Origin of the sequence: Mucilaginibacter aquariorum (assembly GCF_024498135.1) — a bacterium.
Classification (GTDB): Bacteria; Bacteroidota; Bacteroidia; order Sphingobacteriales; family Sphingobacteriaceae; genus Mucilaginibacter; species Mucilaginibacter aquariorum.
In genome coordinates, this window is sequence record NZ_JANHOH010000008.1 from 115343 (window position 1) to 221621 (window position 106279).

The following is a 106279-nucleotide window of genomic DNA, read 5'->3' on the forward strand; positions in this document are numbered from 1 at the left end:
CGGCATTTTTATCTTTAAGGCCCTGTTCATCCAGTAGTAAATGTTCGGCTTTGCCGCTTTTGCCTAAGGTATATACATGCGGGTGCTCGCAAAAAACAAGATAGTTGGGTGTAAGGGTATCATCGAACCCGGGATCGCCTTCGGCAAGTACAAGCGTACGGTTACGTATCTCGGTTTTTAGCTTAACAGTTTCACCGAACAGCGTTTCCTGGCGTTGCCATGCTACCTGGTAATCTGTAAGCCCCCAATCCTGAAAAATTACTTTTTTGTTCTTCATTATTATCCCTTCACGTATCCTATCATATAATCTTCGTACTGCAGGTAGCCAACTTCGTAATCTATGTTTACTTCGCCTTTATGCAATTTAGCCTGCAGCATATCATGGTGCTGAAAGGTAAACGGCAGCAAAGATATATTATCGGCAAATGATACTTCCTTTTGGCCGTAACATTTATATACAGCCTCTTTAGCGCACCAGCATACATACAGCTGCTGAATTTTATGGCGGTCCTCAATAAAAGCTATTTCTTCAGGGCGCATAAACTTATGGGCAATGCGTTCCACCTTTTCTTTCACTTGTTCAATATCAATACCAACAGGGCTGGTTTTGCTTATCATTACCGCGGCATAATCAAACGAGTGGCTAAGTGATATATGGTAGGGTAGGCTCACCAGATAAGGTTTGCCATGGCTATCAACCTTGCTGTCGATATATTCTTCGGTACGCAGCATTTTACGCAGCAATACGCGTGTGCCCAGCCAGTGCAGGTAGCGCTTGCTCTTGCTTAATTTTTTGGTGTAGGCCTTTTCGGTTTCGTCCAGCTGCAGCTGTTTATATAGCTCGTCGGCAGTTTCCTCTATCTTCCACAGCGCAAATTCTGTATCATCATCAATTTGTTGTCGGTACGCTATTGCCATGAATGGTAAAATTGCAAAAAAGGTTGCCAATTTATATCAGCTAAATATAATAATAAACGATATTTTTTTGATTGTAACTAATCGGGTAAAACGTACGTCATACTATTAGATAAACAGTTTTTATCGCAATTAACACACAATGAAGAAGATATACATAGCAGCCGCTGTTTTATTAGCCGTAGCCATAACAGAAGGCTGCATGAAGCAGCGTGTAGCTAATAACACAACAAAAAGCATACAGGTTCAAAAGCATATTTAAAAACCTGGGTTAGGAAATATTGTAAGTGAATACCACCAACCAGTGGTTCAATTTAGTCGCATTGTACAATTTGTACAGGCGACTTTGTTGTTTTATACCTGGCAGGGCGCGTAATAATTATTGGCAGTTAGGCCAATTAATTATAATTTAGGGCAGCAATATACTTATGATTTTATCAGACAAACGCATCCTCGAAGAAATAGAAAAAGGAACCATTATAATTGAGCCATTTAAGCCGGAATGCCTGGGTACAAACTCGTACGATGTGCATTTGGGCAAACACCTGGCAACTTATAAAGACAGGGTTTTGGATGCTAAGCTGCATAACGAGATAATTGGTTTTGAGATACCTAAAGAAGGCTTTATACTGCAGCCGAATACACTATATTTAGGTGTGACTGTAGAATATACCGAAACACATAAGCATGTGCCGTTTTTAGAAGGAAAATCGAGCACGGGCAGATTGGGTATTGATATACATGCCACCGCCGGTAAAGGCGATGTAGGTTTTTGTAACACCTGGACGCTGGAGATATCATGCGCGCAACCGGTTAAGATATATGCAGGCATGCCTATTGGCCAGTTGATATATTTTGTTGTTGAAGGCGAAATAGCGACCTTATACAATACCAAAAGCAACGCGAAGTATAATAACCCAACAACGCGCCCTGTTGAGAGCATGATGTGGAAGAATAAGTTTTAATGCTATAGGTAATCACAATAATCTGTTAGCATTGTTTATTAATGTGATTTATCTGTGAATTATGGCCTATAAACGTTTCTTTGCAGGGCTATTAGTAGCCATCGGCATTATCGGTATTTATAGTTTTAGTATCGATGATGATATCATTACCAGGATCCAACGCCAGTTGGAAAAATGGACGGATAATCATCCGATAGAAAAAGTACACCTACATCTTGATAAGCCATATTATACCGCCGGCGATGATATATGGTTTAAAGCCTATGTAATTACAGGCCCTTTGCATCGCTTACAGCCCGATAGCGGTATTTTAAATGTAGAATTGATTGATGGGCAGGATAGCATTAAGCAAAGCCTGAAGTTGCAATTAAAGAATGGGCTTGCCTTTGGCGATTTCGCCCTGCCCGATACCCTGCACGAGGGCAATTACCGCATCCGGGCTTATACCCAATACATGCAAAATTATGGCAGCGAATATATTTTTGATAAGGCGATAAGCATAGGTAACGTAATAACCAATAAAGTTTTTACAAAAACAACCTTTGATCACGCGGCCCAAAACGGGCAGAATGTTATTAACACAACTATAAGTTATAGCGATATAAACGGGGTAGCTTATGTGGGCAATACGGTTAATTATACGGTATTATTAAATAATGCTGTTGTAACAAAAGGTAAAGGTATTACCGATAATGAAGGTAACCTGCACCTGAGCTTTGCGGGGGATAACCCGGCCTTGCTAAGCAGGGGTCGCATAGTTACCGGCTTAGCCATATCAAAAGGAAACATTGTACACAAGAGTACGCCTATACGGGCAATGGCCGGTGGGGCCGATGTTCAGTTTTTCCCGGAAGGTGGCAATATGGTGAATGGTATAGCCACCAAAATAGCCTTTAAAGCCATTGGTACGGATGGTTTGGGGGTTGATATAAAAGGGAGCATTGTAGATAATGCAGGTAACAAAGTGGGCACCATGAATACCTCGCACCTGGGGATGGGCGTATTTGAATTTACCCCGCAGCAGGGCAAAACCTATAAGGCAGAGATTATTTATCCTGATGGGTCAAAAAGTTCGGCAGGGCTGCCAAAAGCTGCCGATAAGGGGTATGTCCTTAATGTTTCCTCACCTGATGCTCAAAATTTACAAGTAACGGTTACTTCAAAACAAACTGGTAATGACTTTAGTCTGGTTGCTCAAAGTGCCGGCAAAATATATTATGCAGCTAAAAGTAAACCTGGTAGTAATCAATTTTCGGCCGTTGTGCCAAAAAATAAATTTCCTTCTGGTATAGCGCAATTCACCTTGTTTTCCTCAACAGGCGAGCCACTAAACGAGCGACTTGTATTTATCCAAAACCCGGCAGATAGGTTAAATTTATCAGTAACTGCAGATAACCAAAGCTATTCGCCAAGGCAAAAGGTTAAGCTGAACATTGATGCTAAAGACAGTGAAGGTAAAGCAGCAGTAGGTAGCTTCTCTGTATCTGTAGTTGATGAAACCAAGGTGCCGGTTAATGAGAATAACGAAAATAATATCCTGGCTAATCTGCTGCTTACATCAGATTTGAAAGGTTATGTTGAACAACCTGCCTATTACTTCAACGATGTTAACGATAAAACCAACGCCGAGCTGGATGCGCTAATGTTAACGCAGGGATATCGCCGGTTTGAATGGAAGAACGTGCAGAGCGAAACCCAATCCCCCAATCGTTATCCGCGAGAAACTACTTTTACCATATCTGGCAGGGTTACAACGCCGTCTGGAGGCCCCGTAGTAAATGGCAAGGTAGAATTGATAAATTTTGATGACGGATTACTTAAGGTAGATGCTGTTACTGATGCAAACGGGCGTTTCGCATTTAAAGATATAATATATGCAGACAGCCTTAAATTTTTAATACAGGCACGTACTGCCAAAAATAAAAAGGATGTAGTGATAAAGATGGACACTATACCACCGCCACCCGCTTCTGATTATAAGAACACCGCTGATTTTGATGTAAATACAGGTAGCAGTGTTACGGCCTACGCGCAAAACAACAAGCAATTATATTTCGAACAAATGAAATATGGCCTGGGTAACCATGTAATAAGTTTACGGGAGGTACAAATAAGGGAGAAGCGAAATGCACTCAAGCATTCAGCAAATTTAAATGGCCCCGGCAATGCCGATCAGATTTTATTAAGTAAAGATCTGGTTAACTATGGCTGTATACGCTTATCTGATTGCCTGCAGGGGCGCTTGCTAGGTGTGCTGTTCCGCAATGGGGTGCCGATAACAACCCGGGGAGGGGGGCGTATGCTTGTTATAATTGATGGGATGTATAGTGATGCCGGCTTTATGAATAGCCTCAATATTAATGATGTACAATCGGTAGAGGTATTGCGCAATGTAGGTACAACCGGTATTTATGGCGGCAGGGGCGGTAATGGCGTTTTAATAGTTACTACCAAACGTGGCGATGAGCCTACCTATTACCCGGAGACCTTTGGCAAAGGTATAACACCTTATCAGCCGAAAGGCATATATAAGGCACGCACTTTTTATTCGCCGCGATATGATGCCAAAACCAGGGAAAAGTTGGCTGATCTGCTTACTACCATATTTTGGAAACCAGATGTGGTGACAACAGGCGGTAAGGCATCAATGGAATTTAATAATGCAGGCAGTAATGGCACCTATCGTGTGGTTATAGAAGGTGTTGATAATGAAGGTAATATTGGCAGGCAGGTATTTAGGTATAATGTAAAGTGAGTCAAGAGTCAAGAGTCAAGAGTCAAGAGTCAAGAGTCAAGAGTCAAGAGTCAAGAGTCAAGAGTCAAGAGTCAAGAGTCAAGAATTCGCACGGCGAATTCTTGATAAGACATGATCTTAATTTTTACTTAACGAGAATTTCTCCCAAAAATCAATTGATTTAAATATCTCGCCACGACTGGCGTTGCCGGTATCACCGCCACGACTCATGCCACCACCACGGCTGCCTCTTCCGCCGCGGCCGCCACCCATTCCCCCTGCGCCGCCCATTCCACCACGGCCACCGCCACCCATACCGCCACGGCTGCCACCACTACCTTGTGTGCTGCCGCCTTCAGCATTATGCTCGGGTTTTTGTAAGCTGTTTATTTTGAAGTTGAATGCCCATTCACTTTTAGCTATATCATCAGCATGGAAAAATTTTAGCGGTATAGCCGCTTCGTATACAAGGTTACCGGCAGCATCATAATCAATAGCTGTTTTAATGCCATAGGTGTTTGATGTAGTGATCATCTCACCTTCAATATCTTTAAAGCCGGTCATTTTTATGCTTCTAAGGCTGGTTATACGTTCGCGCATTAGCTCGTCACGTTCCTCTTTGGTTACTTCGCCGCCATCATCTTTCATGCCCGTAAAGGCAGGTGCCGGAGTTCCGGGATAGCGTAGCGGGAAGGTCATGCTAAAAGTTTCTTTCTTTTTACCATGTGTATCTATACTTAAAGTTATACCCGCGTTTAATACACGTGCCTGTTCTAACCGGTCGTTGATACAGATAACCGCATAAAGGTTCTCATGATCATTAGCCAAAGTGTAGTCTAAGTTTTTCTCCTCGTTATGATACCGCAGGCTGTCGCCCCAATCGCTAAGGTTGCCATCAATTACAAGGTTTGCCGGTGGTGGCAATAAATTTGGGGTTTGTTTTGATTGTGCATTTGCAGCTGTTATGGCTGTTATTGTAATCAGAAGCAGGGAGATGCTACGTCTCATTTTGTGATTTGTTAAGGATAAGTATGTTGCGTGTAATTTTTATAAAACGATAAACATCATTTTAACATATTTATTACTGTTTTTGAGTAAATTTGCTGATACATATGCCAACCGAAATACAGGAACAAACGCTCACCTTTGAAGAGCTAATGGCCGGGCTTAAAGAGATGCACCGCCTTATTTTATGGAATGATGACCATAATACCTTTGAACACGTTATCCATTGCATGATGAAATACCTGGATTACACCGAAGGACAGGCTGAAAAAATTGCATGGAAAGTTCATAACGAGGGTAAATGTGCTGTATTAGAAGGCTCTTTTACCGAGATGGAAGTTTACCGTAAAATACTACAACAGGAAGGCCTCACCGTAAGCGTGGAATAGTTTTTACTAACAAGTCATCAGCGGATTTGGGTAATTGTCACTTTGATCTTCGGCCACGTTATCCAGGCATTGAAAGTCTTTTTCAACCAATAGGTACAAGTGGCTATCGGTATACTCAAAACCTACTTTTTCTGTTGCAACCCATTCATGAACCATAGGTGCCGGCATAAACAAAGTTATAGTATTGTCTTGCAGCGTGGCGGCTAAATTGGGTAAAGTATAGCGCTGTAACGCGTAGGTAAGCTGCTGCCCGCCAAAATCTGTGACCTCTTCAAGGTAGCCTTCTTTATTAAAACGGTCTACGTCCGATTTTGAAAGCCTGTAGCGCAACGAATTTCCTTTAATGCGAATTTTCATATTATTTTACTTCGTTAAATATGTTTATTTGTGTTTCCAATCCCGCTACTTCTCCTATTATAATAATAGCCGGATAAGTTAATTGATGTTTGGCAGCCATTTCGGGCAGATCTTTAACCAAGCCCTTAACGCATTTTTCATGCGGTAATGATGCATGCTGAATTATGGCTGCAGGTGTATTACCCCTGTTTTCTTCCAAGTAGGTTGCCGTAATAGCGTCAATTTGTTTCATGCCCATATATATAACAACGGTAGCATTGCTTTGCATGGCCAATTTTAAGTCGGCAGATAAGGAGCCATCTTTTTTTGTGCCGGTTATCATCCATACCCCTTCGCTAATAGCCCGGTGTGTTAATGGTATATCCTGTAACCCGGATGCCTGCATGCTGGTAATGCCCGGTATAAAGTGTGTTTTTATGCCATGCTGCCGGGCATAGATAATTTCTTCAAATCCCCTGCCAAAAATAAATGGATCGCCACCCTTTAGCCTTATTACTTTTCCTTTAGTGAAAGCATAATGTTTTATCATTTCATGTATGGTCTCCTGCGGGGTAAAATTGCCGTATGGCTGTTTTCCCACGTATATTTTCTCGCAGCTTTCCTTGGTAATAGCCAGCAGGTCCTTATTAGCAAGGTTGTCATATAATATCACTTCCGCTTGCTGTAAAAGCTTATATCCTTTAACTGTGATCAGTTCAGGATCGCCTGGGCCTGCCCCCAGGACGAATAATTCAGGAATAATCTTAATATTTTCCATAATTCTATGGTATTTATGATGTTTAATATCAATTTAAACACTTTTTTAATGAATAAATACCGTTATTTATTTAAATGTTAACTATGTATTGTGTTTTTATATGTAAATTATAATAAAAGTAGCGTATTATAATGATGTTTTATTATAAATATCATAAAAATTAATGAATTTGTTAAAATTTATCTCGATTTAATATGATTTATATCAAATAATTGTTAATATTGTTATGTAAATGCATTTCGGTCGCAACAAAATGCATTTGTGTATAAAAAAATTGCTTTAACAAATTAAAAAACGGATATGTCACAACAAACCATTATAGTTGTAGGCAATGGCATGGTAGGATATAAGTTTTGTGAAAAGCTGATAGCCAAATCATCTCATTTTAATATTATTGTTTTTGGCGAGGAATCCCGCATAGCTTACGATAGGGTTCATTTGAGCGAATACTTCAACGGTAAATCTGCCGATGATCTTTCACTCTCATCAGGTTCCTGGTACGCTGATAATGGGATTACCTTATATCTTAACGATCCTGTTCAGGAAATAAATCGTGCCGAAAAAACAATCCATTCATTAAGCGGAACAACCTTAAAATACGATTACCTGGTGCTGGCAACCGGTTCCTCGGCTTTTGTGCCCGATATTCCGGGGGTAGAGAAAGAAGGCGTGTTTGTTTACCGTACCATTGAAGATCTTGATCTGATCAAAGCTTATTCGGCAAACGCTAAAGTGGGCGCGGTTATGGGTGGCGGGCTTTTAGGGCTCGAAGCTGCAAAGGCTCTTATTGACCTTGGTATTGAAGAAACCCATGTTATTGAATTTGCACCCCGCTTAATGCCGAGGCAAATAGATTCTGCGGGGAGCGGCATGCTGGCATCTAAGTTAAAAAGCCTGGGACTAAATATTCATCTGAATAAAAGCACTGCGAGTTTTATTGGCGAAGGGAAAATAGAGGCGCTTAAGTTTAACGACGATAGCACCTTGCCGGTAGATATGATGGTAATATCTGCAGGGATACGTCCACGCGATGAACTGGCTAAACTGGCCGGTTTACATGTAGGTACCCGCGGGGGTATTATAGTGAACGAGAAGATGCAAACCAGTGATGAATCGATATTTGCCATTGGTGAATGCGCGCTTTACGAAGGCATGATCTATGGCTTGGTAGCGCCGGGTTATGAAATGGCTGATATTGTAGCTGCCTGGTTAACTGGCGGAAGTAAAGCCTTTTATGGCTATGACATGAGCACCAAGCTAAAGCTAATAGGTGTTGATGTGGCGAGCTTTGGCGATGCCTTTATAACCGAACCAGACTGCCGTACCCTTGTTTATGAAGACACTTTTAAAGGGGTATACAAACGAATAAATATTAGCAACGATGGTAAATACCTGTTAGGAGGTATATTGATAGGTGACGCCGATGCCTATAATATTTTACTGCAAACAGTTAACAATAAAATAGTTCTTCCGCCAAATCCCGAAGACCTGATATTGGGTTCGCGCGGGGGCGAGGCTGCAGAGGGTGCAGGTGTACTGAGTTTGCCCGATGACGCGCTTGTATGTTCATGCGAAGCGGTAAGCAAGCTTGATATTTGTTGTGCAGTAAACGATGGGGCAACTAACATCGACAGTATAAAAAAATGCACCAAGGCGGGCACAGGCTGTGGTGGTTGTGTGCCTTTGGTTAAGGATTTGATTACCGGTACGCTAAAAGCTAACGGGCAATATGTTAAAAATGTAATATGCGAGCACTTTGATTATTCGAGACAGGAATTGTATGACCTGGTTAAAATAAACAAGGTTAAAAATTACGACCTGGTGCTTGATCATTTTGGTAAGGGCGATGGCTGCGAAGTGTGTAAGCCAGTAATAGCCGGTATTTTATCCAGCTTGTGGAACGATGTTATTGTTAAACAAGATACTATACAAGATAGTAATGACCGCTATCTGGCTAACATTCAAAAAGGTGGTACCTATTCTGTGGTGCCACGCATTCCCGGCGGAGAAATAACCCCTGATAAACTTATTGTAATTGGGCAGGTGGCTAAAAAGTACGGGCTTTACACCAAGATAACAGGTGGCCAGCGGATAGATCTTTTTGGCGCGCATGTAAACGACTTGCCGCAGATTTGGGAAGAATTGATAGATGCCGGTTTTGAAAGCGGGCATGCTTATGGCAAAGCTTTGCGTACGGTTAAAAGCTGCGTAGGTAGCACCTGGTGCAGGTTTGGTTTGCACGATAGCGTATCGTTTGCCATTGAAATAGAAGACAGATATAAAGGCATACGTTCCCCTCATAAACTTAAGGGCGGGGTAAGCGGCTGTATCCGCGAATGTGCCGAAGCGCAGGCAAAAGACTTTGGTGTTATAGCTACAGAAAAAGGCTGGAATTTATATGTATGCGGCAATGGCGGTTCTAAGCCACAGCATGCACTGTTATTGGCTACTGATATTGATAGCGAAACATGCATCAAATATTTAGATAGGTTCTTGATGTTCTATATAAAAACTGCCGATCCTTTAACCCGTACAGCAACGTGGCTTAACAAAATGGAGGGTGGCATGAGCTATCTTAAAAATGTAGTTATAAATGATAGTTTGGGTATAGTGGAGCAGCTGGAAGAAGAAATGCAGCAGTTGATAAACAGTTATCACTGCGAGTGGAAAGAAGTGGTGGACAACCCGGATCTGCGCAGGCGTTTTGCCCACTTTGTAAATGCCCCCGAAGTAAAAGATCCTAATATAAAATTTGAATCTATGCGCCAGCAGGTTAAGGCGCAGTGGTAATGGTTAGTTAATAATATGGTGTGCTTCTAAACAACAACAACATGGAAACAGTAACAGATATTGAATGGATATTAGCTTGTTATACAGATGATGTGCCGGCAAATGGCGGCGCCTGTATAAAACACGGCGATGAGCAGATAGCGATATATAACTTTACCCGCCGTAATGAGTGGTATGCTACGCAAAACTTATGTCCGCACAAACAGCAGATGGTATTATCTCGGGGGATGATAGGCAGCACGGGCGAAGATTGTAACCCAAAAGTGGCCTGCCCTTTTCACAAAAAAACATTTTCGCTTATCAATGGCGAATGTTTAAGCGGGGATGATTACCAGATAAAAACGTACCCGATTAAGGTGACTGACGGGCGGGTATATGTTGGGATTGTTTAACAGAATTGAATTACGGGAACATAATATCCTGGGCAAGTACAGAAAGAGCATCATGATTATTTATCCTGATGCTTTTTGCTGAAAGGCTGATCAGTCCATCATTTACCAGCTCATTGATCATCCTGAAAACCGTTTCATAAGTTGCCCCCGAGTACGATGCCAGGTCCTGCCGGCTTATGGCGATATTTATAAAACCATCCGCATTTATTCCAAATTGTTTTTGCAACGCTACCAGGGCTTCTGCCACGCGGCCTTTAACCGGCATATGTGCCAGGTTACGCATTTTTCTTTCCGATTCCCGTAGCTCGTCTGCAAAGAACATTAATAACTGGTAGGTAAAGTTGGAGTTTACCTTCAATGTGGCCTCAAAAAACTCCAGGCTAATGTAGCAGATCACCCCATTTTCCATAGCTGCGGCCGATACCGGATAGGTGCTGTTGTTGCCTAAGCCCCGGTGGCCAAAAGTTGCGCCTTCCTTTGCAAAACGGATAATTAATTCCTTTTCGGTATCCCATTTTTTGTAAACTTTCACCAAACCGGTATAAACAAAGTAGATCCCGGTTACCGGATCGCCTTCTTTAAAGATGACCTCGCCTTTTTTAACCTTCAAATTTGTTTTATTCGCAGCTATGGCAGGATGCCATTCTGGTAGGCAATTCTTGCACATGAAACAACTTTTGGTATCGCAAGTGTTGGCTTTTTGTATCATTTAGTAATAAAATGCTGTTAAAACATTACAAGGATAATACTAAAGGTTTGCTTTTGGATAAATTGAAGTGATTTTTTATAAAATATATCAATTTTATAGAGATAAATAGCTTGTTTTTATATTAAATGCTATTTATATGATGAAATTGACCATTATTTTATCTGTTAAATCAATTGAGTGTTGATTTTTTGGCTAAATATTATTGTCAACTTCATATTTTACCTAATTGTGTGCTATTGATTTTTACTTTTTTAATAAAAAACACCTTAAAATATGATTTTAGTCATAAAAATTCATTTATAATGAACTTTTCGTTGATATTTTAGATCAAATAGGATATATTTATAATAATAAAAGGAGTTAATTATTAAAGTTTTAATAAAAAAGAGCCTATGATAATAAAATTATAATTACACCCCAATAAAAAGCCCTGCCGGGAGGTCGCATTCCCGAACAGGGTTAAACAGTTTTCATTGCTTTAACAAATAAAAAACTATCTCAAATGTACAAAAATGTATTAAATCAATACACTATTGCTCTTGGTATATCCACAATTATATCTTTCTGCAGCTTAAATGCTAAAGCACAGTTTGTCATTTCGGCACAGTTGCGGGCAAGGGGCGAGTTGAGAGATGGTTACGGAACATTACAAACCACCGGATATAAGGACGCAGCTTTTATTTCACAACGAACGCGTTTAACGCTCGATTACAAATGGAGCAAACTCATTTTTCATACATCTATACAGGATGTAAGGTTGTGGGGCCAGGATGCATCAACCATCAGCATTGCAGACGGCAATAAGCTGGGACTTCACGAAGCCTGGGCCGAACTCATCTTATCCAACAAAAACGATACTTCTTTTAAAACATCACCCGTAGATTATTTTGCTATTAAAATAGGTCGGCAGGAACTGGTTTACGATGACGAGCGCTTGCTGGGTAACTCTGATTGGTTACCACAGGCCCGGCGACACGATGCTGTTGTGCTAAAGCTGCTGCAAAAAGGCTGGCAACTTGATATTGGCGCCGCATTTAACCAAAGCTCCGAAGCCATTAACTACAATGGCACTTATTATACACCTGCAAATATCCCGGCTACTGTAAAAGACAGTAAAGGTAACCTGGCCAACACCCCGCCCGGGATGATACCTTTGATTAATAGCGCCGGTATCAGCGCGAAAAACGGAAGCCCCGCTTTTTTAAATCCGCCCGGTACAAACGCTTTAAATCAGAATTATAAGTCGCTTCAGTATTTATATGTTGCCAAAAAGTTTAACAAAACTAAAATATCCGGACTTTTTCTGTCTGATCAGTTTGGCAAATACATCCTTGATTCGGTCAAAAATGTTTCTGGGGCCGATGAAGGTTATATATATGGTAAGCGCTTTAATCAAACAGGAGTAAACACGCGGTACACTACCGGTTTATTGGTTAATCCTGCTTTTGGGGATAACAATCAGCTGGCCTTAACCGGGGGGTATTACTACCAGGGCGGGCACGATAAGGATGGTTTGGCCCTAAGCGCTTATACCTTTACTACATCAATAACCTACAAGCCAAACAATTTAAGTTATACAGCCGGTTGGGATTATCTGTCGGGCAACGATGGCTATTCAACCTCGACAACTAATCACCGCTTCGATCCATTGTATGGTACACCTCACAAGTTTTGGGGGTACATGGACTACTTTTATGCGGTAAGCGGATCGCCTACTGGCGGCCTAAGTAACCCATACTTAAAGGCAAGGTTTACATCAGCCAGCAAACGTTTCACCACCGAACTGGCCGGCCATTATTTTATGCTGGCGCAAGATCAAAAAGACATTAGCGGGCAACCGGTTAAAAAACACCTGGGCACAGAGCTTGACCTTACTACAGGTTACAAACTCAACAAATTTACAGGAATCGACCTCGGCTTATCCTACATGGCTGCTACACGCAGTATGGAGTATGCTAAAAATATTGCCCCAGGCACATCAGGCCTGCACCCGTTTTGGGCCTACTTGCAAGTAAATATCAAACCTGAATTTCTTAACAAATAATAAATACCGCATAATGGAAAAGCAACTTACTAAACTTAATATATTCTCAGTAAAAGGTATACAAATGCGCACCTTTCACATTACCTGGCTTATGTTTTTTGTATGTTTTTTTGGCTGGTTTGGGTTGGCGCCTTTAATGCCAACCATACGTGCCGAACTGCATTTAACTAAAGGGCAGGTAGGCAATATTATCATAGCATCGGTGTCTGCAACTATAATTGCGCGCCTTATTATTGGTAAGCTTTGCGATACCTGGGGGCCGCGAAAAACGGCTATAAGGTTATTGCTAATAGGATCGTTACCGGTATTTTTTGTAGGCCTGGCGCATGATTATACAACGTTTTTATTATTTAGGCTGGCTATAGGCATTATAGGTGCATCATTTGTAATTACACAGTTCCATACTTCTATGATGTTTGCGCCTAATATAAAAGGTACGGCAAACGCGGTTACCGGTGGCTGGGGTAACCTGGGTGGTGGGGTAACCAATATGGTAATGCCTTTAATATTTGCCGCTATTGTGGGTTTTGGTTATACCAAGGCCGATGCATGGCGCTACGCAATGATAGTACCCGGTGTAATGATGCTTGTTATAGCATTCATATATTCAAAATACACTAAAGATACGCCCAATGGCAATTATGACGAGATAGGGTACACTGCCGGTAAATCATCAAAAACTGACTGGAAGATACTTGCCGACTGGAGAGTATGGGCTTTAACGCTTGCATATGCCATGTGCTTTGGTATGGAGATCACCTTTGATAATGTGGCTTCGTTGCACTTTGTCGATTCTTTTCACCTTTCGCAAAGCCAGGCGGGTTTTTGGGCTGGCATATTTGGGTTCATGAACCTGTTTGCACGCGCTTTGGGTGGTATCGTATCTGATAAAGTTGGTGGCAAATTTGGTATGCGCGGCAAGGGCTTATTACTTGCCGGCGTATTGCTGCTGGAAGGAATTGGGTTGATATTATTCGCACAATCGGGCACGCTGCTAATCGCTATTGTTTCCATGCTTTCATTCGCGCTGTTTCTTAAAATGGCTAACGGGGCCACTTATGGTATTGTGCCATTTGTAAACTCGAAAAATGTAGGGATGATAAGCGGAATTGTTGGTGCCGGCGGAAACCTTGGAGGGATGATGTTTGGATTCCTTTTCAAATCGGCTACAATTACTTATGTGCAGGCATTTACTTATATAGGCTACACGGTTATAGCGGTAGCATTAATTGTTTTTGTAACCCGGTTTGTGAAAAACCCGGTAACAGTTGATCAGCCGGAAACACCGGCTATGGCGGGAAGTATGGCGTAATAAAAATGAGTGTAAAGGAATCATCAAATACATCAACAACGGTATGCTGCTATTGTGGTGTTGGCTGCGGCATTGTAGTAAACAAGGAGAGGAACGGAACAGTTACCGTAGTTGGTGATCAGGAGCATCCTGTAAACAAGGGCATGCTTTGCAGCAAGGGGCTTAACCTGCAATACACGGTTAATGATAAAAGCGACCGCCTGCTGTATCCGCAAATGCGGTATAATAAAAGTATGCCCATGCAGCAGGTAAGCTGGGACGAAGCCCTTGACCGCACTGCAGCAGTATTTAAGACTTTTATTGACAAGTACGGGCCGGATTCTGTCGCCTTTTATGCCTCGGGCCAATGTTTAACGGAGGAATATTATGTAGTTAACAAGCTGATGAAGGGCTTTATCGGCAGCAATAACCTTGATACTAATTCGCGTCTTTGCATGAGTAGTGCGGTAGCGGCATATAAAATAGCCCTGGGTGAAGATAGTGTACCAATTTGTTATGATGATATTGAACTGGCCGACTGCTTTTTTATTGCCGGTGGTAACCCTGCCTGGTGCCATCCTATATTATGGCGCCGGGTTGAAGCGCACAAAGCGGCCAACCCCAATGTGAAGATCATTGTGGTTGATCCACGTATTACGGATACCTGCGCCATTGCTGATTTGCACCTGCCTATAAATCCCGGTACGGATATTACCCTGAACCATGCTATTGGCCGGTTGCTGATAGAAAATGGAGATATTGATATCGACTTTATTACTAACCATGCCGAAGGGTTTGAGCAGTACAGCGCTATTGTATTTGAACGGACACTTGCCGAATCGGCACAGATCTGCGGGTTAAGCGAAAGCAGCATACAGCAGGCAGCAAAATATATTGGCGATGCAAAAGGGTTTATTACCATGTGGACGATGGGGCTTAACCAAAGCGCTATCGGTGTGAATAAAAACCTTAGCCTAATAAATCTTAATTTAATTACAGGCCATATCGGTAAACCCGGTTCCGGGCCTTTTTCGCTTACGGGGCAGCCAAATGCCATGGGCGGCCGGGAGGTCGGAGGATTAGCCAATTTACTTCCGGCCCACCGTGAGCTCAGCAATCCTGTACATCGCGAAGAGGTTCAGAAGTTTTGGGGCGGCAGTATCATTCAGCCCAAACCGGGTTTAACCGCGACAGAAATGTTTGAGGCATTAAACGATGGTCGTTTAAAAGGCATATGGATAATGTGTACCAATCCGCTAACCAGTTTGCCAAATGTGCGCCTTGCCGAAGAAGCTTTAAAAAAGGCAAAGTTTGTGGTGGTCCAGGAAATTAGCAACAAGCCGGAAACATTAGCCTATGCCGATGTGATATTACCTGCCGCTGCCTGGGCCGAAAAAGAAGGCACCATGACCAACTCCGAGCGGAGGATCAGTTATCTAAATAAAATAATAGAGCCGCCGGGCGAAGCTTTGCCCGATTCCGAGATCATTTGCCGCTTTGCCCGTAAAATGGGGTATAAGGGCTTTGATTTTGAAAACGCCGCTGCTATTTATGCGGAGCATGTCAAACTTACCGCAAAAACCACTATAGATATCAGCGGACTAAGCCATGCGGTTATAAAAGAAAACAAAACTGTACAATGGCCCTATAAAAAGAAGGGTCGCCCGGGTGGCACATCGCGATTATTTATAGATAAAGCTTTTTATACCCCATCAAAAAAAGCCCGGATAAGTGCTGTTCCCGATACATTAACCAGCGAAAGGCCCGATGATGATTACCCGTTCATATTAACCACCGGCCGTATCCGCGATCAGTGGCACACCATGAGCAAGACGGGGAAGGTGAACAAGCTTAATCAGCATTACAAGCAGGCATTTGTAGAGATACACCCGGCAGATGCCGCCCGCCTGCAAATTAACGAAACGGATATAGTAACCATTTCATCAAGAAGGGGTGAGGTGAGGGTGCAGGCAAAATTATCGGCACAAATAAAACGGGGCGTAGTGTTTTTGCCTATGCACTGGGGCAAAATTTTAAATAACGACCTAAACCGGGCTAATAACATCACCAATGACCTGGTTGACCCCATATCTAAAGAGCCTGATTTTAAGTACTGTGCTGTAAATGTGAAGAGATATCAGAAGCCTTTTCAACGTGTTGTGGTTATTGGTGCGGGTGCGGGCGCTTATGGTTTTGTTAAATCGTATCGGGAACTAAATCCAAACGATCAGATCACTATTTTCAGCAAAGAGAACCATCCTTTTTATAACCGTGTAATGCTGCCCGATTATATAAGCGGTGAGCAGAAATGGGAACAACTGGTAAAAATGAAGGATGAAGAAGAGCCCGCGTATAACATCAGGCTTTTAAGAGGGGTGAGCGTAGAGAATATTGATCGTGTAAATAAACAGGTTACCGATTCGCGGGGTGTTAAAACACCGTACGATGTATTGCTGATAGCCACCGGCAGCAGGGCAACCGTCCCTAAAAATGTACCCACTTTGCCGGGTATATTCACCATGCGTAACCGTAACGATGCGGATAGTTTTAAGAAGTTTGTGCCGGTAAACGGCCATGTGGTTATTGTTGGCGGCGGCTTGCTAGGTTTGGAAATGGCTGCTTCGCTGCGCGAGATTGGAATTAAGATAACTATAGTGCAACGGGTATCGCGGTTTTTGAACCGCCAGTTAGATACTTTGGGTAGCCAGTTGCTGCACGAGGAAATGGTTGACCAGGGTTGCGATATTTATTATGATGATGAGGTGCAACTGTTTTATGGCAGATCAAAACTAACAGGTGTGGTTTTAAAAAGCGGGCGTAAAATTGATTGTAATGCCATGATCATTGCAGTAGGTACAACCCCCAATTTAGAGCTGGCAAGAGATTGTGGGTTAGATTGCAAGCGGGGGGTAATTGTAAACGAACGCATGCAAACCAGTGACCCTGATATATATGCTATCGGTGAGATAGCGGAGTTTGAAGGCACCCTATATGGTATTACCGCGGCAGCTGAGCAACAAGCCGAAGTGATGGCTAAATATATGAACGGCGATATTGCCAGTTATTACAAAGGCAGCTTGTTCATGAACATCATTAAAATTAATGGTTTCGACCTTTGCAGTATAGGGTTGCCCGAATGCCCGGATAGTAGCGATTATGAAGAAATAGTATTTATTGATAAGGCCAAACGCTATTATAAAAAATGCATCATTCATAACGACAGGCTGGTTGGGGCAATACTTATTGGCGATAAAAGCGAGATGCTGGAGTTTAAAGAACTAATAGCAAATAAAACCGAGCTAAGCGAAAAGCGCCTTCAATTATTACGTGGAGGTAATAAAGCTGAACCTGTGTTGGGCAAGTTGGTTTGCAGTTGTAACAACGTTGGCAGCCAAAATATTCTCAATAAAATAGCAGGTGGTTGTGATAATTTGAAAGACCTGTGTGCAGCAACGGGCGCCGGTACAGGTTGCGGATCGTGCAGGCCCGAGGTAAAGCGCCTGCTGGAAGAAAGCATAAACAATGTAATGTCTTAATTAAGCCGCTGATATGAAGTTAGAAGCCAAAAATTGCATCAAAATAAACTTACCGGGAGGTGTGGTATCTGCCGGTGATATGTACGAGATACTTTTGATTGCCTCAAATGCGGGGGCAAGCACTATAAGCATTGGCAACAGGCAGCAATTGTTTTTTTGTGTTGATGCCGATAGGCTCGAAGATCTGCAGACCGAGATGATGCAGGCCGAGATCAGGTACGAAATTGATAAAGACGATTTCCCTAATATCCTTAGCTCATATGTAACTGATGCTATTTTTAATACCGAGAGCTGGATAAAAGAAGGGGTTTATAAAGATATATTCGATCTGTTTGATTTTACTCCGCGTTTAAAGATAAACCTGGTTGATAGCAATCAAACTTTTGTGCCTTTTTTTAGCGGCAATTTAAATTTTATAACTTCGGGTATAAGCAACTACTGGTATTTATACATCCGCTTCCCTAAAACCACGGGTACTTACTGCTGGCCATCATTGGTATATGCCGATGACATCCCGGTTATAAGCAAGACAGTTGAAAACGTTATATTAAATAACAGGCGTTTGTTTTATGACCAAACCGAAATAAAGCACCAGTTGTTTTTTAAGATGGTTATGGCCGGTAGCACTTTTGGTGATCAGCCGGTAACCGAGCCCCTTAAGCTCACTGATTTTTACCTGCCGTATTATGAGGGATTTAATAAATATGCCAATAATAAATACTGGCTTGGTATTTACCGCCGCAACGAAGTTTACCCATTAGAGTTTTTAAAAGATATATGCGCTTTATGCCTTAAAACCCGGGTAGGTCAATTGTATACCACCCCCTGGAAATCGCTATTAATAAAAGGAATAAACGAACCCGACCGTGCGGAGTGGGGTGTTATCCTAAATAAATACCAGGTAAATGTAAGGCACGCGGCAAATGAATTGAATTGGCAACTGGAAAATTTGTGCAGCAAAAGCCTGGAGTTGAAAAAGCAACTGGTAAGGGAGTTTGAAGAGCAGGATCTTAGAACACACCGCCTTTGCTTTGCTATAAAAATGCAGCCTAAAACCGGGCTGCCGGGTTCTGTTATTATCCGTAAGCAGGAGGGGGAGCTGTTTGATGTATTACATTCCCGGGATTTTAACCCCAACTCAAAAGACCTGATCAGCTATAAGGATAATGTACCCCAAAGTGAGCTGGCAAAATGTCTGATCGACCTGTGTAATAATTATCACATAACGCTTAGCGAAAACAGTTCGTCTGTTGATACCTACTATGATGAGCCGGAAGAAAATAATAGTGAGATAACAAAATACATGGTTTACCAGTGCAAATGCTGTTTAACTGTTTACGATAAAGCTTATGGGGATGTAGTTAATGGAATTGCCGCAAACACAGAATTTGAAACACTTAGCCATTATTCGTGCCCGGTTTGTGACGCCTCAAAAGAAGAGTTTTTACTTGTTGAGCAGATGGTAGCTATATCATAATTCCAAAGCCTGTAAATCATCTGGTTTACAGGCTTTGGTGAATTTTCTTTTGAGATATCAGACCCTAATCCAACTAATTCTTTATCTCTCTTTTCCGGCCCCTATAATCAGTGATGGTGATTTTCGAGATATTTGGATCGATCTTTATTGCACGCGAAGACTGGGAAAGGTACGTGGAGCCGTAATAGAACTCCATTCTTCTTTTCTTAGCATCCTTGTAAATAATATCCGCATAAAAATCAGTTGGGGCTAACTGGATCCATTTTGATTGCCCAATCGCAGTTTTCTGGTAAACTTTCAAACTGTCCTGATTTTGTGTGGCGATAAACAGCTCGTTCCCTTTAGCAGATCGTAGGGATGCCAGTCCTTTAGCATCTCCGCTAATACTTAATCCGCTCTGGGCCATTGAAACGTCTGTAAATCCACCCTTGCCATTACCTTTTAAATATAGGCCCATAAAAGCATCGTGCCGGCCTGTAAATGGTTCCATCCCAAAGTCGTTGCCTGCCATGATCAGGTCAAGGTTGCCATCCAGGTCAATGTCTTGGGCTACCATGCCATAAACTGGAGCCATCTGTGTAGATAATGGCATAGGCGATATACTAAATTTGCCGCCACCTTTATTTTCAATGAAGCTGGTATTCATATCAGTAGCTTTTAATATAACCGCGTTTTCTTTGTCTTTATCGCTCCAAAGATCCTGCATAGCGGCACGGCCAAAGCCGCTGTAGGTGGGGTATTTTTTACGGATAGAGATGACCTGACTGATCAAATCGTCGCGGGTATGCATCGGGAAAGGCTTTTGTGAACCATCTTCTGCCTTCATATAGCAAAATATCATGGCATCAAATGAACCGTTGCCGTCAACATCTTTGCCCAAAATTGTCATGGGTTGAGTAGGAGAAGCCTTATAATTTGAATTTTGCCCCAGGTTGCCGGCAATGTAATCTATATTACCATCATTGTTAAAATCACCCGCAACAATACTGTTCCACCAGCCAACATGCGTGTCTACATCTGTTGCGGTTTTGGTAAAACTGTTGCCAGTATTTTTATAAAAAGTAACCGGCATCCATTCACCTACAACAACCAGATCGGGCCGGCCATCATTATTAAAGTCGCTCCAAAGCGCATCCGTTATCATGCCTCCATGTATAAGATCAGGGCAGAGCCGGGCGGTTACATCTGTAAATTTCCCGCCGTCGTTTTGTAAAATATGGCTTATAGGCGATGAAGGATAAGCGCCCGAAACAGAGCGCCCTCCTACAAAAAGATCAAGGTCGCCATCGGCATCAAAATCTGCCGCCCGTACGCAAGATCCGTTATCATACTCGACCGGTACTGCCAAATAATCGCGCTCAAAGAAGCCTTTTTTGTTATTTATATAAAGACGGTCCTGTGCGGAAGTATGCCCTTTGGCAAATTCATAACTGCCACTTACTACATATAGATCAAGAGAGCCATCCCCGTTAGCATCAAACAGAATGGCGCCCATGTCTTCTTCATCTTTATAATCTTCATGCAAAAAACGCTTATTATCCTGGGTAAAGCCGCCGTTTTTATTCTGCATGTAAAATACGCCTTTCATCCCTGCGGCGCCGCCCAAATAAAAATCGTCGAAACCGTTGTTATCAATATCGCCAACGGCAATGCATGGCCCATATTGGCTCAACTTGTGCGGCAGAGTAGGCTGTATATTATAATCTATCGCATCTTTTTCCTGGTGCAAATACCTGATGCCTAATTGGTCTGCAACAGGCCTGAAAACAGGCGCCACTTTTTCGGGTATGGCTGAAGGATAACTACCCGAACTATTCTTGTACAGTAGCTTTATTGTTTGGTTGGCTTTTATGTTTGTTAAAAGCTGGGTTTTGCCATCGGGCCACCTGATGCGTAACGAATCGACAGTGCTTGCTGCACCCAAGCCAAAATGTGCCAACGCATCTACAGTGCTCATATAACCACGGCAGGGCTGCTGGTCGTAAAATTGCTGCTTACCTTTATAGTAGATACGGATGGTTGCCCCAATGCCTCCGGTGTTTTTAGCATCACCTTCCAACTTAGCGTTAAGGTACTGATGGGCGTTATCTACTTTGGTTTTTGTGTTTAGGGTGTTTTCGTAAACGAAGGCGTTATCATCAATATTGTTGATCACCAGATCCATATCGCCATCATTGTCAAGGTCTGCATAAACACCGCCGGTTGAAAAAGTAGGCTTAACAATCCCCCATTTTTTCGACTCATCATCAAACATATAACCGCCTTTATTTTTAAAAGCATAACTGGCGGTTTTAACAACCGGAAATGAATCTGCGGCAGCAAGGCTTGTGTTTTCTTTTACTGTACGCCCTTGGTCGTTAGTATAAAGGGCGTGGTCCAAATCGGTAACATCACGCGGGTAACCGTTTGTTATTACCATATCACGAAAGCCATCGTTATCATAATCGGCCACTAACGGGGTCCAACTCCAGTCGGTTTGATATACACCAGACATATAAGCAATTTCACTAAATTGTGGATGCCCGGAACCTAATTGTCCCTGGTTTAATTGCAGCACGTTGCGGATATATTGGGGCTCGTATTTAAATTTATTGTTGTTGATATAGGTTATATAATTATCGCCCACCAGCATTGTTTTTTTGCGGACATTCTCTTCGGGCAACATTTCAAGAGATATAAGGTCGGCAAGGCCATCGTTATTGATATCCACAACATCAGCGCCCATTACCGACCAGCCTGTATGCTTAAAATATTCTGCAGAGCGGTTGGTAAATGTTCCGTTCCTGTTATTGATATATAGTATATCGTTCGATATAAAATCGTTACCTACATAAATATCCGGCCAGCCATCATTATTAATATCGTTAACAGCTACCGAGTTGCCAAAGCCTTCTAATAAAATGCCTGCTTCTTTGGTTACGTTAGTAAATGTCCCGTTACCATTATTGCGGTAAAGGCGGTCGTTATTTTCAGCGCTGCCGTTTGTTAATTTTGGGCGATAGGCTACCGGCGTAGTTTTACCAAGCACATTGGTAAGCAGGTACACATCTAAAAATCCGTCGCGATTGTAGTCAAAAAAGATAGCCTGTGTACTGTAACCTGTATCCTGCAATCCGTAAGATTCGGCTGATTCTTTAAATGTAGGTACGCCATCTTTATTAACTCCCTGGTTTATGTATAATAGATTTTTACGCTGCCCGGCATCTTTTTTAAACGAGGCGCAAACATAAATATCAAGCCAGCCATCATTATTAATATCTATTACTGATACCCCGGTACACCATCTGCCGCCGCCATCAACACCGGCTGTAGCGGTAATATCTGAAAATGATAAAGCACCTTTATTCAGATATAATTTACCGGGCACCATATTACCTGCAAAATAAACATCGGGCAACCCGTCGTGGTTAAAATCGCCTACGCCTACACCCGCGCCATTATATAAATAGGGATGATTAAGAATATTTAAGCTATCGCTTTCAACTATAGTATTTTTAAAGTTGATGCCGGTTTCTGATGCATCTAATAACTTAAATAGTGTATCTGTATCCTGTTTTTTTGAGCATGCTGCTGACAAAAAAAGCGCGGTACCCAACAACATGATACACAGTTTTTGCATATGGTTAGACATTTTATAATTGGTAATAAAGTGATGAATACTTATACCGAAGGTAATTTCGGGCATAGGTTTACGCTTTGGTTAAGCTTTAACGTATCGGCAAATATTCAGTATTATACTTGTAAAGAAAATGTATTTAAAAATAGGCAATTCGTCAAATAATATCAAAAGTTAGTCAAAATGTATCGGGGGTGATAATCATATTTTAAGAACATATATTTACTTATAGTTTTGAGAAGCGACATTCGTTGCCGTTAAACTTGTTTATTGTTGTTTTATGAAGAAAACGTGCATTGCTGTATTGGCGATATTGTTATTAGCATCTTGCAGGCCAAATAACGATTGGAAAAAAATGGCTGAAAACCCCGGCTTTATCCATCGCTCGGTTAGGCAGGTAACGGACGTGATGCTTCATGATATTTATTCGCCCCCGGTGGCCAGTCGTATTTATGCCTACGTAACGGTTGCCGGATATGAAGCTGCTGTTCACGGCAATAAAAATTACCTGTCGCTTTCCGGCCAACTCAACGGGCTGGACTCTATACCACAGCCTAAAGCTGGTAAACAATATTGCTATACTTTGGCTGCCTCGCACGCCATGCTTACCGTTGGCAAGATACTGGTGATGTCGGAAGGGAGAATAGAAAGTTTTCACGATAAAATGATGGTGGAGTTTAAGGATACCGGTATGCCGGAGGATGTTTACCAAAACTCTATTGAATATGGAAAGCTTATAGCCGATCGGATATTAAAGTGGGCTGGCAGTGATAACTATAAGCACACACGATCATTAGCCAAATATGATGTGCAGACAGACGATGCTACCTGGAAGCCCACCCCACCCGCCTATATGAAAGGTGTTGAACCGCATTGGAACGAGATACGGCCATTTCTGTTAGACTCGGCACAACAGTTTAAGCCTGCAAAGGCTGTAGATTTTTCACAGAAGCCCGATAGTTACTTTTACAAGCTGGCCATGGCTGTTAGGGATACGGGGATGCGTTTATCGCCCGGGCAAACCTTAATAGCCAATTACTGGGATGATAACCCTTTTAAAGTAAATAACAACGGGCATACTATGTTTGCCATTAAAAAGATCTCGCCCGGGGGGCATTGGATAAATATAGCCGGGCACGTGTGCCGTAAGGATAAGGCAGATTTTTTGCGCACAGCCGAAACCTATGCATGCCTTGCTGTTGTAATTGCCGACAGCTTTATTAATTGCTGGGACGAGAAATATAAAAGTAAAGTAATAAGGCCCGAGACCTATATTAACGAATACATTGATCAAAGCTGGACACCTTTATTACAAACACCACCATTCCCGGAATATACCAGTGGCCACAGTGTGGTATCAAATGCATCTGCTGTGGTATTGGGCAAAATGTTTGGAGATAATTTTGCCTTTACCGATTCTACCGAAGTGGCGTTTGATTTGCCGGCCCGGCATTTTAATTCATTTAAAGCCGCGGCAGACGAAGCTTCTATCAGCCGCTTTTATGGTGGCATCCATTATATGCCATCAATAGTTAACGGTGTTGATGAAGGGGAAAGAATTGGCAGGTTTGCGCTAAGCAAACTTAAAACGCATAAGTAAATTAAAATAATTTAACCTTATTGGCACGTTTGCTTTGCTGGTACTCTGTAGGTGTGGTGCCAAACTGCTTTAAAAAGTTGCGACCCAGCTGCGATTGGGAGCTATAACCCACCATATTGGCAACTTCGTAGATCTTATAATCGCCCTCCTCAATTAATTTAGCAGCGGCTTTTAAGCGTGTTATGTTGATCAACTCGTGTATAGTAAGATTTGATATGGCCTTTACCTTACGGTATAAGGTAGGTTTGCTCATGTTCATTAAACTGGCTATAAGCTCCACATCAAGATCGGCATCCTGTATATTTTTGTAGATAGCAGCATTCAGTTTATCTAAGAAACTTTCGTCGGGCTTTGAGTAAGCCATTGTTTTAATATGGGCCAGCGGCGAACTTGCAAAGTAATCTTTTATCTTGTTTCGGTTAATAAGCAGGTTGGCTATTTGTACCTGTAAATGCTCGGGCGAAAAAGGTTTTTCTATATAAGCATCAGCACCCACTTCCAAACCTTCAATCTTGCTTTGCAGGGTGTTTCTGGCAGTTAGTAATATAATAGGTATATGACTATTGTCGAAGTTAGTTTTAACCCGCTTGCAAAACTCAAAGCCATCAATAACAGGCATCATTACATCGCAGATGATCAGATGTACATTCTCTACTTCTATTTTATCAAGGGCTTCCTGTCCGTTCATTGCTTTAATAACAGCATATTTTTCCGTCAGCTCATTTTCAAGAAAGTCCAGTATCTCCGGATTATCGTCTATCAACAATATTAGGGGTTTCATAAAGTCAAAATTATCTTCTCGGTTTACAATGTCAGAATGCTCATAATAATCGGCTGTATTATGTAGGTCAAATTCTTTTTCCTGGTGGATCGGCAATGTAAGAGTGAAGATATTAAAATTATCGACTGAATCACTTAAAAAAAGTAAACCTTTATGCAGCTCAGTTAACGACCGGGATAATGACAAGCCGATACCTGTGCCGGTTTGCTTTTCAGATTCTTTCATCCTGAAAAAAGGTTCAAATATCCTGTCACGCAGTTCAATCGGTATCAGGTATCCATCGTTTTTAACAACTATAGTAAATGAAGCGTCCTGGTCTGTTGATTCCATCAGCTCAATTTCAATAACAGAGGAAGCGTATTTAATAGCATTATTGATAAGGTTGCTGATGATCTTGGTAAACGCTTCGATATCTATATAGGCATACAAAACTTTGCCCGGGGACTTAAGCTCATAGCGGAGGCTTTTTTGCTCGGCAATGGTTTTAAATTGCGAATAAGTATCGGTAAGCAGTTCGGTAATATCTGTTTTAACAAAGTTTAAACTAAAGCCGCTGGTTTCGGTCTTCCTAAAATCCAGTAGCTGGTTGGTTAGTTCAAGCAACCTGTCGGTATTGCGTTCCATTATTCTAAGGTTACCCTGTATCTCCGGAACCTGGGCGGCCCTTTTCATAACCTTTTCCATGGGTGCCTTAATCAAAGTTAAGGGGGTTCTTATTTCGTGCGCTACATTAGTAAAAAACTCAATTTTGGCATTGTACAGTTCTTTTTCTTTATCACTTTCCAATTGCTGTATCAGGCGCTCATTGTTTTGCCTTATATTGATATGATAGCGCCTTAGCAGGTAATAAATAATAGCCGCAAGCAGTAAGGTATAAATTATGTAAGCCCATATGCTTTTCCAAAAAGGTGGTGCTATCTCAATCTCTATGGTAGTTTCTTTATTCGCCCATACCCCGTTATTATTGGCAGCCATTACAGTAAAGGTATAATGCCCGGGCGATAGCTGCGTGAAGTAAACCTTCCGGTTGGTTTTAAGGGCTGTCCAGCTTTTATCGAGTCCCTTCATTATGTACTTGTACTGTGTCATTTCTGGAGAAGGGAAACTTAATGCGGCAAAATCAATGCTAAATGACGACTGGTTGTGGTTAAGACTTATCTTTTTGGTGCATATAATAGAGTGCTTAAGTAATGAATCTTTTCCTTTAACTGAAATTTCGCGGTTATGTACCTGGAAACCGGTGATATATACCGGCGCCACAAATTCGTTTTTTGTGAAAAGTGCAGGGTTAAAGCTGATCATGCCTTTAACACATCCAAAGTACATAGTGCCATCTGTATCCTTAAAGGCCGAGTTATAATTAAATTGGTCGCTTAGTAAGCCATTGGCCTTTGTGTAAACCTTTATATTATCGTTATCAAGGTTAAGAGAGATAAGCCCGCGGGTGGTACTCACCCATAAGTTTTTGTTATTGTCTTCCAGGATCTTAAAAGTGTAATTGCTGGGTAGCCCGTTGTTTGAGTCGTAATATTTAAAAGATCTGCGATCCGTATCATAACACCAAAGGCCCAAACCTTCGGTAGCAAACCATAGGTTGTTGTTGCTATCTTCAAATATGCCATTAACAGAGGAAGTGTTCAATGCATCTTTAACAGGATAAGTATTGGGCAGCTTAATACTGTTATTATTGTTAATATCGTAACAGTAAATTCCATCCCGAACAGTTCCTAACCATATTTTACCGTTATGATCTTCTATTATCGAATAGTAAAAATCATTGGGCGGTACTTTATCTATCAGTGTAAAATCTTTCCTGTCAGTGTTGTACCGGTACAATCCGCGGGTAGTTGCCACCAGGATAATGCCTGCGCGGGTTTTAAGGAAGGTGATTATAAAGTTGCTTTTTAACGCATTTTTGTCGGCACCCGCTATAAATACCTGTTCAACTTTGCCCGTTTTAATATTAAAAATATTAAGGCCACGTTCAAAAGTGCCTATATACAAATAATTGCCATCGGCTAACAAGCCGTGGATATTTGAATTTGATATGCCATTAGATACACCCGGATAGTAATGTGTCCAGGTATTCTTATCCGGCGAGAGTTTGTTTAGTCCGTTATCTTCGGTACCCAGCCAAAAGTTACCGTACATATCTTTACATATTTCGCGCACTACATTGCCTTGTAAAGTGTTTTTTTCTGCCGGGTAATATTTGTTAAATAATGAATGTTGCTTTGGATAATAGTTTACCCCGCCAAAATAAGTGCCTGCCCATATCCCACCCTCAATATCTTTATAAAGCATATAAATGGCATTGTCTGACAGAGAATAGGGATCGTTATAGTGCTTTTTGATATTGGTAAAAGTTCCTTTATTCATGTTGTAGATAAACACACCCGATTCCGTTGCTATCCAATACTCATTATCGTTGTACTTTACAAAATCACGTACGTATACTTCCGTCTTATCGGCATTATAAGTCAGCATGTCGCGGTAAGTGCCGGTTGTGCAATCAAACTGTTTAAAGCCCTGGGTAGTGGTACCAATAAATATTTTATTGTCGCCCGCGTAAAAGATCTTCTCAATATAGTTTGATGCTACCCGAGGGGATTTTTTAAACAGATCGTAGCTGGTGAATGTGCGGCTGGCGGGTTGTAGTTTCTCAATAGTACCAGCTGCGGTTGATATCCAAAGGTTGCCATTATTAAAGGCCAGAGATGTAGCATCGAAATGTTGATATGGCCGGTAATCTGTGATCTTTTCTGTTTTTTTATTGTATTTCATTATAGCAGGCCCGGCTATAAACCAGCAGTTGTCATAACTATCCTGAATAATACACCTTACGCCCTCTTTCCCGGCTATGTTTAAATGTGTAAAGGTTTCTGTTTTAGGGTCGTAATGATCAACACCCTGGTCGGTGCCTATCCATAAGCTGCCATCCTTATCAAGGCTAATGGCGTGCACCATGTTATTCGACAATGTTTTTTTATCGCCCGGATTATGCCTGAATACTTTAAAAGTATAGCCATCAAAACGGTTAAGCCCATCTTTTGTGCCCAGCCATAAAAACCCCTTTTTATCCTGCAGGCAGCTGTAAACCGTGTTATTTGACAAGCCCTGTTCTACCTGGTAGTGCTTAAAATAATACGTTTGCGCACTACACAGCAGCGGCAGCGTTAGCAATAAAAAAAGTAGGTAAATAGGTTTCACAATAGTTGGCTTAAAACAAATATACTTAATATGAACAGAGGTTTTCGTTTAAAAACATATTGATACTTTTTGACTAATTTTTGATATGATTTGGTTAATTAACGGATAATAAATCCGTTTTCTTTACACTATAAATTGATGGGCGCTTCCTCGTGCCTTCAAAACTAATTTAACCAATAATAAATTCATCTATGAGAAAATCTTTACTGCTCAGACAGGAGGGGGATGTTCGTTCGCACTGGCCGTATGGCTTACGGCACCCTAAATCAGTATTTATTATTTGCTTTGTCATCATTTGCATGGCTTTATCAGACAGGGTTTCGGCCCAGGGTCAGGTAAAAGTAAGCGGAACTGTAAGCGATACAACCGGTGCCGCGCTTGCAGGTGTAGGGGTAAGGGTGCGCGGAACCCAAACAGGTACTGCAACTGATATAAACGGTAAATTTACCGTTACCGTACCCGATGCCAATAGTGTGCTAATATTCAGTTACATTGGTTTTACAAGTCAGGAGGTGCCATTAAATGGGCAAACAAACCTCAGTATCAGGCTAAAGGGCAGCAGCTCATCATTACAGGAAGTTGTTGTTACGGGTTTCGGTACGCAAAAAAGAGAATCAATTACGGGCTCAATTGCCAGTGTAACCAGTAAAGATATTGATAGGGTACACGCGGGTTCTACCGTAAGTACTAGTTTGGCAGGTAAGATTCCGGGTGTAACATTCAGGCAGTCTGAAGGCCGGCCGGGTGCAACAGCTAATATTCAAATACGTAATATGGGCAGGCCATTGTATGTTATTGATGGCGTTCAACAAGATCAAAGTCAATTTAATAACCTGTCGCCTAATGACGTAGAAAGTATCAGCGTTTTAAAGGATGCATCAGCTGCAATATATGGTGTGCAGGCGGCAAACGGTGTTGTGGTGGTAACAACCAAAAAAGGCTCGGGCGATGCGCGTATCAGTATTGATGCCTATACCGGGTTTCAAAATTTCTACAGGTTCCCCAATGTAGCAACCAATGCTTATGATTACATGCGATACCTGGCAGAAGCACAGGTAAACAGTAATGGATCAACCACGATAACCCCTGCTGAATTAGAAAAATATAAAGCAGGCACAGAACCTGGTTATAAGAGTTTTAACTGGCGCGATTACATCTTAAAAAGTAATAATAATGCGCCGCTTAATTCTGTAAACGCCAATTTTTCTGGTAGTAACGATAGGGTTAACTACTACGTTTCGGCAACCAATCTTTATCAAAACTCACAGTTGGGTAAGGAGTATGAATTTAAAAGATCAAACATTCAATCAAACATAGCGGTAAAACTTGCTAACGGTTTAAGGGCTAATGTAAATATTAACGGCCGTATAGAAACTGTTGAAAACCCAGGCGTCCCCGGGCTTGACGATTACGGTTTAGCGAAATTCGCGGTATTAAGGAACACGCCTTTAGAACGGCCTTATGCAAATGATAACCCCGAATATTTGAATGATATAGGCCATACCGAATCAAATTACGCCTTCCTGAACAAAAAACTATCAGGCGTTTTCCACAGCGACAGGCGCGCTTTACAGGCCAACTTTGGCGCGGAGTACGATATACCTGGTGTTAAGGGTTTAACCTTAAAAGGTTTGTATTCTTATTATGTTGAAGATTATTTATTGAATAACCAGGAGTACACCTACAACGCGTATACTTACCGCCCGGCTACAGATACATATGATGTAACAGGTGGCAGTACAAACCCCTGGAGAGAGCGTGAACAAGTAAAAGAGTTTAATAAAACAACACAGTTACAGTTAAACTACAATAATACGTTTGGTAAACACACCGTGGCAGGTACAATAGTGGCAGAGCGTATCGAGCTGCAGCATTTAAGAAACTGGATCCATGCTTCGCCCATATCAAATAACCTGCCTTTGATATATTTCCCTACTGCCGATCAATACCAGGACAGGGACGATAAAGAATCGAGGATAGGTTACATTGCCCGTATTGATTACAATTACAATAACAAATATTATCTGCAGCTATCCGGCAGGCGCGATGCTTCCTATTTATTCGCCCCGGATAAACGTGTAGGTTATTTCCCGGGTGTATCAGCAGGTTGGAGGATCACTGAGGAAGGATTTATGAAAAAACTTCTTGGTGATAACAGCTTTATTAATGATTTAAAGATCAGGGGTTCATATGGCGTGCTGGGGGATGCCAGAGATCCTAACAACCCTGCAAATCCTATCATAGCGCCGTACTCGTATTTAACGGGTTACAACTATAACATGGGTACTGCTATTTTAGATGGAAACGCGATCATAGTTTCGCGTGATAAAGGCATACCGGTAACCCGTATATCATGGTTACGAAGTAAAATTACCAACGTCGGTTTAGATTTTACCTTGTTTAATAATAAGCTGACCGGTACAGTTGAATACTTTTATCGAAAACGTACCGGCCTTTTGGGTACCAGGAACGATGTTATTGTACCAATTGAAATTGGTTACTCGCTGCCTCAGGAAAATGCAAGCAGCGATGCGCAATATGGGCAGGAAATTTCACTTTCATACAATTCAAGCATAGGCGATGTGAGGTATAATATAGGCGGTAACTTTTCTTACAGCCGACAAAAAAACTTACAGTCTTATAATCCGCTCTTCTTTAACTCCTGGGATCAGTACCGAAATTCAAATGAAAACCGGTATGCACATATAGACTGGGGGTACGAGGTTACCGGTCAGTTTACATCGCAGGAACAGATCAATAATTACAGGATAAATAATGATGGTAAAGGTAACCGTACACTAATACCGGGCGATTTGATGTATAAAGATCAGAACGGCGATGGTAAAATAGACCAATATGACGAGCGCCCTTTAGGCTTTGGATACGGAACCCAGCCTAACATTAACTTTGGTTTTTCTATAGGTGCCGCTTATAAAGGGTTTGATTTCCATGCTGATTTCTCTGGTGGTGCAGGTTTTACCTGGTTCCAGAATTGGGAAACGAGATGGGCATTCCAGAATAATGGTAACTTCAATACCATTTTCGCAGACAGGTGGCACCGTGCCGATCCGTATGATGTTAATAGCCAATGGATACAGGGTAAATATCCGGCAAACAGGGTAAATCCGCAATTTAGTCATAGCGATTACGAACTTAACGGCCAACGTAATTCAAGCTTCTGGCTGCACAATGTAAAATACTTAAGGGCCCGGACTATTGAAATTGGTTATACTTTACCGGCTAAGTTATTAGCAAGGGCAAAAATAAAGAGGGCGAGATTTTATGTGAATGGATATAACCTATTCTCGTTTGATAACCTGAAGCAATATGCTGTTGACCCGGAAACTACCGATGATAACGGCCTGCAGGTGCCTCAAAGTAAAGTGATTAACCTGGGAGTTAATTTGTCCTTTTAATTAACCCTTAAGTTTAAATTCTATGAAAAAGATATTTTTAATAACGATAGTTGCCGGTTTGTTTATTACAGAATCGTGCAGAAAAGATAGTGATTTTTTAGATGTACCACCAAAACAGGTACTGCCCACAGAGCTTGCATTTTCAGATCCGGCATTGGTGCTTTCCATCTTAGGGGATCTTTATAACCGAACTGTAGATTTTTCGGGGCTTGATAATGGGTGGGCATCATTTGTTGATTTTAGTGAGGCATTCCCCTCAGAAAACGGAAGCTACTTTTTTGTACAAAGAACTGGCTGGGGTTTTGGCGAATGGTCAAGCTGGGATTACACCTACATCCGCGACCTGAATTTATTTATACAGCGCGCTACCGCTGCTACTAAGCTTGCTGATGCTGATAAGAAACGTTTTATAGCAGAAGCCCGGTTTTTAAGAGCCAATTATTATTTTGAGCTGGTTAAAAGAATGGGTGGTGTACCTTTAATTACCGAGCCATTAGAATATGATTATTCGGGTAATGTAACGTCGTTGCAAAAACCACGCGCTAAAGAGTCTGAGATATATGACTTTGTTATCAGCGAAGCCGAGGCCATTAAAGGCGATCTTCCTAATGATGTCAACACAAAATCAAGGGCAACCACAGGGGCGGCATTAGCCATGGAAGCAAGGGCTGCATTATATGCAGGTTCTATTGCTAAATATGGTGTAACCACACCACAGGTATCCTTACCCGGTAACGAGGTTGGTATACCATCGGCCCTTGCTGCGGGTTATTATACAAAAGCTTTAACCGCGGCACAGGTTATAATCACTCAAACAGCGGGTAGTTACCAATTGTATAGGGTACTGCCAGATCTGAGCGATAATTTTGCAGCCGTGTTTTTGGATAAAAGTACCGTAAATCAGGAGGCTATTTTTATTGAAGACTTTAAAGCTAATGCGGGTAAAACACATGGTTTTACTACTAATGATCAACCGTTTTCTATATCAGACGAAGGTTTGGATGCAGGGCGTCTTAACCCATCGTTAAACTTAGTTGAAGCGTTTGAAAAACTGGATAATACTTATGCGCCTATCCCAACTAAAGATGCATCCGGCAACCCTATTTATTATACCAATCAGCTTGATATATTTGCCGGCAGAGATGCCCGGTTGGCTGGTACGGTGTTGTTACCAAATGGCTTATTTAAGGGCAAAAGAACCGATGTTTGGGCCGGTTATCAATTAGCAGACGGAAGTATACTTACCAGCAATGATGCCGGAAATTTAAAACCATTACCAGGCACAACAACCCCGGTACAGGTAACCGGGAAAGATGGCGTAATTAACGGGCAGGAATTTAGGACACAAACAGGCTTCTATATCCGTAAATACCTTGATCCAACAGTAGGTTCGGGCCGTAGGGGCAGGGGCAGTGATGTGGCATTTATTCGCTATCGTTATGCAGAGGTATTACTTAATGCAGCAGAAGCAGCCTTTGAACTTGGGCAAACCGGTATTGCGATTGGGTATATAAACCAGGTGCGTGCACGTGCAGGCCTTGTAACCCCGTTAACCGCAGGAGATTTAACGTTTGACAGGATCGTTCATGAACGCCGTGTAGAGCTTGCCTTTGAAGGCCATACTTTATTTGATATGAAACGCTGGAGGCTGGCGCACGTTGTATGGGATGGTAATCAAATGTCGGTTACAGATTTAGTTAGCAACATTGGCAACGCCCGCAAAAGAAACACGCAACCTTATGGCTTATGGCCTTATAAATACTATAATCCGGGTAGTCCTAACAACAACAAGTGGTTATTTAAAGAGGTGTTGCCTTCGCCGGTAACAGGTGCCAACCGTTTCCAGCTGGGCAATTATTATTCGCAAATTGGGAACGATATATTATCCGCAAATCCTCTTATTGTAAAACAACCTAATCAATAGTAAAATTTAAAACATGACCATGAAAATTAAATTTCATCATATAATATTAGTAATACTACTTGCGGCCACGGGTTGCAAGAAAGATAATTACGATGCCCCGGCTCAAAAGTTTAGCGGGCGGTTAATTTACAATGGCGAAGCTATAAATTTAGAGTATAACCAGGTGCCGTTTGAGATCTATCAGCCCGGGTTTGGTAAGGTTGGCCCAATTAACGGAACTTTTGACCAGGAGGGTAACTTTTCAACATTGCTTTTCAACGGCAACTATAAATTTACCATTCCGCCAAATCAGGGGCCTTTCAGATGGAAAGAGATAAGTGCAGGCAAAAGAGATACTTTGGCGGTTACTATAAGCGGAGCCCAAAATATGGATATTGAAGTACAGCCATATTATATGCTACGCAACGTATCTATTACGGCCGCTGCTGGTAAAGTAACGGGGGTATTTGATATAGAAAAAATAATTACTGATGCTGATGCTAAGAATATCGAAAGAGTAAGCTTATATATCAATAAAACACAATTTGTATCTGGCGCTGATCAAATTGCCGTAACTGACCTTGCCGGTTCAGCCATTTTAAGCCCTAATAATATTTCTATGTCAGTAGATATCCCTGCAATATCGCCCACGCAAAATTATGTTTTTGCCCGCGTGGGTATTAAAATAGATGGTGTGGAGGATATGATATTTTCGCCACTAACAAAAATTACTTACTAATAACAGGGGCCATAACCATGGCCCCATTTCATCACTCTTATACGCTATAAATGAAAAGACTTAGTTTAGGCCTTTCCCTATTGTTTTTTGCCCTAACCGTAAATGCACAGCAAAGCGATTGGCATTTAATAAAAACCAGAATTACCACCCCCTGGGCCGAAAAAATTAACCCTAAAGCTCCGCTGCCCGAATACCCGCGCCCACAAATGGTTAGGGGTAACTGGCAAAATTTAAATGGTTTATGGAATTACGCCATAGTTCCGAAAGAACAGAAGGAACCGGCTACTTATACGGGAAAGATATTAGTGCCCTTCGCTGTTGAATCGGCCATTTCTGGTGTGGGTAAAACCGTAGGGAAGGACAGTCTGTTGTTTTATAAAACTACTATCAGCCTAAATAAAGACCTTAAAGGAAAGGATGTATTGTTACATTTTGGCGCTGTAGACTGGCGTGCCGAAGTTTTTGTGAACGGTAAAAGCGCCGGTATACACGAAGGTGGGTTTGATCCTTTTTCGTTCAATATCACCCCTTATTTAAAAAGCGGAAGTAAACAAGAAATTAAAGTAAGCGTTTGGGACCCAACAGATGACGGCCCTCAGCCACGCGGTAAGCAGGTTAAGAAGCCTGAAGGCATATGGTATACGCCTGTAACCGGCATATGGCAAACGGTTTGGTTGGAAGGTGTAGCTAAAACCCATATCCAGGCCACTAAACAAACGCCTAATATTGACGATAAAACACTTACTATATCGGCAGAGGTTGCCAACGGCCAACCCGGCGACAAATTAAAAATAACTGCATTTGATGGCAAAACGGTTGTTGATGAAAAAATTGTTGACGCAAATGCTACGGCAGTATTAAATATTAAAGATCAAAAACTGTGGTCCACTACCGATCCTTTTCTATACGATTTAAAGGTGGCCGTTATCCGCAACAATAAAACGGTTGACGAGGTAAAAAGCTATTTTGCTATGCGCAAGATATCACTTGGGCCTGATGCTCATGGCATTCAGCGCATGCTGCTTAATGATAAGTTTGTATTCCAATATGGCCCGCTTGATCAGGGTTGGTGGCCCGATGGTTTGTACACCCCGCCAACCGAAGAGGCAATGATCTATGATATTGATCAGTTAAAAGCGATGGGTTTTAATATGATCCGCAAGCACATCAAAGTTGAATCGGCACGTTATTATACTTACTGTGATAAAATGGGCATGTTGCTTTGGCAGGATATGCCGAGTGGCGACCTAGGTAACGGTTGGGAGAACCGCCCTGGTGTGTTAGACAGGGCAACAGATAAGGCCCGTACGCCCGAATCTGAGGGTTATTACCGTAAAGAATGGAGTGCTATCATGAAAGCATTGCACAACTATCCCTGCATTGTGGTTTGGACGCCATTTAACGAAGCATGGGGCCAGTTTAAAACGGTAGAGATCTCTGAATGGACCATGAAGAATGACCCATCGCGATTGGTTAATAGTGCCAGCGGAGGTAACTTTTATACAACCGGCCATATTGTAGACCTGCACAATTATCCAAACCCCGCTATGCCCCGCCCGGATCTTTTTGGTAAGAACACAGCGGTAGTATTGGGCGAGTTTGGTGGCTTGGGCTGGCCGGTTGAAGGCCATAACTGGCAGTCCAATAAAAATTGGGGTTATCAAAATTTTAAAAATGGCGACGATATCCTTAAAAAATATATCACTTTTACCAACAGGTTGCAGGAGCTGATCAGGGAGGGCCTTTCGGCGGCTGTTTATACACAAACTACCGATGTGGAAGGTGAGGTAAATGGCTTTATAACCTACGACCGAAAGTTTATAAAGATGCCTGTAGATAAATTACATCAGGAACACATAAAATTGTATGATCCGGCGTTAGCAAAATAAAACACTATTGAATGAAATACTTAAATAGCATTGGCAAACTTGTTTGTTTATCAATCATACTAAACTGGGCCGGGATGGAAGCATCGTCGGCCCAGGCAATTAAAGCCACGGTGCTTAAAAAGATAGATAATGGTCAAATAAATGCCCATTATGTAAGTAACCGTGCACCCCTGCAAAAAGCATACTTTGTTAAATTGCCCGTGGGTAGTATTAAAGCGGGCGGGTGGTTGAAAAAAGCATTAGAACTACAGCGCGATGGCCTTACAGGCAACCTTGGGGAAATTAGTATCTGGCTATCAAAAACTAACAACTCCTGGCTTAATAAAGAGGGCAAAGGCGAATATGGTTGGGAAGAGCTGCCTTACTGGCTTAAGGGATATGCCAACATTGGCTATATGCTTGGCGATAAAAAGATGATCGGCGAGGCAAAGTTTTGGATCGACGCCGTGCTAAATAATCAGCGGGATAACGGCGACTTTGGCCCTGCTGTTGAACGTAAAGGCAACCGCGACCTTTGGACTAATATGCCAATGCTTTGGTGCTTGCAGTCGTACTACGAGTACAGTAAAGATCCGCGTGTAATTCCATTCATGACAAAATACTTCAGGTACCAGCTATCGCTGCCCGATAATAAACTATTGGAAGATTATTGGGAGAATAGCCGTGGCGGCGACAATATCGCAAGTGTTTATTGGCTTTATAATCGTACCGGTGATAAGTTTTTGCTTGAACTGGCTACCAAGCTGGACCAAAACACCGCCAACTGGCGCCAGGGCAATAATCTGCCCAACTGGCATAATGTAAACGTTGCACAGTGCTTTAGAGAACCGGCCACCTTTTATCTGCAAAGTCATAAACCGCAGGACCTGGCTGCAACGTATAACGATTTTGAGTTGATCCGTAACGTTTATGGGCAGGTGCCCGGTGGCATGTTTGGGGCTGATGAAAATGCCCGTAAAGGGTATGATGACCCTCGCCAGGCGGTAGAAACTTGTGGCATGGTAGAACAAATGACATCAAACCAGATGTTGCTTGGCATTACCGGCGACCGCTTTTGGGCAGAGAATTGCGAGGATGTGGCCTTCAATACGTTTTCTGCGGCCTTTATGCCCGATTATAGGTCGTTACGTTATTTAACAGCACCAAATATGGTTATCAGCGATGGCAAAAATCATAACCCGGGCATTGATAACAGCGGGCCATTTTTAATGATGAACCCTTTTAGCAGTCGTTGCTGCCAGCATAACCACGCCGCTGGTTGGGTTTATTATGCAGAGAATAGCTGGATGGGCACACCGGATAATGGTTTAGTAGCACAGCTTTATACCGAAGGGCAGGTTAACGCCAAGGTTGGCAGTGGTACAAAAGTTACCATAACCGAAACCACTAAATATCCCTTTAAAGATCAGGTAAATTTTACGGTGAATGCTGCTAAATCAGTTTCGTTTCCACTATATCTGCGCATACCGGCGTGGTGCAAAAATGCATCTGTCAAAATAAACGGTGTTCCGGTAAAGGTGAACAGTTCAACCGGCGAATATATACGACTGACCAAAACCTGGAAAAATGGCGACAAGGTGACGTTGCATTTACCTATGCAATTAAAGGTTAGGCAGTGGGCGAAAAATAAAAACAGTGTGAGCGTAAATTATGGCCCTTTAACTTATTCTTTAAAGATCGACGAAAGATATATTAAGGAAGATAGTAAGAAAACGGCTATCGGCGATTCCCGCTGGCAGGCCGGTGCTGATCCGGAAAAATGGCCGTCGTATGAGATACATCCTGCATCGGCCTGGAATTATGGGTTGATCGTAGATGAAAAACATCCCGAAAACTCCTTCAAGATCATACACCGCGAATGGCCTAAGGATGATAATCCTTTCACTAATAACGGCGCACCGATACATCTGATCGCCAAAGGCAAAGCGATTCCCGGATGGACGGTAGACCAGTACGGTTTGTGCAGTGTATTACCACAAAGCCCGGTTAAAAATACCGAGCCGGTAAAACAGCTAACATTGGTGCCAATGGGCGGTGCAAGATTAAGGATCTCATCGTTCCCGGTAATACAATAAAGATCAACATCTATCCATGCTGTGGAACTGGAATTTGATGGCAATACATTGCTTTGCGACCGCGACAAACCTTTTAATTTCTATTTAAAAACCGATCAATGGTGATGCGTAAAGGGCATTGTCATTGATCGGTTTCATGTGTCTATCTTCATCTCAATAATAGCCAATTCTGGCTATTAACATTTGTGCTATAAACTTTAACATCTGTGGTATAATGGCTGGTAGGTCAATTAATAGATTTACCAGATTGTGTTAAACCAATAACCCTAAGTGTTTCTTCTGATTTTTTAATTAAAGACCTGTTAGTTGAACCGGTCATGATCAAACCTATGACGAACTATTTTATTTTGTATTTGAACCGGATAAATAGATATGACAACTTGTATTTGGCCAGGTTGTATCAATGGTTAAAGATATTGTCTATTACCAGCGTGCCACTTGCGCTATGCAATCCTAATTTAGCTTATGCACAGGGCCGGTTAAAAATTGCCAGCCAAATGCAAGCGTCAATGACCGATAAACTTTTAAAGCAATGGTACCCGCGTTCGATAGATAGTGTGGATGGTGGTTTCTTAAGTGCGTTCAGTTACGATTTTAAACCGGTTGGCAATCAGGATAAGATGATTGTTACCCAGGCCCGGCATGTATGGAGCAACGCTAAAGCTGCGCAGCTTTTTCCGGATGTTAAATATTACGCCGATGGTGCCAGACAAGGGTATTTGTTTTTGAAGAATGTTTTATGGGATAAGCAATACGGCGGCTTTTATACCTATACCGATAGGCAGGGTAATGTAAAGAAGAGCAACTTTGCACCAAAGGAAGCTTACGGCAATTCATTTGCCTTATATGCTATGGCAGCTTACTACCAGCAATCGGGCGATACAAGTGCTTTAAACCTTGCTAAGCAGGAATTTGCGTGGCTGGAACATCATAGCCACGACCCGGTTAATAAAGGATACTTTCAGCATATGGAGCGCGATGGCACACCTATAAAAAGGCCAGCAGGTATGAGCGTCAATGCGGAGCTGGGGTACAAAGATCAAAATACTTCCATCCACTTATTAGAAGCCTTTACCGAACTGTACCAGGTTTGGCCGGATGAGCTTTTGAAAACCCGTTTGCAGGAAATGCTGACCTTACTTACCAATACTATTATCAACAAAAAAGGGTACCTGCAGTTGTTCTTTCAGCCGGATTGGACGCCGGTATCTTTAAGGGACTCTTCAGAAATTGCAATAAATAAATATAAAAGTATCGACCACGTCTCTTTCGGGCACGATGTGGAAACGGCTTATCTGATGCTGGAAGCATCTAATGTGCTTGGCGTGAAAGATAACACGGCTATTTTAAAGCTTGGTAAAAAAATGGTAGATCATGCGCTGGATAATGGCTGGGATAACCAGGTTGGAGGCTTTTACGACGAAGGGTTTTATTATAAAGATAAACCTGGCATCAGCATTTTGACCGATACCAAAAACTGGTGGGCACAAGCGGAGGGATTAAATACACTGCTGATCATGAGCCATTATTACCCAAATGACCGGCACAAATATTACGGCAAGTTTTTAAAGTTGTGGAGCTATGTTCAAACTTATCTGATAGATGAGGAACACGGCGATTGGTACCAGGGCGGCCTTGATAAGCAGCCACAATATAAAACGGCGTTAAAAGGGCAGATCTGGAAAGGTACTTACCATACTTTACGGGCATTTATAAATTGTATAGCTCAGTTAGATCCCGATAAAATGCCACCGACTATACCCAAAAACCTCAAAAGAAAAACTGAACAGGGTATAATTACGCTGAGCTGGAACAAATCAACCGACAATAACAAGATACTGGGATATAATATCTACAATGGCAATAAACGAGTAGCCTTTACGCCGCTATCTCAAATAGAGATCAAAGTATCAGACCTGAGATCAATTTCAAATTTATCCCTGGATGTTGTAGATCTGCAGGGTAACAGATCGGCAAGGGGCCGGTTTAATTAGGTCACACGTTTTTAATAGATAACCATGATAAACATGTACAATAAAAAGGTATTAGTAGTTGCCTGCTTTTTAATGGCGGCAATGGCTGCAAATGTTACAGTAGTTAAAGCTCAGACTAAGAAAGCTGCCGGGCAAATGATTCTGAACAAACTGGAATACCTGGAATATCAAGGCGTAAACGTAATGCTTGCGCACGATTTTTATCCAGAGGGGCACCAAGGTGGTGTGGGGATTATTCAAAACGGGCAGCGTGTGGCTACCAATGGTGATCTTAGATTGGAACCAACCCCGGGGCAATGGTCGCCTATCCCTAAAGTGGGGAAACGGGTTATTGATAAAGCCAAAAGCGAGGTAAGTGTCCGTATGGAATACCCTAACCCCGAGATGGATCGCAAAGGGTTCAATCCAATAATTTATCCAGATCTTAAATTTGCCTATAACATCCGCGTGCTGCCGGTAGGTAAATCCTTTAAAATAATTATTGACCTTGATAAGCCTTTACCCGACGAGTGGATAGGGAGGGTAGGGTTTAATATCGAACTTTTCCCGGGCATACTCTATGGTAAATCCTATTACATGGATAAGCAGTTTGGCATATTTACGCCACAAGCCAATGGGCAAATGTATAAAAGCCCTTATGGTGAAAATGAAGTAATGCCATTGGCTACAGGTAAAAAATTGACTGTAGCGCCCGAAGCCGACGGACAGCGGATGATCATTGAGAATTTAAAAGACAGTAATCTGCAACTGCTGGATGGTCGGGCTAAGCATAACAACGGCTGGTTTGTGGTGCGCTCTTTAATTGCAAAAGGCGCCACAAAAAACGCGATAGAGTGGCTGGTTACGCCATATGCCATTGAAGGTTGGCAGTCGGCCCCTGTAGTACAAGTATCACAGGTAGGTTATCACCCCGCGCAACAAAAAATTGCCGTTATAGAACTTGATCGTAACGACAAAAGGCGGCTGTCCGTTTCATTAATGCGTGTAGCTGAAAACGGCGGGTTAGAGACGGCTTTAAGAGCAGCCCCAACCGAATGGGGCGATTTTTTAAGATATCATTACCTGCAACTCGATTTTACAAAGATCACAAAACCGGGCATGTATGTGGTAAAATACGGCGCTTATCAAACCGAGCCATTTCAGATAAGTAAAGATGTTTTTAAGAACGATGTTTGGCAGCCAACGTTAGAATATTTTATGCCTGCCCAAATGTGCCATATGCGTATCAACGATAAATACCGGGTATGGCATGGCTTATGTCACATGGACGATGCCCGTATGGCGCCTATTGATTCTAATCACTTTGATGGTTACATATCGGGGCATGATACGTTTACTAAGTTCAAACCCGGCGATAATGTCCCTTTTTTAAACCGCGGTGCCTGGCATGATGCAGGCGATTTTGACTTGCGGGTAGAATCGCAGGCCGAGACGGTGCACGGGCTAACATTAGCTTACGAACAATTTGGCTCTAAGTATGATAACACTACTATCGATCAAAAAAGTCACCTGGTAGAGATCCAACAACCGGATGGGAAGCCCGATCTGTTGCAGCAGATAGAACATGGCTTATTGTCGATAACAGGAGGCTACCAGGCCATGGGCAGGTTTTACCGCGGCGTAATTGAACCAACTATAAGGCAGTATGTGCTATTAGGCGATGCCGCGAACATTACCGATAATAAACCTTTTGTTACCAACGCGGTTAATACCGACCCGATATTAAACCAGCCCGCCCCGGCAGATGATCGTTGGGTATTTACGGAGGATAACCCGTCGCGCAGTTTGCAAACGGCTGCTGCTTTAGCTGCCGCCAGCCGCGTAATGAAGGGCTATAACGATACCCTTTCGGCACAGTGTCTGCAAATTGCTAAACAGGTATGGCAAAATAATAAGGATTTTAAACCCATGCAGAAGGTGGCCTTAGCTACAGAGTTATTTATCACCACGAAAGATAAGGAATATGCAGATTTTTTAGTTGCCAATACAGCAGGAATTGCAGCAGGCATTGAATACAATGGCTGGCTGGTTAGCCGTACAATGGGTTTAATAGATAATAAAGAATACAAGGATAAAATTACCGATGCGGTTAAAAAGCTTTACGTGAAAATACAACAGCAAGGCAGTAAAACACCTTATGGCGTACCCTACGAGCCAAGTATTTGGGGCGCCGGTTGGGGGATACAAAATTTTGGTTACAGGCAGTACTTTTTATATGCCAACTTCCCCGATATTTTTACTGATGATTATATGCTCCATGCCATCAATTTTGTGTTGGGCTGTCATCCGGGGTCTAATACATCATCCTTTGCATCGGGTGTTGGTGCCAGATCAATGACCACGGCTTACGGCTTTAACCGGGCCGATCTGTCATACATTCCCGGTGGTATCACATCCGGTACAGCTTTGATCCGGCCAGATTTTCCGGAACTTCTAAACTGGCCATACTTGTGGCAACAGGGCGAATACGTGCTGGGGGGCGGTACATCAGATTACCTTTTCCTGGTAATGGCGGCCGACCATGTGTTAAATAAAAAGAACTAACCAGATAAACATAAACTTATGAGACTTTATATCCTATTGGTTTTTATGCTGTTTAGCATTTGCGGCTATTCACAGCAACAGTTTGCCCCTGTAAATCCAAATACATCGGCAGAAGCAAGTCAGCTACTGTCCTACATCTACAGTATCAAAGGCAAACAGATCATTTCGGGTCAGCATAGTTATCCTTATCAACCTAACAGGCATATAGATAGCGTGAAAGCTATCACCGGTAAAGAGCCGGCGCTTTGGGGGAATGATTTTATCTGGAGCGGCACGCAGGATAAAGGACAAGACATTGTAAATGAAGCGATAAAAAAATATAAAGAGGGTAGTATTATTTGCCTGATGTGGCACCAGGGAAGACCGATTGACAACCCGCCCTATGGTTGGAAAGAGAGCGTACAGGCAAAACTAACCGATGAGCAATGGAACGAATTGGTAACGCCAAACACCGAACTAAATAAAAGGTGGCTTAAACAGATCGATCAGGTAGCTGTGTGGTTAAAGCAATTGCAGGATGCAAAAGTGCCCGTGTTGTGGCGGCCATATCATGAAATGAACGGCGTTTGGTTTTGGTGGGGAAATAAAAGGGGCAAAAATGGTTTATCAAAATTATGGAGGATGATGTATGATCGTTATACCAATTACCATAAACTAAATAACTTGATATGGGTTTGGGGAGCCAACGGTCCGCGGGATTTGCCAGAGGACGAAGCTTTCGCCTATAAATATTTTTACCCGGGCGCTAACTATGTTGATATTTTAGGTACCGATATATATAATGCCGATTACGAACAGAAAGACTATAACGAGTTATTGGCTTTAGCCAAAGGTAAACCCATTGCATTGACCGAAGTTGGAGAATTACCTAAGCCGGTTATCTTAAAATATCAGCCGGAATGGGTGTGGTTTATGGTTTGGGGCGATTGGCTGTGGACGCATAACCCGCGTAGTTTGGTGAAAGAAATATATGCACGGCCCGAAACCATCAACCTTGGCGATAAAAAGTAATTGTGGCTGATGAGTATTTATTAATGAACTTATTGACAATTAATATATTGCCAAATATTATTAGTTTTAGAAAACCAATTTAGGTAGCCTGCTGCCTTGCTAAATTATAAACCCTTTAACCTGATTAATTATGATCACTATTGAACGTAACAAACTTTTTTGGGCAAGCTGCCTGGCTTTGATGGTAACCGCACTATCATTTGGCATTAGGGCCGGTATAATGAATAAGTTAGGCACCAACTTTAATTTAACAACCGAACAGTTGGGCGTTATTACAGCGGCTGCGTTTTGGGGATTCCCGCTGGCTATTATTGTTGGCGGTTTTATAGTGGATATTATCGGCATGAAAAAACTGCTTGTAATGGCATTTGTATTTCATTTGGCCGGTATATGCCTAACCGTTTTTGCCACAGGTTACTGGACGTTGTTTATCTCCACTTTGCTTATAGGTATCGCAAATGGCACCGTCGAGGCGGCATGTAACCCCTTGGTAGCATCTTTATTTACTGATAATAAAACCACCAAACTAAACCATTTCCACCTGTGGTTTCCTGGCGGGATAGTAATTGGAACTTTGCTGGTGCTGGCATTAAATTATATTAATATTGGATGGCAGGTACAAGTTGCGGTAATGATAATACCCACACTTATCTATGGTTACTTATTTTACATTTTAGATTTCCCGGTTACCGAACGTGTTGCATCCGGTTATTCAGCCGGCGATATGTATAAGGCAACATTATCTCCTTTATTTGTTTTTATGTTCATCTGTATGTTTGGTACAGCGGTTACCGAGCTGTTTACCGGGCAATGGATAGATGTGCTTTTAAAGAATGTAACCACTAACCCCATATTAATTTTAACACTCACAACCGGCGTTATGGTAATTGGGCGGGGTTTTGCAGGCCCTATAGTTCACCGATTTTCCCCACAGGGAGTTTTGTTGATGTCGGCAGTAGTTGCTGCAATAGGGTTATACTTGTTAAGTACTTTAACCGGTAATTCCATATTTTTTGCAGCGTTGGTTTTTGGGGTGGGGGTATGTTATTTTTGGCCTACCATGATAGGTTTTGTTGCAGAATACATACCCAAATCTGGCGCGCTTGGGTTAAATCTTATAGGTGGCGCGGGTATGTTTGCCGTTTCGGTTTACAGTATTTTTATGGGTAAACATTACGATGAATTAGTGTTAAAATATTTACCTGCCGGTAACCAGGCATCAGATGAAGCGCTTAACAGTGCCAAAAGTTTGGCCGGGCCGGAAGTACTGCGGCTAACTTTAATTATACCAATTGTCTTAATCGTAGCCTTTACCGGGCTTAATATATACATCCGCTCAAAAAAAAGAAAACAAGCGCCTAATGTTAATATGGGGACTGTGTAAATAGCTTTATTACAGTTTATTAATCGTTGTTGATGGTTTAAAAAGATAGCGCTCTCTGCAAAGAGGCGCTATCTTTATTTTTAGTTATTTAGTGTAGTAATTACATTTATTATTACCTTTAGTTAACAGTCGATAGCTCCCTATAGTTGACTGTTGACCAATTATAACTATGCGTATAAAAATATATATATTATGTATATGGGCTTTTGCCATGCCTGCATATTTGCATGCGCAAAACAATAGTTATCAATTTTCTCATTTAGATATCACCAACGGCCTTTCTGATAACCAGGTTAACTGTATTTATAAGGATGAAAAAGGTTTTATGTGGTTTGGTACCACATCGGGCTTAAACCGGTACGATGGTAATAAGTTTAAAGTATTTAAACGCGATGTTAAAGACCCCAATTCACTTGCCGAGAACCACGTTATGCGTATTGCCGAAGGGCCGGGCAAAAAGTTATGGATCTTTACCCACAGTGATATTAGTATATATGACCCAACGGTAGAACGGTTTTCAAACAATATCGCTGCGGAGCTGTCGCATTATAAAATACCCGCCAACCCCATTACCCGTATTGAGAAGGATAAGCAGGGCGAATTTTGGTTTGCAACAAATAAAAAAGGCCTTTACCGCTATAGCCCTCAAACAGGCGGAACGGTTTTTTATAATGATTCGGGAAAATCGCCCGCAGTGCTGCATTCAAACCATGTAATAGATATGGTGGCTTCGCAGCCCAATTGTTTATGGCTTATTTACAATGATGGCATTATAGAGCAATTAGATACCAAGGCTAATAAAGTTTTGAAAAGGTATGATGGACTGGCTAAAGCCCTTGATACCAAACCCCGAAATTTTATCATGATAATGGATAACAAACAAAACCTGTGGGTATGTTCTGATGCCGGAACAATCGGAGTTTATTGTTATAAAACGTTAGATAATAAGCTTGTTCATTACAGCAAGGATACTCCTGAGGGCAGGCTCAATTCAAATGTGATAACCAGTATTATCCAAACAGATGATGACAAAATTTGGGTTGGATCAGATCATGGCGGCATTAATGTTATCGACCCTGTCACTAACAAGGTGTATTATATATTAAATAGAGCTGACGATGCCAAATCGTTAAGCGGTAACAGCATTTACCTTTACAAAGATAATACCGGAATTATTTGGGCGGGTACATTTAAGCAGGGGCTAAATTATTATCATCGGGGTATAATGCAGTTCCCACTTTATAAGCACCTTACCACCGATCCTAAAAGTTTGCCTTTTGAGGATATAAACAGCTTTGAAGAAGATGATAAGCAAAACTTATGGATAGGTACAAACGGTAACGGCCTTATTTATTTTAACAGGGCTACGAACGCCTATACCCAGTTTAAACATGATCCATCAAACCCCAACAGCATTACCAGTGATATAATTGTAAGATTATATATCGACAAGAAAAAACGACTTTGGATAGGTACCTATTTTGGTGGCTTAGATTGCTACGATGGCAAAACATTTACACACTATCGTCACAACAAGAAAGATCCGGGCAGTTTGACGGATGACCGTGTATATACCATCATGGAGGATGCCGCGGGCGAACTTTGGGTAGGCACATTTGCGGGCGGGTTTAACGTTTTCGATCCAAAAACAAATTCTTTCCGGCACCCTAAATATCCCGGTAATTCTGATTATACCTCTGTTATTTACGAGGACAGGCAGCAGAATAAGTGGGTAGGTAGAGACCGGGGAATAGATGTTATCCTAAAAGGATCAAATAAGGTGAAGCATTACTTATCAATACCTAAAAATGTTAACAGCCTTGTAGGTAACGATGTAAATACTATTACCCAGGATAGAAAGGGGCTAATATGGATAGGTACAAAAGATGGTTTAAGCATATTAAATACCAAAACAAATAGCTTCTTAAATATTGAAGAAGGGGTGAATTTGCCCGCAAATAATGTATCAAACATTATTGAGGATAATGCCGGCCGGATGTGGGTAAGTACCACTAACGGGCTTGCAAGTATAATGCTTACCGAAGCCGGAGGTAAGTACAAAGTGGATATAAATAATTATAATGAATTGGACGGGTTGCAGGGCAGGGCATTCAATTTATATGCCGCCAAACGGCTAAAAAGTGGCGAATTAGTGTTCGGTGGTATACATGGCTTTAATTTGTTCGACCCCATTGTATTAAACACATTTAAGCCTAAGCCCAGCCTTGTGTTTACCGATCTTAACTTATTTAACAAAAGCGTTGCAGTGGGCGATACCCTAAATGGCAAGGTAATTTTGACTAAAGCTCTTTCAGAAACTAAAGAAATTACCCTACAACACAACCAAAATGTCTTTGATATCGAGTTTGCTGCTTTCGACTATTTTAACCCCAATAAAATAAAATTTGAGTATAAACTTGAAGGATTTGATAAAGGCTGGATCACTGCAACAGGCAATAATCGTAAGGCTACTTATACCAACCTTGATGGTGGCGATTACACTTTTAAGGTACGCGCCCAGGGAACCAATAATGAAGGTGAAATTTCACTGAATATTAAAGTGCTGCCCCCATTTTTCAAGTCAACCTTTGCCTATATCAGTTATTTTGTATTGCTGCTTAGCGGGTTGTTCTATATACGCCACCGCGGTATCCAAAAGCTAAAACGCCAGTTTGAAAGCGCGCAGGCAAGCATTGAAGCCGAACGCAAAATAGCACAGGAGCGCGAGGAAGCGCGTAGGATGCACCAGCTCGACCTGATGAAGATAAAGTTCTTTACCAATGTAAGCCACGAGTTTCGTACACCGCTATCACTTATTTTATCGCCTATTGATAGTCTTATTAAAACCGTTGATAAGGCCGATCAGCAAAGCCAGCTTGCCACTATTAAAAGAAATGGCAAAAGGCTTTTAAACCTGGTAAACCAACTGCTCGATTTTAGAAAGATGGAGTATAATGAGTTAAAACTTAGTTTAAAGCAAGGTGATATAGTAAAGTTTATAAAAGAAGTTTCAGCATCGTTTATGGATGTTGCTCATCAAAAAAAGATCGAATTTTTGATAGAAAGCGAGGTGTATTCTTATGTTACTAATTTCGATCATGATAAAATAGAGCGGATATTATTTAACCTGCTTTCTAATGCATTCAAATTTACCCCCTCAGGCGGGCAAATAAGTGTGATGTTAAATTTATATCGTTGCGGTATAAATGAGGAAAAAAATAATCTCGAGATAAAGGTAATTGATACCGGTATTGGCATCGCGACAGAAAATCAGGGCAAAATATTTGACCGGTTTTTTCAGGATGATATGCCCGAAAGTCTTTTAAACCAGGGAAGCGGGATAGGCCTGTCTATAACCAAGGAGTTTGTTAAAATGCAGGGCGGTTCAATTGAACTGGAGAGTGAACTTAATTATGGAAGCTGTTTTACGGTAATATTACCGGTTGAGCAGCAGTGCGAGAAAAAAGAACTTGAGGTGATTGCAGAAACGGGCGCTGAGGCCCTTGTGCCTGCTACATCTAAAATGAACCCGGGCCTGGCAGGTGCAGGTAAAAAGGCTACTATTTTATTGATAGAAGATAATGATGACCTGCGGTTTTATTTGAAGGATAATTTAAAAAACAGTTTTCACATCATTGAGGCTGTTAATGGTAAGGATGGATGGCAAAAAGCGCTCTCGATGCATCCAAAACTTATAGTTAGCGATATAAGCATGCCCGAAATGAATGGGATAGAGCTGTGTAAAAAGATAAAATCGGATGCACGTACGGCCCAGATCCCGGTGATATTGTTAACCGCGCTTACTACCGAGGAAGACCAACTGGCCGGATTAGAAAGCGGAGCGAACGATTACATATTAAAACCGTTTAACTTCGAGATCCTGCTTTCTAAGATCCATAACTCCTTACAAATGCACCAAACCCTTAAAACTACTTATCAAAAGCAGATTGAGGTAAAGGCAGAGGATATTCATATTGTATCTGAGGATGAAAAGTTTTTAAAGAATGCATTTGAGTACATAGAACTTAATATAACCAAAATTAATTTCTCTGTTGAGGAACTAAGCAAACAACTTAACCTGAGCAGAGTATCGTTATACAAAAAACTACTCACACTTACAGGCAAAACCCCGGTAGATTGCATCCGAACAGTAAGATTAAAAAGAGCGGTGCAGTTGTTAGAAAAGAGCCAGTTAAGCATTGCCAATGTTGCTTACGAAGTTGGCTTTAATAACCCCACCTATTTTTCAAAAGTTTTTAAGGAAGAGTACGGTATACTGCCTTCTGAATATGTAAACCAACATCGCAAAAATAAAAAGGAGCCGTTAGAAACCATCCTTTAATTACTGCCAATTTATCCAATTTGCACCTCACTACAGGGTGCCTCCATCACTGCAAATAAGCTGTCTCCTATCACCATAAAAAATTAATAGTTTTTAAAGATGTTTTTCATTCTAATTATAATTATCTGAAAATAAGGCACTTATAACAGGTTAACATTTGTTACATAAACGTTAACATTTGTGGCATCCCTTCTAATTATACTCTTATATTTTTAGTTCGCATTAATCAGCAGATCCAAAACGGATAGATCTGATAGATAGCAAACCAATTAAAACTAATATAAAGTATGATGAGAAAACTACAAATTAAACATTTTGTGGCACTTATCGGATTAAGCTTATCGCTGTTGATAAGTATGTCCGGTTATGCCCAAAACCGACAGATCACCGGAACGGTTACATCCGCCGAAGGAGTTGTTCCGGGAGCTTCAGTTGCCGTAAAGGGGACTACCATAGGTGTTATGACCGATGCTAATGGAGCTTTCAGATTAGCAGTTCCGGAAAATGCAACCCTGGTTATAAGTATGATCGGATACAATACCCAGGAAATGGCCATAGGGGCAAGCAACTCTTATAATATAAAATTGACAGCCAATGTAAGCGCCCTAAATGAGGTTGTTGTAGTGGGTTACGGTACTTCCAGGCGTAAAGATCTTACAGGTTCTGTAAGCTCTGTTACCGCAGACCAGGTAGCAAAGGTACCTGTTACCGCATTAGATCAGGCTTTACAAGGCCGTTCATCGGGCGTGCAGGTAACTAATAATGATGGTGCCCCGGGCAGCGGCGTTACGGTATTGATACGTGGCGTTGGTAGTTTGGGTAGTAACGATCCCTTGTATGTAGTTGATGGTTACCCAATAACCGGCGGCCTTAACAATATTAACCCCAACGATATTGCATCAATGGATATATTGAAGGATGCATCGGCCACTGCCATATATGGTGTGCGTGCATCAAACGGTGTTGTTATTATTACCACCAAAAAGGGAAGAAAAGATGGTGTTGAGGTATCTCTTGATGCTTACACATCTGTACAATCTGAACCAAAAAAATACAAGGTATTAAATGCTGAGCAGTGGGCCACACTTGCAAACCAAACCCCGGGGTTTGATCGTTTGCCTGAATGGGCCAATCCCTCAGCCCTGCAAAATGTAAACTGGCAGGACGAAGTTTATCGTACTGGCTTAAGGCAAAATTACAACTTAGCTGTCCGCGGTGGAAGCGAAAAAGTACAGGCAGCATTTTCTGCAGGCTACTTCGATCAAAAGGGTGTAGTGTTGGGTTCTTATTTTAAAAGAATTAACATGGGGTTGAATCTTGATTACACAGCTACAAAATGGCTTAAATCATCATCAAGCGCCAAATACTCACGTCAAAACAGTAACAACCCATTTGGTACAGGTGCTTTGGCTACCTTAAGCGAGCTAATACCAACTATAGGTGGTAACAAGCTTACCAATAAAGCTAAAGATGAAAACGGTAATTATGGTTTCTATGATCCGGTAAATACTTATGTTAAAAGCTGGAATAATCCACTATACACTATCGAAACCCAGGATGCAAAAAATTTAACTAATTACTTTTTGGGCACTACCTCATTAGAGGCCACTTTGATAGATGGATTAAAGATCAAAACAAATTTAGGGGTTAATACCACCGATTATTCGGGTTACTTTTTTACACCTTCGGATACCCGTTCTTTAGATCAATATGGTGTTGCAAGCCCTAACCTTCAAAACACTTACTCGCAAAGTGCAAACAACACATTCGAGTGGTTATGGGAGAACACTATATCTTACTCTAAAACTTTTGGCGACCATGCAATTGATTTTGTGGGCGGTGTTTCTCAACAGGAAAACACTTTCCGCCAGGTGGGTGGTAGTGGCAGAAATATGATTAGTGATGCCGTAAGGGACTTAGGACAAGTTGAAAATCTGATTGCATTTGGCAACAAGCAAACGTTTACGCTTGCTTCGCAGTTTGGAAGATTAAACTACAAGTTTAAAGATAAATACCTTCTTACAGCGACAGTAAGGCGCGATGGTTCATCAAAGTTTTATAAAGGCAATCAATATGGTGTGTTTCCTTCGGGTTCAATCGCCTGGAGAGCAAAGGAAGAATCATTTTTAAAAGAGGTTAACTTTCTTTCCGATTTAAAATTCAGGGCCAGTTATGGTGAAGTGGGTAACCAGGCCGGTATCAGGCCATTCCAATACCTTGCCAGGTATAGTTCTGGCGGGCCGGCCACATCAGGTACAAACGTAGGCTATCCGTTTGGCGATACTTACCAAAATGGTTTGGCTTATGTAAATCTTGATAATCAGGGTTTAACTTGGGAAACTTCAAGGCAAACAGACATTGGTTTAGACGCGGCATTTTTAAATGGCGACCTTACCTTAACGCTTGATTATTACAGAAAAGATTCTAAAGACTTTTTGTTACAGATTCCAACAGCATCACAATCAGGTGTAACACAATCGGCCCAAAACGCGGGTAGTATCAGAAACCAGGGATTCGAGATCTCTATAAACTACAGGCATGCTATAAACGACTTTAGATATGGCTTAGGTTTAAACCTTACTACGGTTAACAATGAACTGTTGAGCATTACTAAAAATACAAGATTTATAGGCAACCTTGTAAACTTAACTACCCCGGCAAATGGATGGCAGCAGTTTAGCCAAACTAATATTGGCCAGCCTGTAGGTGAATTTTACGGTTACAAAAGCGTAGGTATATTCCAATCGCAGCCCGAGATTAATGCACTGGATACAAAAGCACCTGATGGGCACTATCAGGGTAATGCAGCCCAACCAACCCAGCCCGGCGATCGTAAATTTGCAGACATTAATGGTGATGGGCAGATCACTGCTGATGACCGTACAAGCTTAGGAAGCCCTATTCCTAAATTTTATGGTGGTTTTAATCTTGATCTTGCTTACAAGGCATTTGATTTTAACGCGTTCTTTTACGGTAGCTATGGTAACAAAATATTTAATTACCAGGCGCGTAACTTAGAGAGTTTCCAGGCACCGGGCTTTGTTGGTATACAAAACGTGAGTGTTGATTATTATCAAAACCACTGGTCTCCAACCAACCCGTCTAACCGCTATGCACGCGTTAATTATAATGATGATGTAAGCGCTAACAACGTAGCATCAAGTATATATGTTGAAAATGGCAGTTACCTGCGTTTACGTAACGTTACATTAGGGTATACCCTTCCATCTAACATTGCAAAGAAACTTACCTTAAACAGGGTTAGGTTATATATTGCCGCACAAAACCTGTTCACTATTACTAAATACAGTGGTCTTGATCCGGAAATTGGTCAGCCAACCGGTACAGATCCTAATAATAATAATAGTTCTGCAAATAACCCTACAGCATCGGGTGTTGATGTAGGTACTTATCCGTCATCGAAGTTCTACACGGTGGGTTTAAATGTGACATTTTAGATGATATTAAAGTAACAGAAACGAATAATGAAAAAGAAAATATATTTATATATACTAACAGTAGGACTGATAGTATTGATTCCCTTCAGTTGTAAAAAAGGGTTTCTGAATCAAATAGATTCATCTAACCCAACAGAGCAAGTCTTATTTAACAAGCCTTCGGATGGTATTGCACTTGTTAACGCCATATACGATACCTACCAAAATGCCGACCTGTTAAAAAAGTCGCTTTGGTATTATGCCAATTTCCAGTCGCACGATTTTTTTAACTGGGGTAACGACAGGTTTTATAATACATATGCTATACCATCTACATTTGGCGGTATACAGGTGTTTTGGCAGCGTGCCTATATTGGCATTGCCAGGGCAAACTCGGCTATTGAAATATTGAAAACAATGAAGGACAAAGGCGTACTTACCGAGGCGCTGGCTAACCGATTAACAGGTGAAGTGTACTTTCTGCGCGGAATGACCTATTACTATCTTGCAGCGAGCTTTGGTGGTGTACCGTTAGAGCTAAAAAGCGGCGCAAATGATGGTTTAAAGCCCAGGAGCACACAGGATGAGGTATTTGCACAAGTGGAATCTGACTTAAAAACTGCAGCAGACTTGCTACCCTGGAAAGAGGAGTATGATGCCAAAGAACTTGGTCGCGCTACAAAAGGGGCGGCGCTTGGATATTTGGGGTCGGCACAAATGTGGCTAAAAAAATATCCTGAGGCTTTGGCTAATTTTAATTTGCTTAATGGCAAATACAGCCTGATGTCTGATTTTATGCAGATACATGAATACAAAAATAAAAATAAGGAGGAAGCGCTTTTTGAAATACAGTTTATTGTTGCCGGAACACAGAGCTGGGGCCCAAGTAATGAAGTCGCATGGATAGGTACTTTTGGCATGCCGGAAGAGGTGTCTAACTTTGGATATGATTACGGTAATAAAGGTTTATATGATGGCTTTCAGACCGGCGACTTACGAAAAGCGGCAACCATTATAGGCCCTGGTGATATTAACCCAAGCCCGGCTATAATTGCCAGAGGAGGTATAAAATCTTATCCGTTAGTAATTGCAGGTTTTGCAAGCAGCGATGCTGCTGTTAAAGCCAAATATACAGGCGACGATGGCAAGATCATTAATACATGCGGTACTGTTACACGCCCGTGGGTAGGCTCTGATAATACTATCCCAAGAAGCGGTTATTACTGCGAAAAAATGTGGCGCGATCCAACACTGGATGGGAACTCCGGTAACGGCAATATTTTTGGCGCGCAAAATCAGATCCTGTTGCGCTACGGAGAAATTCTGTTAAGTAAAGCAGAATGCCAAGCCAGAACGGGTGATAACGCAGGTGCCTTAGCTACACTAAAAATTCTTCGTGACAGGGCTTTTGGCGGCAGCGCGCCAGCGGTGTATATAAGTGAAGGTAAAGTGATAACCGATCCGTTGCAAATGATATATCACGAATACAGGCACGAGCTTACGGGCGAATATTCAACATTCTATAATTTGCGTAGGGCAGGAGTTGCAACATCCTTTATTAAGGAAGTTTACGATATTGACATTCCTGCGGGTCATGAACTATACCCTATCCCTCAATACGAGATAGGGCTTAATCCAAACCTGGCGCAAAATCCTGGTTACTAATATTTGATTGGTTATATTTAGTAAAGGCCCTCTCTGTAATGGAGGGGCCTTTTTTTTCTCATTTTTTATTGCATCGCTCAATACCTTACATGAAGTGCTGAGCATATATAACAAACATGGTTATAAAAAGACTTACTTTATTAGCACTATTTTTTGCCGGAGCTTTCCATTCCTTATGTAATGGGCAAAGCCAAAACGCCCCTTTTAAGCAAGATGAAAGCGGCATTACTGTAACCCTTAAAAATGCACCGAATGGTGTAAATATGATAAGGTTGAAGCCCATAAATGCGAAAATTATCCGCGTTACAGCAACACCCACCAATTTTTTTGTAGAAAAACCAAGTTTAATGGCAGTAACGCCTAATAATTCGGCTATTAAACATACAGTTAACTATACAGATGATAAAATGATCGTGCTAACAGATTCTGTAAAAGTTACCGTTTCGACAATAACAGGACTGGTGGAGTTTTATGACTCGAAAGGTAATTTGTTAGTTAAGCAAAGCAAATTTGCACATGAGCCGGCATTTGTAAATGCGATGTATGACGGAGAAAGCAGTTATCGCGTCAGCCAGTATTTTGATTCGCAAGCCGATGAAGCCTACTATGGCCTGGGGCAGCATCAGCAGGGTGTAGTTAACTATAAGGGCAGGCATGTAGATCTGATTCAAAACAATACCGAGGTAGCGGTGCCCTTTGTAGTTTCCAGCAAAAATTATGGCATCCTGTGGGATAATAATGCCATAACCACAGCCGGAGATATTAGACCGCTTGAACCCTTACATGCTTTAAAACTATACAATAAAAATAACGAGGCAGGTTGGTTAACCGTCAGCTATAGCCTAAAACAAGATCCAACACGCACAGTTTATGAGCAGGCAGTATCCGATATCGATCTTAATTGGCTATCAGATGTGAAACGTTTTCCGGATAGTGTGAAAATGGCTGATGCCATAGTTACTTATGAAGGGGCAATTGAAGGCGACCAAACCGGTTTATACCAATTGCAAATCAAATACGGGGGCTATATAAAACTATGGGTAGATGGCAAACAGCTGCTTGATTACTGGCGCCAGTCATGGAACCCCGCCACGGCACTGGTAGACCTTAACCTACAGGCAGGGAAAAGCTACCACCTGAAAATGCAATGGATCCCAAGCGGGAGCGAGTCTTATTTAGGCGTTAACGTTTTATTACCGGCACCAGAAAACGTTAAGAACACCTTCGCCTTTACTTCAGAAGCTGGCAGCACTATTGACTATTACCTTGTATACGGACAGAACGCCGATAGTATAATTAGTGGTTACCGCACAATAACAGGTAAAGCGGTTATGCTGCCCAAATGGGCCATGGGGCTTTGGCAAAGCCGCGAACGCTATAAAACACAGGACGAAATACTGGCGGTAGTTAAAGAGTTTCGCGACCGAAAGATCCCTTTAGATAATATTGTGCTGGACTGGTCGTACTGGAAGCAGGACCAGTGGGGGAGCCAGGAGTTTGATCCTGCACGTTTTGCTGACCCGGATGGTATGATCAAACAGTTGCATGGGCAGCATATAAATTTCATGATCTCGGTTTGGCCAAAGTTTTATGAAGGCACCGATGCGTATAACGCATTTAACAAAAACAATTTTTTATATAAAAGAAATATTGCCAACCGCCAGCGCGATTGGATAGCCAAAGGGTATATATCTACGTTTTATGATGCCTTTAACCCCGATGCACGCAAGGCATTCTGGGAGCTAATTAGCAAAAAATTATATACTAAAGGTATTGATGCCTGGTGGCTGGATGCTACCGAACCCGATATCTTATCGAATGCATCAGTAGCCGACCGGAAATTATTGATGACACCAACGTACTTGGGCTCTTCTACAAAATATTTTAACGCATTCCCACTGCAAAATGCCAAAGGTGTTTATGAGGGGCAGCGTGCCGTTAATCCCAATAACAGGGTGTTTATTTTAACAAGATCCGCTTTTGGGGGTCTGCAGCGTTACGGAGCAGCTACCTGGAGTGGTGATATTGCCTCGCGTTGGGAAGATATGAAATCGCAAATTGGCGCGGGTATCAACTTTTCTTTATCCGGCATGCCATACTGGACCATGGATATTGGCGGCTTTGCCGTTGAGCCACGATATGAAAATGCCAAACGGCAAGATCTGGATGAGTGGCGCGAGTCTATGACCCGCTGGTACCAGTTTGGGGCTTTTGTGCCTTTGTTTAGGGTGCATGGGCAGTTTCCCTTCCGCGAAATTTATAACGTGGCGCCCAAGGGCCATCCGGCTTATCAAAGCATGTTGTATTATGACAAGCTGCGTTATCGCTTAATGCCATACATATATTCACTGGCGGGTAAAATATACCATCAGGATTATACTATAATGCGTGGGTTGATAATGGATTTTGCGGCTGATAAAAATGTGGAAGGCATTAATGACCAGTATATGTTTGGCCCGTCGTTATTAATTAACCCGGTGTATAAATATGAGGCACATAACCGTGATGTTTATTTGCCAAAGGGCAACGGTTGGTACGATCTGTACAGCGGAAAATATTTCAAGGGTGGCAATACCCTAAAAGCGGATGCCCCTTATAACCGTATTCCGGTATTTGTAAAGGCAGGTTCCATTATTCCTTTTGGTCCCGAAATTCAATATACCAATGAAAAACCGGCCGACCCTATTACTTTATATGTGTATACCGGCGCAAATGCAACCTTTACGTTATACGAAGATGAGGGGAGCAATTACAATTACGAAAAGGGCGACTTTAGCCAGATAGCAATTACTTACAATGAGGGAAGCCACACGTTAACCATCGGCGACCGCAACGGCAAGTTTAACGGCATGATAGGTGACAGGACGTTCCGGATCGTAACCATTACATCAAATGCTGCCAAAGCATTGAATTTTGATCAAAAACCGAATAAAACTATTAGCTATAACGGGAAAAATGTAAGCATCAAATTATAATTGATACTGCTCTCTTGTTTGAAAGGGTCACGATTTTATTTGTGACCCTTTTTTGCATTCATTTTGATAAAACCTTTATTAAAACTACCGAACATTTTAGCTGAAAATGGCTATTACTAATCATTTTTTGCCAGCAAAATTTTGTCGTATTTAGTGTTAAGAAAAGGGATATCTCATTCCTCTGAGTATCTGCTTGCGGGCTTAATACAGGGTGCTATTTTATATTCAGATATAAGCATCTTCCTATACTCATCCAATACTTATCCAAACAAAATGAAAAATGTTATCACGACTATCATTATTGTTTTTGGCGCATTTACCGCAACTTTTGCGCAACAACAAAAGGGAAATGTAGAATTCGGTATAAATACAGGGTTCAGCGTATCTTCGTTATCCTATGGCCTGGAAGACTTCAGTACTTTTAGAAAGTCGATCCACTTCGGTGTTTCATCTAACTATTATTTTTCAGACAGATGGAGCATTCTTGGTAAGTTAATTTACGATCCCAAGGGCAGCAATGGATTGTTTTTTATTAATCAGGATTTCAGCAATTCGTTTAGCGACCCAAGGCTAAACTACTTAACTGTTCCGATAACGGCTAACTGGCATTTCGGCAAAAAGCGGAACTGGTATTTAAACGCTGGTCCCTACGCAGGGTTTTTAATGAGTGCCAAAGAACGAGGTTCTGACAATGATATAAAAGACGCTTTTAAAAGTACAGATTTTGGAGTTTCGTTGGGAATTGGCGTAAAATTGCCGTTGTCGGAAGCGGTGAAAGCAATGATTGAATACGACCTTCAGTTCGGGGCCATAAATGCCTTTAAAAATAATTCTGGTATTAGTGCCCACAACGAAAGGGCAAGTTTAGATTTGGGCTTATGCTTTATGCTTAAATAGGTGGTTGACTTGTACTTACTGTTCGAGGTTATCCAGCAAGTTTTTGTTATTTAAAGTACATTACCTTTTTAAGAAAAGGTAACTGATTGTTTCCTTTCTTTTCACGCTAATACTAATGTTACCTATTAACATTAGTACGCAGCTGGCGAGCCATAACCAGTATCCTAATCGATAGCCTGATATTTCATGCAGACTGCCACCTTCATCGACGATTATAAATTTATTGAACATAAAAGACAAGGAGATTAGGAACGCTAATAAACTTAAAAATAACGACCGTTTGTTCGATTGCGATTTAAAAGAGAACCATGAAAGAATTAATAATGGATTAGCAAACCATGATATACCCGCAATACTGACGCAAAGCCAGCCCGTTAATACTAAAGCATAACCAGGGCCATTATCAACCTGGCCGTTGTCGGTTGAAAATCCACTTTGCGTAAGCGACGCTATGTATAAGGTAATACTGCAGACTAAGGTTATTATCTTAGTAATATTTTTCATTTCGAATTTCATTACAGGTTGAGCTAAAACTAAACAATTGTTCAAGCTTTTCGTCAAATCTATTTTCTAAATCCGCTGTGTAATACCGTTCAAAAGCGCTAGTAAATCAAAGGTCTAAGTTTCACCTGAGTTCGATTGCTTATATTCTGTGATTGCAGTTTACGCACATTTAACCGTTTGTGCAAACATCTACAAATATTTCAATGGACTTGAAGCACCTAACAACAAAAAAGCCCTTAGAACTTAATCTAAAGGCTTCCATTTAAGTGGGAGTTACTGGGTTCGAACCAGTGACCCTCTGCTTGTAAGGCAGATGCTCTGAACCAGCTGAGCTAAACTCCCTTTTGGTTCTCCTTTCAACGTTGGGCAAGCGCCTGTTCGTTTTGGGACTGCAAATATAGGGTTTGCGTTCAATTCTTCAAAAAATAATTTAAAATATTTATAACTGATAGATATACAGGTAATTGAATTTTATCACATGGCAATATTTTGGCTTCCGCGAGGATCTTCGGGTAATATTTCCATTTCCGGGCACTCAATATAGTCGGCGTACCACTGTATGGCCCCAACCACATCAAGGGCATCATCGGCAATAATATTAATGGTTTCAAAAGCGTATAGCTTGTTATGGGCGTATCCATACAATTGAATTTCGCTGTCATTTGGGCTAAACCGATCCTCATTAAGGCAAAAAACCCTAATCTTTAAACCGGTATCCCTTGAGTGTATTACATCCCGGCAGGGGTTGTTGGGATCAGTCGCCAATAAATACACGTTGTAATCCATACTTACTGTAACATTGTTACTTTCAATAAGTTTCCGATAAATTATTATACTTCGCTAAAAGAGGTACAGCGCTGATGGTTAAGAAATTGTGCGCAAGGGTTTTTTTTCTACAGTGTGAGAACCTATTTCTACAAAAGAAAATCATTGTGTTTTATAAATGTGCTTAATTTTACTGGAATGGCCCTTTTGTAAATAGGCATTGCGTTTGTATATAGCTTATTAGCCCTTCTCAAAGGGAGTTTTTCATAGGTAGATGTAGAGGCCGAAATACTGCGAGAGTTTTTCGGCCTTTTTTATGTCCCAAAAAATTCCCACTCCAATTTGCTATAAACGATAGTTTTTAAAATCTGTGTTAAGTTTTTGTGCGTACATGCGGTTATAACCATACGTTAACTTATTTACTAAACAAAACATCTAACTTATGAAAACAGAAATTAACCCAATCACAGGTGGGGCAAGCATGGCCAGGCGGTCGTTTTTGCGCTATGCAGGGGCAAGCGCCGCGGCCGTAGCCGTTATGGGTGCTGCAGCATCATGTAAAAAAGACCGGGTTTCCGTTAATTCGGGTACTGATATTGGCTCGGGTGATATTGGCGTACTTAACTTTGCCTATGCGCTGGAGCAATTAGAAGCCGCTTTTTATTTGCAGGTAGTGGCTACCCCTTACAGCGGTATCAGCTCGCTCGAAACCGCTTATCTTACAGATATTCGGGACCATGAAGTGTTGCACCGCGATTTTTTTAAAGCAGCCATAGGCAGCAAGGCTATTATGGCCTTAACTCCCGATTTTAGCAAGATCAATTTCAGCGATCGCACAAGTGTGTTAGCTGCGGCCAAATTATTTGAAGACACAGGCGTACAGGCTTATGATGGCGCCGGTTATTTAATTAAAGACCCTGGTTACTTAACCATTGCCGGTAAGATTGTATCGGTAGAAGCAAGGCATGCCGCTTTGATATCAAACTTAATTACCCCCGGAAGCTTTGCCAGTGATCAGGTTGATTCAAACGGATTAAACAAGTCCGCTTCAATTAAAGAGATCCTTACAGCGGCTAATGGTTTTCTAAAAACCAAGGTAACAGCAAACAACTTTTAGTTATAAACCATAATTACACATCGCCATGAATTTATTTAATATAATAGATGAGATAGAAAATGTTGACCCGGAGATACACGACAGGTTGAACCCGCGCCGTGCCGCAGTCAAAAATATAACCAGCTTTGGTTCAAAAGTAGCGGTTGCTGCTATGCCATTTGCTTTAGGTAGCCTGTTTAAAAAGGCATATAGTGCAACACCACCATCATCGGTTGTTGAAGTATTGAATTTTGCATTAACATTAGAGTATCTGGAAGCCGAGTTTTATAACCAGGCAACTGCAGCAAACGTTATTCCTTCTGCTAATAGAGCCTATATTGCCCCAATTACCAGGGATGAGAACGCGCACGTTGCATTCCTGAAAACCGTAATTACATCATTAAGCGGCACACCTGTATCTAAACCTAATATCGATTTATCGGGTGGCAATGGGAGTGGAAACGGGCCTTTTAAAGCGGCTTTAACTGATTTCCGTACATTCCTTACAGTTGCCCAGGTTTTTGAAGATACCGGTGTTCGTGCTTATAAAGGGCAGGCCCCTAACTTAATTGGTAACCAGGTAGTTTTAACAGCCGCCTTATCTATACATGCTGTTGAGGCCCGGCATGCGGCAGCTATCCGCCAGTTGCGATGCAGCCTTGGCCAAAGCTCAACCATAAGGCCTTACATTGAAAGTACAGCTACATTAGGTAACGATACCGGGGATGCGAGGGTTAACGGCAATTATGCAGGTGAGGAAAATACGGTGCAAGGTGGTGTTGATTTAACAACACTTACCAGTGTAAGAATAGCTACCGGTGCTTTTGACGAACCTTTAGAAAAACAAGCTGTTCTGGATCTTTTGGTTGGATCATTTATAATTGGTTAATACTTAATACTGACCTTATAAATAAAAAGAGCGCCAGTTATCCGGGCGCTCTTTTTTGTGGAATATAAATTATGGACGAGTAGGCCGATGTGACGGCTCTGCTTGTTTTTGTTGGCGTTGCTGCTCTTGCTGCTGGCGTGCCTGCTGCCTTTGCTGCTCCGCCTGTTGTTGGCGTTGTTGCTCGCGGGCTTGCTGCTGTTGCTCTTGCTGCTGGCGCGCCTGCTGTTTTTGCTGCTCGGCCTGTTGTTGTCTTTGCTGCTCGCGGGCTTGCTCTTGTTGCTGGCGTACTTGCTGCGCTTGCTGTTGTTTTTGCTCAGCCTGTTGTTGTCTTTGCTGTTCGCGCGCTTGCTCTTGTTGCTGGCTTACTTGCTGCCTACGCTGTTCAACCTGTTGTTGACGTTGTTGTTCGCGGGCTTGCTCTTGCTGCTGGCGTACCTGTTGCGCTTGCTGTTGTTTTTGCTCGGCCTGTTGTTGGCGTTGCTGTTCCTGCTGTTCTAAAACCCTTTGGCGTTGTTGCGCCTGGCCATCATCAGTAACTGCAGGCCTGCTTGCGCGTTGCGGGCGTGTTGGCTGTTGCGGGTTTTGCTCGCGCTGTTGTTTTTGCTGCTCTAATTGCTGCTGGCGTGCCTGCTGTTGTTGCGCACGTTGCTGCTCTAACTGCTGTTTTTGCTGTTCAGTTTGTTGTTGGGTAGCCTCAGATTGTGCTTTTTCCCTTCGTTCGCGTATTTGCTGTTGGCGCACAGCACCCTGCTGTTTGTCTATGGTGCGTTGCTGTTGTTGGGCATCGCCTGTAACCGCTGGTCTGTTTGTACGACCGGGCTGGTTTGCATTGCCCGGGGTTATAGCACCTGGCCTTGCAGGTTTTACATTATCCCTGTCATCATTCCTGTTAACACGTACAACTCTTGTATCAGGAGTGCTGGCTTTAGCAGCCTGAGCCAGTCTGGCCGCGTTTGCCGCATTGTAAACAGTACCCCTGCTACGATCCCTGCTACCTATACGCTGTGTTGGGTTTTGCTGTTTATAAGCATTACCATCTACCACCCTTGCAGGGCGTGCGTTGGTATTTTGCCTAACCGCAGGCCTGTATATGTTAATGTTATTATTATTAACGGTAATGCGCGATGGCCTGTTTACGTTATTTATGTTATAAACACGTACCGGGCGATGGCTGTAACGCTGTATCTCTTCGCGGCGCGGGCCGGCATTGTAAACACGGTTATTATAATTATAGCGGTTTCGTAGCCAGTTTGTATTACGTATAATGGTCCTTGTCCTGTAATACGGTACATAATAGTTATAAACGTTGGTGTAGTTGATGTACGCGTATGGTGCAAAAACCCAGTAATTATCTGGCACGGAATAATCGTCACTATATGATGCATCTATGCTTATGCCGGGTTCCATTGGTGCCCAGCCATAATAACCGCCACCATTTCTCCAGCTAACCCATGCAGGCGCCCATTCATTTCCCGGAACCCATTCCCATCCGTAGTAATTATCAAAATGCCACCTGCCATAGTGGAAGGTAGCCCATCCCCATGGATAGTCTGATACCCAGGTGTTGCCGTAAGATGTCATAGCCCAATATCCGCGTGTAGCGTAGGGCCTAAAATCTTCCTCCACATCCGGGATCCAAACATTACCGTATTGCGGGTCATAGATCCAGGTGCCGTAAGGCTGTAGTTCATCGTAAAACTCCTGGTCTGATATATATTCGCCCTCTTGCTGGGCCATGCTGGTATGCGGGGCAGATAGGATCAGCGTAAACGCTAATAAAGTTATACCCCATATTTTATTTAAAACTTTCATATCGCGAGAATATTAATATAACTGGTATATTGTATTGACTTACTTTAACTTGAAACGTTTAAAGTAGTAATTGTTTTAAAGCCATTGTCATAAAAAAATTACACAGTTATTATATTATTTATCATCCTGGACATATCTCCGCTTTTTTTAAATAATTTTGGCCTTTAATATTGAAACTATGAGTACAGTAAACATCCCTCGTCTCGATCTTGATACGTACATAAACGGTACTGCCGATGAGCGCAAAGCTTTTTCGGACAGCATTGGTAAAGCTTTTAACGAAACCGGCTTTGTAACCATCACCAACCACGGCCTTAGCAAAGAACTAATTGATAAGCTTTACACCCAGGTAAAAGCGCTTTTTGCTTTGCCCGAGGAGGTGAAGATGAAATATGAGATCCCCGGTTTGGCTGGCCAGCGCGGTTATACCGGCAAAAACAAGGAAACAGCCAAAGGGTTTAAAGTGCCCGATCTGAAAGAATTTTGGCAGATAGGCCAAACGGTTAGTGACGATGCACCCGAGAAGGCTTTTTACCCTGATAACGTGGTGGTAGAGGAGCAACCCGAATTTAATACCACCACTTTAGAGGTTTATAAAAAGCTGGAGGCGGCGGGTATCCATTTGCTACGTGCCATTGCCGTTTACCTAAACCTGCCCGAAAACTATTTTGATGATAAAGTGCATAACGGGAATTCGATACTGCGTACCCTGCATTATTTCCCGATAGAAAACCCTGATGCTTTGCCTGACGATGCAGTACGCGCAGGTGCACACGAAGACATTAACCTGATAACGTTATTAATTGGTGCCAGTGCCGATGGCCTGGAACTGCTTACCCGCGAGAATAAATGGTTCCCGGTTAAAGCGTTTGGCGAAGACCTGGTAGTTAACGTAGGTGATATGCTGCAGCGTTTAACCAATAACAAACTAAAATCTACCACGCACAGGGTTGTTAACCCACCGCGCGAAGAAATGAAGAACTCGCGGTTTTCGGTGCCCTTCTTTTTACATCCAAAATCAACTATGGACCTAACCAGCCTGCCATCAACCATTGATGAACAGCACCCTAAGCTTTATACAGATATTACCGCCGGCGAATATCTGGATGAACGACTAAGAGAAATTGGATTGAAAAAATAGATATGAAAGCCCCGGTTATCCGGGGTTTTTTGTTTTTAAAGCCTTCGGTTACCCGTGTAATCACCCCCCGGAATGCCGTGCAATCACCCAAAATGAAATATACCTACAAGTAAGTATTGCTTGCATAATAGGGTGCGGGCATCTTTGTAAAAGAAACCCAAACCTCATATTAAACACAATATTTGCGTATGAAATACCTAAAACTTATCACAATCTTTTCAATTTTACTTGTCGTTTTATTTACAGTTTCCTGCCAGAAAGAATCAATGGATGATGATGACGGCGAGGATACCGAAGAACCAGACGGCACAGGTGGCACCGCTTCGTTAGAAGCAACCTGGGCCCGCAACGATGGACAAGGAAATGCATACTTAAAACTTAACGGCACTACGGCCATAGCCTGCAGTAATGGAACTGCAACTACAGGTACCTATAATTCGGGCGCATCTACCATGACGTTTGCTGTAGGTGGTCAAATTATCGTTTTCCCGTTAAAAATGAAAAACGGGAAATTAATTGTTGGCGTTCCTGCACAGGGAACGGCTAATAACCAGGAGACCGAATATGTAAAAAGCGAGACCTGGCCATGCGGATTCGGTGGTGGCACCGGAACAGGCGGCGGTGGCACGGGTACAGGAAATGGTGGCGGTACCACGCCCCCACCGGCAAAAGGAAGCATTATAGTATGGACCAACCAGACAGAATACGGCTGGAAACCACAGGGTATAAATGTGATGTATGTAGACGTAGTTGGTATTTCAAATACGAACGCCATTTTCGGGGGGCATTACACATCTGCACCATCGTGCGGGGCGTTGTATTGTTATACTGTAGTTGTGCCGCCGGGGCAATATACTGTGAAAGGAAGAGTATACTTCCTGAAAGGCTTAGATGGAGTTACCCCGCCAACCTACAGCACCAGCCAAAATGTACAAGTACTATCCGGCCAATGCGCTAATGTTATGCTGAAGTAAAAACGTGATTGTGGTTATAAAAAGAAAGCCCGCGCAAGCGGGTTTTCTTTTTATATTTTTAATTGATGACTTATTCTAATACAACTTTTTCGTGCTGGTAGGGTATCTCTACATCAGCAAAGCCTTTTTCTCTTAGCTTATCGGCAAAGTGTTGCTGCACCTCGTATTCGCCATGCACCAGGAATAGTTTTTTTATAAGTTTTGGATCCTGGCAGGATATAAAATGCAGCAGGTCCTCGTAATCGCCATGGGCGCTCATGCTTTTGATCGATTGGACTTCGGCATTTACCTGGTATTGCTCGCCAAAAATATACACCTCTTTCTCGCCACGGGCAAGTTTGCCGCCTAACGAGTTTGGTTCGGCGTAACCAACCATCAGTATGGTGTTTTTTTGATTGTTAATGTTGTTCTTGATATGATGCTTCACCCTGCCGGCCTCGGCCATGCCCGATGACGATATGATAACGCAAGGCCTTACATCATCGTTCAAAGCAATTGATTCGGCGGTAGATTGGATAAACTTTAAACCCTTAAAACCAAACGGGTCGGCATCTGTCTTCATCACCTTTTTCACATCCTTGTTATATACTTCGGGATGATCTTTTAATACCTGTGTAGCTTTTTCAGATAAAGGGCTGTCAACATAATAAGGCACATCTGGCAATACACCTCTTAGTTCCAGCGCATTTAGGGCATATAGCAGTTCCTGCGTGCGGCCAACGCTAAAGGCAGGTATGATCACCTTTCCTTTCTTTATCTCGCAGGTTTGTTTAATTACCTCCAGCAAGGCATCTTCAATAGGGCCAATATCTTTGTGCAGGCTATCGCCATAGGTAGATTCCAGCAAAATGTAATCTGCTTGCGGGAAGGGTTGTGGATTTTTAAGCAACAGATCGCCGTAACGGCCAACATCACCGCTAAATGTGATAACTGTTTCTTTGCCATCCTCTAAAACGGTGATATGTACTGCAGCACTGCCCAGCACGTGCCCGGCATCGGTAAACTTAAATTTTAAGCGGGGGGTTATCGCGTATTCCTCATGGTAATCTACGATCTTGAATAAACGCATGGCTTCCATGGCAGCATCTTCGGTGTAAAGGGCATTCAGCAGGGGCAGGCCTTTTCGGGCACGATGCTTATTGCTATATTCCACATCCTGCATCTGTATTTTTGCCGAGTCCATTAAAAGGATGCGCGCCAGGTCCATAGTAGGGGCGGTGCAAAATATCTGGCCCTCAAACCCCTCAGCTACCAAACGGGGTATTAACCCGCAATGATCTATATGCGCGTGCGATAAAATAAGGTAGTCGATCTTCTGTGGGTTAAAACCAAAGTGCTCGTTCATGTCTTCGGTTTGGTCGCCAAATCCCTGGAACATGCCGCAATCTAATAATACACTTGTGCCATCCTGTAAACGTAATAAGTGCTTGCTGCCGGTTACATTACGGGCGGCTCCGTGAAAGGTGATATCCATTTATAAATTTGATTGTGTTGTAGAACCAAATAGACAAATAAAAGTTTAAATTAAAATAAACTAAACATTTAGTTGTTATATTGATTTATATGATATACCTTAGTATTAAGGTACTATTAGTTATTTAATGAAAATGGAAATAAAGGATTTAACCCGCGCCGAAGAGCAAATTATGCAGGTGTTGTGGACTTTGGAAAAGGGCTTTGTAAAAGATGTTTTAGATGTTTTACCCGAGCCAAAACCGGCATATAATACCGTATCAACAATTATAAGGATACTGGAAACCAAAGGCTTTGTTGATCATAATGCCTTTGGCAAAAGCCACGAGTATTACCCGGTAGTAAGTAAAGAAGAGTACAAAAATTTTGCTGCCGATAAATTACTTAGCGGCTATTTCGATAATTCGGTGAACAGGATCTTATCCTTTTTTGTGAATAAGGAAAAAATTAATCTGAAAGAGGCCGATGAGATCATGAAACTGATTGAAAAACTTAAAGATAAATAGTTATGAACTGGTGGCATTATTTATTGCTGGTAAATATTTACCTCACCTTGTTTTTCGGGTTCTATTCTTTATTGCTTCGCCGGGAAACATTTTTTCAGCTTAACCGCATTTATTTGGTGGGCACGGCTATCCTGTCGTTTTTTATACCGCTTATACAAAGCGATTGGGTAAAAAACCTGTTTATTACGCAGCAGGTGCAGTACACCATATACGGCAGCAACATAAGTATAACCGATTTAGCGCCTATAAAAGATAACCCGGTTACCATTGGCCAGGTATTAGTAGTGCTTTATACGGCAGGGGTAATATTTTTAGCAATGAAGCTAATGCTGCAATTGATACTGTTAAGGCGGATAATTAAAGACCCATCGCCAAAAACATCATACTCCTTTTTTAATAAGGTAAAGGTAAGCGAGGGGATAGATGGTAAGGATGTGATAGAAAGCCACGAATTAGTGCACGCCCGCCAGTTCCACTCTGCCGATGTGCTGATCATAGAGGCGGTAATGATCATCAACTGGTTTAATCCTATAGTTTACCTGTACCGCTTTGCTATAAAACATGTGCACGAATATATCGCTGATAAGCACACACTTGATGCCGGCACCAATAAGGCCGACTATGCCATGTTGTTATTAAGCCAAACTTTTGAAGCCCCGGCACATCATTTAGTTAACCCGTTTTTTAATCACAGTTTATTAAAAAAGCGCATTATAATGCTACAGAAGAATAAATCGCAGCGCATAAAGCTTATTAAATACGGGTTATCTGCACCATTATTTATCTTGATGCTGGTATTATCATCGGCAACAATAAGCAATAGCCAGGCAGTAAATACTATTCATGAAAAAGCGGAAGCTGTATTTGAGGCACCTGCAAAAGCAGTATTGGCAGACACCACGTATAAAACAACTATAGTAACCTACGACCCCAAAAAGGATAAGTTACCCGTAGCACCGAATGATACTATACCAGAACAAAACAAAACACAGGTGTTTACACAGGTAGAGCAGCCACCAAGTTTCCCTGGCGGGGATGGAGGTTTTGGCCGTTACATTGCTAAAAGCATAAAATATCCCGCCGAAGCCAGAAAGAATAAAGTACAAGGCCGCATAGTGTTAACTTTTGTAGTAGAGAAAAATGGTTCGCTGTCAGATATTAAAGTATTAAAATCACTGGGCAGTGGTACCGATGAGGAGGCCATAAGGGTTATAAAAAACTCACCAAAATGGAAGCCTGGTGTACAAAATGGCAGGCTGGTACGTGTTCAGTATTCTGTGCCTATTAATTTTTCGCTGGGTAATAAAGTAGCAGCGGTTCAAACCAACGATGGCGACAGTAACCCGGTTTTTACTGCTGTTGAGCATGCGCCAAATTTCCCGGGTGGGGATAAAGCATTTTCAGCATTTTTAGGTACAAATATAAGATATCCCAAAGCTGCAAGAGACGCCGGCCTGCAAGGCAGAGTTATAGCAAGCTTTATAGTTGAAAGAGATGGGTCGCTATCTAACGTTAAAATTGTGCGTGGCCTTGGCATGGGGACTGATGAGGAAGCAGTAAGGGTGCTGCAACTATCACCAGACTGGGAACCCGGTATGCAAAATGGCAAGCCTGTAAGGGTAACCTACGCCGTGCCCATAAACTTCGCGCTTGCAGATGATACAAAGGATAACAAAACCGGAAGCGTGCCGGCAGGTAATGTTAAAGATGTAACAGTTATGGGGTATGCAACGCCTCAATTAATGGATAGCGATGCTTATAAAACCAAAATTTGGCCCAATAGTATATCCGACCCGCTATACGTACTGGATGGGAAAGTCATAAAAAAAGATGTGATGACCTATTTAGATCCTAAAAATATTGAAAGTATATCGGTGCTTAAGGATGCAAGTGCAAAAACTTTATATGGCAGTGCAGGGGCTAACGGTGTTGTACTTATAACAACAAAAAAGAAAACGAGTAAATATAATTTTTTGAATAAATAAAGGTATAACATAAACCGGTTGATCTAAACGGCTTGCTGTTTATCTATTAAAGCTCGGGCCCCTTATCTTCTGCTTCCTGTTGCTCGTGCAGGTTACGCATTATTTTGGTAAAGCCACGGTGCTTCCCTTCCTCGTCATATAAAGGAAAAACCAATCCGGTCCCCCAAAAGCGCGATCTATCCTTGCGCACATGGTAGCGTTCGTCAATGGCGCGGCCATATTGCAATGCGGTTTCAAGCTCCATTTCGGGTGCTCCCTTTGCAATATCCTCTGGTGTGAAAAATATGTGTGCACTCCTGCCTATTATCTCGGGCTCGGTGTAACCTAAAACCTTTTCAGCGCCAGAGTTCCAACTGTTAATATCCCCATTCTTATCGGTAGTGATCACGGCATAGTCTTCCAGGCTATCCAAAACCTGTCTGAAAAAGTCCTCGCTCATACGGAAGTAGCTGTCCTCAAATATATCGTTGCCGGTTATCTGCGGATTAATAGTATCATAATCAACTTCAATAACAACTCCCTCCAGGCCGCAGGCAAGCTGCATAGGTTCGCGGGTTATTTTGTAAAAAGTGTTGAACCCATCCGGCAAATTAATCAGTTTGGGTTTTTCTCTAAGAGGTTTTAAAACAAGGGTAGATGATTCTGCCAGTTCGGAGTTGGCAGGGGTACTTGCCAAAACATAGGTATATCCTTTCTCTATAAGGTCGCCGAGCAGTTGAGGTGTAAACGGAATCTTCATGATGGGTTATAACTTATTAAGCTGGAGATATATTAAAAGCAGCTGTATTTATAAGGCGGTTGGCCTGCGTATTACACCCAGTAACAATGCAATAACGGCAATTACTAATAACACATGTATAAGGCTGCCCACAGTGGTAAAAAAGAAGGCAACAGCCCAGCCAATTACAAGTATAACGGCAATTACATACAGTAATGAATTCATGATCAATGTGTTTTAATGTTTTTCAATGGTTATACTATAATAATAAATGGCTGTAAAATGTTTTAGGATTTTGTTTTGATCGCAGGCGGGTGGGCTGAACCACAAGCCTCACCTAAACGGCGAAGCCCTCATGAAATAATCCTCTCCAAAGGAGAGGACTTTAAAATAGAAACGCTGACTCCCTCTCCTTTGGAGAGGGCCGGGGTGAGGCTAACAAAAAGCCCCCTATCCGTTTCCGGATAGAGGGCTTATAATGAGGTCTGAAAAATTACAACTTCAACCATTTTTTACGCACAGCCAGTTGTTGTGGTGTAGCGTTTGGTATTTCGGTAATGGTATATTTAAAGGTATTGTTACGTTGTAAGGTAACCGGTATTTTAAACGCCTGCGCATCGCGGGTAACGGTTACAACAATTTTATCGCCTACTTTTTTGCCTTTAATTACGGCGTTCAAATCAGTCACCGGGGTATCATCAATGGCAGTGATCTGGTCGCCAACGTTAAGGCCGTCAACCCAGCCTGCTCCATCGCGTACTACAGTAGTAATAATGTTACGCTGATTGGTAAACACACCTAAGGTAGGCTCGCTGGTTGATGCAAGTTCATCAGATAATTTGTAACCTGCATAACCCAGATATTTATCATAATTAATGGCATCTAAGCCGTTAATGTATTTAGCATAAAAATCGTCCAGTTTTTTACCAGCGAATTTTTCAAAGCCGGCTTTAAACTCGGCATCGGTATAACCACGTTTTAAACCTTTGTAATAAGTATTGTACATATACTTCATTACATCATTAAGGCTGCTTTTGCCATTGGTGCTGTTAATTATTTCCAGGTCTAAAAGCATGCCTATAACGGCACCTTTATCATAATAAGAGATACCGGTGTTGTACGAGTTTTCGTTAGGGCGGTAACTTTTTATCCAGGCATCAAAGCTCGATTCAGACAGTGGCTGTACCTTTGCGCCGGGTTGGTTTTCAACCGTGTTAATATCACCGGCCATATCACCTAAAAAGGTTTCGGTATTTGAGAGGTCGGCGTAACGAAGAATAATGTTTTGGTAATAAGCCGTAAAACCTTCGGCTATCCACAAGTTGGTAGTATAATTCTCGTTATCATAATCAAACGGGCCTAAAGCAATTGGGCGTAGGCGCTTCACGTTCCACAGGTGGAAATGCTCGTGGGCAACCAGGCTTAAAAAGCCATGGTAAGTACGTTCGTTGGTGTAACCCTCTCTTGATGCACCTAAAACAGTAGAGCTTAAATGCTCTAAACCGCCGCCGTTACGTGCTTTGTTATGAACTATAAAAGTGTAATGTTTATTTGGGTTCTCGCCAAAAACAGCTGTTTCTGCTTCTATAATTTTGGCCATATCTACTTTCAGGCGTTCTTTATCATAGTTACCGCCACCGTACATGGCTACTTCATAATTAACACCTGCAGCATCAAACGTAAATACATCTTGTGTGCCAATTTCTAAAGGCGAATCGTACAAAATATCGTAGTTGGGTGCGGTGCGGGTAAACACATCGCCTTTAACCATTTCTAAACTGGTAGATACCTTATTCCAATCTTTATAAGGTTTTATGGTGATAGTTGATGGCTGGTTTAACATCCCTTTTGGGAATAAAAATATGCCTGTGGTTGACAGGAACGCGTGCGATACATCGATAAAACTGGTACGTACCGAAAGCTCGAAAGCGTAAACTTTATACTTAACCGTTACCGAGTTAAGGCCGGCAGTATTTATATGCCAGGTGTTCTTATTTATTTTTGGTGCCGATACCTGCTTGCCGTTAGCGCTAACGCTAAACGCTTCAATATTTTTGGCAAACTCCCTTACCAGGTATGAACCCGGCGCCCAAACAGGCATTTTAACATCAAGGGATGGTTGCGCCAAACCGGTAATATTCATCTCAACATCAACATAATGCGCTTGTGCTTCCGGAAAGCTAACCGTGTAAGAAATTTTAGGAAGGCCAGCCGCATTGCCGGGTGTAATGTTCATAAGAAAGAGGATTAAATAAACCAGTGCTGATAGTTGCAATTTTTTCATGCGGCAAGTTATAAAATTTATGTTTTTAATTAAACGGCCACAAAATTGTTGCGTTGTAAAATGGTTGATACATGTAATCAATTTGATGGTTAAGCGGTTATAATTGCAAAAATTATTGGGTGGCGATATAAATATACCTGCGGCATTAATAAGCAATGCCTAAACATTTTATATTTACGTAGCGCAATTGAAAGATAGACAATTATAAATGAGCATTAAAACAGGTTCCAATAGGAACAACAAGCAGATATGAAAACAAAATATATAATATATACTTTACTTGCATTGCTTGTTGCATTTTTAATTTATAATAAGTTTTTTAGTAAAAAGGCTAAACAAACCAGTGCCGCTACTGCAGGCAAAGGTAAAAGAAAGAATGGCCCTGTTTCGGTAAATATTATGGTGGTTAAAGATACCGCCGTTAATAACCAGATAGATATTACCGGTACAATTGACGCTAATGAAAGGGTAAGCCTTATCAGCCAAACCGCGGGTAACATTACCGGCATATATTTTACAGAAGGCACCCGTGTAAAAAAAGGACAGCTGCTTGTAAAAGTGTACAACCAGGACTTGCAGGCATCATTGCAACAGTACGAAGCACAAATGATACTTGCCCGCGATATAAATAATCGCAATAAAATATTATTGCAGAAAGAGGCGGTGAGCAAAGAAGAATACGAAACCTCTCTATCATCACTAAACTCCTTAAAGGCACAGGCTGATGTAATAAGGGCACAGATAAGCCGTACAGAGATACGCGCGCCGTTTTCGGGCGTTATTGGGTTAAGAAATGTTAGTCCGGGTGGCTACCTTTCGCCGGCAACCCCAATAGCCACACTGGTAAATATAGATCCGGCTAAGCTTACCTTTTCGGTACCTGAACGCTACCTGCCTATCATTAACAAGGGCAGCAAAGTATCATTCACTATAGAAAGTTCGAGAAAGACTTTTAACGCTACAGTTTATGCTATTGAGCCCGAACTGGATGCTAACTCGCGTACCATTACCGTTAGGGCTAAAGCGCCAAATCCAGAAAATTTGCTTACAGCAGGCTCTTTTGCCAAGATCAACCTTACGCTTGACCAGATCCCAAAAACAATAATGGTACCTACCGAGTGCGTTATACCCGATCTTAAAAGCAGTAAGATATACCTTTATAAGAACGGCATAGCAGTTGCCCAAAACGTGAAGACAGATCTGCGTACCGATACCAAGATTCAAGTTATTGATGGGTTAAAGGCGGGTGATAGCATAGTAGTATCAGGTTTGATCCAGATACGTCCGAAATCGCCATTAAAAATTCTTAAAGTTATTAAGTAACCAATATGAGTTTATCCTCAGTAAGTATAAAAAGACCTGTATTGGCAACGGTGCTATCTGTTGTGATAGTTGTATTTGGTGTTATTGGGTACACGTTTTTAGGGGTGCGCGATTTCCCGTCAGTAGATCCGCCCATTATTTCTGTATCTACGCAATACTCGGGTGCTAACTCAGATGTTATTGAATCGCAAATAACCGAGCCTTTAGAAAAAGCCATCAACGGTGTACCGGGTATCCGTAATATATCGTCAACAAGTTCGGTAGGTTCAAGCAACATCACAGTAGAATTTGATCTGGATGCCGATCTGGAAACTGCCGCGAACGATGTGCGCGATAAAGTGAGCCAGGCACAGCGCCAGTTGCCACAAGATATAAACGCCCCGCCGGTTGTTACCAAAGCCGATGCCAGCGCCGATCAGATAATTACATTAACCGTAAGCAGTAATACCCGTAACATTACACAGGTTGATGATTATGCCGAAAACGTTTTGCTGGAAGGTTTACAAACCATACCGGGCGTAAGTACCATTAACGTACAAGGCCAGCGCCAGTATGCCATGCGTTTATGGATAGATCCTAATAAGCTATCGGCATTGGGTCTTACCGCTACCGATATCGGTGCCGCCTTAGCACGGGAGAACGTGGAGCTGCCTGCAGGTAAAATTGAAGGTAATAATACCGAGATCACCATCCGTGCCCTGGGTAAGTTAACGACTGAAAAAGATTTTAATAACCTTATTATCCGTGCGGATAGTAACCGGGTTATCAGGCTGGATGATATTGGCTATGCGGTATTGGGTTCGGCAAATGAAGAAACTTCGCTAAAAGAATCTGGCGTACCAATGGTAGGTTTGGCCATTGTGCCGCAACCGGGCGCCAATTACGTACAAATAGCTAAAGATTTTTACGAAAGGCTGGAGAAAATAAAGAAAGATCTGCCGCCCGATATTACCGTAAAAGTGGCCCTGGATAATACCAGATTCATCAGCAATTCTATCACCGAGGTAAAAGAAACGCTTTTAATATCGTTTATACTGGTGGTAATTATTATCTATCTTTTCTTTAGGGATTGGCTAATTGCTTTCCGCCCGTTGATAGATATACCGGTGTCATTGATAGGGGCGTTTTTTATCATGTACATTTTTGGATTTTCCATAAATATACTAACACTGCTGGGTATTGTGCTGGCCACAGGGCTGGTAGTGGATGATGGTATTGTAGTAACCGAGAATATCTATAAAAAGGTAGAAGCCGGCATGGCTATCCGCAAGGCGGCCTTTGAAGGCTCGGCCGAGATCTTATTTGCGGTAGTTTCTACATCGGTTACATTAGCGGCGGTGTTCCTGCCTATTGTGTTCTTACAGGGCTTTACAGGAAGGCTGTTCCGCGAGTTTGCGGTGGTCGTCGCGGGGGCGGTGTTGATATCGGCTTTTGTATCGCTGTCGTTAACGCCAATGCTTAACGTTAAGCTTATCCGTAAAAATCAAAAGAAATCGAAGTTTTATGTAATGACCGAACCTTTCTTTGTGAACATGACCAACAGCTATACCGAAACGCTGGTTAATTTCATGAAGAAGAAGTGGGTATCGTTTGTGATACTTGGGGGCTCTTTGATACTTACCGCCATACTATTTAAAATAACACCATCAGAATTAGCCCCGTTGGATGACCGTAGCCTGCTGCGTTATTCGGTAACAGGATCTGAAGGTGCCACATACGAATACATGACCCGCTACATGGATAAAGTGGCCGACCTGGTTGCCGATTCTATCCCCGAGGCAAATGTAAACCTCGAAATTGTATCACCATCATTTGGTGGTGGCGGTTCTGCCAACTCCGGCTTTGGCCGTGTAGGTTTGGTACCGCCCGATCAGCGGGGACGGTCCCAGCAGGAGATTGCCGACTGGCTCAATCAAAAATTAACCCGCATGCCCGATGCCCGTGCTATTGTAGTGCAAGAGCAAACCATAAGCGGTGGTGGTAGCGGTGCGCGTACATCGCTGCCGGTGCAATATGTTATTCAGAACCAGGATTTTGAAAAGATCCGGAAGGTACTGCCCGAGTTTTTTGCCGAGGTATCACGAAGCCCTGTTTTCCAGGGATCGGATGTTAACCTGAAATTTACCAAGCCCGAACTGCGTGTAACTACCGACCGCGACCGTGCCCGCGACCTTGGTGTTTCGGTTGATGATATTGCCCAAACCCTGCAGCTTTACTATAGCGCCGGCCGTTTAGATTATTTCCTTATCAATGGTAAGCAATACCAGGTAATTGCCCAGGTTGACCGCGCTAACCGCGACCAGCCGCTCGACTTAAAATCTGTTTATGTGCGCAGTACTAAAGGTAATTTAGTACAGCTGGATAACGTAGTGAAGGTTGCCGAAAGCGCCAGCCCGCCATCTATCTATCACTTTAACAGGTATAAATCGGCCACGGTGCAGGCTGGTTTGTCGCCCGGCCATACTGTGGGGGATGGTATTGCCGAAATGGAACGCATAAAAGCCAAATTGCTTGATGATACTTTCAGCACTGCTTTAAGCGGCCCATCACGAGATTATGCCGAAGGTTCGTCAAACATCGCGTTTGCTTTTTTATTCGCCTTATTGCTGATATACCTGGTGCTTGCCGCCCAGTTCGAAAGTTTTGTAGATCCGTTTATTGTGATGCTTACCGTGCCGCTGGCTATATCGGGCGCGTTCATATCCTTGTGGCTGTTCGATCAAACCTTTAATATATTCAGCCAGATAGGCATCATTACATTGGTAGGTTTGGTAACCAAAAACGGTATCCTGATAGTAGAATTTGCCAACCAGCGAATGGAACAGGGATTAAGTAAATACGAAGCCGTTGTTGAGGCCGCTACATCGCGCTTGCGCCCCATATTAATGACCAGTTTGGCGGTTGTGCTGGGCTCGGTGCCTATTGCATTGGCTTTGGGTGCAGGTGCAAAAAGCCGTGTATCGTTAGGTATTGTAATTATTGGCGGGATGCTGTTCTCGCTGGTATTAACTTTATATGTGATACCAACAATGTATATGGTGTTCGCGTCAAAAACACGCCGCGACCCCGATCATGAACCGGCTGAAGAGGAAGAGATCAAAGCGCCTTTATTAATTGAAAAACTTTAAGCAATATGAATATTAAAAAAATAATTTGCTTGATTTTTTGCGCTGCTATTTTTACTGCAGATGTACAAGCACAGGAAGCGCCTTTACTTACCCTAAAGGATGCTGTTGAAATAGCGTTAAAGAACAACTATAATATTAGGCTATCGCAAAATAATGCTACCATAGCGGGTAATAATGTAACATTGGGTAACGCCGGTTTTTTACCTTTGATAACCGGCGATGCTGCCGTAAACAACAGCAGCCAAAAAATAAAGCAAACACGTAGCGATGGTACGGTTAACAACCTTACCGCAAATAACAGCAACAATAACTATGGTGTAAACCTTAACTGGACCATATTTGATGGCTTTAACATGTTTGCCAATTACGACATGCTGAAGGAGCAGGATAAACTGGGAGCCATCCGCTTGCAGGATACCATACAAAGCACTGTAGCTAATGTTATAAATACCTACTACAACCTTATCAGCCAAACCGAGCAGATAAAAGCATTGCGTGGGGCTATAGAAATATCGCGCACGCAACTGCGGTACTCTAATGATAAGTTTACGGTTGGCCGGGTATCAAAGCTTGACGTTTACAACGCACAGGTTAATCTGAATACTGATACTTCTAACCTGGTAATTCAATTGCAGCAGTATCGTACTACAAAGATCCAAATGAACCAGCTATTGGTACGCAACCTGCAAACCGATTTTGTGGTAGGCGATACCATTGTGGTAAACAATACCCTGGTATTGGGCGACATTATTGCCAAGGCACAAACGCAAAACCCGGATATATTATCGGCACAAATAAATAAACGCCTGGCCGAGATCAGCCTAAGGCAAGTAAAATCTACCCGTTACCCGGTAATTGGTGTAACATCGGGCTATACATTTAGCAATAGCAAAACACCGGCGGGCTTTACGCTTAGTCAAAACGCACATGGGTTTGCTTATGGCTTAACGGCATCTATCAATATATTCGACGGGTTAAACCAATGGCGCCGCGAGCGTAACGCTAAGTTGCAGATAGCCAATGCCGACCTTAGCCAAAAGCAGGTAATGCTGGATGTGGAAGCGCAGATAAGTAATTTTTATGTGGCTTATCTTTCCGGGCTCGATCTGATAAAGATAGGGCAGTCGAGCGTAGAGCTTGCCCGTAAAAATCTGGAGATCTCGTTAGAAAAATATAAAATAGGCAACATCACCCAATTAGAGATCCGCGAAGCGCAAAGGAACTACCTGGATGCGCAATCCAAGTTTTTTTCGGCACAATACCAGTCAAAAATGGCCGAAGTAACTCTACAGCAGATAACTAACAGTATAAATATTCAATAATGTATATTTAATTGCATTAAAAGATTATTTTTGGGCATGCCTGTCCACTATAATACATGCTTGCTGATAGATGACAATTACATTGACAACTTTGTCACGCGTAAAATTTTGGAGAGCGCTAATTTTGCAGATAACATAATTGTATTACAATCAGCACACGATGCTATAGATGCTTTGCGCGATGGAAGCATTAAACCAAACGTAATTTTCCTGGATATCCGGATGCCCATGATGAGCGGTTTCGAATTTTTGCAGGAATATGAAGCGTTAGAGTTGGATAATAAAGAACGGGTGAAAATTTTTATGCTTTCATCATCCCTTGACCCAACCGATATGAACAATTCTAAAAGCAATAAGTATGTTGCGCAGTATGTTCATAAGCCGCTTACCCATCAGGCGCTTGAGGAACTTTGTACATGATATTAGTAGCAGACAGCGGATCATCAAAAACAGACTGGCTGCTATCCGTACCGGGGCAGCAAAACAAGGCATTCAAATCTGCCGGACTTAACCCATATTTTTTAACAGAAAAAGAAATAGCCAAGATATTAAAGGATCAGGTGCCTGATATGATAGCCCTGGCTTCGGATATTACCGAGATCTATTTTTTTGGCGCAGGGTGTTCCAGCCCCGATAGGCACGAGATCGTATCAAACGCCATTAGTAGTTTATTCCCCGATGCATATGTAAGTGTAGACAGCGACCTTTTGGCTTCGGCCTATGCCACCTGTGGGCACGAGAAGGGGATCTGTTGTGTATTAGGCACCGGCTCAAACATTTCTTTTTTTGATGGTGAGGATATACACGATGGCCAGCACGGCTTAGGTTATGTTTTGGGCGATGAAGGATCGGGCACCTGGTTTGGTAAGGCTTTGATTACCGATTACCTGTACGGCAACATGCCCCACGATATTGCCGCTAAATTTAAGGCTGCTTATAATTTAACGAAGGCCGACGTTATTAAAAACGTGTACCAGAAAGCTCGGGCAAATTCTTATCTGGCAGCTTTTTCAAAGTTTTTAACAGAGATAAGAAGCACGGAATATGCGCAGGCCTTATTGCATAAAGGCTTTCTTGATTTTGTGGAGAGCAATATTAAATCGTATCCGCAGTATAATAAATTCAAATGCCATTTTGTAGGTTCTATAGCCTATGTTTTTGCCGATGAGCTAAAAGCGATATGCGAGCAAAACGATGTGCATGTAGGCAAAATTATTCGCCAGCCCATAAATGACCTGCTGGAATTTATTATAAAAAGAGATACCCAGGCCCAGGTTTAGTTTTCTTTATAATTTACCTTCCAGTTCATTTTTATTAATTCTGGCTCAGAATATTTAAGCACTTTCAAATATTTGCCCATCGCGGATAACTGATCCATAGAATACAAGTCATCATATTTTTTAAGCGTATCTACAGAAAATATAAAAAGGTATAATTTTTTGTCTTTCCCTTCTTCAATATATTGATGCCATGCATTTGCTTTGCCTCCAATGGTAAGGGTGTTTGTAGAATCAGGATTAATAATAGTCCAATCAGCAATATAATAAGCAACGTTATTAGTTGTTGAAGGGGTGATAGAATTAGAATGCAAAACGGTAATTTTTTGCTTAGAACCGTTGTGGATTTCCAGCATATGATTAATGTAATGACATCCGGAGAAAAATAGATTTAACGCAAATAAAGCGAACCAAGGCCTGAAGTATTTCATAATAACGGTTTAAGTTAATACCCAAAACCGGATAATGTAACCCGTCGTAAACACCCCTTTATTTGTCGCCTTTGCACCTGCTGCTGCAAACTAAAAAGGCCGAACTTTACTTCTATATTAAACTGAGGTAATTATGAGAAAGCTAATTTTATCGATGCAGGTTACGCTGGATGGCTACGTAGAAGGCCCTAACGGCGATATGAGCTGGATGCAGACAGATAATGATAATGAATGGGATGATATGTTTGAAAACCTGCAAAGCGTTGATCTTTTCCTGGTAGGCGCCGGGATGTGGACCGGGTACAGGGACTACTGGAAGCAAGCACTTGCCGACCCCAATTTTTCTGCCGACGAAGTGAAATATGCAAAGCTGGCTGAAAAAACGCGACACATTGTTTTTTCGAAAACGTTGAAAGATGCCGGATGGGAGAATGCCAGTATCAATAACGGCGATTTAGCTACCGAGGTTAAAAAGCTAAAAGAACAGCCCGGAAAAGATATAATGACATTTGGTGGGGCTTCGTTTGCTGTGTCGTTAGTAGATAGTGGCCTGATTGATGAATATCGCCTTACAATAAACCCGGCAATTTTGGGTGGTGGCAAATCATTCTTTCATCATTTAAAAAACAACCACAAACTGCAATTGGCAAACGTAAATAAGATTGGCCAGTTAGTGACACTCACTTATAAGCAACTAAGTTAAGACGATAATGAAGACCGCAAAAACGCCGGGCGAACAATAACCCGGCGAATTAGTGGCTATTGATATGGCGGTACTGGAAATTGTTTTAACGGTGAAAAATCAGCTTTGAAAACATCAAGTTCAAAGAGCTCTTCGTCTGTGCCCAATAGTAGTGATATAAATAAAGGAATGCCATCCATGTCATACAGATCTATTATGGCAATATCTTCTTTCATTATAATTTTTTCTGTAGATGTTGATATGAATTTTAAACTACCCATTCCGCCATCATTCATTTCTTCAACCATCAAATGAGGCAGTTTATTAATAAAATAGTCTCGTTTAGGACTGTCTTTAAGCAAATGAATAATCAATTCTTGCTCTGCTTTTTTTAATGGCCTCATCTTAATGGTTAAAACCCTTCTTTATCCCAATTAAAAATATCCCCAATACCGCTAAAATACTCGCCAACTTTGGCAGGTAATCGCCGTATTCAACATAAAAGGTAATGTCCGAATTTAGATTAATATTCTGTTTAAGCGCGGTGCGTACCCACCATTTACTTTGCTGAACAATATCGCCACGTTGATTAATAAGAGCGGAGATGCCTGTATTGGCAGAGCGGCAAACCCATCTGCGCGTTTCAATAGCGCGTAGTTTGGCGTAATCAAGGTGCTGGTCCTTACCCGATGTGTTTTCCCACCAGCCGTCGTTGGTAATAATGGCGATGAACTGGGCACCCTGTTTAACATACTTTGATACCCACCCGCCCCAGATAGATTCATAGCAAATAACGGGTGCGGCACCTATCCCGCTTTGCGAATAAAACACTGTAGGCTCGGTTTGCAGGCCATAATTGCCTGTTGCGCCCCCCAAATGCTCGAATGCCGGCTTTAAAAAAAATAAGGCATTACCAAATGGCATAGATTCTGCGCCGGGCACCAGGCGAGATTTGTGGTAGAATTGCACCTTAGACGAATTTTCGATATTGATAGCCGCGCTAAACCTATCATAAAACACCCCCGGTTGATCTGGCATTGGGCTGGCGGTTTTAGTGGCGCGTTTGGTGTAAAACTTATGTGTTTCGCCGCCGGTTAAAACATTGGCATTTTTAAATCTGTTTAAAAATTTCCTCACCTGCAGATAGCTGTTTTCCGTATAGATACGGTCCTCATCCATATCCTGCGAAAGGGCGGTTTCGGGCCATATAAAATACTCGGTATTACGTTGCCCGATAGAATCTGACAGATGCGTAAGCGTGGCTATCTGGTCGTAAACGGGGATGGTGCCTTCTTTTTCGTAAGGGTCGATATTTGGCTGTACCACCACAATATTCGACGGATTAGTCTGCTCTTTATAGCTATAATATTTATAAAGCGATAAACCCAAGGGCAGTATCAGCACTAAAGTAAAACTGATAATGAGCTTTTTGCGGGTTTGTGTTGCCTGCGCTTCCCGCAAGCCTACATACAATAAGAATAGCAAAATGTTAATAGCCCAGACCCAGATAGTACCGCCATAAACGCCGGTATATTCATACCACTGTATCCATTTGTGCGATGTAGCAAAGCCATTACCTAAAGTCATCCATGGGAAGTTTAAATCCCAGCTTTGATGCAGGTATTCGTAACCTATCCAAAAACAAACCAATGCTATCAATGAAATGGAGCGACTGGTAATCAACCTCAATCTGTAATACAACCAGCAAGCCGTAGCCATCAACAATGGCCCAAGCGCATAGGGGATAAGGGTTAAAGGCACTGCCACAACCGGGCCTATGATTTTTAAAGAATTGTATACCCAGTAAACACAAAGCGTATTCCAAATAAAGAACCCGATGAACGTGGTATTAAAGATCTTTTTCCCTTTACCGGTAACTGTAGATTGGATAATGTTTTCCATTGCCAGCAGCATAGGCACCAGCCCAACAAACAAAAAGAAAGTGGTGTATGGTGTAGGCGGCCAGGCTATCCAAAGTAGTAAGCCCGAGAATATGGAGAGTAATAGGTTTCTTTTCATTTGTTATTTCGTTCTGTAACTAAACCCGTCATTGCGAGGTACGAAGCGATCTCCTGATATGCTAAGTGGTGATGCAAAGTCGGGAGATTGCTTCGTACCTCGCAATGACGCGTGGAGTAAGATTTTAATCCTCTTCCTCCTCATCCGCATACTTCCTTTTCTTTTTATCACCCTCAACAGGTGCAGCACCGGCAACACACATCACAAATTCGCCTTTTAGCGGGTGTGTTTCAAAATAGGTTTTTACCTCGGTAACCGTTCCCCTAACCGTTTCCTCAAACATTTTTGTCAGCTCGCGCGATACGGATAGCTGTCTGTCGGCACCAAAAAAGGTAGCCATTTCATCCAGCGTTTTCAATAAACGGTGCGGCGACTCGTAAAGTATAATGGTACGTTCTTCTGTAGCCAGGAATTTATAACGGGTTTGGCGGCCCTTTTTCAATGGCAAAAACCCTTCAAAACAAAACTTATCGGTAGGGAAACCAGAGTTAACCAGCGCCGGCACAAAAGCGGTTGCGCCGGGCAGGCATTCTACCGCTATGTTAAATTTCAAGGCCTCGCGCACCAGGTAAAAACCCGGGTCGGATATGGCGGGCGTGCCTGCATCAGATATCAGTGCAATGTTTTGCCCCATCAGCAGGAATTTAATGATCTCGTTGCTGGATTGATGCTCGTTATGCTGATGATGCGCGAATACCTTATTCTGGATATCAAAATGTTTCAGCATCGGCGCCGATGTACGGGTATCCTCGGCCAGTATCAGGTCGGCCTCTTTTAAAATGCGGATGGCCCTAAAGGTCATATCCTCCAGGTTACCGATAGGGGTGGGTACTAAGTATAGTTTGCCGGTGTTGCTCATAAATTCGCGGTCGATAGTCCATAGACGATGGACCATAGCCGCCAACAGAAAATCTATCGACTATGGACCATGGACTATCGACTTATTTATATCTTTGCCTTTTAAAATAAAATCAATGCTGCAAGTTAGTTATATCCGCGATAACAGGGAACAGGTTTTAGAACGTTTGGCTGTAAAAAATTTCAAACAGCCCGAATTGGTAGACGAGGTGATTGGCTTAGACGAGAAACGCCGCCAAACACAGAACCAACTGGATACCGTTTCATCGCAATCTAACGCGGCTGCCAAACAAATTGGCGAGCTGATGCGCACCGGTAAAAAAGACGAGGCAGAAGCCATAAAAGCCAATACCGGCAAATGGAAAGAAGAAGGCAAACAGCTTGGCGAACAATTATTCGCGCTGGAAGCCGAACTGCAGGATAAGCTGGTTTTGTTACCCAACCTGCCGCATTCATCGGTGCCAAAAGGTATAACGCCCGAGGAAAACGAGGTGGTACTCCAGAATGGAAGCATCCCCGAACTGCCTGCCAATGCTTTACCGCACTGGGAGCTGGCCGCTAAATATAATTTGATAGATTTTGAACTGGGTGTTAAAATAACCGGCGCCGGTTTCCCTGTTTATAAAAATAAAGGTGCCAAACTGCAACGCGCGCTCATCAACTTTTTTATTGATGAGGCCGAAAAAGCGGGTTATAGCGAGGTGAGCGTACCATTAATGGTGAACGCGGCATCGGGGTTTGGAACAGGACAATTACCCGATAAAGAAGGGCAAATGTATCATGTAGGTATTGATGACCTATACCTGATCCCCACTGCCGAAGTGCCTGTAACCAACCTTTACCGTGACGTGATCCTGAAGGGTGAAGAACTGCCGGTTAAAAACTGCGGACATACACCTTGTTTCCGCCGCGAGGCAGGTTCATACGGTGCGCATGTGCGCGGTTTGAACCGCCTGCACCAGTTTGACAAGGTAGAGATAGTACAGATAGTACACCCGGATAGATCATACGAGGTGTTGGAAGAAATGAGCACCCATGTGCAAAGCTTGCTGCAAAAGCTTGGTTTGCCTTACCGTGTATTGCGCCTTTGCGGTGGCGATATGGGTTTTACCAGTGCCTTAACCTATGATATGGAAACCTGGAGCGCCGCGCAGCAACGCTGGTTAGAAGTTTCATCTGTATCAAACTTTGAAACCTTCCAGAGTAACCGCCTGAAACTACGTTTCCGTAATGCCGAAGGTAAAACACAGTTAGCCCACACGCTAAATGGCAGTGCATTGGCCCTGCCGCGTATCGTAGCTACTTTGTTAGAGAATAACCAAACTGATAAAGGTATTAAAGTGCCGGAAGCCCTTGTGCCTTATACTAAGTTTGAGTGGATAGATTAGGTAATTATTAACCTTACCTGTCATCCTGAACGATAGTGAAGGATCTAATAATGAATTGACATGTCGGCGACGTGGCGGCGAATAGATGCTTCACTATCGTTCAGCATGACAAAAGAGTAAACAAGAAAAGCCGGCATTTGCCGGCTTTTCTTGTTATTTCGAACGAGAGTAAATATTGTCCATATCCAGGACAATTTAGTGCCTTTTAAGGGCGATTTAAAGTCGTTTAAGGGCGATTATAATCCCTTTTGTATCGCCTCATAAACCGCATCTTGTATCCTTGGCCTGATATTTAAACTCCCCAGTTTATTACCCACATTTGGGTGCACCCGATTAGACAGGAAGATATATACCAGGTTATATTTAGGATCGACCCAAACACAGGTACCGGTGAAGCCGGTATGCCCATAGGCCTGGTCTGACGCTAATTTTGATGGATAATGCCTGTCGGCAATTGGGTCCCACCTGTCAAAACCCAATCCCCGGCGACTAACAGCCGATTGCTTGGATGTCCACAGATTAACTGTTTCAGGCTTAATGTATTGTACGCCGCCGTAGGTGCCACGGTTAAGCATCATCTGGTAAAGTATAGCAACATCGTTTGCCCCCGCAAACACACCCGCGTGGCCTGCAACACCGCCCATTAGCGCAGCGGTTGGGTCGTGTACATAACCGTCAATTAAGGTTTTACGGTCTTTCCTATCGTCCTCAGTTGGGGGGATACGATAGGCCGGGAAACGATACAAAGGCAGGAAACCTGCGGTTTGCATCCCCAGCGGGCTATAAATTTTTTGTTGAACATAGGTATTAAGCGGTGTTGCAGTAAGTGTTTCTACAATCTGCTGCATAAATATCATACCCACATCGCTGTAAACATATTGCCCCCGGGTTTTAACAGCCGATCGCAGGGCGGCGGGTAACATTACATCCTCAAAGTAGTTCTTCCGTACATAATAATTGTCATTTACCTTGGTCGGGTACATCGCGGAAGAATCGGTACTATGGTCTGTTGGTTTGATAACTTCAAAGGTGGAAATATCGGGTATCAGGCCCGCCTGATGCTCCAATAGTTCGCGAACGCTTAATGTTTTTTTGTTGGTATTGCGCGTAATAGGCATATAAGTGCCCAGGGTTGAATCCAGATTAAGCTTACCGGCATCATAAAGCTGCATGGCCTCCATGGTGGTAGCCGAGATCTTGGTCATGGATGCAATATCAAAAATATCGGTTATCCTGTCGGGGATTACGTTATCGTAAGTATGGTAGCCATAAGCTTTATTAAATATTACCTTACCATCTTTAGCTACTAAAACCACACAACCTGGTGTAGCGCGACTGCTAATAGCTTCGCGGGCAATATCATCAATGGCCTTTAGGTTGTCAGATTTAATGCCGACATCTTCGGGTACAGAATATTGCAGGCGCGTTTTGGCCGTTAAGAAGCCAGCGTTGGTAGTGTACTTTGGCGAGTAGGATTTAGTTAGCCGCTGTGTGATAGCTACCCCGCCAAAAATAGCCTGGGCGTTAAAGTAAGCTGCTACCGGCGATACCCTTGCCGTCCAGATAACCGGGACTGTAACATCATTCAGTTTAATAAATGATGTGCTGCTCCCGATAAATGAAACCACCACATTTTTCAGTTTTTGGTTACTGTTGATAAAATCTATAATCTGCGTATTGTTTGCCTCAGCATCGGTAAGTTGAACAATAAGGGTATTGTAAAACTTAGTATCCTGCGCCAGCATCTCAAATGGCTTTGCGCCCATATAATCGTTGCCATTAATGACATCAACTTTGGTGTACTTATTCAGCAGGCTATCAAATCCGGCAGCATAAATACCCGAAAAATGGATACTCGCTATTTTATTATTATCAAGGTTTTGCAGGGGGATAAGCTGTTTCTCGTTGTTTAGTAAAACCGTAGCTTGCTCAACCAATAACTGCTCATTAACATAAGCTTTACCTGTAAATGGTGGGTTTTGCGCGCAGGCAGAATTAAAAAGTACAAATCCGGATAACAGCAGAAAGTAGATATTCCGCCTATTTTTTCTCATAAACCTTAACACCATTTATATACGTTTTTAAAACTTTAACATTTGGCAATGTACTGCCTTTTACCTTCATAATATCCTGATCAAGTATCACAAAATCGGCATATTTGCCAACTTCAATACTGCCTTTTTCGTGTTCTTCGAAGTTTGCTTTGGCCGCCCAGGTGGTCATACCACGCAGAGCTTCAATACGGCTAAGCGCATTTTCTTTCTGGAAACCGTTTGCAGGAAAACCTTTCAGATTCTTACGTTCTGTCGCAGCATAGAACGTGTACATAGGGTTTATGTTTTCTACGGGGAAATCTGTCCCCAATGGAATCCAGCCGTTTTGTTTCATCAGGTCTTTATAGGCATAGCCACTTTTTAAGCGTTCAGCACCCAGGCGTTTAACCGCCCAGGTCATATCAGATGTAGCATGTGTTGGCTGTACAGATGGGATGATGCTGTTATCACCAAATAGCTTCACATCCTCGGGCGCTACTATCTGCGCGTGTTCTATCCTCCAGCGTTTATCGTTCTTTCCTTTTAAATTTTCGGCATATATCTTCAGCATTACACGGTTTGCCGAATCGCCAATGGCATGGGTACACATCTGGAAGCCGTTGGCCGCTATCTTCTTGGCTACCTCTGCAAAATGCGCCTGACTGCTCAATAAAAATCCGCTCCAGTTTTTCTTGTCGGCGTAAGGGTGTAACAAACAAGCCCCTCTTGATCCCAGTGCACCATCGGCATAAACCTTAAAGGCACGTACGTTTAAGCCGGGTGTTTTATAGGCACCACCACGTTTAAACAGGTACTCGTAGTTTTCGGGCTGATCGGAAAGCATTACATACATGCGCATTTTAAGCGCGCCTTTATGCTGCAGGGCGGCAATGGTGCTTATCATGGTATAAGGCAGGCCGCAGTCATCAACCGTGGTTAAACCAACAGCGAAACAATTACGCTGCGCATCCAATAATGCAGCCTGCGTAATTTGGTCGGTAGGGACTGGTATTTTACGTGTAACAATACCAACGGCATTATCAATAAGTATACCTGTAAGCTTTCCGTTTATCGTTTCGATGGATCCACCAATAATTTTTTGACCGGGCTTTACGCCTGCAATATTCAACGCGGCCTGGTTAGCTATGGCAGCATGGCCATCGATCCGGCTTAATATCACCGGGCGAACCGGGAACAACGAATCAAGCTTGGCCTTGTTAGGGAATGCTTTGTTTTCCCAGATGTTTTGGTCCCACCCGTTGCCAATTATCCAGCCATCAGTTTTATGGCGGGCATAGTTACTAACCGAATCTAAAATGGCCTGCCAGCTTTTTGTACCTACCAGTTTTACATCCTGCAAACCCAGGCCATATTCGTAAAAATGCGCGTGGGCATCAATAAAACCCGGATAAACGGCTTTGCCGCCTGCGTCAATTACTTCGCGGGCCAGGTATTTTTTTTCGAGGGTATCAATGTTGCCTACAGCTAAAATTTTACCGGCGCTAACTACAAAGGCATTGGCGGTGGTAAAGTTACTATCAACGGTATATACAAGGGCATTTTTTACAAGCAGATCGGCGTTATATTCTTTTTGTTTGCATGCTGCGAGGAGCAAAAGCAGCACGGGCCAGAGTTTCTTCATATTAATAAACAGGTAGATGTAAATAATTATAACGTAAATAGTATATACAACTGTGTAAAGGTAAAGTTATGCAATCAAATAATTAATTTAGCACCTGAAATAACGATCTGCTAATTTGCAGAGAAGGGAAAGATTTTTAATGCCAGATATAATTCAGCTTTTACCGGATGCCGTAGCCAACCAGATTGCCGCGGGCGAAGTAGTGCAGCGACCTGCATCCGCAGTAAAGGAATTGATAGAGAACGCGATAGATGCCGGTGCCGATAAGATTCAATTGATACTTAAAGATGCCGGGAAATCACTTATACAGGTTATTGATAATGGCTGCGGTATGAGCCTTACCGACGCACGCATGTGTTTTGAACGGCATGCTACGTCAAAAATAAGAAAGGCCGAAGATCTTTTTGCTATCCGCACCATGGGTTTCAGGGGGGAGGCTATGGCTTCAATAGCCGCAATTGCGCAGGTAGAGCTAAAAACCCGCCGCCACGAAGACGAATTGGGTACCTGCATTGTGATAGAAGGATCGGAAGTGATAAGCCAGGAAGCATGCTCGGCAAACTTTGGTACATCCATATCTATCAAAAACCTTTTTTATAACACACCTGCCCGCCGCAACTTTTTAAAAAGTAACCCGGTAGAAATGCGCCACATCATCGACGAGTTTCAGCGGGTGGCCCTGGCTAATCCGCAGGTGTTTTTAACTATGCACCACGACGGGCAGGAAGTTTATCACTTGCCGGCATCGGCCATGAAACTGCGTATTGTACACCTGTTTGGTAACAATTATAACCAGCGTTTGGTTCCTGTTGAGGAAGAGACTACCATCATAAATCTGCGTGGTTTTGTAGGCAAGCCCGAGTTTGCACGCAAAACCCGTGGCGAGCAGTTCTTTTTTGTGAACAACCGTTTTATTAAAGATGCTTATCTGAACCATGCGGTGCTGACGGCTTTTCAGGAGTTATTGCCTGATGAAACGTTCCCGCTGTATGTGTTATTTATAGATATTGACCCGGCCAAGATCGATATCAATGTACACCCTACCAAAACCGAAATAAAATACCAGGACGAAAAATCTATTTACGCTATTATCCGGTCGGCGGTGAAGCGCTCGCTTGGTAAATACAACATTACCCCAACTCTTGATTTTGACCAGGAAAATAGCATAGGCCACCTTATTACGCAAAAGCCTTTTGAAGAAATAATACAGCCAACCATTGCCTTCAACCCTGATTTTAACCCATTTGCGGCCGAGAAAAAATCAAGCGAACGGGAGATCCCTTTTTTGCGGGATAGTAATAACCATCATACAGCCATCCCACGTAACTGGGATACCTTGTACGAAATAAGCAAAAAAGAAGAAACCCTGCAGCACCAGATTCACGAGGAAAAAAGCATCCCCGTGAACGAGCAGGATATTACCAAAAGCAGCGAAAAGCAGTTCTTCCAGGTGCATAACCGGTTCATACTTTCGCAGATAAAATCGGGCTTTATGCTCATCAATCAGCAAGCCGCGCATGAGCGTATTTTGTACGAACGATTTTTGCAGCAGTTGCAGAACCATTCGGGGGTTAGTCAGCAGAGTTTATTTCCGCAATCTGTCACACTAAACAGCAGCGATTTTGAGTTATTGAAAGAGCTTTTACCCGATATTAGGGCGCTTGGTTTTGACATACGCGAGTTTGGCCGTAACACCGTTGTGGTTGAGGGCATTCCGGCAGATATAAACAATGCCAACGAGCACGAGCTGCTGGAGCAATTACTGGAAGGATTTAAAAACAACCTTTCCATTTTGAAGTTAGATAAGCGCGATAACCTTGCCCGTTCGCTGGCACGTAATGCCGCGCTAAAAGTAGGTGTAAAGCTATCAATGGAAGAAATGAACCAATTGGTAGACCAACTTTTTGCCTGCCAAATGCCAAATCTGGCGCTAAATGGCAAGCCTGTAATTAGTACCTTTACCCTGAACGAGTTAGCAGAACGATTTGAAAAATAGAGCTTAAACCATATACACCTATATAAAATGCAATCACCTTTTGCCAATATGCCGCCGGTTGTAAAAAACCTTCTTATTGTAAATATCATATTCTACATAGCCACATTTGCCTTAAAGTCGGTATTCAGCATGGTAGGGTATATGTCTGCCTTTTATTTTAACTCACCTTTATTTCATCCATGGCAGGTTATTACCTACATGTTTATGCACGATCCTAATAGTATCATGCATATTTTATTCAACATGTTTGCTTTATACTCTTTTGGTCCAATGTTGGAATATGCTATGGGCTCAAAAAAGTTTTTCAATTTTTATTTCATAGCAGGTATAGGTGGTTTGGTTTTGCATCAGTTAGTCCAGGGTTTGGAGGTTCACAATGCCATTGGATCATTCATCATGACAAATGAGAATATGAGTGCCGCAAGTTACGATGCGGTAATGAAAGTGAAAGACATTTACGGCACTCCTATACTGGGAGCTTCGGGCGCTATATTTGGGGTACTTGTAGGATTTGGTATGCTGTTTCCTAATTTGGAAATGATGATTATGTTTATCCCTGTACCCATTAAGGCAAAATACATTATCCCGGTTTATGTAGTGCTTGAACTTTTTATGGGCGTTAAGCAATTTTCAGGCGATTCTGTGGCACACTTTGCTCACCTTGGCGGGGCACTATTCGGCTTCCTGCTAATTAAACTTTGGGGCGTAAAAAGACCCAACAATTTTTATTAATAGCCGTTATAATCTTATATTTATAGTATGAGCACCCTGTGGCAAGATATTCAATACAAGCTGTTAAAATCGGGCAATAAGGTTAGCCTGCTTATAGGCATAAACGTTATTGTTTATTTGGCTATAAATGCTACTGCCATTATAGAGCAGCTATTTACCGGATTTGGTAACAGCACAATTTTAGCCTATACCAACGAGTATTTGCTATTGCCTGCTTATCTCCCAAAATTACTTTACCGCTTTTGGACGCCCCTTACCTACATGTTTATGCATGCAGGTATTTTTCATATCCTGTTTAATATGCTATGGCTTTATTGGATGGGCCAGATATTTGAAGAATACCTTGGTAATAAACGCACCATTGGCCTCTACATATTTGGCGGCCTTGCCGGCGGATTACTGTTTGTAGCCTGCTATAACCTGTTGCCTGCCTTTGCAAGTATAAACACGGCTGCCGGTGTCCCTTTGGTTGGTGCATCGGCAAGCGTAATGGCTATTGTGGTAGCCACGGCTACTTTGTTGCCAAATTATACCATCTCTTTAATACTAATAGGCCCTGTAAAATTAAAATGGCTGGTGCTGTGTTACGTGATTATTGATTTTTTAGGTATTGCAGGTAGTAATGCAGGTGGCGAAATTGCCCACCTCGGCGGTGCCTTATTAGGGTTTATCTACATAAAACAACTGCAGCGGGGGCACGATTGGATAGGCGCTATTAGCAAGCTATTTGAAGCAAAACCAAAAATGAAGGTGGTTAGCCATAATGGGCCGCAAAAAAAAGCATCAACTGTGCCCCGGCAGGATGAAATAGACCGTATCCTTGATAAAATATCGGGCAGTGGGTATGAAAGTTTAACCAAGCAGGAAAAAGAAACCTTATTCAGAGCAAGCAACAACAATGAAGGCTAAAAAAAGAAATTTACCCTTTATTGATAAAGTGTTTTTGTGGATAAACTATTTGTTATGCCTGGCTTTGCTGTTAAGCTATCTCGCCCCCTATATTGATCCACGCAAACTTTGGCCCCTCGCATTTTTCGGATTGGCCTACCCGCCTTTATTATTAGCTAACTTACTGATAATGCTTTACTGGCTGCTGCGCAGAAGCCGGTATATAGTTTTGTCACTTGTGGTAATATTAATAGGATGGAACGCGCTGAACAATAATGTAGGCATACGCTTGCCTGCCGGTGCCAGCCAAACACCGGTGCAAAAACTTTTACGGGTAATGACCTATAATGTGCACGATTTTAAGCGTTACGGGGCTAGTAACGATATATCTACCAAGCACGAAATATTGGGTGTGATAAGCGACCAACGGCCAGATATAATAGGCATCCAGGAATTTCTTACCCGTAAAAAGGGTGAATATGATATGATAGATTCCATTAATAAGATAATGGGAACGGGTCATTATTATTTTGAACCTACAATGGCAAGTTCTAACGAATCAATAGGGATGGCCATTTTTTCAAAATACCCTATTAAATCCCACGGCTTTGTGCAGCTATCCTTTAAAGGAAGCGGTAATCAGTGCCTTTATGTTGATGTTGAAAAGGACGGCAGTATGTTTAGGATGTACAGTGTGCACCTGCAATCTATCAATTTTGATCCACAGGATTATATTTACCTGGGCAATTTGTCGTCAAAAGGAAAAACGGATATGAGTGCTACCAAACGTGTGGGCTGGAAATTGAAAACAGCCTTCCAAAAACGCAGCGATCAGGTTTTCATTATCAAAGAGCATGCAAAAAAATGCCCTTATCCCTATATTATATCCGGCGATTTTAACGATACCCCATCATCCTTCGCCGTAAACCAGATGGCTAAGGGATTAAAAAACGCTTTCCGGGAGAAGGGGGCAGGATTGGGCCGCACCTATAACGGCGCCTTCCCTAACTATCAGATAGATTATATAATGGCCACCCAACAGTTTAATGTTTTGGAATATAAGATCATCGAAAAAAAATTGTCAGATCATTATCCTTTAAGTACGGTACTGGTATTAAAATAACATCATCAAATTAAACTCCACGCCTAAAATTGTAAGTTTGCGCACATGGAACAAAAATTGTTTGTTTACAACACCTTAACACGAAAGAAAGAAGAGTTTATACCGCTAAACCCGGGCCACGTGGGCATGTATGTTTGCGGCCCCACTGTGTATAGCGATGTGCATATAGGCAACTGCCGTACATTTATTTGTTTCGACCTGATATTCAGGTACCTGCTGCACCTGGGCTATAAAGTGCGCTATGTGCGTAACATAACCGATGCCGGCCACCTGGAAAGTGATGCGGATGAGGGAGAAGACAAGATCTCAAAAAAGGCCAAAATAGCGCAATTAGAGCCTATGGAGATTGTACAAAAGTACACAGTAGATTTTCATAATGTAATGCAGGTGTTTAACGCCCTGCCGCCAAGTATTGAGCCTACCGCAACCGGCCACATTATTGAGCAAATAGAACTGGTAAAAGATATCCTGGAAAAAGGCTATGCCTATGAGGTTGATGGTTCGGTATATTTTGATGTAGAAAAATATAATCAAACACAAGACTATGGTATATTGAACGGCCGCAAGCTGGAAGACATGCTGAATAACACCCGTAACCTGGGCGGGCAAAACGAAAAACATGGTAAACTTGATTTTGCCCTTTGGATAAAAGCCAAACCAGAGCATTTAATGAAATGGCCATCGCCCTGGGGATTAGGCTTTCCGGGCTGGCATTTAGAGTGCTCGGCCATGAGTAATAAGTACCTGGGCCACCAGTTTGATATACATGGAGGCGGTATTGATTTAATGCCAACCCACCATACTAATGAGATAGCCCAAAACGTGGCTTGCTGCGGTAAAAACCCCGCTTCGTATTGGTTGCATACCAACATGCTGACCACCAATGGGCAAAAAATGTCAAAATCATTAGGTAACAGCTTTTTGCCGCACGAACTGTTCTTAGGGTCGCATCCTTTATTGAAAAAAGGCTATAGCCCTATGACGGTAAGGTTCTTTTTTATGCAGGCCAGCTACCGCAGTACGGTAGATTTTTCTAACGAAGCTATTGAGGCTGCAGAAATCTTTTACAAGAAACTGGCAGAATCGGCTAAAAAGCTGGTAACACTTCAACAGAACGCGATAACGACAGTGGATGAAGAAACCAATAAGGCAATAAATGATATTTGCGACGATTGCTACCATGGGATGAATGACAATTTTAATTCGCCTAAAACGTTAGATGCTTTAAATAATTTATCTAAATGGATCAATTCGTACTCGGGTAATAACCGTAATTCGGGTGAAATATCCGCAGAAACGTTTGATCGGATGAAGAAAACCTATAACGATTTCTTTTTTGATGTTTTAGGATTGAAGCAAGATGATAACGAAAACGCGGATACCGATGACCTGATGAACCTGGTTATAACATTGCGTAACGAAGCCAAGACGAATAAAGACTATGCTACATCTGACAAGATAAGAGAAGGACTAAAAAGTATTGGGTTTCAACTAAACGATAACAAACAAGGTACTACCGACTGGATAAGAATTTAAAAGTTAAGAACTGTTAAAACAATTTTGCCCGGGCTGGCTTTAGTTAAAATAATATTAAATTGCCCAACCAAATCTATACTACGTTAACATGAAAAGATCATTATTAGCTGCTATTATATTATCAGGCTTTAGCCTTTCTGCCATATCACAAACTAAAGTTGAAGTGGGTACTGTTGTATCTGCCGAAGAGAATTTTAATAAATTAGTTGAACGCAAAGGCATTAAAGACGGCTTTTTGGCGGTTGCCGATCCCGAAGGGATTGTGTTTAAACCCAACGCCGTTAAAATAAACGATTTTTATAATGGCATTGATAAGCAACCAGGCAAGCTAAGCTGGCAGCCAAAATTCGCAAGGATATCTGCCAATGGCGATCTTGGCTTTACCGCAGGCCCTTATGTTTACCAAAATGGTAAAACAGATGATGATAAAGTTTATGGCGACTATGTTTCTATATGGCGTTTAGATGCCGAGGGCAAATTTAAACTACTTGTAGATCTTGGCATACAACACCCGGAGCCAGAGCAGAATGTTGTTACCGATTTTAAGGAACCTGACCCGGCAAAGCAAAAAGCGCCAAGTAAGGACCCGTTTGCCGGAAAAAATATATTGACGGCTACTGATAAAACATTTAATCATTCGCTTTCATTATCGGCACTGGCAGCTTATAAAGAGTTTTTAAGTCCCGAGGCGCGTTATTACTTCCCCGGCTTTGAACCAATGACCGGTACTGATAAGATCTTAAAATTTTTAGATAACGAAGGCATTAGCATATCTGCCGAAACTGTAAACGTAGGCCGTTCAACAAGTAACGATCTGGCATACACTTATGGTACCGCCCGTATCAAAAAAGGAAATATTGTAAATAACTACAACTATGTTCGCATTTGGGAAATAGATGCTACCCACAAGTGGAACATGTTGTTGGAGATATTTTCTACAGTAGAAGACTAAGCTTAAAATAACTGCTCAATAATGTCATTAGCCGAAAAGCCCTCGGCCTCGGCGTGATAGCTGCGTACTATGCGGTGGCTTAATATTGGTTTAGCCACTGCCTGTACATCCTCAATATCCGGCGAATACTTTCCGTTAAGCACGGCATGGCATTTAGCCCCCAGAATAAGGAATTGTGACGCGCGCGGGCCTGCGCCCCAGTTTAATAAGCGCTTCACCTGCGGGCTTGCAAACTCGCTGTTAGGGCGTGTTTTTGAAACCAGCTTCACAGCATACTCTAAAACATTATCGCTAACGGGGATATTTCTTACCAATTGCTGGAAGTAAATGATCTGCGCGGCGTTAAGCTGTTTATGAACAACCGCCTGCGTGGTACTGGTGGTGTTTTTAACAACCTGTAACTCTTCTTTAAAAGTAGGATAATCCAACGCCACATTAAACATAAAACGATCCAGCTGGGCTTCGGGTAGCGGGTAGGTGCCTTCCTGCTCAATTGGATTTTGGGTAGCCAACACAAAAAATGGTTTAGCCAAAGTATGCGTAACACCCGCCGCGGTAACAGATTTTTCTTGCATGGCCTCTAATAAAGCGGCCTGTGTTTTTGGCGGTGTACGGTTTATTTCGTCGGCCAGTATGATGTTTGAGAACACCGGGCCGCGTATAAATTTAAAGTTCCTGTCTTCCCCTAATATTTCCGAACCTATAATGTCAGATGGCATCAGGTCGGGGGTGAATTGTATACGCTTAAAGTCGAGGTCTAGTACCTGTGCAACGGTTTGTACCAGCAAGGTTTTTGCAAGGCCGGGTACACCAACAAGCAGGCAATGCCCGTTGCTGAAAATGGATATTAGTACAAACTTAATTACCTCATCCTGGCCAACTATAACTTTTCCTATTTCTGAGCGGATTTGCTGATAGGCGTTCTTCAATGCATCGGCAGCCTCAACATCTGAGCGGTATTGCATACTTTATTCAATTTTGGCTTGTGCGGTTGATTCTGCAGTTACCCATCCCTTCAATGGAGGGCAAGATTGGTATTCAGGATCAATTTTAATAAAGGTTTCTTTACGGCGTTTATCAAACCATTGGCTAATAGTACGACTAAGTTTGTCGTTCATAGCGTCCTCCTTTAGCTTGGCAAAATCCTGATCAAGGTTAGCCTTGTGCGCATTGGTAACCGATTTAAGGTATAAGATCTTATAGCTTTGTTTGCGGGTTTGCGGGTCATTAAATAATTGTGGTTTTGAAATTGAGCCCACTTTCATGGTATCTGTTATCAAAGCAACCTGTGGGTCAAGTTTGTCTGTTGGGATATAAGTTGAGCGTGTTTGAACGTTGTCGGCGTTCAGCATCATACCACCATTAAACTTGGTTTCTTTATCATCCGAGTAAAATGATGCAGCGCTTGAAAAATCAAATTTCTTTACGGCCATCAGGGCATTATAAACGCTATCGGCAGTAGTTTTTGCCCTGTCTAAACTTGCCGGGGTAGTTACCGGCATAATCAATATGTGACGTGCATGCACTTGTTCGCCGCGGCGCTCTATCACTTGTAAAAAATGGAAACCATTTTCTGTTTCAAACACAGGTGAGATCTCGCCTGCTTTTAATTTAAAAGCATTGGCGGTAAATTCCTTAACCATTGCGGTACGGTCAAAGAAACCCAGGTCACCACCTTCTGGTGAAGATCCCGGATCTTGTGAATACAACCTGGCCAGTGTAGCAAAGTCTTCACCTTTTTTAACCCTTGCCCTTAAATCTTCGGCTTTTTGTTTGTAAAATTCTTTTTCGTCCTTGTTTAATTTTGGAGAGAATACGATCTCGCCTACTTCAATTTCTTTGTTATAAGTAGGTAAACTATCTTTTGACATCGTTTCGAAGTACCTTTTAACATCCTGCGGGGTAGTGTTTACCTTTTCGGTTATTTTTGACCTCATGCGTTGCGCAATTAACGACTCCTTAATATCTGGACGAAGCTCATCTTTATATTGAATAACCGAACGGCCAAGGAACTGTTCTAACCTGTCCTGGCTGCCTGCACGTTGTATAAAGCTGCGCATACGGCGGTCAACTTCGCTATCAACTTCTTCATCCTTTACCTGCACACTATCAATTACGGCTTGCTGGGCAAGCAACTTTTGAGTAAGTTGATTTTGTAATATGATACATTTGATATTTGGATTTGGTTGCTGGCCGCTCACCAGGTATTGCGCATACTGCAGCTCGATATCTGATTGTAAAACAATACTGCTGCCTACAACTGCAGCAATTTTATCAAGTGTGCGTACCTGTGCCTGAGCAAATGACAGAAATATAAAAATATTTAGAATGGACAGTCCGATTTTTCTCATGTAATTGTTAAACTAATATTACGGATAATTTATCCGTTAAAAATGCAAATTTCGGTAAAATTTATTAATAATAATGTATAATTAACCTGTTGTGCGAATATGCTTATAATGCTTCAACAGGAATAGGTATTTTTGGTTAAATTATGTTAAATATGAAAGTTGATAATCCGCAGGCCTTCCGTTTTATAATGCAGGATGAAATTTATTTATTGAATAAAGATAAAGAGGTGATAAATACGTCATCATCAGCTAATATCCCCGTGGCCGAAACTCAACCCGTTGTTGAACTACCACCGCCGGTTATTGAGCAGCCCGCTGCCAAACAAACTTCGGTAACGCCGGAACCGCAAACACCTGATCCACTTGTAAAAACGCCCGAACCTGCTTTTAATTATCTGGGTAAAAACAATAAAAATTTCCTGGTACTGGTTAACTACGCCAACGAAGAACATATCGTGGCCACGCACCTTACCGCGCTGGAGAGCATCCTTAAACGTAAAGATCTGAGTATTGACGATGTAGCCATATTGAATGTATATAAATACACGCCTTTAAAACTTGCCACGCTAAGCGAATACTTTAAACCAACCAGGCTGGTTATAATGGGTAAAGATTCGTTGCCAGAGGGTATTGGTAATTTGCCGCTTAATCAACCACTGCAAGGCAAAAAAACGCATGTGCTGTATAGCTTTAGTTTTGATGAAATGATGAGCAGCAACGATAATAAGAAAACCTTTTGGGAACACATGAAAACCCTATAATATGCAGCAATTAATTTTCGCGACCAATAACGCCCATAAGTTAGAAGAAGTACAGGCCAAAGCCGGCGATCATATAAAATTGTTAAGCCTTAACGATATTGGCTGTCATGATGATATTGCCGAAACAGGGTTAACTTTTAACGAAAATGCATCTATAAAAAGCAATTACATATATCATAAATACAAACTCAATTGTTTTGGCGATGATAGTGGATTGGAAATAGCGGCCCTCAACAATGAACCTGGCATTTACTCCGCGCGTTACGCCGGTACCTATGGCAACCATGAAGCTAATATGGATAAGGTGTTAGAGAAACTAAAAGAGTTAACTAACCGCAAGGCCCGTTTCCGTACGGTGATCTCTTTGATATGGAACGGGACGGAGCATTTTTTTGAAGGAACCGTAGAAGGCACTATCCGCACCCAACGTTCAGGTACAGCCGGTTTTGGTTACGACCCTATTTTTCAGCCGGATGGATATGATATCACCTTTGCTGAAATGAGCATGGACGAAAAGAACCGCATCAGCCACCGTGGGCGGGCGGTTGATCAGCTGATCGCCTTTTTAAACACCCAAACTACGGTTTAACTGCCGATGAATCTTTCTTAGCTTTAAGAGTTGGCTGCGTTTGCTTTTTAACCGTATCCGCAGCTGCTTTAATAATAGATGCAGGTTTGGTGCCCGTGCTGTCTTTTTTAGTACTAACAGCGGGTGCTTTTATAACGGGCGTTTGTTTAGTTGTACTATCCTGTTTTGTTTTAACGGCCGGGGTATTAATAACCGGCGGTTTTGCAGTATCTACACTATCCTTACCCGCTTTTGCACCGGGTGGCACCGGTAACTTGTTTTGTACAGAATCTTTACCGGCTTTGTCTTTTGCCCCGGGTTTTAACTTATTGGCATCCGCGATTTTCTTATCGGCAGCAGCCTGTGCCCGGGCAATTTTTTTATTGTACGATGGAATGATCGATTCTTTGGATATTGGCCTTTCTTTCGGTTTCCAGATAAAGCCTTTTAAGATTTTCTCGTCTTCGTTAAATTTACCTAACGGACCATACCTATGCTCTGGTTTAGTAATAAAAAAGATATTTGATGCGCTGCCATCCTTAAAATATACACGCATGCGGCTGCTTAATGATCGTTGCATACCATCTACCTTTTTAAGGCTGTCGCGGGTAAAGTAAATACTTTCGGCGTTGCCAACAATAAACATACGATCCAGCTTATCGTTCTTAAAAAAGCCCCGCATCCTTTTGCCTGCAACCTGGTTAAAAGTAGTGGAGTCGTCTTTTTCAATATTTACAATAAATGCTTGCGGGAACATGTGTAGGTTATCCAGCTTCTTGTTCTTCATTTGCATGGTTATAGTATCGCCATATAATTGCGAACCCTGTGTCCATATTAAAGGCTGTACAAAACAGTGCAGGGTAGAATCGCTGTAACTATAAAACATGGAATCGGCCTTGGCCTGCAGGTCAGATTTAAATAGTTTGGCGCTATGGTAAGCCTTAATTATCCTTACCCTTGCCGTATCACTTAGTACTACCGGCGGGGTGAAAAATATAGGGTCGTTATTAGCTTCGGCCTCCGGGTCTGGTTTAGCGGTTTTTGCTTCAGCCCCATCATCAACTGCCCCACCGCCTTGTGTTTTTCCTTTTCCCTTCTGGGGAGTAGCCGCTACCGCTTGCGGTTTCGGTTTCCCAAAAAAGTTACGATGTAAATAAGTTGTGTCGGCAACCCACTTTGGTGCGCTTAAGGTTAAAAACTTATCTGCCTTCCTTTGTTCTGCAGGGGTTAATTTTTTAACTTTTACAGTAGTATCGCGTATGCGGGATAAACGCTCTTTTTCCTGCATTATCTTCAGGTCTTTAAACGTTAAGATCTGCGTTTCCAGCGTATCGGCAGATATATAAATAGAATCTCGTTTTACCTTTTTATCGGGTGGTTTTACTTTAACTGTCGTATCCATCGGGAACGCAGATAAACCCGCGGGTTTATCCGGCATAGCCGGCACAGGTAATTTCGGGTTCTTTAAATTTGCCTTATTTATAGCGTTGGCGGCAGCTTTAACTGCTGTGGGGTTAGCCTTAGCTATCTTAGTAAGTGTATCTGTAACGGCCTGTAAGGGTATGGAACCAGGCTTAATTGGCATAGTGCCGGCAGGTGGTTTAACTGCCAGGGCATTTGCCTTTTTTACAACCGCTGCAGATTTAACCGCGGTTGGATCGGCAGATTTTACGCCGGGTTGTATATTACGTACCGTATCCCTTGTAGTGGTATCCTTATTTTCGGTAACAATAATTACATAAGGGTCTTGTGTTACAACGGTGCGTTCGCCGGCTTTAAAGTAAGTGGCCAGGTCGCCTTTAAGGGTAATATTTTGTTCCCTGTCATGAAAAGTAACACGTTTAACCGCGCGGCCATAGCCTTTCAGCTTATCGTAAAATAAACTATCGCCGGTTAAAGTTTTAGTGCCTTGTTTGTAAAGATTCTTCTTGCCGAAGAAAGCCTGCTCGGTTATGGTATTATAAAGGCCATTCTCGGTGTACAGGGTGTCTTTTTTATCTTTAGTATCGTAAATATTTGTAGGGCCGTAAAAATAGGCTATCCGGGTACCGCTATTGTAACGAAGGGTATCGTTTTTTATCAATGCATCAGGGGTTACCAGTACCACATTATAGCGGAAATAGGCATCCCTTGACTTCGCAAAGTAATATCCGTTCTTGCTGGTAAGCGTATTGTCTTTATTAACCAGTTTACCACCGCCGGTGTAAGTGCCTATGCGGGTAGCGGTGTTGTAAGTAAGATAATTAGTGGTTAAAATGGCATCTCTATCTATCAACTTTACATTATCTGTAAGGATAGCTATTTTGGTATTCCCGTCGTAGTTAAGTTTATCCGAATAAATATTCAGTGTATCGCCCTGGGTAATATTTACATTGCTAAATGCATCAAACGCGTTGTCTTCTGCATAGAAGTAAGCGCTATCCGACCGCATAATAGAGAAATCCTGCTGAAAAACGCCCTGGTAAACTTTAATAACATTCTTGCCGTTAAGTTTTATAACCTGGCTGCTTTTAGATTGTATAAGGTGAACAACAGATTTTTTCTGTGCCGAAACCGTCAGGGTTATTACTATTAAAAATGTACTAAGAATGTATTTTATCACGATGGCAAAATTAGTTTTTTGCGGGGGTTATTAAATTAATAATTTTGACGTATGCTTCCTGTTAAACGCTTTGTTGATTTTATTGAACAAAATACCCTTTTTACGCCAGCCAACAAAATACTGGCAGCTGTAAGCGGCGGCATGGATTCTGTTTTAATGGCTCATTTGTTAAAGGCCGCAGGATATAATTTTGGCATAGCACATTGCAATTTTAAGTTACGCGACCCCGAAGCTGATACCGATCAGGAATTTACCCGCCTGCTTGCCCAGCAACTGGGAGTTGGCTTCCATACGGTAAACTTTGATACTAAGCAGCAGGCCACTGATAACAAAGTATCTATCCAAATGGCGGCTCGCGATCTTAGGTATCAATGGTTTGCTCAAATCAGTCAATCAGCTGGTTACGATGTTATTGCTCTTGCACACCATCAGAACGATACTATTGAAACAATATTGTTAAACCTTACACGCGGTACAGGTATAGCTGGGTTGCATGGTATTTTGCCTAAAAATGGCCCGCTGGTGCGCCCTTTGCTTTTCCTTACCCGTCATGAAATACATACCATAATTACATCCGAAGATCTAAACTATGTAGAGGATGCCTCCAATGCTTCTATAAAATATGCCCGCAATAAAATACGTCATCAGGTTATTCCGTTACTGAAAGAATTGAACCCAAACCTGGAAGCTACTTTTGAGAACAACCTGCGCAATTTTAGGGACATGGAAGTGTTGCTGAACGAAAAGGTAGATGCTTTGAAAAAAGAGCTGCTTATTCAACATGATGGGGAGGTGCACATTTCTATTGAACAGATAGAGCAGTTATCGCCCAAGCGCTTATTGCTTTTTAAATTACTACATGATTATGGCTTTATAGAAACCGTTGTTGACGATCTGATAACCGCATTGGCCAAACATCCGGGCCGGGTGTTTGAAAGCACGAACTTTACCTTGCTGGTAGATAGGGGCAAGCTTATTATCTCGCCAAAAGCGGGCGGAGTTAAAGCAGAAACTATAATTAATGAAAACGATACCAGTATTGTTTATAACAGCTACAAACTAACGTTACTGCATGATGATAGTGCGCTAATTATCAGGGATAATCCTTTAGCTGTTTCTGTTGATGCCAAACTATTAATATATCCGCTTACATTGCGTGCCTGGCAGCAGGGCGATGTTTTTTACCCACTGGGGATGAAAACCCGGCAAAAACTAAGTGATTTTTTCATTCACGAGAAGGTGCCGTTGCATAAAAAAAGTAAGTTACCTATACTGGTAAACGGTAATGGCGACATTATTTGGGTAGGCGGTTACCGGCCCGACGAAAGGTACAAAGTAAGTAATAACACTAAAAAAGTTACTATATTCGAACTGTATAAATTATGAGCGATAAATCAGTTTTTATTGAAAAACAATACCTGGGCAGGGAGTGGATCCCTATCACTATCCGCCTGGTTTTAGCCATGTTTTGCTTTGCTGCTTATTTTTTTACTGATGAACGCGAACGCAACGGCGACCTTTTAGCCATTGTTGGGTTTGTTATTATTATCATATCCATTATAATGGGGTTCTTGCTGCACTTTAGCACCAGGGTTATCAATAAAAGCGTTTTATTGGATGGCTTATGGAGCACCCGCAGGGTTAAGATAGATCTGAACAGTATTGTAAAGGTTGAAAAAGGATCGTACAGCCGTTACTTGTTCAATAACCCGGTTTATAATTTGCATACCAAGGGCACCATTCGTTTTTACGCAGCAGGTAACGATGCTATCCACCTTACAGATAGGGATGGCCTTGTTTATATTATAGGATCGCAGCATGCCAATGAGTTTTTAAGGGCAATTAAAGAAGAAATGAAACGGGCTTAAAAGCCAAATAGATATAAATAAAAAGGCAGCCAGGTATTTACCGGAGCTGCCTTTTTTATGTTATCGGTATTTTGTTAGTGCGTTTTGTAGCTGGCCAGATCGCTATAGATCTGACGGAAAGAACTACGCAGGCCGAAGGTGATCATAGCGGTTTTATCGTTAAAGTCGCTGTTCTTTTCGGTGCGGTAAATGCCGCCAAGCTCTAACCTCAAATTATATTTAGGGTTTAGTACATAGCCAATTTTACCTTGCAGATAAACCATATTTGTTTTTAAACCCTGGCCAATGGTGTTTCCATCACGCTGTATAGGTTGGCTGTAATGCTTAAAAATATCTTTACCGTAATTATCATTACCTATATCCAAGCCATAGCGGCCGTAATCAACTTCGCCCATAAAATCAAAACGTTTGTAGGAGTAGTTAAGCAAGGCAACCACCTCGCGGAAGTTTGCACCCCACGGATGTGCCAGCGGCTCGCTGTTGGCCGAATAGTTTAATATGTTTGATCGTTCCGAATAGGTGTAAGGCCTTACCGTATTTGTTTCTAACAGGTAGTTTAAGTTGGTAACACCAAACATGTTGGCGCCCCTTATGCCTACCTGGTAGCCAAATTTGTTGTTTACATAACCTGCATTATTAAAAAACTCTTTAGCTGTAAACTCATCTAACGAGAACTGACCGTAAGCAGTGATGCCATCGGTTAGCTTGTATTTAGTTGTAAAGCCTATCAACGCATTATCTGGCGAACCATTGGCGGCCTCTACAGGCCTTAAAAATATAACGGGGTTAATGTAGCTAAAATCAAAACCGTGTGTATGGCCCTGGTCATCCGTATTGCTCCAGATAACCGAATCGAAGAACCCAAACGACAGCCGGTTATTTACATTCCAATCCAGGTAGTGGAAAATGCCCCATTTGTTACGGTCAATATTTAAGTCACTGGTACCGGCAGGGTCAGTAAAGTAGGCCCACATGGCCATGTATTTTACATTACCCAGGTTGGCAGTAAGTTTAAAGAAAGGGTAGGGCGATGCATAGTCTGACAGTAGCAACGAACGGTAACCATCGCCAATAAAGGTTTTATCGCGCCCGGCGCTAATATTTAAGTATTTAACCGGTGTGTATGATACTGTTGCGGTAATATAATCCCACCTGTAAGCATTGGGGTTATTGTTAAACGTACCGGCATATGCCTGCCCTGGAACTATGCCAACCTGCTGGATGTAGGTAGAGATATAATTGGGAACTTCGGCCTGGTTTAAATAGCCTGATATGTTGTAGTAAAACTTTTTACCTACTGTACCGCCAATTTGCAAGCCAAGTGAACTTAGATAGGTATTGCGTTTGTGTGAAAGATCACGGCCTATGTTAAAATCGGGAAGCAGATCGGCGTAAAAGGTGGAGTTGGTGCCTTTTACATCAATTAAATGCTCATTAAACAACTTGCGGTATAAAATGCTTTTGTTTGAACCATCGCTACCGTAATTCATGATAGAATCGTAGCGTTGCATCAGTAATGAATCGTCAACAAAAAATGGTTTTAACGAGGTATGCAGGCGGGTTTTGGTTGAATAAGCATCAGCATTAAACTTTTGATAAAAATCGTATGAGTAAGGCTGGTATATTGATTGTGAACGGGCAATACCCGCCGTGATCAATAATAACGCAATGCTGGTAAATATTCTCTTCATATAATGCCGAAATGAGTTAAACTATTCAAAATAGTTTAATGTTTTAAAGCCGCCCTTTTTCATGTGCTCGTCCTTTTTTGCTAAATGCAGGTCAGACTGTACCATATCTGTAACAAGCGCTT

General features: G+C 42.2%; 72 protein-coding genes and 1 tRNA gene (1 of these 73 only partly in view). 47 read left to right on the forward strand and 26 right to left on the reverse strand.

Annotation, left to right across the window (positions count from 1 at the left end; translation table 11 throughout):
* Positions 1-277 carry the start of a lipoyl(octanoyl) transferase LipB gene (gene lipB / locus NPE20_RS21490; protein WP_256540764.1) on the reverse strand. 452 nt of this gene lie to the left of the window's left edge, so only the first 277 of its 729 coding nucleotides appear in the window; the start codon lies at positions 275-277; its stop codon lies beyond the left edge, outside the window.
* Between the two features lie 2 nt (positions 278-279).
* A complete protein-coding gene (locus NPE20_RS21495) occupies positions 280-918 on the reverse strand; it encodes a 4'-phosphopantetheinyl transferase family protein (protein WP_256540765.1) in 639 nt (212 codons plus the stop codon).
* A gap of 425 nt (positions 919-1343) precedes the next feature.
* Between NPE20_RS21495 and dcd the strand changes: the two genes are divergently transcribed.
* Positions 1344-1880, forward strand: a complete 537-nt coding sequence (gene dcd, locus NPE20_RS21500) for a dCTP deaminase (RefSeq protein WP_256540766.1) — start codon at positions 1344-1346, stop codon at positions 1878-1880.
* A 61-nt stretch (positions 1881-1941) separates the two neighbouring features.
* A complete protein-coding gene (locus NPE20_RS21505; RefSeq protein ID WP_256540767.1) occupies positions 1942-4635 on the forward strand; it encodes a TonB-dependent receptor plug domain-containing protein in 2694 nt (897 codons plus the stop codon).
* Between the two features lie 117 nt (positions 4636-4752).
* Here NPE20_RS21505 and NPE20_RS21510 read toward each other — a convergent pair whose 3' ends face one another.
* Positions 4753-5622, reverse strand: a complete 870-nt coding sequence (locus tag NPE20_RS21510) for a hypothetical protein (protein ID WP_256540768.1) — start codon at positions 5620-5622, stop codon at positions 4753-4755.
* A gap of 104 nt (positions 5623-5726) precedes the next feature.
* Here NPE20_RS21510 and NPE20_RS21515 point away from each other — a divergent pair, with 104 nt between their 5' ends.
* On the forward strand, positions 5727-6008 hold the full coding sequence (locus tag NPE20_RS21515; protein ID WP_256540769.1) for an ATP-dependent Clp protease adaptor ClpS: 282 nt from the start codon (positions 5727-5729) through the stop codon (positions 6006-6008).
* A 6-nt stretch (positions 6009-6014) separates the two neighbouring features.
* Here NPE20_RS21515 and NPE20_RS21520 read toward each other — a convergent pair whose 3' ends face one another.
* Positions 6015-6365 carry a DUF7009 family protein gene (locus NPE20_RS21520; RefSeq protein WP_256540770.1) on the reverse strand — a complete coding sequence of 117 codons (351 nt, stop codon included), beginning with the start codon at positions 6363-6365 and terminating at the stop codon, positions 6015-6017.
* Between the two features lies 1 nt (position 6366).
* Positions 6367-7122: a uroporphyrinogen-III C-methyltransferase gene (gene cobA, locus NPE20_RS21525; protein WP_256540771.1), complete on the reverse strand. Its 756-nt coding sequence runs from the start codon at positions 7120-7122 to the stop codon at positions 6367-6369.
* Between the two features lie 300 nt (positions 7123-7422).
* On the opposite strand from cobA, the gene nirB reads away from it, so the two are divergent.
* Complete coding sequence (gene nirB / locus NPE20_RS21530; protein WP_256540772.1) at positions 7423-9912, forward strand: nitrite reductase large subunit NirB; 2490 nt, start codon at positions 7423-7425, stop codon at positions 9910-9912.
* 41 nt (positions 9913-9953) lie between these two features.
* Positions 9954-10304, forward strand: a complete 351-nt coding sequence (gene nirD / locus NPE20_RS21535) for a nitrite reductase small subunit NirD (RefSeq protein WP_256540773.1) — start codon at positions 9954-9956, stop codon at positions 10302-10304.
* Between the two features lie 10 nt (positions 10305-10314).
* Here nirD and NPE20_RS21540 read toward each other — a convergent pair whose 3' ends face one another.
* Entirely contained in the window at positions 10315-10914 is a 600-nt protein-coding gene (locus NPE20_RS21540; RefSeq protein WP_256540774.1) for a Crp/Fnr family transcriptional regulator, read from the reverse strand.
* A 601-nt stretch (positions 10915-11515) separates the two neighbouring features.
* Here NPE20_RS21540 and NPE20_RS21545 point away from each other — a divergent pair.
* The 4 genes from NPE20_RS21545 to NPE20_RS21560 are packed head-to-tail and all read left to right on the forward strand — an operon-like array spanning position 11516 to position 19361.
* Complete coding sequence (locus NPE20_RS21545; protein WP_256540775.1) at positions 11516-13057, forward strand: alginate export family protein; 1542 nt, start codon at positions 11516-11518, stop codon at positions 13055-13057.
* A gap of 13 nt (positions 13058-13070) precedes the next feature.
* A complete protein-coding gene (locus NPE20_RS21550; RefSeq protein ID WP_256540776.1) occupies positions 13071-14369 on the forward strand; it encodes an MFS transporter in 1299 nt (432 codons plus the stop codon).
* A gap of 5 nt (positions 14370-14374) precedes the next feature.
* Entirely contained in the window at positions 14375-17884 is a 3510-nt protein-coding gene (locus NPE20_RS21555; protein ID WP_256540777.1) for a nitrate reductase, read from the forward strand.
* Between the two features lie 13 nt (positions 17885-17897).
* Positions 17898-19361, forward strand: coding sequence for a rubredoxin domain-containing protein (locus tag NPE20_RS21560; protein WP_256540778.1), 1464 nt, complete (start codon positions 17898-17900; stop codon positions 19359-19361).
* Positions 19362-19434: 73 nt separating this feature from the next.
* Here NPE20_RS21560 and NPE20_RS21565 read toward each other — a convergent pair whose 3' ends face one another.
* Complete coding sequence (locus tag NPE20_RS21565; protein WP_256540779.1) at positions 19435-22980, reverse strand: VCBS repeat-containing protein; 3546 nt, start codon at positions 22978-22980, stop codon at positions 19435-19437.
* Positions 22981-23257: 277 nt separating this feature from the next.
* On the opposite strand from NPE20_RS21565, the gene NPE20_RS21570 reads away from it, so the two are divergent.
* Positions 23258-24577, forward strand: a complete 1320-nt coding sequence (locus NPE20_RS21570; RefSeq protein WP_256540780.1) for a vanadium-dependent haloperoxidase — start codon at positions 23258-23260, stop codon at positions 24575-24577.
* A gap of 1 nt (position 24578) precedes the next feature.
* On the opposite strand, the gene NPE20_RS21575 is transcribed toward NPE20_RS21570, so the two are convergent.
* On the reverse strand, positions 24579-28568 hold the full coding sequence (locus tag NPE20_RS21575; protein ID WP_256540781.1) for a hybrid sensor histidine kinase/response regulator: 3990 nt from the start codon (positions 28566-28568) through the stop codon (positions 24579-24581).
* A 191-nt stretch (positions 28569-28759) separates the two neighbouring features.
* Between NPE20_RS21575 and NPE20_RS21580 the strand changes: the two genes are divergently transcribed.
* The 14 genes from NPE20_RS21580 to NPE20_RS21645 all read left to right on the forward strand — a co-directional run bounded on the left by NPE20_RS21580 (position 28760) and on the right by NPE20_RS21645 (position 58839).
* A complete protein-coding gene (locus tag NPE20_RS21580; RefSeq protein ID WP_256540782.1) occupies positions 28760-31984 on the forward strand; it encodes a SusC/RagA family TonB-linked outer membrane protein in 3225 nt (1074 codons plus the stop codon).
* 22 nt (positions 31985-32006) lie between these two features.
* Positions 32007-33908, forward strand: a complete 1902-nt coding sequence (locus NPE20_RS21585) for a RagB/SusD family nutrient uptake outer membrane protein (RefSeq protein WP_256540783.1) — start codon at positions 32007-32009, stop codon at positions 33906-33908.
* A 19-nt stretch (positions 33909-33927) separates the two neighbouring features.
* Positions 33928-34626 (forward strand): DUF3823 domain-containing protein, encoded by a 699-nt coding sequence (locus tag NPE20_RS21590; RefSeq protein ID WP_256540784.1) that lies wholly within the window; start codon positions 33928-33930, stop codon positions 34624-34626.
* A gap of 50 nt (positions 34627-34676) precedes the next feature.
* Positions 34677-36515: a glycoside hydrolase family 2 protein gene (locus NPE20_RS21595; RefSeq protein WP_256540785.1), complete on the forward strand. Its 1839-nt coding sequence runs from the start codon at positions 34677-34679 to the stop codon at positions 36513-36515.
* A gap of 11 nt (positions 36516-36526) precedes the next feature.
* Positions 36527-38590 carry a beta-L-arabinofuranosidase domain-containing protein gene (locus NPE20_RS21600; protein ID WP_256540786.1) on the forward strand — a complete coding sequence of 688 codons (2064 nt, stop codon included), beginning with the start codon at positions 36527-36529 and terminating at the stop codon, positions 38588-38590.
* Between the two features lie 509 nt (positions 38591-39099).
* Positions 39100-40584: an AGE family epimerase/isomerase gene (locus NPE20_RS21605; RefSeq protein WP_256540787.1), complete on the forward strand. Its 1485-nt coding sequence runs from the start codon at positions 39100-39102 to the stop codon at positions 40582-40584.
* A 33-nt stretch (positions 40585-40617) separates the two neighbouring features.
* Positions 40618-43128: a glycoside hydrolase family 9 protein gene (locus tag NPE20_RS21610; RefSeq protein ID WP_256540788.1), complete on the forward strand. Its 2511-nt coding sequence runs from the start codon at positions 40618-40620 to the stop codon at positions 43126-43128.
* 18 nt (positions 43129-43146) lie between these two features.
* Positions 43147-44139 carry a glycosyl hydrolase gene (locus NPE20_RS21615; protein WP_256540789.1) on the forward strand — a complete coding sequence of 331 codons (993 nt, stop codon included), beginning with the start codon at positions 43147-43149 and terminating at the stop codon, positions 44137-44139.
* Between the two features lie 130 nt (positions 44140-44269).
* The gene (locus NPE20_RS21620; RefSeq protein ID WP_256540790.1) at positions 44270-45523 is read left to right on the forward strand and encodes an MFS transporter; all 1254 of its coding nucleotides are present in this window, start codon (positions 44270-44272) and stop codon (positions 45521-45523) included.
* A 169-nt stretch (positions 45524-45692) separates the two neighbouring features.
* Positions 45693-49865: a hybrid sensor histidine kinase/response regulator transcription factor gene (locus NPE20_RS21625; protein WP_256540791.1), complete on the forward strand. Its 4173-nt coding sequence runs from the start codon at positions 45693-45695 to the stop codon at positions 49863-49865.
* Positions 49866-50152: 287 nt separating this feature from the next.
* Positions 50153-53323 (forward strand): SusC/RagA family TonB-linked outer membrane protein, encoded by a 3171-nt coding sequence (locus tag NPE20_RS21630; protein WP_256540792.1) that lies wholly within the window; start codon positions 50153-50155, stop codon positions 53321-53323.
* Positions 53324-53350: 27 nt separating this feature from the next.
* Complete coding sequence (locus NPE20_RS21635) at positions 53351-54967, forward strand: RagB/SusD family nutrient uptake outer membrane protein (protein ID WP_256540793.1); 1617 nt, start codon at positions 53351-53353, stop codon at positions 54965-54967.
* Between the two features lie 116 nt (positions 54968-55083).
* A complete protein-coding gene (locus tag NPE20_RS21640) occupies positions 55084-57942 on the forward strand; it encodes a TIM-barrel domain-containing protein (protein ID WP_256540794.1) in 2859 nt (952 codons plus the stop codon).
* A 273-nt stretch (positions 57943-58215) separates the two neighbouring features.
* A complete protein-coding gene (locus NPE20_RS21645; RefSeq protein ID WP_256540795.1) occupies positions 58216-58839 on the forward strand; it encodes a porin family protein in 624 nt (207 codons plus the stop codon).
* A 60-nt stretch (positions 58840-58899) separates the two neighbouring features.
* Here the strand turns inward: NPE20_RS21645 and NPE20_RS21650 are convergent, their stop codons facing one another.
* The 3 genes from NPE20_RS21650 to NPE20_RS21660 all read right to left on the reverse strand — a co-directional run bounded on the left by NPE20_RS21650 (position 58900) and on the right by NPE20_RS21660 (position 60129).
* The gene (locus NPE20_RS21650) at positions 58900-59343 is read right to left on the reverse strand and encodes a hypothetical protein (protein ID WP_256540796.1); all 444 of its coding nucleotides are present in this window, start codon (positions 59341-59343) and stop codon (positions 58900-58902) included.
* A gap of 267 nt (positions 59344-59610) precedes the next feature.
* Positions 59611-59685 (reverse strand) — tRNA-Val (locus tag NPE20_RS21655).
* Between the two features lie 132 nt (positions 59686-59817).
* Positions 59818-60129, reverse strand: a complete 312-nt coding sequence (locus NPE20_RS21660; RefSeq protein WP_256540797.1) for a hypothetical protein — start codon at positions 60127-60129, stop codon at positions 59818-59820.
* Positions 60130-60550: 421 nt separating this feature from the next.
* Between NPE20_RS21660 and NPE20_RS21665 the strand changes: the two genes are divergently transcribed.
* Complete coding sequence (locus NPE20_RS21665) at positions 60551-61225, forward strand: ferritin-like domain-containing protein (RefSeq protein ID WP_256540798.1); 675 nt, start codon at positions 60551-60553, stop codon at positions 61223-61225.
* A gap of 25 nt (positions 61226-61250) precedes the next feature.
* A complete protein-coding gene (locus NPE20_RS21670) occupies positions 61251-62093 on the forward strand; it encodes a ferritin-like domain-containing protein (RefSeq protein WP_256540799.1) in 843 nt (280 codons plus the stop codon).
* A 69-nt stretch (positions 62094-62162) separates the two neighbouring features.
* Here NPE20_RS21670 and NPE20_RS21675 read toward each other — a convergent pair whose 3' ends face one another.
* Entirely contained in the window at positions 62163-63905 is a 1743-nt protein-coding gene (locus NPE20_RS21675; protein ID WP_256540800.1) for a DUF6600 domain-containing protein, read from the reverse strand.
* A 178-nt stretch (positions 63906-64083) separates the two neighbouring features.
* Between NPE20_RS21675 and NPE20_RS21680 the strand changes: the two genes are divergently transcribed.
* Positions 64084-65046 carry an isopenicillin N synthase family dioxygenase gene (locus tag NPE20_RS21680; RefSeq protein WP_256540801.1) on the forward strand — a complete coding sequence of 321 codons (963 nt, stop codon included), beginning with the start codon at positions 64084-64086 and terminating at the stop codon, positions 65044-65046.
* Positions 65047-65234: 188 nt separating this feature from the next.
* Positions 65235-66020 carry a hypothetical protein gene (locus NPE20_RS21685; RefSeq protein WP_256540802.1) on the forward strand — a complete coding sequence of 262 codons (786 nt, stop codon included), beginning with the start codon at positions 65235-65237 and terminating at the stop codon, positions 66018-66020.
* Positions 66021-66090: 70 nt separating this feature from the next.
* On the opposite strand, the gene NPE20_RS21690 is transcribed toward NPE20_RS21685, so the two are convergent.
* Positions 66091-67494, reverse strand: a complete 1404-nt coding sequence (locus tag NPE20_RS21690) for an MBL fold metallo-hydrolase RNA specificity domain-containing protein (protein WP_256540803.1) — start codon at positions 67492-67494, stop codon at positions 66091-66093.
* Positions 67495-67627: 133 nt separating this feature from the next.
* Between NPE20_RS21690 and NPE20_RS21695 the strand changes: the two genes are divergently transcribed.
* Entirely contained in the window at positions 67628-67999 is a 372-nt protein-coding gene (locus NPE20_RS21695; RefSeq protein ID WP_256540804.1) for a BlaI/MecI/CopY family transcriptional regulator, read from the forward strand.
* Between the two features lie 2 nt (positions 68000-68001).
* Positions 68002-69984 (forward strand): M56 family metallopeptidase, encoded by a 1983-nt coding sequence (locus tag NPE20_RS21700; RefSeq protein WP_256540805.1) that lies wholly within the window; start codon positions 68002-68004, stop codon positions 69982-69984.
* Between the two features lie 46 nt (positions 69985-70030).
* On the opposite strand, the gene NPE20_RS21705 is transcribed toward NPE20_RS21700, so the two are convergent.
* The 3 genes from NPE20_RS21705 to NPE20_RS21715 form a co-directional block, all read right to left on the reverse strand.
* Complete coding sequence (locus NPE20_RS21705; protein ID WP_256540806.1) at positions 70031-70723, reverse strand: PAS domain-containing protein; 693 nt, start codon at positions 70721-70723, stop codon at positions 70031-70033.
* A gap of 48 nt (positions 70724-70771) precedes the next feature.
* On the reverse strand, positions 70772-70927 hold the full coding sequence (locus NPE20_RS21710) for a lmo0937 family membrane protein (RefSeq protein WP_256540807.1): 156 nt from the start codon (positions 70925-70927) through the stop codon (positions 70772-70774).
* Between the two features lie 268 nt (positions 70928-71195).
* Positions 71196-72938 (reverse strand): M61 family metallopeptidase, encoded by a 1743-nt coding sequence (locus tag NPE20_RS21715; protein ID WP_256540808.1) that lies wholly within the window; start codon positions 72936-72938, stop codon positions 71196-71198.
* A gap of 297 nt (positions 72939-73235) precedes the next feature.
* On the opposite strand from NPE20_RS21715, the gene NPE20_RS21720 reads away from it, so the two are divergent.
* From NPE20_RS21720 to NPE20_RS21740, 5 genes are read left to right on the forward strand one after another with little or no spacing between them, the layout of a single operon-like run.
* Positions 73236-74309: an efflux RND transporter periplasmic adaptor subunit gene (locus NPE20_RS21720; RefSeq protein WP_256540809.1), complete on the forward strand. Its 1074-nt coding sequence runs from the start codon at positions 73236-73238 to the stop codon at positions 74307-74309.
* A 5-nt stretch (positions 74310-74314) separates the two neighbouring features.
* Positions 74315-77437, forward strand: a complete 3123-nt coding sequence (locus tag NPE20_RS21725) for an efflux RND transporter permease subunit (RefSeq protein ID WP_256540810.1) — start codon at positions 74315-74317, stop codon at positions 77435-77437.
* Between the two features lie 5 nt (positions 77438-77442).
* Complete coding sequence (locus tag NPE20_RS21730) at positions 77443-78759, forward strand: TolC family protein (RefSeq protein WP_256540811.1); 1317 nt, start codon at positions 77443-77445, stop codon at positions 78757-78759.
* 36 nt (positions 78760-78795) lie between these two features.
* The gene (locus tag NPE20_RS21735) at positions 78796-79179 is read left to right on the forward strand and encodes a response regulator (RefSeq protein ID WP_256540812.1); all 384 of its coding nucleotides are present in this window, start codon (positions 78796-78798) and stop codon (positions 79177-79179) included.
* Positions 79176-80039, forward strand: coding sequence for an N-acetylglucosamine kinase (locus NPE20_RS21740; RefSeq protein WP_256540813.1), 864 nt, complete (start codon positions 79176-79178; stop codon positions 80037-80039). The genes NPE20_RS21735 and NPE20_RS21740 overlap by 4 nt, the downstream gene beginning before the upstream one ends.
* On the opposite strand, the gene NPE20_RS21745 is transcribed toward NPE20_RS21740, so the two are convergent.
* Complete coding sequence (locus tag NPE20_RS21745; protein ID WP_256540814.1) at positions 80036-80467, reverse strand: hypothetical protein; 432 nt, start codon at positions 80465-80467, stop codon at positions 80036-80038. The two genes, NPE20_RS21740 and NPE20_RS21745, sit on opposite strands and share 4 nt — an antisense overlap.
* Before the next feature lie 133 nt (positions 80468-80600).
* Here NPE20_RS21745 and NPE20_RS21750 point away from each other — a divergent pair, with 133 nt between their 5' ends.
* On the forward strand, positions 80601-81170 hold the full coding sequence (locus NPE20_RS21750; RefSeq protein WP_256540815.1) for a dihydrofolate reductase family protein: 570 nt from the start codon (positions 80601-80603) through the stop codon (positions 81168-81170).
* Positions 81171-81226: 56 nt separating this feature from the next.
* Here the strand turns inward: NPE20_RS21750 and NPE20_RS21755 are convergent, their stop codons facing one another.
* The 3 genes from NPE20_RS21755 to rsmI all read right to left on the reverse strand — a co-directional run bounded on the left by NPE20_RS21755 (position 81227) and on the right by rsmI (position 84063).
* Positions 81227-81553 carry a DUF6984 family protein gene (locus NPE20_RS21755; protein WP_256540816.1) on the reverse strand — a complete coding sequence of 109 codons (327 nt, stop codon included), beginning with the start codon at positions 81551-81553 and terminating at the stop codon, positions 81227-81229.
* A gap of 1 nt (position 81554) precedes the next feature.
* A complete protein-coding gene (gene lnt, locus NPE20_RS21760) occupies positions 81555-83168 on the reverse strand; it encodes an apolipoprotein N-acyltransferase (RefSeq protein ID WP_256540817.1) in 1614 nt (537 codons plus the stop codon).
* 124 nt (positions 83169-83292) lie between these two features.
* Positions 83293-84063, reverse strand: coding sequence for a 16S rRNA (cytidine(1402)-2'-O)-methyltransferase (rsmI, locus tag NPE20_RS21765; protein ID WP_256540818.1), 771 nt, complete (start codon positions 84061-84063; stop codon positions 83293-83295).
* A gap of 79 nt (positions 84064-84142) precedes the next feature.
* On the opposite strand from rsmI, the gene serS reads away from it, so the two are divergent.
* A complete protein-coding gene (serS, locus tag NPE20_RS21770) occupies positions 84143-85414 on the forward strand; it encodes a serine--tRNA ligase (protein WP_256540819.1) in 1272 nt (423 codons plus the stop codon).
* 236 nt (positions 85415-85650) lie between these two features.
* Here serS and NPE20_RS21775 read toward each other — a convergent pair whose 3' ends face one another.
* Together NPE20_RS21775 and NPE20_RS21780 are read right to left on the reverse strand one after the other, a co-directional pair.
* Complete coding sequence (locus tag NPE20_RS21775; protein ID WP_256540820.1) at positions 85651-87468, reverse strand: serine hydrolase domain-containing protein; 1818 nt, start codon at positions 87466-87468, stop codon at positions 85651-85653.
* Positions 87455-89089: an amidohydrolase gene (locus NPE20_RS21780; RefSeq protein WP_256540821.1), complete on the reverse strand. Its 1635-nt coding sequence runs from the start codon at positions 89087-89089 to the stop codon at positions 87455-87457. Before NPE20_RS21780 ends, NPE20_RS21775 begins: the two co-directional genes overlap by 14 nt.
* A 139-nt stretch (positions 89090-89228) precedes the next feature.
* Here NPE20_RS21780 and mutL point away from each other — a divergent pair, with 139 nt between their 5' ends.
* The 6 genes from mutL (at position 89229) to NPE20_RS21810 (ending at position 96316) form a co-directional block, all read left to right on the forward strand.
* Entirely contained in the window at positions 89229-91085 is a 1857-nt protein-coding gene (gene mutL / locus NPE20_RS21785) for a DNA mismatch repair endonuclease MutL (RefSeq protein ID WP_256540822.1), read from the forward strand.
* 27 nt (positions 91086-91112) lie between these two features.
* The gene (locus tag NPE20_RS21790; RefSeq protein WP_256540823.1) at positions 91113-91817 is read left to right on the forward strand and encodes a rhomboid family intramembrane serine protease; all 705 of its coding nucleotides are present in this window, start codon (positions 91113-91115) and stop codon (positions 91815-91817) included.
* Between the two features lie 27 nt (positions 91818-91844).
* Positions 91845-92726 carry a rhomboid family protein gene (locus NPE20_RS21795; RefSeq protein ID WP_256540824.1) on the forward strand — a complete coding sequence of 294 codons (882 nt, stop codon included), beginning with the start codon at positions 91845-91847 and terminating at the stop codon, positions 92724-92726.
* Positions 92716-93828, forward strand: a complete 1113-nt coding sequence (locus NPE20_RS21800) for an endonuclease/exonuclease/phosphatase family protein (protein ID WP_256540825.1) — start codon at positions 92716-92718, stop codon at positions 93826-93828. Before NPE20_RS21795 ends, NPE20_RS21800 begins: the two co-directional genes overlap by 11 nt.
* A 45-nt stretch (positions 93829-93873) precedes the next feature.
* Positions 93874-95364, forward strand: coding sequence for a cysteine--tRNA ligase (gene cysS / locus NPE20_RS21805; RefSeq protein ID WP_256540826.1), 1491 nt, complete (start codon positions 93874-93876; stop codon positions 95362-95364).
* 88 nt (positions 95365-95452) lie between these two features.
* Positions 95453-96316 carry a nuclear transport factor 2 family protein gene (locus tag NPE20_RS21810; protein WP_256540827.1) on the forward strand — a complete coding sequence of 288 codons (864 nt, stop codon included), beginning with the start codon at positions 95453-95455 and terminating at the stop codon, positions 96314-96316.
* 2 nt (positions 96317-96318) lie between these two features.
* Here NPE20_RS21810 and NPE20_RS21815 read toward each other — a convergent pair whose 3' ends face one another.
* The gene (locus NPE20_RS21815) at positions 96319-97281 is read right to left on the reverse strand and encodes an AAA family ATPase (protein ID WP_256540828.1); all 963 of its coding nucleotides are present in this window, start codon (positions 97279-97281) and stop codon (positions 96319-96321) included.
* 3 nt (positions 97282-97284) lie between these two features.
* Positions 97285-98667, reverse strand: coding sequence for a peptidylprolyl isomerase (locus NPE20_RS21820; RefSeq protein ID WP_256540829.1), 1383 nt, complete (start codon positions 98665-98667; stop codon positions 97285-97287).
* 152 nt (positions 98668-98819) lie between these two features.
* Between NPE20_RS21820 and NPE20_RS21825 the strand changes: the two genes are divergently transcribed.
* Positions 98820-99428 (forward strand): hypothetical protein, encoded by a 609-nt coding sequence (locus NPE20_RS21825; RefSeq protein WP_256540830.1) that lies wholly within the window; start codon positions 98820-98822, stop codon positions 99426-99428.
* 1 nt (position 99429) lies between these two features.
* Complete coding sequence (locus NPE20_RS21830; RefSeq protein WP_256540831.1) at positions 99430-100017, forward strand: non-canonical purine NTP diphosphatase; 588 nt, start codon at positions 99430-99432, stop codon at positions 100015-100017.
* Here NPE20_RS21830 and NPE20_RS21835 read toward each other — a convergent pair.
* Complete coding sequence (locus NPE20_RS21835; protein WP_256540832.1) at positions 100007-102598, reverse strand: OstA-like protein; 2592 nt, start codon at positions 102596-102598, stop codon at positions 100007-100009. The genes NPE20_RS21830 and NPE20_RS21835 overlap by 11 nt on opposite strands.
* Before the next feature lie 51 nt (positions 102599-102649).
* Between NPE20_RS21835 and tilS the strand changes: the two genes are divergently transcribed.
* Positions 102650-103984, forward strand: a complete 1335-nt coding sequence (tilS, locus tag NPE20_RS21840; protein ID WP_256540833.1) for a tRNA lysidine(34) synthetase TilS — start codon at positions 102650-102652, stop codon at positions 103982-103984.
* Positions 103981-104466 (forward strand): hypothetical protein, encoded by a 486-nt coding sequence (locus NPE20_RS21845; protein ID WP_256540834.1) that lies wholly within the window; start codon positions 103981-103983, stop codon positions 104464-104466. Before tilS ends, NPE20_RS21845 begins: the two co-directional genes overlap by 4 nt.
* 74 nt (positions 104467-104540) lie before the next feature.
* Here the strand turns inward: NPE20_RS21845 and NPE20_RS21850 are convergent, their stop codons facing one another.
* Positions 104541-106157, reverse strand: a complete 1617-nt coding sequence (locus NPE20_RS21850) for a capsule assembly Wzi family protein (RefSeq protein ID WP_256540835.1) — start codon at positions 106155-106157, stop codon at positions 104541-104543.
* Positions 106158-106279 lie beyond the last annotated feature (122 nt).

What these genes read in the sequence shown, in the direction of transcription:
- NPE20_RS21495 (WP_256540765.1), bottom strand. Translation starts at nt 918, where the DNA reads ATGGCAATAGCGTACCGACAACAAATTGATGATGATACAGAATTTGCG.
- dcd (WP_256540766.1), top strand. Translation starts at nt 1,344, where the DNA reads ATGATTTTATCAGACAAACGCATCCTCGAAGAAATAGAAAAAGGAACC.
- NPE20_RS21505 (WP_256540767.1), top strand. Translation starts at nt 1,942, where the DNA reads ATGGCCTATAAACGTTTCTTTGCAGGGCTATTAGTAGCCATCGGCATT.
- NPE20_RS21510 (WP_256540768.1), bottom strand. Translation starts at nt 5,622, where the DNA reads ATGAGACGTAGCATCTCCCTGCTTCTGATTACAATAACAGCCATAACA.
- NPE20_RS21515 (WP_256540769.1), top strand. Translation starts at nt 5,727, where the DNA reads ATGCCAACCGAAATACAGGAACAAACGCTCACCTTTGAAGAGCTAATG.
- NPE20_RS21520 (WP_256540770.1), bottom strand. Translation starts at nt 6,365, where the DNA reads ATGAAAATTCGCATTAAAGGAAATTCGTTGCGCTACAGGCTTTCAAAA.
- cobA (WP_256540771.1), bottom strand. Translation starts at nt 7,122, where the DNA reads ATGGAAAATATTAAGATTATTCCTGAATTATTCGTCCTGGGGGCAGGC.
- nirB (WP_256540772.1), top strand. Translation starts at nt 7,423, where the DNA reads ATGTCACAACAAACCATTATAGTTGTAGGCAATGGCATGGTAGGATAT.
- nirD (WP_256540773.1), top strand. Translation starts at nt 9,954, where the DNA reads ATGGAAACAGTAACAGATATTGAATGGATATTAGCTTGTTATACAGAT.
- NPE20_RS21545 (WP_256540775.1), top strand. Translation starts at nt 11,516, where the DNA reads ATGTACAAAAATGTATTAAATCAATACACTATTGCTCTTGGTATATCC.
- NPE20_RS21550 (WP_256540776.1), top strand. Translation starts at nt 13,071, where the DNA reads ATGGAAAAGCAACTTACTAAACTTAATATATTCTCAGTAAAAGGTATA.
- NPE20_RS21555 (WP_256540777.1), top strand. Translation starts at nt 14,375, where the DNA reads ATGAGTGTAAAGGAATCATCAAATACATCAACAACGGTATGCTGCTAT.
- NPE20_RS21560 (WP_256540778.1), top strand. Translation starts at nt 17,898, where the DNA reads ATGAAGTTAGAAGCCAAAAATTGCATCAAAATAAACTTACCGGGAGGT.
- NPE20_RS21565 (WP_256540779.1), bottom strand. Translation starts at nt 22,980, where the DNA reads ATGCAAAAACTGTGTATCATGTTGTTGGGTACCGCGCTTTTTTTGTCA.
- NPE20_RS21570 (WP_256540780.1), top strand. Translation starts at nt 23,258, where the DNA reads ATGAAGAAAACGTGCATTGCTGTATTGGCGATATTGTTATTAGCATCT.
- NPE20_RS21580 (WP_256540782.1), top strand. Translation starts at nt 28,760, where the DNA reads ATGAGAAAATCTTTACTGCTCAGACAGGAGGGGGATGTTCGTTCGCAC.
- NPE20_RS21585 (WP_256540783.1), top strand. Translation starts at nt 32,007, where the DNA reads ATGAAAAAGATATTTTTAATAACGATAGTTGCCGGTTTGTTTATTACA.
- NPE20_RS21590 (WP_256540784.1), top strand. Translation starts at nt 33,928, where the DNA reads ATGAAAATTAAATTTCATCATATAATATTAGTAATACTACTTGCGGCC.
- NPE20_RS21595 (WP_256540785.1), top strand. Translation starts at nt 34,677, where the DNA reads ATGAAAAGACTTAGTTTAGGCCTTTCCCTATTGTTTTTTGCCCTAACC.
- NPE20_RS21600 (WP_256540786.1), top strand. Translation starts at nt 36,527, where the DNA reads ATGAAATACTTAAATAGCATTGGCAAACTTGTTTGTTTATCAATCATA.
- NPE20_RS21605 (WP_256540787.1), top strand. Translation starts at nt 39,100, where the DNA reads ATGACCGATAAACTTTTAAAGCAATGGTACCCGCGTTCGATAGATAGT.
- NPE20_RS21610 (WP_256540788.1), top strand. Translation starts at nt 40,618, where the DNA reads ATGTACAATAAAAAGGTATTAGTAGTTGCCTGCTTTTTAATGGCGGCA.
- NPE20_RS21615 (WP_256540789.1), top strand. Translation starts at nt 43,147, where the DNA reads ATGAGACTTTATATCCTATTGGTTTTTATGCTGTTTAGCATTTGCGGC.
- NPE20_RS21620 (WP_256540790.1), top strand. Translation starts at nt 44,270, where the DNA reads ATGATCACTATTGAACGTAACAAACTTTTTTGGGCAAGCTGCCTGGCT.
- NPE20_RS21625 (WP_256540791.1), top strand. Translation starts at nt 45,693, where the DNA reads ATGCGTATAAAAATATATATATTATGTATATGGGCTTTTGCCATGCCT.
- NPE20_RS21630 (WP_256540792.1), top strand. Translation starts at nt 50,153, where the DNA reads ATGATGAGAAAACTACAAATTAAACATTTTGTGGCACTTATCGGATTA.
- NPE20_RS21635 (WP_256540793.1), top strand. Translation starts at nt 53,351, where the DNA reads ATGAAAAAGAAAATATATTTATATATACTAACAGTAGGACTGATAGTA.
- NPE20_RS21640 (WP_256540794.1), top strand. Translation starts at nt 55,084, where the DNA reads ATGGTTATAAAAAGACTTACTTTATTAGCACTATTTTTTGCCGGAGCT.
- NPE20_RS21645 (WP_256540795.1), top strand. Translation starts at nt 58,216, where the DNA reads ATGAAAAATGTTATCACGACTATCATTATTGTTTTTGGCGCATTTACC.
- NPE20_RS21650 (WP_256540796.1), bottom strand. Translation starts at nt 59,343, where the DNA reads ATGAAAAATATTACTAAGATAATAACCTTAGTCTGCAGTATTACCTTA.
- NPE20_RS21660 (WP_256540797.1), bottom strand. Translation starts at nt 60,129, where the DNA reads ATGGATTACAACGTGTATTTATTGGCGACTGATCCCAACAACCCCTGC.
- NPE20_RS21665 (WP_256540798.1), top strand. Translation starts at nt 60,551, where the DNA reads ATGAAAACAGAAATTAACCCAATCACAGGTGGGGCAAGCATGGCCAGG.
- NPE20_RS21670 (WP_256540799.1), top strand. Translation starts at nt 61,251, where the DNA reads ATGAATTTATTTAATATAATAGATGAGATAGAAAATGTTGACCCGGAG.
- NPE20_RS21675 (WP_256540800.1), bottom strand. Translation starts at nt 63,905, where the DNA reads ATGAAAGTTTTAAATAAAATATGGGGTATAACTTTATTAGCGTTTACG.
- NPE20_RS21680 (WP_256540801.1), top strand. Translation starts at nt 64,084, where the DNA reads ATGAGTACAGTAAACATCCCTCGTCTCGATCTTGATACGTACATAAAC.
- NPE20_RS21685 (WP_256540802.1), top strand. Translation starts at nt 65,235, where the DNA reads ATGAAATACCTAAAACTTATCACAATCTTTTCAATTTTACTTGTCGTT.
- NPE20_RS21690 (WP_256540803.1), bottom strand. Translation starts at nt 67,494, where the DNA reads ATGGATATCACCTTTCACGGAGCCGCCCGTAATGTAACCGGCAGCAAG.
- NPE20_RS21695 (WP_256540804.1), top strand. Translation starts at nt 67,628, where the DNA reads ATGGAAATAAAGGATTTAACCCGCGCCGAAGAGCAAATTATGCAGGTG.
- NPE20_RS21700 (WP_256540805.1), top strand. Translation starts at nt 68,002, where the DNA reads ATGAACTGGTGGCATTATTTATTGCTGGTAAATATTTACCTCACCTTG.
- NPE20_RS21705 (WP_256540806.1), bottom strand. Translation starts at nt 70,723, where the DNA reads ATGAAGATTCCGTTTACACCTCAACTGCTCGGCGACCTTATAGAGAAA.
- NPE20_RS21710 (WP_256540807.1), bottom strand. Translation starts at nt 70,927, where the DNA reads ATGAATTCATTACTGTATGTAATTGCCGTTATACTTGTAATTGGCTGG.
- NPE20_RS21715 (WP_256540808.1), bottom strand. Translation starts at nt 72,938, where the DNA reads ATGAACATTACACCCGGCAATGCGGCTGGCCTTCCTAAAATTTCTTAC.
- NPE20_RS21720 (WP_256540809.1), top strand. Translation starts at nt 73,236, where the DNA reads ATGAAAACAAAATATATAATATATACTTTACTTGCATTGCTTGTTGCA.
- NPE20_RS21725 (WP_256540810.1), top strand. Translation starts at nt 74,315, where the DNA reads ATGAGTTTATCCTCAGTAAGTATAAAAAGACCTGTATTGGCAACGGTG.
- NPE20_RS21730 (WP_256540811.1), top strand. Translation starts at nt 77,443, where the DNA reads ATGAATATTAAAAAAATAATTTGCTTGATTTTTTGCGCTGCTATTTTT.
- NPE20_RS21735 (WP_256540812.1), top strand. Translation starts at nt 78,796, where the DNA reads ATGCCTGTCCACTATAATACATGCTTGCTGATAGATGACAATTACATT.
- NPE20_RS21740 (WP_256540813.1), top strand. Translation starts at nt 79,176, where the DNA reads ATGATATTAGTAGCAGACAGCGGATCATCAAAAACAGACTGGCTGCTA.
- NPE20_RS21745 (WP_256540814.1), bottom strand. Translation starts at nt 80,467, where the DNA reads ATGAAATACTTCAGGCCTTGGTTCGCTTTATTTGCGTTAAATCTATTT.
- NPE20_RS21750 (WP_256540815.1), top strand. Translation starts at nt 80,601, where the DNA reads ATGAGAAAGCTAATTTTATCGATGCAGGTTACGCTGGATGGCTACGTA.
- NPE20_RS21755 (WP_256540816.1), bottom strand. Translation starts at nt 81,553, where the DNA reads ATGAGGCCATTAAAAAAAGCAGAGCAAGAATTGATTATTCATTTGCTT.
- lnt (WP_256540817.1), bottom strand. Translation starts at nt 83,168, where the DNA reads ATGAAAAGAAACCTATTACTCTCCATATTCTCGGGCTTACTACTTTGG.
- rsmI (WP_256540818.1), bottom strand. Translation starts at nt 84,063, where the DNA reads ATGGTCCATCGTCTATGGACTATCGACCGCGAATTTATGAGCAACACC.
- serS (WP_256540819.1), top strand. Translation starts at nt 84,143, where the DNA reads ATGCTGCAAGTTAGTTATATCCGCGATAACAGGGAACAGGTTTTAGAA.
- NPE20_RS21775 (WP_256540820.1), bottom strand. Translation starts at nt 87,468, where the DNA reads ATGAGAAAAAATAGGCGGAATATCTACTTTCTGCTGTTATCCGGATTT.
- NPE20_RS21780 (WP_256540821.1), bottom strand. Translation starts at nt 89,089, where the DNA reads ATGAAGAAACTCTGGCCCGTGCTGCTTTTGCTCCTCGCAGCATGCAAA.
- mutL (WP_256540822.1), top strand. Translation starts at nt 89,229, where the DNA reads ATGCCAGATATAATTCAGCTTTTACCGGATGCCGTAGCCAACCAGATT.
- NPE20_RS21790 (WP_256540823.1), top strand. Translation starts at nt 91,113, where the DNA reads ATGCAATCACCTTTTGCCAATATGCCGCCGGTTGTAAAAAACCTTCTT.
- NPE20_RS21795 (WP_256540824.1), top strand. Translation starts at nt 91,845, where the DNA reads ATGAGCACCCTGTGGCAAGATATTCAATACAAGCTGTTAAAATCGGGC.
- NPE20_RS21800 (WP_256540825.1), top strand. Translation starts at nt 92,716, where the DNA reads ATGAAGGCTAAAAAAAGAAATTTACCCTTTATTGATAAAGTGTTTTTG.
- cysS (WP_256540826.1), top strand. Translation starts at nt 93,874, where the DNA reads ATGGAACAAAAATTGTTTGTTTACAACACCTTAACACGAAAGAAAGAA.
- NPE20_RS21810 (WP_256540827.1), top strand. Translation starts at nt 95,453, where the DNA reads ATGAAAAGATCATTATTAGCTGCTATTATATTATCAGGCTTTAGCCTT.
- NPE20_RS21815 (WP_256540828.1), bottom strand. Translation starts at nt 97,281, where the DNA reads ATGCAATACCGCTCAGATGTTGAGGCTGCCGATGCATTGAAGAACGCC.
- NPE20_RS21820 (WP_256540829.1), bottom strand. Translation starts at nt 98,667, where the DNA reads ATGAGAAAAATCGGACTGTCCATTCTAAATATTTTTATATTTCTGTCA.
- NPE20_RS21825 (WP_256540830.1), top strand. Translation starts at nt 98,820, where the DNA reads ATGAAAGTTGATAATCCGCAGGCCTTCCGTTTTATAATGCAGGATGAA.
- NPE20_RS21830 (WP_256540831.1), top strand. Translation starts at nt 99,430, where the DNA reads ATGCAGCAATTAATTTTCGCGACCAATAACGCCCATAAGTTAGAAGAA.
- tilS (WP_256540833.1), top strand. Translation starts at nt 102,650, where the DNA reads ATGCTTCCTGTTAAACGCTTTGTTGATTTTATTGAACAAAATACCCTT.
- NPE20_RS21845 (WP_256540834.1), top strand. Translation starts at nt 103,981, where the DNA reads ATGAGCGATAAATCAGTTTTTATTGAAAAACAATACCTGGGCAGGGAG.
- NPE20_RS21850 (WP_256540835.1), bottom strand. Translation starts at nt 106,157, where the DNA reads ATGAAGAGAATATTTACCAGCATTGCGTTATTATTGATCACGGCGGGT.